At 72.6% G+C, this 115,343-nt stretch carries 93 protein-coding genes (1 of these 93 cut by a window edge); 27 read left to right on the top strand and 66 right to left on the bottom strand.

Translation table 11 applies throughout. From position 1 onward, the window contains the following. From ACFZCY_RS21050 to ACFZCY_RS21040, 3 genes are all read right to left on the bottom strand, one after another. Positions 1–588: the 5' portion of a DUF2510 domain-containing protein gene (locus ACFZCY_RS21050; RefSeq protein WP_391175117.1), read on the bottom strand. The gene continues 363 nt to the left of window position 1, outside the view; only the first 588 of its 951 coding nucleotides appear in the window; it begins with the start codon at positions 586–588; its stop codon lies off the left edge, out of view. Between the two features lie 73 nt (positions 589–661). Next, a complete protein-coding gene (locus ACFZCY_RS21045) occupies positions 662–3,547 on the bottom strand; it encodes a BREX system ATP-binding domain-containing protein (protein WP_391175114.1) in 2,886 nt (961 codons plus the stop codon). A 53-nt stretch (positions 3,548–3,600) separates the two neighbouring features. Then, positions 3,601–4,269: a TetR/AcrR family transcriptional regulator C-terminal ligand-binding domain-containing protein gene (locus ACFZCY_RS21040; protein WP_391175110.1), complete on the bottom strand. Its 669-nt coding sequence runs from the start codon at positions 4,267–4,269 to the stop codon at positions 3,601–3,603. Between the two features lie 69 nt (positions 4,270–4,338). On the opposite strand from ACFZCY_RS21040, the gene ACFZCY_RS21035 reads away from it, so the two are divergent. Both ACFZCY_RS21035 and ACFZCY_RS21030 read left to right on the top strand, forming a co-directional pair. Beyond that, positions 4,339–5,820 (top strand): MFS transporter, encoded by a 1,482-nt coding sequence (locus ACFZCY_RS21035; protein ID WP_391175107.1) that lies wholly within the window; start codon positions 4,339–4,341, stop codon positions 5,818–5,820. A 56-nt stretch (positions 5,821–5,876) separates the two neighbouring features. After that, positions 5,877–6,479 carry an NAD(P)H-dependent oxidoreductase gene (locus ACFZCY_RS21030; RefSeq protein WP_391175104.1) on the top strand — a complete coding sequence of 201 codons (603 nt, stop codon included), beginning with the start codon at positions 5,877–5,879 and terminating at the stop codon, positions 6,477–6,479. A 73-nt stretch (positions 6,480–6,552) separates the two neighbouring features. On the opposite strand, the gene ACFZCY_RS21025 is transcribed toward ACFZCY_RS21030, so the two are convergent. From ACFZCY_RS21025 to ACFZCY_RS20980, 10 genes are all read right to left on the bottom strand, one after another. Continuing rightward, positions 6,553–7,290: a methyltransferase domain-containing protein gene (locus ACFZCY_RS21025; RefSeq protein ID WP_391175101.1), complete on the bottom strand. Its 738-nt coding sequence runs from the start codon at positions 7,288–7,290 to the stop codon at positions 6,553–6,555. After that, positions 7,271–8,512 carry an NAD(P)H-dependent oxidoreductase gene (locus tag ACFZCY_RS21020; protein ID WP_391175098.1) on the bottom strand — a complete coding sequence of 414 codons (1,242 nt, stop codon included), beginning with the start codon at positions 8,510–8,512 and terminating at the stop codon, positions 7,271–7,273. The genes ACFZCY_RS21025 and ACFZCY_RS21020 overlap by 20 nt, the downstream gene beginning before the upstream one ends. Next, positions 8,509–9,633: a bifunctional diaminohydroxyphosphoribosylaminopyrimidine deaminase/5-amino-6-(5-phosphoribosylamino)uracil reductase RibD gene (ribD, locus tag ACFZCY_RS21015; RefSeq protein ID WP_391175095.1), complete on the bottom strand. Its 1,125-nt coding sequence runs from the start codon at positions 9,631–9,633 to the stop codon at positions 8,509–8,511. Before ribD ends, ACFZCY_RS21020 begins: the two co-directional genes overlap by 4 nt. Beyond that, positions 9,630–10,634, bottom strand: coding sequence for an SUMF1/EgtB/PvdO family nonheme iron enzyme (locus ACFZCY_RS21010; RefSeq protein WP_391175092.1), 1,005 nt, complete (start codon positions 10,632–10,634; stop codon positions 9,630–9,632). Before ACFZCY_RS21010 ends, ribD begins: the two co-directional genes overlap by 4 nt. A gap of 30 nt (positions 10,635–10,664) precedes the next feature. Next, a complete protein-coding gene (locus tag ACFZCY_RS21005; RefSeq protein WP_391175090.1) occupies positions 10,665–11,384 on the bottom strand; it encodes a methyltransferase domain-containing protein in 720 nt (239 codons plus the stop codon). 128 nt (positions 11,385–11,512) lie between these two features. After that, positions 11,513–13,201, bottom strand: a complete 1,689-nt coding sequence (locus tag ACFZCY_RS21000) for a WD40 repeat domain-containing protein (RefSeq protein ID WP_391175086.1) — start codon at positions 13,199–13,201, stop codon at positions 11,513–11,515. Then, the gene (ribA, locus tag ACFZCY_RS20995; protein WP_391175084.1) at positions 13,198–13,770 is read right to left on the bottom strand and encodes a GTP cyclohydrolase II RibA; all 573 of its coding nucleotides are present in this window, start codon (positions 13,768–13,770) and stop codon (positions 13,198–13,200) included. Before ribA ends, ACFZCY_RS21000 begins: the two co-directional genes overlap by 4 nt. Before the next feature lie 487 nt (positions 13,771–14,257). Next, positions 14,258–15,070: a 3-oxoacyl-ACP reductase gene (locus ACFZCY_RS20990; protein ID WP_391175081.1), complete on the bottom strand. Its 813-nt coding sequence runs from the start codon at positions 15,068–15,070 to the stop codon at positions 14,258–14,260. A gap of 1 nt (position 15,071) precedes the next feature. After that, entirely contained in the window at positions 15,072–16,454 is a 1,383-nt protein-coding gene (locus ACFZCY_RS20985; RefSeq protein ID WP_391175078.1) for an aldehyde dehydrogenase family protein, read from the bottom strand. Positions 16,455–16,465: 11 nt separating this feature from the next. Next, positions 16,466–17,833, bottom strand: coding sequence for a glutamine synthetase family protein (locus ACFZCY_RS20980; RefSeq protein ID WP_391175075.1), 1,368 nt, complete (start codon positions 17,831–17,833; stop codon positions 16,466–16,468). Between the two features lie 105 nt (positions 17,834–17,938). On the opposite strand from ACFZCY_RS20980, the gene ACFZCY_RS20975 reads away from it, so the two are divergent. The 3 genes from ACFZCY_RS20975 (at position 17,939) to ACFZCY_RS20965 (ending at position 20,976) form a co-directional block, all read left to right on the top strand. Then, on the top strand, positions 17,939–18,670 hold the full coding sequence (locus ACFZCY_RS20975; RefSeq protein ID WP_391175072.1) for an FCD domain-containing protein: 732 nt from the start codon (positions 17,939–17,941) through the stop codon (positions 18,668–18,670). A gap of 133 nt (positions 18,671–18,803) precedes the next feature. Beyond that, positions 18,804–20,264 carry an ethanolamine permease gene (eat, locus tag ACFZCY_RS20970; RefSeq protein ID WP_391175948.1) on the top strand — a complete coding sequence of 487 codons (1,461 nt, stop codon included), beginning with the start codon at positions 18,804–18,806 and terminating at the stop codon, positions 20,262–20,264. A 16-nt stretch (positions 20,265–20,280) separates the two neighbouring features. After that, positions 20,281–20,976 carry a gamma-glutamyl-gamma-aminobutyrate hydrolase family protein gene (locus tag ACFZCY_RS20965; RefSeq protein ID WP_391175069.1) on the top strand — a complete coding sequence of 232 codons (696 nt, stop codon included), beginning with the start codon at positions 20,281–20,283 and terminating at the stop codon, positions 20,974–20,976. Here the strand turns inward: ACFZCY_RS20965 and ACFZCY_RS20960 are convergent. The 8 genes from ACFZCY_RS20960 to ACFZCY_RS20925 all read right to left on the bottom strand — a co-directional run bounded on the left by ACFZCY_RS20960 (position 20,942) and on the right by ACFZCY_RS20925 (position 31,271). Then, the gene (locus ACFZCY_RS20960) at positions 20,942–25,039 is read right to left on the bottom strand and encodes a trypsin-like peptidase domain-containing protein (RefSeq protein ID WP_391175066.1); all 4,098 of its coding nucleotides are present in this window, start codon (positions 25,037–25,039) and stop codon (positions 20,942–20,944) included. The two genes, ACFZCY_RS20965 and ACFZCY_RS20960, sit on opposite strands and share 35 nt — an antisense overlap. Positions 25,040–25,048: 9 nt before the next feature. Next, a complete protein-coding gene (locus ACFZCY_RS20955; RefSeq protein ID WP_391175063.1) occupies positions 25,049–25,357 on the bottom strand; it encodes a trypco2 family protein in 309 nt (102 codons plus the stop codon). Positions 25,358–25,415: 58 nt separating this feature from the next. Next, positions 25,416–26,288 carry a chitosanase gene (locus ACFZCY_RS20950; protein WP_391175060.1) on the bottom strand — a complete coding sequence of 291 codons (873 nt, stop codon included), beginning with the start codon at positions 26,286–26,288 and terminating at the stop codon, positions 25,416–25,418. A gap of 99 nt (positions 26,289–26,387) precedes the next feature. Then, positions 26,388–27,626 carry an MBL fold metallo-hydrolase gene (locus tag ACFZCY_RS20945; protein ID WP_391175057.1) on the bottom strand — a complete coding sequence of 413 codons (1,239 nt, stop codon included), beginning with the start codon at positions 27,624–27,626 and terminating at the stop codon, positions 26,388–26,390. Between the two features lie 129 nt (positions 27,627–27,755). Continuing rightward, the gene (locus ACFZCY_RS20940) at positions 27,756–28,628 is read right to left on the bottom strand and encodes a GNAT family N-acetyltransferase (protein WP_391175055.1); all 873 of its coding nucleotides are present in this window, start codon (positions 28,626–28,628) and stop codon (positions 27,756–27,758) included. 70 nt (positions 28,629–28,698) lie between these two features. Next, positions 28,699–29,610 (bottom strand): glycoside hydrolase family 19 protein, encoded by a 912-nt coding sequence (locus ACFZCY_RS20935; RefSeq protein WP_391175052.1) that lies wholly within the window; start codon positions 29,608–29,610, stop codon positions 28,699–28,701. Positions 29,611–29,710: 100 nt separating this feature from the next. Continuing rightward, the gene (locus tag ACFZCY_RS20930) at positions 29,711–30,925 is read right to left on the bottom strand and encodes a DUF6745 domain-containing protein (RefSeq protein WP_391175049.1); all 1,215 of its coding nucleotides are present in this window, start codon (positions 30,923–30,925) and stop codon (positions 29,711–29,713) included. Between the two features lie 19 nt (positions 30,926–30,944). Next, positions 30,945–31,271, bottom strand: coding sequence for a hypothetical protein (locus ACFZCY_RS20925; RefSeq protein WP_361479096.1), 327 nt, complete (start codon positions 31,269–31,271; stop codon positions 30,945–30,947). 202 nt (positions 31,272–31,473) lie between these two features. Between ACFZCY_RS20925 and ACFZCY_RS20920 the strand changes: the two genes are divergently transcribed. The 6 genes from ACFZCY_RS20920 (at position 31,474) to ACFZCY_RS20895 (ending at position 37,735) form a co-directional block, all read left to right on the top strand. Beyond that, a complete protein-coding gene (locus tag ACFZCY_RS20920) occupies positions 31,474–32,436 on the top strand; it encodes an STM4015 family protein (protein WP_391175046.1) in 963 nt (320 codons plus the stop codon). Between the two features lie 58 nt (positions 32,437–32,494). Beyond that, entirely contained in the window at positions 32,495–33,463 is a 969-nt protein-coding gene (locus ACFZCY_RS20915; RefSeq protein ID WP_391175043.1) for an STM4015 family protein, read from the top strand. Continuing rightward, a complete protein-coding gene (locus ACFZCY_RS20910) occupies positions 33,444–34,601 on the top strand; it encodes an STM4014 family protein (protein ID WP_391175040.1) in 1,158 nt (385 codons plus the stop codon). The genes ACFZCY_RS20915 and ACFZCY_RS20910 overlap by 20 nt, the downstream gene beginning before the upstream one ends. Before the next feature lie 82 nt (positions 34,602–34,683). Further along, on the top strand, positions 34,684–35,487 hold the full coding sequence (locus ACFZCY_RS20905; RefSeq protein ID WP_391175944.1) for an STM4013/SEN3800 family hydrolase: 804 nt from the start codon (positions 34,684–34,686) through the stop codon (positions 35,485–35,487). Next, positions 35,484–36,842: an STM4012 family radical SAM protein gene (locus tag ACFZCY_RS20900; RefSeq protein WP_391175036.1), complete on the top strand. Its 1,359-nt coding sequence runs from the start codon at positions 35,484–35,486 to the stop codon at positions 36,840–36,842. The genes ACFZCY_RS20905 and ACFZCY_RS20900 overlap by 4 nt, the downstream gene beginning before the upstream one ends. Before the next feature lie 17 nt (positions 36,843–36,859). Further along, complete coding sequence (locus tag ACFZCY_RS20895; protein ID WP_391175034.1) at positions 36,860–37,735, top strand: STM4011 family radical SAM protein; 876 nt, start codon at positions 36,860–36,862, stop codon at positions 37,733–37,735. On the opposite strand, the gene ACFZCY_RS20890 is transcribed toward ACFZCY_RS20895, so the two are convergent. From ACFZCY_RS20890 to ACFZCY_RS20880, 3 genes are all read right to left on the bottom strand, one after another. Beyond that, positions 37,705–38,451 carry an SAM-dependent methyltransferase gene (locus ACFZCY_RS20890; protein WP_391175941.1) on the bottom strand — a complete coding sequence of 249 codons (747 nt, stop codon included), beginning with the start codon at positions 38,449–38,451 and terminating at the stop codon, positions 37,705–37,707. The genes ACFZCY_RS20895 and ACFZCY_RS20890 overlap by 31 nt on opposite strands. A gap of 184 nt (positions 38,452–38,635) precedes the next feature. After that, positions 38,636–38,887, bottom strand: coding sequence for a DUF397 domain-containing protein (locus ACFZCY_RS20885; RefSeq protein ID WP_391175031.1), 252 nt, complete (start codon positions 38,885–38,887; stop codon positions 38,636–38,638). Between the two features lie 3 nt (positions 38,888–38,890). After that, positions 38,891–39,757 (bottom strand): helix-turn-helix transcriptional regulator, encoded by an 867-nt coding sequence (locus ACFZCY_RS20880; RefSeq protein ID WP_055557431.1) that lies wholly within the window; start codon positions 39,755–39,757, stop codon positions 38,891–38,893. Between the two features lie 136 nt (positions 39,758–39,893). Between ACFZCY_RS20880 and ACFZCY_RS20875 the strand changes: the two genes are divergently transcribed. Beyond that, complete coding sequence (locus ACFZCY_RS20875) at positions 39,894–40,337, top strand: ATP-binding protein (RefSeq protein ID WP_234357236.1); 444 nt, start codon at positions 39,894–39,896, stop codon at positions 40,335–40,337. Between the two features lie 30 nt (positions 40,338–40,367). Here the strand turns inward: ACFZCY_RS20875 and ACFZCY_RS20870 are convergent, their stop codons facing one another. Next, positions 40,368–41,162, bottom strand: a complete 795-nt coding sequence (locus ACFZCY_RS20870) for a GDSL-type esterase/lipase family protein (RefSeq protein ID WP_391175026.1) — start codon at positions 41,160–41,162, stop codon at positions 40,368–40,370. 66 nt (positions 41,163–41,228) lie between these two features. Next, positions 41,229–43,349 carry an alpha-galactosidase gene (locus ACFZCY_RS20865; protein WP_391175023.1) on the bottom strand — a complete coding sequence of 707 codons (2,121 nt, stop codon included), beginning with the start codon at positions 43,347–43,349 and terminating at the stop codon, positions 41,229–41,231. A gap of 171 nt (positions 43,350–43,520) precedes the next feature. Here ACFZCY_RS20865 and ACFZCY_RS20860 point away from each other — a divergent pair, with 171 nt between their 5' ends. Then, entirely contained in the window at positions 43,521–44,339 is an 819-nt protein-coding gene (locus ACFZCY_RS20860; protein ID WP_391175021.1) for a tyrosine-protein phosphatase, read from the top strand. Here ACFZCY_RS20860 and ACFZCY_RS20855 read toward each other — a convergent pair. The 18 genes from ACFZCY_RS20855 to ACFZCY_RS20770 form a co-directional block, all read right to left on the bottom strand. Next, positions 44,329–45,546 carry a serpin family protein gene (locus tag ACFZCY_RS20855; RefSeq protein ID WP_391175018.1) on the bottom strand — a complete coding sequence of 406 codons (1,218 nt, stop codon included), beginning with the start codon at positions 45,544–45,546 and terminating at the stop codon, positions 44,329–44,331. The two genes, ACFZCY_RS20860 and ACFZCY_RS20855, sit on opposite strands and share 11 nt — an antisense overlap. 26 nt (positions 45,547–45,572) lie before the next feature. After that, entirely contained in the window at positions 45,573–46,973 is a 1,401-nt protein-coding gene (locus ACFZCY_RS20850) for an aminotransferase class III-fold pyridoxal phosphate-dependent enzyme (protein ID WP_391175015.1), read from the bottom strand. Further along, positions 46,970–48,880 (bottom strand): 1-deoxy-D-xylulose-5-phosphate synthase, encoded by a 1,911-nt coding sequence (dxs, locus tag ACFZCY_RS20845; protein WP_391175012.1) that lies wholly within the window; start codon positions 48,878–48,880, stop codon positions 46,970–46,972. Before dxs ends, ACFZCY_RS20850 begins: the two co-directional genes overlap by 4 nt. Positions 48,881–48,902: 22 nt before the next feature. After that, complete coding sequence (gene hpnH / locus ACFZCY_RS20840) at positions 48,903–49,919, bottom strand: adenosyl-hopene transferase HpnH (RefSeq protein WP_055557423.1); 1,017 nt, start codon at positions 49,917–49,919, stop codon at positions 48,903–48,905. Next, on the bottom strand, positions 49,870–50,601 hold the full coding sequence (locus ACFZCY_RS20835) for a 1-hydroxy-2-methyl-2-butenyl 4-diphosphate reductase (RefSeq protein ID WP_391175008.1): 732 nt from the start codon (positions 50,599–50,601) through the stop codon (positions 49,870–49,872). Before ACFZCY_RS20835 ends, hpnH begins: the two co-directional genes overlap by 50 nt. Next, positions 50,601–52,544 carry a squalene--hopene cyclase gene (shc, locus tag ACFZCY_RS20830; RefSeq protein ID WP_391175005.1) on the bottom strand — a complete coding sequence of 648 codons (1,944 nt, stop codon included), beginning with the start codon at positions 52,542–52,544 and terminating at the stop codon, positions 50,601–50,603. The genes ACFZCY_RS20835 and shc overlap by 1 nt, the downstream gene beginning before the upstream one ends. Before the next feature lie 123 nt (positions 52,545–52,667). Next, positions 52,668–53,765: a polyprenyl synthetase family protein gene (locus ACFZCY_RS20825; RefSeq protein WP_391175002.1), complete on the bottom strand. Its 1,098-nt coding sequence runs from the start codon at positions 53,763–53,765 to the stop codon at positions 52,668–52,670. Beyond that, complete coding sequence (gene hpnE / locus ACFZCY_RS20820) at positions 53,762–55,303, bottom strand: hydroxysqualene dehydroxylase HpnE (protein WP_391174999.1); 1,542 nt, start codon at positions 55,301–55,303, stop codon at positions 53,762–53,764. Before hpnE ends, ACFZCY_RS20825 begins: the two co-directional genes overlap by 4 nt. A 55-nt stretch (positions 55,304–55,358) precedes the next feature. Then, entirely contained in the window at positions 55,359–56,309 is a 951-nt protein-coding gene (hpnD, locus tag ACFZCY_RS20815; RefSeq protein WP_391174996.1) for a presqualene diphosphate synthase HpnD, read from the bottom strand. Next, entirely contained in the window at positions 56,306–57,175 is an 870-nt protein-coding gene (gene hpnC / locus ACFZCY_RS20810; protein WP_391175937.1) for a squalene synthase HpnC, read from the bottom strand. The genes hpnD and hpnC overlap by 4 nt, the downstream gene beginning before the upstream one ends. A gap of 395 nt (positions 57,176–57,570) precedes the next feature. Beyond that, positions 57,571–58,311: a TetR family transcriptional regulator gene (locus ACFZCY_RS20805; RefSeq protein WP_391174993.1), complete on the bottom strand. Its 741-nt coding sequence runs from the start codon at positions 58,309–58,311 to the stop codon at positions 57,571–57,573. Between the two features lie 497 nt (positions 58,312–58,808). Then, positions 58,809–59,615: an ATP-binding cassette domain-containing protein gene (locus ACFZCY_RS20800; RefSeq protein WP_391174990.1), complete on the bottom strand. Its 807-nt coding sequence runs from the start codon at positions 59,613–59,615 to the stop codon at positions 58,809–58,811. Then, positions 59,608–60,540: an ABC transporter permease gene (locus tag ACFZCY_RS20795; RefSeq protein WP_055557416.1), complete on the bottom strand. Its 933-nt coding sequence runs from the start codon at positions 60,538–60,540 to the stop codon at positions 59,608–59,610. The genes ACFZCY_RS20800 and ACFZCY_RS20795 overlap by 8 nt, the downstream gene beginning before the upstream one ends. A gap of 80 nt (positions 60,541–60,620) precedes the next feature. Further along, on the bottom strand, positions 60,621–61,493 hold the full coding sequence (locus ACFZCY_RS20790; RefSeq protein ID WP_391174987.1) for a glycosyltransferase: 873 nt from the start codon (positions 61,491–61,493) through the stop codon (positions 60,621–60,623). Between the two features lie 11 nt (positions 61,494–61,504). Continuing rightward, positions 61,505–62,296 (bottom strand): CDP-alcohol phosphatidyltransferase family protein, encoded by a 792-nt coding sequence (locus ACFZCY_RS20785; protein WP_079038785.1) that lies wholly within the window; start codon positions 62,294–62,296, stop codon positions 61,505–61,507. Next, a complete protein-coding gene (locus tag ACFZCY_RS20780) occupies positions 62,262–63,335 on the bottom strand; it encodes an iron-containing alcohol dehydrogenase (protein ID WP_391174983.1) in 1,074 nt (357 codons plus the stop codon). The genes ACFZCY_RS20785 and ACFZCY_RS20780 overlap by 35 nt, the downstream gene beginning before the upstream one ends. Continuing rightward, positions 63,323–64,060 (bottom strand): sugar phosphate nucleotidyltransferase, encoded by a 738-nt coding sequence (locus ACFZCY_RS20775; RefSeq protein ID WP_055557413.1) that lies wholly within the window; start codon positions 64,058–64,060, stop codon positions 63,323–63,325. The genes ACFZCY_RS20780 and ACFZCY_RS20775 overlap by 13 nt, the downstream gene beginning before the upstream one ends. Then, entirely contained in the window at positions 64,057–65,994 is a 1,938-nt protein-coding gene (locus tag ACFZCY_RS20770; RefSeq protein ID WP_391175935.1) for a DUF5941 domain-containing protein, read from the bottom strand. Before ACFZCY_RS20770 ends, ACFZCY_RS20775 begins: the two co-directional genes overlap by 4 nt. 280 nt (positions 65,995–66,274) lie before the next feature. Here ACFZCY_RS20770 and galE point away from each other — a divergent pair, with 280 nt between their 5' ends. From galE to idi, 3 genes are all read left to right on the top strand, one after another. Beyond that, positions 66,275–67,246, top strand: a complete 972-nt coding sequence (galE, locus tag ACFZCY_RS20765) for a UDP-glucose 4-epimerase GalE (RefSeq protein WP_391174978.1) — start codon at positions 66,275–66,277, stop codon at positions 67,244–67,246. 315 nt (positions 67,247–67,561) lie between these two features. Continuing rightward, a complete protein-coding gene (locus tag ACFZCY_RS20760) occupies positions 67,562–68,473 on the top strand; it encodes a cation diffusion facilitator family transporter (RefSeq protein ID WP_391174975.1) in 912 nt (303 codons plus the stop codon). A 55-nt stretch (positions 68,474–68,528) separates the two neighbouring features. Then, positions 68,529–69,140, top strand: a complete 612-nt coding sequence (gene idi, locus ACFZCY_RS20755) for an isopentenyl-diphosphate Delta-isomerase (protein ID WP_361479022.1) — start codon at positions 68,529–68,531, stop codon at positions 69,138–69,140. Here the strand turns inward: idi and ACFZCY_RS20750 are convergent. Further along, positions 69,073–69,660 (bottom strand): ATP-binding protein, encoded by a 588-nt coding sequence (locus tag ACFZCY_RS20750; protein WP_391174971.1) that lies wholly within the window; start codon positions 69,658–69,660, stop codon positions 69,073–69,075. The two genes, idi and ACFZCY_RS20750, sit on opposite strands and share 68 nt — an antisense overlap. Before the next feature lie 243 nt (positions 69,661–69,903). Here ACFZCY_RS20750 and ACFZCY_RS20745 point away from each other — a divergent pair, with 243 nt between their 5' ends. From ACFZCY_RS20745 to ACFZCY_RS20730, 4 genes are all read left to right on the top strand, one after another. Beyond that, positions 69,904–70,662, top strand: coding sequence for an enoyl-CoA hydratase-related protein (locus ACFZCY_RS20745; protein WP_391174967.1), 759 nt, complete (start codon positions 69,904–69,906; stop codon positions 70,660–70,662). Positions 70,663–70,741: 79 nt separating this feature from the next. Beyond that, positions 70,742–71,605 (top strand): hypothetical protein, encoded by an 864-nt coding sequence (locus ACFZCY_RS20740; protein ID WP_391174964.1) that lies wholly within the window; start codon positions 70,742–70,744, stop codon positions 71,603–71,605. A 180-nt stretch (positions 71,606–71,785) separates the two neighbouring features. After that, positions 71,786–71,929 (top strand): LPFR motif small protein, encoded by a 144-nt coding sequence (locus ACFZCY_RS20735; protein ID WP_391174962.1) that lies wholly within the window; start codon positions 71,786–71,788, stop codon positions 71,927–71,929. 117 nt (positions 71,930–72,046) lie between these two features. Then, a complete protein-coding gene (locus ACFZCY_RS20730) occupies positions 72,047–74,446 on the top strand; it encodes a helix-hairpin-helix domain-containing protein (protein WP_391174958.1) in 2,400 nt (799 codons plus the stop codon). A gap of 604 nt (positions 74,447–75,050) precedes the next feature. On the opposite strand, the gene ACFZCY_RS20725 is transcribed toward ACFZCY_RS20730, so the two are convergent. The 5 genes from ACFZCY_RS20725 to ACFZCY_RS20705 form a co-directional block, all read right to left on the bottom strand. Continuing rightward, the gene (locus tag ACFZCY_RS20725) at positions 75,051–76,688 is read right to left on the bottom strand and encodes an ATP-binding cassette domain-containing protein (RefSeq protein WP_391174956.1); all 1,638 of its coding nucleotides are present in this window, start codon (positions 76,686–76,688) and stop codon (positions 75,051–75,053) included. A gap of 144 nt (positions 76,689–76,832) precedes the next feature. After that, positions 76,833–77,408 carry a hypothetical protein gene (locus ACFZCY_RS20720; RefSeq protein ID WP_391174953.1) on the bottom strand — a complete coding sequence of 192 codons (576 nt, stop codon included), beginning with the start codon at positions 77,406–77,408 and terminating at the stop codon, positions 76,833–76,835. Between the two features lie 457 nt (positions 77,409–77,865). Further along, positions 77,866–79,647: a BCCT family transporter gene (locus ACFZCY_RS20715; protein WP_391174950.1), complete on the bottom strand. Its 1,782-nt coding sequence runs from the start codon at positions 79,645–79,647 to the stop codon at positions 77,866–77,868. Between the two features lie 84 nt (positions 79,648–79,731). Beyond that, the gene (locus ACFZCY_RS20710; protein ID WP_391174947.1) at positions 79,732–81,063 is read right to left on the bottom strand and encodes a M14 family zinc carboxypeptidase; all 1,332 of its coding nucleotides are present in this window, start codon (positions 81,061–81,063) and stop codon (positions 79,732–79,734) included. A gap of 76 nt (positions 81,064–81,139) precedes the next feature. Continuing rightward, positions 81,140–83,107: a Xaa-Pro dipeptidyl-peptidase gene (locus ACFZCY_RS20705; RefSeq protein ID WP_391174945.1), complete on the bottom strand. Its 1,968-nt coding sequence runs from the start codon at positions 83,105–83,107 to the stop codon at positions 81,140–81,142. 188 nt (positions 83,108–83,295) lie between these two features. On the opposite strand from ACFZCY_RS20705, the gene ACFZCY_RS20700 reads away from it, so the two are divergent. Next, complete coding sequence (locus tag ACFZCY_RS20700; RefSeq protein ID WP_391174942.1) at positions 83,296–84,780, top strand: M1 family aminopeptidase; 1,485 nt, start codon at positions 83,296–83,298, stop codon at positions 84,778–84,780. A 48-nt stretch (positions 84,781–84,828) separates the two neighbouring features. Here ACFZCY_RS20700 and ACFZCY_RS20695 read toward each other — a convergent pair whose 3' ends face one another. Further along, positions 84,829–88,581 carry a glycoside hydrolase family 2 TIM barrel-domain containing protein gene (locus ACFZCY_RS20695; RefSeq protein ID WP_391174939.1) on the bottom strand — a complete coding sequence of 1,251 codons (3,753 nt, stop codon included), beginning with the start codon at positions 88,579–88,581 and terminating at the stop codon, positions 84,829–84,831. Positions 88,582–88,779: 198 nt separating this feature from the next. Here ACFZCY_RS20695 and ACFZCY_RS20690 point away from each other — a divergent pair, with 198 nt between their 5' ends. Further along, a complete protein-coding gene (locus ACFZCY_RS20690) occupies positions 88,780–89,556 on the top strand; it encodes a MerR family transcriptional regulator (protein WP_391174936.1) in 777 nt (258 codons plus the stop codon). Between the two features lie 22 nt (positions 89,557–89,578). Here the strand turns inward: ACFZCY_RS20690 and ACFZCY_RS20685 are convergent, their stop codons facing one another. The 6 genes from ACFZCY_RS20685 to ACFZCY_RS20660 all read right to left on the bottom strand — a co-directional run bounded on the left by ACFZCY_RS20685 (position 89,579) and on the right by ACFZCY_RS20660 (position 97,658). Then, the gene (locus ACFZCY_RS20685; RefSeq protein ID WP_391174932.1) at positions 89,579–90,427 is read right to left on the bottom strand and encodes an alpha/beta fold hydrolase; all 849 of its coding nucleotides are present in this window, start codon (positions 90,425–90,427) and stop codon (positions 89,579–89,581) included. Positions 90,428–90,530: 103 nt separating this feature from the next. Continuing rightward, entirely contained in the window at positions 90,531–92,714 is a 2,184-nt protein-coding gene (locus ACFZCY_RS20680; protein WP_391174929.1) for a 3-hydroxyacyl-CoA dehydrogenase NAD-binding domain-containing protein, read from the bottom strand. Between the two features lie 53 nt (positions 92,715–92,767). Next, positions 92,768–93,982 carry an acetyl-CoA C-acetyltransferase gene (locus ACFZCY_RS20675; protein ID WP_391174927.1) on the bottom strand — a complete coding sequence of 405 codons (1,215 nt, stop codon included), beginning with the start codon at positions 93,980–93,982 and terminating at the stop codon, positions 92,768–92,770. A gap of 27 nt (positions 93,983–94,009) precedes the next feature. Then, entirely contained in the window at positions 94,010–95,176 is a 1,167-nt protein-coding gene (locus tag ACFZCY_RS20670) for a CoA transferase (protein ID WP_391174924.1), read from the bottom strand. Positions 95,177–95,274: 98 nt separating this feature from the next. After that, entirely contained in the window at positions 95,275–96,723 is a 1,449-nt protein-coding gene (locus ACFZCY_RS20665; protein WP_391174922.1) for a sialate:H+ symport family MFS transporter, read from the bottom strand. After that, a complete protein-coding gene (locus ACFZCY_RS20660; protein ID WP_391174919.1) occupies positions 96,720–97,658 on the bottom strand; it encodes a dihydrodipicolinate synthase family protein in 939 nt (312 codons plus the stop codon). Before ACFZCY_RS20660 ends, ACFZCY_RS20665 begins: the two co-directional genes overlap by 4 nt. 158 nt (positions 97,659–97,816) lie before the next feature. Here ACFZCY_RS20660 and ACFZCY_RS20655 point away from each other — a divergent pair, with 158 nt between their 5' ends. Then, positions 97,817–98,320 carry a DUF1203 domain-containing protein gene (locus ACFZCY_RS20655; RefSeq protein WP_391174916.1) on the top strand — a complete coding sequence of 168 codons (504 nt, stop codon included), beginning with the start codon at positions 97,817–97,819 and terminating at the stop codon, positions 98,318–98,320. Here the strand turns inward: ACFZCY_RS20655 and ACFZCY_RS20650 are convergent. From ACFZCY_RS20650 to ACFZCY_RS20640, 3 genes are all read right to left on the bottom strand, one after another. Further along, on the bottom strand, positions 98,317–99,036 hold the full coding sequence (locus tag ACFZCY_RS20650) for an endonuclease V (RefSeq protein ID WP_391174913.1): 720 nt from the start codon (positions 99,034–99,036) through the stop codon (positions 98,317–98,319). The two genes, ACFZCY_RS20655 and ACFZCY_RS20650, sit on opposite strands and share 4 nt — an antisense overlap. 24 nt (positions 99,037–99,060) lie before the next feature. After that, positions 99,061–100,149, bottom strand: coding sequence for a WD40/YVTN/BNR-like repeat-containing protein (locus tag ACFZCY_RS20645; protein WP_391175932.1), 1,089 nt, complete (start codon positions 100,147–100,149; stop codon positions 99,061–99,063). A 146-nt stretch (positions 100,150–100,295) separates the two neighbouring features. Then, a complete protein-coding gene (locus tag ACFZCY_RS20640) occupies positions 100,296–101,789 on the bottom strand; it encodes a sigma factor (protein ID WP_391174911.1) in 1,494 nt (497 codons plus the stop codon). A 247-nt stretch (positions 101,790–102,036) separates the two neighbouring features. Here ACFZCY_RS20640 and ACFZCY_RS20635 point away from each other — a divergent pair, with 247 nt between their 5' ends. Then, positions 102,037–102,453 carry an SsgA family sporulation/cell division regulator gene (locus ACFZCY_RS20635; protein ID WP_391174907.1) on the top strand — a complete coding sequence of 139 codons (417 nt, stop codon included), beginning with the start codon at positions 102,037–102,039 and terminating at the stop codon, positions 102,451–102,453. A gap of 53 nt (positions 102,454–102,506) precedes the next feature. Here the strand turns inward: ACFZCY_RS20635 and ACFZCY_RS20630 are convergent, their stop codons facing one another. Then, positions 102,507–103,190, bottom strand: coding sequence for a GPP34 family phosphoprotein (locus ACFZCY_RS20630; RefSeq protein ID WP_391174904.1), 684 nt, complete (start codon positions 103,188–103,190; stop codon positions 102,507–102,509). A gap of 126 nt (positions 103,191–103,316) precedes the next feature. Next, entirely contained in the window at positions 103,317–103,943 is a 627-nt protein-coding gene (locus ACFZCY_RS20625) for a hypothetical protein (RefSeq protein WP_391174901.1), read from the bottom strand. Between the two features lie 192 nt (positions 103,944–104,135). Between ACFZCY_RS20625 and ACFZCY_RS20620 the strand changes: the two genes are divergently transcribed. Next, the gene (locus ACFZCY_RS20620; protein ID WP_391174898.1) at positions 104,136–105,899 is read left to right on the top strand and encodes a helix-turn-helix domain-containing protein; all 1,764 of its coding nucleotides are present in this window, start codon (positions 104,136–104,138) and stop codon (positions 105,897–105,899) included. 6 nt (positions 105,900–105,905) lie between these two features. Here ACFZCY_RS20620 and ACFZCY_RS20615 read toward each other — a convergent pair whose 3' ends face one another. From ACFZCY_RS20615 to ACFZCY_RS20600, 4 genes are all read right to left on the bottom strand, one after another. Further along, positions 105,906–109,313 (bottom strand): hypothetical protein, encoded by a 3,408-nt coding sequence (locus ACFZCY_RS20615; RefSeq protein WP_391174895.1) that lies wholly within the window; start codon positions 109,311–109,313, stop codon positions 105,906–105,908. A 109-nt stretch (positions 109,314–109,422) separates the two neighbouring features. Then, entirely contained in the window at positions 109,423–110,274 is an 852-nt protein-coding gene (locus tag ACFZCY_RS20610) for a MerR family transcriptional regulator (protein ID WP_391174891.1), read from the bottom strand. A 15-nt stretch (positions 110,275–110,289) separates the two neighbouring features. Continuing rightward, on the bottom strand, positions 110,290–111,051 hold the full coding sequence (locus ACFZCY_RS20605; protein ID WP_391174889.1) for an ABC transporter permease: 762 nt from the start codon (positions 111,049–111,051) through the stop codon (positions 110,290–110,292). After that, on the bottom strand, positions 111,048–111,857 hold the full coding sequence (locus tag ACFZCY_RS20600) for an ATP-binding cassette domain-containing protein (protein WP_391175927.1): 810 nt from the start codon (positions 111,855–111,857) through the stop codon (positions 111,048–111,050). Before ACFZCY_RS20600 ends, ACFZCY_RS20605 begins: the two co-directional genes overlap by 4 nt. A 460-nt stretch (positions 111,858–112,317) precedes the next feature. On the opposite strand from ACFZCY_RS20600, the gene ACFZCY_RS20595 reads away from it, so the two are divergent. Together ACFZCY_RS20595 and ACFZCY_RS20590 are read left to right on the top strand one after the other, a co-directional pair. Further along, positions 112,318–113,787 carry an aldehyde dehydrogenase family protein gene (locus ACFZCY_RS20595; protein ID WP_391174886.1) on the top strand — a complete coding sequence of 490 codons (1,470 nt, stop codon included), beginning with the start codon at positions 112,318–112,320 and terminating at the stop codon, positions 113,785–113,787. Continuing rightward, positions 113,784–115,337, top strand: a complete 1,554-nt coding sequence (locus tag ACFZCY_RS20590) for an amino acid permease (RefSeq protein WP_391174883.1) — start codon at positions 113,784–113,786, stop codon at positions 115,335–115,337. Before ACFZCY_RS20595 ends, ACFZCY_RS20590 begins: the two co-directional genes overlap by 4 nt. Positions 115,338–115,343: the final 6 nt, after the last annotated feature.

Raw genomic sequence — 115,343 nt, 5'->3', positions numbered from 1 at the left:
GAAGCCGCTGGCGGTCCCGGAGAAGGCGCCGCCGCGCACGCAGTCGGTGGAGGGGTCGCCCGGGCACGGGTAGCGCGAGGTGGTCACGCCCGCGCCGCCGGAGCTGCTGCGGCCCGCCTGCCAGCCCGTCAGCACGGGCAGGCTGATGCCGCTCGCGGTGTCCGGGGCGATGCTCGGATCGTCGGTGGGCGGCGCGCTGGGGCCGTCGGTGGGCGGGCCGGACGGGGCGTCCGAGGGGGCGTCGCCGCCGCCTCCGGGCGGGGCGGGGGCGGTGGGCAGCGGGTTCGCCCGGTCGCCCTCGCCGCTGTCCCCGCTGTCGCCCAGCAGCACGATGCCGCCGATGATCGCGGCGACCACGGCCCCCACCGACAGCGCGAGCACCGCGACCCGGGGACCGCGCCCGAGCCCCCGCCCGCCGTCCGGGCCGGGCGGATAGCCGGGCGCGGGCGGCGGGCCGAAGGGCGAGTCCGCCGGGGCGGTGGCGTCGCGCGTGTACTCGGTCCAGGTGGACCCGTCCCACCACCGATGCAGGGCGGGGCCGTGACCTGTGTAACCGGGATCGGGATACCAGCCCGGGGGCGTGTTCATGCTCACGCCGTCACCTTATGGCCACGGGTCGGCTCCGTGCACCGGATACCGCCGGACGCGACAGGTCCTCACCTCACCCCGGGGAAGAGGGGCCGTACGACCGTCGGCCGCACCGGCGAAGGGAGGCGAGTGACGGCGGTACGGAGGTCACGGCGGAGGTCTCCGCGGAGGTCACGGCGGAGGTCTCCGCGGAGGTCACGGCGGAGGTCTCCGCGGAGGTCACGACGGACAGAGCGCGTCGATCCGAGATCGAGAGCTTCCGGTACACCCTGCTCAGGTGCATCTCCACCGTGCGGCGCGTCACGTACAGCCGTTTCGCGATCTCCCTGTTGGTCAGCCCCTGGGCGGCGAGCAGCGCGGTCCGGCGTTCGGCCGGGGTCAGGGACGCCGGCCCGATCTCGGTACCGCGACGCGGCTTCGCGCCGGCCTCCGCCAGGTCCTGCCCCAAATTGCCCACGAGCCCGCCCGCCCCGCACTTCTGGGCAAGCCTCAGGGCCGCCCGCAGCTCGGCCCGGGCCTGCCGAGCCTTGCCGGTCCGCAGGAGTTCGCGACCGAGGTCACGCACAGCGCGCGCCTCTTCGAGCGGGGCGCCGGCCTCCCGGAGCACTCCGACCGCCTCTTCCAGGAGGGCGGTCCGCTGGTCGCCACGGGCCAGCAGGCCGAGTGCGCGCAGGGCGACGCCGATGGACGTCGGCGCCCCCCACTCGCGGGCGAGGTCGAGTTCCTCGCGCGCCAGCCGGTTCGCGGCGGCGGGGTCGCCGAGGCATGCGTGGGCGAGGGCGGCCTCGGAGCGCCAGGGAAACACCGCGGGGTTCAGGCAGCCCCGCTGGGACAGTTGCCGGCCGCACTCCTCCAGGTCGGCCAGCCCCGCGGCGGTCCACCCGACTTCGATCTGCAGTCTCCCCCGGTGGAACAGCAGCGTGGGAATCAGCACGTCCGGGGTGGTGCTCACGGTCCGGTCATCGACGAGCAGCTCCTGGGCCTGGCCGACATCACCCGATTCGAGGAGTATGCCTCCCAGCCAGCAGCGGGCCTGCGCGGAACCCAGCCACGCACGGCCACGGCCGTACGCCAGGGCATCGCGCGCCTCCGCCGCGGCCTCCTCGATGCGGCCCGCCCGGAAGGCGCACTCGGCCAGCACCGACCGTGCCAGCGCGGCCATGGCCTTGGAGCCCGCGGCGGTCGCCTGGGCCACGATCACCCGGCACTTCTCCACCGCCTCCGTCTGTTCACCCCCGTAGAAGAGGGCGAGGACGAGCCACAGGCGCGGCAGAACGTGGACGTGAGCCTGGGCGCTCTGGCCGAGCCCCAGACGTGCCCAGCGCACGGCCTCGGTGCGCCCTCTGCCACACCACTGAGCGCTCAGGGCCGACCGGGCCGCCTCAAGGCGTGTCACCCAGGGGATGGTGGCATCGGTGCTCACCTCCGGGGACACCGGCTGCGCTCCTCCTCCGCCGTGCATGAGGGCCAGGACCCCGGACACGGCGCCGATGGCCCGGCGCGACTCCACGTCGGCGTCACCGTGCTCGAACTCCGTCAGGGCGCCCTCCGCGACGCGCGATGCCTCGGCGATGTCGCCGGTCAGCACGATGGCCTGGAGGAGATCGAGGAGTACCAGGACGCGTGCCTCGCCTGTCCCCTCAAGGAGCCGCAGGCTGCTGCGGAGCGAGGCGATGGCCGCGGCAGGGTCGTCGATGAGGACGACGTGGCCCAGCCGCCTCAGCAGTACGGCTTGCTCCGCCGGCCCGCACTCGTCCAGGGCACGTTCCAGGCAGGTCCTGGCCGTCTTCAGGTCGCCGTCGGCCAGGGCGGAGTCGGCCGCACCGATGAGGAGCTGACAGGCCCAGGGTTCGCCGATCGGCGCGGCGACGACCAGATGCGCGATGACTTCGCCGCAGGGCGCGGCCTCCGCGTGCAGCGCCTTGGCGGTCTCCGCGTGCAGCCGCGCCCGCTCACTGGGTGGCATGGCCACCAGGAAAGAAGCCCGGATCATGGGCTGGCTGAAGCCGACGCCCGCCGCGGTCTTCACCAGAATGCCGCGGCGGAGGAACGTGTACAGCATGTCGTCGACCTCCTCGGCAGTGAGGCCGACGAGCGGGGCCACGACGACGCAGTGCCTGACCGGACTCATGACGGCGACGACCTCGAGGACCCGGCCGACACCGGGGAACCACGGCTCGAGACGGGCGGCGAGCGTCTCCGCCACCTCCACCGAACCGATGTCGGCGACGCGCTCGGCGGAGAGCTCGGCCAGGCCGGTGTTGCTGCGCCGCAGCTCGCGCTGGAGCGACTGCACGAGCAGGGGATTCCCACCGGTGGCCTCGTGACAGGCCCGGGCGATGTCCGTGCTCACCGGCTCGCGGAAGGTACGGGCGAGGAGATAGCCGATGCAGTCGGCGTTGAGCCCCTGTAGCAGGAAGCGCTGATGGAAACCGGAAACGGCGTCGGCCAGCGTGGCCGCGCCCGAAGACCGCTGCTCGGCGTCCCTGAGGTGCGCGTAGTCACGCCCCAGAGCGCAGAGCAGCACGATGGGAAGCCCTTCGAGCCGTGCCATGAGGTGGCCGAGCCAGTGGAGCGAGTCGGGGTCGGTCCACTGCAGGTCGTCCACGCACACCAGCAGCGGCGCCCGATCGGCGAGGGCCACGATCAGCCGGTGCGTGTCGACGGCCGCCCCGGCGGTGGCGGGATCGGGCAGGCCGGAGCCAGGTCCGCCGAGGAGCGAGAGAAGCTGGTCGCGCACGTGGTGCAGTACGCCGCCCGGCAGCGCACGTTCGGGCTGCCGAGCGCGGGCGGAGATCACCTCGAAGTCTTTGTCACGTGCGAGTCTTAAAGCGGTGCGCAGCATGTGTGACTTGCCGGTGCCGATGTCTCCTTCCAGCAGAAGGCTGACTCCCATCCCGGAAGCCGCCGAAGCCAGGGCACCTTCCAGGGCTGACACTTCGCATTCTCGGCCCAGCAAAGCAATCCCTCATCCTTCGCGGTCAGGACGCCCCGGTACACCCCGGCACTCGGTCATGTGCGGAGGCTCCCGTGGCGCCCATGCCGGACGTGCCACTGATCAGTCGCTACCCCGGCGAGGACGACTTCGACCACATTCTCGGCAAGCGTGGCGGTGACGGGCAGATGCCCGAAGAGCATCCGGTAGTACGTGGTCGATGCCAGCATGTCCAATAGCAAATCGACATCGGCGTCCGCCCGGATGTCCCCGCGGCTGATGCCCCGTCGCAGGGCCTCGGCCGTCGACGCGCGGCGGGGGGAGAAGAACTTCTCCAGGAAGGCCACCTCCAGCTCCGGGTTCCCGGCCAGGTCGGCCACCAGGGCGGGGAGTACGCGCCGACCCATCGCGGCGGTGGTGGCCGCGTGCCCGAGGGTGCTCACCCCGGCGATGAGGTCGCAGTGCGTACAGCCGGTGTCGGGGGTGGGCTCGGTGCCGATGTGCGCGGCGAGCGCGTCCACCACGAGGTGCTGGCGGGACCGCCAGCGGCGGCGCAGGGCAGGTTTGCTCGTACCGGCACGGGCGGCGACCGCTTCCAGGGTCAGGTTCCCGTAGCCCACCTCGTCCAGGATCTCCATCACCGCGCTGGGCACGGCCGTGTCGATACGGGCGTCGCGCGGCCTGCCGGAGCGCTGGCTGTTGGCCGATTCCTCGGCGGGGGCCGGTGCTTCGTGGGGTTTCGCCATGGCAGCAGTATAGATATGGTTCACTTCCGTTCCGGAACGGAATGTAAATACGCGACGAGGAGTGAGGACATGTCCCAGCAGGGCGGCAAGACGACGGACGCCACCGAAAAGCCCCTCGCACCGCCGGGCACGGCGGAATCCCAGCCCGCGGAGAGCGTCTTCGCGGGTCCGTACCGGGCCCTGACGCTCGGCGTGATCCTCTCGGTCAGCATGGTCGCCTTCGAATCGCTCGGCGTGGCCACCGTGCTGCCGGGCATCGCGCGGAATCTGGACGGCCTCGGGGCCTACGGCTGGGGCCTGTCCGCACTGATGCTGGCCAACATCATCGGCACCGTCCTCGCCGGCCGCTCCGCCGACCGGCGAGGCCCCTGGCGGCCCGCGGCGAGCGGCATGCTCGTCTTCGCCGCGGGCTGCGCGGTGGCGGGATCGGCCACCTCCTGGCCGCTGTTCCTGCTCGGCCGGTTCGCCCAGGGGCTCGGTGTCGGCGCCGTCATGGCGATGGCGTACACGGTCATCGGACTCGCCTATCCCGCGCACCTGCGGGCCCGCATGTTCGCGCTGCTCTCCTCCGCGTGGACCATCCCGTCCCTCATCGGCCCGGTCATCACCGGCACGCTCGCGGACCACACCACATGGCGCGCGGTGTTCCTGCTCATGCTGCCGATCATCGCCGCCGCCGCGCTGCTGACCCTCCCTGGCCTGCGCCGCCTGAACCGCACCGGGGACGGCGAGACGGCCGCGGACACCGCCCCCGCCCTGCCATGGTGGAAGGGGCCGCTGGCCGGCGCCGTCCTGCTCACCGCGGGCACCGGTCTGCTGCTCCAGGCGCTCCTGCTGGAGAACCTCGCCCTGCTCATCCCGCTCTCCCTGGTCGGCGTGGCCGTCGCGCTGCCCGCGCTGCGCCAGGTGACCCCGGAGGGCACCCTGACCGCGCGCGCCGGGCTCGGCGCCGGCACCGTCATCCGCGGCCTGCTGTGCGGCGCGTACTTCGGCAGCGAGGCGTACCTGCCGCTCGGCCTCCAGGAGTTGCACGGGATGAGCTCCGCCACGGCGGGCCTGGGACTGTCCGCGGGCGCGATCACCTGGGTGCTGGGTTCCGCGCTGCAGGCGAAGCGGGACGGCAAGGGGCAGGGAAGCCGCACCGGTGGCGTCGCGCTCGGGTTCGCCGTCCTGCTGGCCGGTGTGGCGGTCATCGCATTGGTCATCCTCACCCCCTCGATCCCGGGCTGGATCGCCATCGTGGGATGGGGAATCGGCGGCATCGGCATGGGCATCGCGTTCAACGCCTCCACCACCGAAACCATGGAGCAGGCACCGGCGGAGCGGCAGGGTGAGATCAGTGGCGCGCTGCAACTCGCCCAGACCCTTGCCACCGGTGTGATCGCGGGGCTCGGCGGGGCGGCCATCGCCATCGCACAGCACTACGACGTCGGCACCCGTGCGGCGCTGTTCGGCCTCTTCGGGCTCACCGCGGCCCTCTCGCTGCTCGGCCTGCTCCTGTCCCGACGGCTCCGGGCAACGCCCGCCCCGGCCGGGTCCGGAGTGTCCTGAAGGACTCCCGGCCACCCTCACACAACGGCACAACGGGGGAAGACCTGGAGGCGACCGTGAACCTCATTCACCTGCTGGGGCTCTGCGGCGGAACGGAGACGGACCCGTTCGGCGAGCCGCTGCTGCGAGCGCTCGCGGGGCCCGACTGCGACGGCCTGCGGTGGGACGTGTGCCCGGTCCGGGACGGGCTGCCGCCGCACGGCGACCGCCCCAGGGACGCGCTGCCCACCGAGGTCCGGGCCCTGCGCGCCCGGGCGGCCGCCGCGGACGCGCTGGTGCTCGCCGTACCGGAGCCGGCGGCCGTGCCGCCCGCCGCCCTGCTCAACGCCCTGAACTGGCTCGTATGGCCCAGGGCCGGATCCCCACTGGCCGGCAAGCCGGTGGCCGTGCTGACCACGACCGCGGACGACGCCCCCGGCCCGGCCGCGTTCACCGAGGTCGAGCAGTTGCTGCTCGGCTCGACGTGCCAGAGCGTGGGGCCGCGCACCATCGTCCGGCACGCCGGGCGGCTCCTGCGGGAGGAGCCCGGCGGCCGGGTGTTCATCGCCGACCCCGCCGTGGCCATGCGGCTGCTGCTCCACATCCGGCAGACCGAGACGGCGGCCCGCGCCGCCTCGTCCCCGCGGCGGTCCGGGGAGGACTTCATGCCCTGGCTGTGACCGGCCGCCCCCATGGCCCGCGCCCCGCCGCTCGACAGCGGCGGGGCGCGGGCGTTTCCGGCGGGTCTCGTCGTCAGGCGCGGCAGCGCAGCATGGCCAGCGGCGGGTTGGCCAGGAAGTCCGTCCAGAACGCCTTTCCCAGGGCCCTCTCACCCTCTTCGGGCACCGTCAGCGGCACCCACTCCACCGGGCCGAAGCCGGCCGCCCGCAGGGCGCGCTCGTAGACCTCGTGGCGCGGGCAGCCGGCGACGAACTCGACGGGCGGGTCGAGGAGTGCCGTGATGCGCATCAGCGGCCCGTTCTCGTTCTCTCCCTCCGCCTGGTACCGGAAGCCGTACTTGTCCGTGGACGGTCCGTCGAAGCGGAAATCCGGGGCCTGGGTGAGCGCGTAGAAGTGGCCTCCGGGCACCAGGCTCCGGTGCGCTCCGCGGCACATCCGCTCCATCGCGGCCGCGTCCTCGGCGTAGTTGAGCAGATAGACGGCCGTCACCACGTCGAAGGGCCGCTCGGGGGGCGGCAGTTCGGCGACGTCACACACCTCGTAGCGCACCCCGAGAGGGTCGCGCTCCTCGATGCTCCGGGCAGCGGCCACCATCTCCCCCGAGATGTCGGCCCCCAGCACCTCCGCGGCGCCGAGCCGCTTGAGCTGCCGGGTGTAGAAGCCCGTTCCGCAGGCCAGGTCGAGCACGGACCTGCCCCGGATGTCACCGAGCATCCCGAGGAAGCCGGCCCGCTCCGGGAACCGCGCCATCGGCAGCGACTTGACGCCCTCGTACTCCTCACCGATCTCGTCATATTGCAGCGTGGTCATCCCGCAGTCCTCCCAGACTTCCGGTGTTCTCGTCACCCGCGGCCCGCTCGCCCGGGCCGGGGGGAGGGGCAGCGGCCGGGCGGCGCACCAGGTCGCCCGCCATCGCCGTGCGCCGCCCCTGGTACGCGACGGCCGCCAGGGCCGCGCTGGTCGGTACCGCGCTCGCGCTCCGCACATCACAGGTGCCGTACGGGTTTCCGCCCGCCTCGAAGACGGCCTGGTCGGTGAAGCCCGGCGGGACCACCACCGCACCGCTGTTCAACAGCAGGTGGTGGAAGGAGAGCAGCGCCGACTCGCTGCCCGTGTGCGTCAGTGCGGACGTGACGAACCCGCTCGCGGGCTTGCCCCACAGCGGCCCCCGCCAGTCGGCGGACGCCAGCGACTGGACGAAGTCCAGCAGTGGCGCGGCCATGCAGCCCAGCCGGGCCTGGGCGCCGAAGACCACCGCGTCCGCCCAGGCCACGTCCTCCCGCGTGACGGTGGCGGCCATGGGTCCCTGCCGCCGGCCCGCGCCCGCGACCCGCCGCAGCCGCACCCGCGCGCCCACGGAGCGGGCACCGGCCGCGCATTCCTGCGCCATCAGCCGCGCGCGACCGTCGTCCGCACCGTGCACCACGGTCACCTTGACGGGACCGGAGACGGCGGAGCCGGCCGGGCCCGCGGCGGACGGGCACACCCGGGCGGTGAGGTCCGCCAGCCGGTGGCCCAGGCTCCGGGCCGCGCTTCGCGCATCGGCGCCCGCCCCGTCCGGGCGGCTGTCCGCGGACACGCCGTACGGATTTCCGCCCGCGGGCCCGAAGACCGGGTCGGCCGGGTCCGCGCCGAGCACCCAGGAACCCCAGTGAAAGGCGGTCTGGTGGAGCGCCAGCAGCGTCGCCTCACGGCCCGCGTGGGTGCAGGTGGAGGAGGTCATGCCGGTCACGATGCGGTCGGCCAGCAGCCCCTTGCGCCACAGCGGGCTGGTGGTCTCCAGGAACCGTTTGAAATCGGCCGACACGTTCCCGAAGTACGTCGGGGTCGCCAGCACCAGGCCGTCCGCCCACAGCACGTCCTCCGGTTCCGCGACGCGCTCCGGCCACGCCATGACGGCCGGGTCGTCCTCTGCCACCCGCAGCAGCCGCACCGCCGCACCGCCGGCCCGGGCGCCCTCGGCGGCCAGTGCGGCCAGGGTACGCATGGTGCCGCGCCGGCTGTGGTGGATGACCGCGATCCGGGGTCTCATCCCGCCTCCCCGGGCAGTGGCTCGGTGCGGAGCACGAGCCGTACGTCGTCGCCCATCCGGCGTGCCTCGTCGAGGTGCAGCCGCACGCCCTCGTCCAGCGTCTCCGCGCCGAAGCCGTCGAGCACCGGGCGCCCGCCGGAGCCGAGCAGCAGGGGTGCCAGGTAGGCGACCACCCGGTCGAGCAGGCCCCGCGCGGCGAAATCCGCCGCCAGCCCGGCACCGCCCTCCAGGAGCAGCGAGCGCAGACCACGCCGGTACAACTCGTCGGCCAGCGCCGCGATGTCGAGCCCGGCATCGGTGACGGGCACCTCCAGCACCTCGTGGGGGCCCGGCAGTCGCGGGTGCGGTGTGCCGTGGCCGATGACCACGAGGGTGGGCGCCGCGTCGTCGAGCACGCGCGCGTCGGAGCGGATGGCGCCCGTGCGGTCCAGCACCACCCGCAGTGGCGGGTCGCCCCGCACCGCGTGGCGCAGCCCCAGATGGGGATCGTCGGCGCGCAACGTCCCGGATCCCACCAGGACCGCGTCGTGCGCGGCGCGCAGGACGTGCACGTCCTCACGCGCGGATTGCCCGGTGATCCATCGGGAGGTTCCGTCCGGCGCCGCCGATCTGCCGTCGAGCGTGCCGCCGAACTTCCAGGTGACACAGGGCCGGGCGCGGCGGACCGCGGTGAGCCACAGCTCATTGACCCGCTCGGCGTCCGTGCGCAGCACGTCGGGAAGGACCTCCACCCCGGCCTCGCGCAGCCGGCGCGCGCCGCCTGCGGCCCCGGGGGTCGGATCGGGCACCGCGTACAGGACCCGGGCGACCCCCGCGCCGAGCAGGGCTTCGGCGCACGGTCCGGTACGTCCCTGGTGCGCGCAGGGTTCGAGGGTGACGACGGCGGTGGCACCCCGCGCCCGTCGGCCCGCGACGGTGAGCGCCTCGACCTCCGCGTGCGGGTGTCCGGCGCCGCGGTGGAAGCCCTCCGCGACCGTGCGTCCGGCCGGGTCGAGGACGACGCAGCCGACGACGGGATTGGGGCTGGTGCGGCCCAGCGCGAGGGCGGCGAGTTCGACGGCCCGGCGCATGGCGGTCTCCTCGGTGGGCGATACGCGCGCCATGATGTCGCCGGCCGTCATGGCGTCTCCGCGAGCCGGAAGCCCATGGCGTAGATGGCGCGCTCGTACCATCCGTGCCGCCGGCGGCAGCGGGCGAGATCACCGAAGCGGGTGAAGCTGCCGCCGCGGGCGATGCGATAGGTGCCGCGGGTGAGCGCCAGGTCGTCGGCGACGACGGCCCCTCCCGGGTACGGACGGTAGTCGTCGGCGGTGAACTCCTCGACGTTGCCCGCCATGTCGTGCACGCCGAACGGCGAGCGGCCGGCCGGGTGCACCCCGATGGGGGTGGTGGTCAGCGGGCCATGCTCGACGGTGTTGGCCCGGTCGGCGGTGAACTCGTCGCCCCACGGGAACTCCGCTCCCGCGGGACCGGCGGCCGCGTACTCCCACTCCGCCTCCGTCGGCAGCCGGAACGCCCGGCCCGTGCGGTTCGCGAGCCAGGCCGCGTAGGCGTCGGCGGCCTCGGCCGGCACGGTCCACACCGGGTGGTTGCCGAGCGCTTCCGGGTAACAGCCGAACCTCCAGGACGTGGGCAGCAGGGTGCTTCCGGTGTCTTCGAGGAACCGGCGGTACTCGGCGTTGGTGACCGGATGGAGCGCGATGCGGAAGGCCGCCAGGTCCGTCTCGTGGACGGGGCACTCCTTGGCGATCCAGTCCTCCTGCACACCCGCGTGGCGCCAGCGTTCGGTGACGTCCCCGACCAGCTCCGGTGCCAGGCCGAGCCGGGCGCGGGCCGCCGGGATGTCGGCCATCGGCGGATCGTCGGGACGTATGCGCGGGTCGCCGATGAGCGCCAGGACGGTCCCGGCGGCGTACCGCCGGAGGAAGGACTGGCCGGGGTCCTCCGCGACCGCGACGAGCAGGTCGGCGGGGGCGGCGAGCAGGTCGCGGTGGTCGCTCAGCGGCCAGGGGCCGAGACGGGCCGCGAAGGTGTCGGGAAGGCCCATGGCCGCCCGGTCGGACAGGGTGTTGGGGTTGGCCATGACCGCGGTCGAGGCGGCGGAGGGCGGGCTGGTGGTCACGAGAGTCTCCGGTCCGTTATGGGGAAGGGCCTACGGTCGCAGCGGCGCCTGGCCTGGCTCCGTGCTGCGGAAGGTGCCCACCAGGTAGTTGAGGCCGGGCGTCGTGCGCGGCACCAGATGCGTGGCGACCAATGCGAAGCCGTGTCCGGTGACGAGGGCGGTCAGTTCACCGGTGGTGAACTCCTGGTAGAGGCGGCTGGCACCGTTGACGAAGAGCCGGCCCCGCTCGTCCGCCGACTGGAACACCGAAACGGTGTACAGGCCGCCCGGCCGCAACAGGGCGCGGATCCGCCCCAGATAGGCGGGGTAGTCGTCGGGGTGCTGGTGATGCAGACAGCCGTTGTCCAGGACGGCGTCGTACTCCGCCGAGCCCGCCAGCTCCATCACGGAGGTGGTGAGAAAACGTGCCCGGTCGGACCGGTCGGCGGTGACGGCCGGCCACTCCGAGGAGGTGACGATGTCGATCCCGGTGACCCGGTGCCCGTGGTCGAGCAGGATGGCGGCGTCGCGGCCGTGTCCGGTGCCGACGTCGAGAACATGAGCGACATGGCCGGGCCCGGTATCGCCGAGCGCTCGTATCAGCAGCAGCGGCGTCTCCCGCATGGCCCGCTCGGCGGTCCACACGTCGCGTCCATCGGCGTAATGCCCCTGAAAGTCGGAGTGGAGCACGGCGTGGTAGGCCGACCGGTCGGGCGGCGGCGCCTGTGCGGGGGCGATCGTGTACTGGTCGGCTATCTCGTACCTGTCCATGGTGGTGCGCAGTCCTGTCCTGTGGGGATACGGCCACTGACTGGAGATCCCGCGGCGATGCGCGGGCATGGGGCCGGGGAAGGCGGGACGGGCCCGCTCTTCCCCGGCACGCCTCGGACGTCCGCGGTTCAGACGTCGATCGTGTACACCTGGCCGTCGTAGGACGAGGCGGCGAACGCCTTGTTCACCGCGTCGTACGCGAGGGAGGAGATGCCCGCCGTGGTGGGCTTGGCGTTCTCCCGCCAGCTGCGGTCCGTCCGGTCGTACAGCGCGACCAGACCGTTGTAGCTGCCGGTGGCCACCACCCGGCCGTCGTCGGAGGCGGCCACGCACTTGATGGAGTGGGTGTGCGGCGTCGAAAGAGTCTCCGCGCGCTGTTCCGGGTCCCAGATGCGCAGCTTCAGGTCGCGGCTGACACTGGCGAACCAGCCCTCGCCCAGCCCCGCACAGCCGTTGGCGATCTTCTCGTGCCCGTCGCCGACGGTGGCGGCCCGCTCCAGAGTGGAGATCTGGTACCAGGTGGCGGAGGCATCGGCGGCGACGGAGAAGAGGTAGTCCCCCGACACCGCGATTCCCTTGACCGCATTGCTATGCAGTGGCAGGTCCATGACATGTTCGATGCCGCCGTTGCCGTCGAGTTTCAGCAACAGGCCCTCGCCCGTGTACGTCCCCACGACCGCGTACCGCTCACCGTGGCGCTCGAACGCGACTCCGCAGTTCAGCGGGGACCGGTGCTGGTACAGCTCACGCCCCGTCAAGGCGTCGAACACCTTGCCGAGCTGCCCCCCGCAGAGGACCAGACCGCCCAGCGGGGTCAGGAAGTTGCAGAGGCTGCCCGTCTCGGCCACCGCCCTTCCGTCGTCGCGCACCAGCCCCGCGTCGCCGACCGTGAGCGCCGTGCCGCCGCTGGTGGGCAGGACGGCGTTGACCCCGCCGGTGGGCGGGACCACGCCGGTGTCCCAGGACCGCGCCTCGTAGTCGTACCCGCGGTACCGTGCCCCGAAGGTGGCGAAGACCAGCCGCGAGCCGCCGGCGAACGCGCAGGAGCGCGGCCATACGTCGTCGGGCAGCTCCGTGGTGTCACGCAGTTCGGGAAGACCGGAGGAGACGCTCCACAGGCGCATGGTGCGGTCGTAACTGAGGCTCACCAGCAGGCCGCGCGAGTCGTCGAGCACCAGGCGCTTGATGCCGGCCTCGTGGGCGGGCATCACGGTCCGCTCCTTCGGCCCCACGACGATGATCTGGCCGTCGTCGTTGCCCGCGAAGATGACCCCGTCGGAGGAAATGGCGATGGTGTCGGTCTCCACCCCGTCCATGTCCAGGTCGGCGGCCATCCCGCCGGTCGCCAGCGACCAGCGCTTGATGGTGCCGTCATCGCTGGAGGAGATCAGCTCATCGGCGTCGCGCGCCCACTCGACGGATATGACGTCCGCGGTGTGACCGGTGAAGGTGGTGACGAGTCGACCGGTGAAGTCGTACACCCGTACCCGGTGATCGCGGGAGGCGGTGGCGATCAGCTCCTTCGACGGGTGGAACACCGACATCTCGACGTCGTCCTGCTGCTCGGCGAAGACCGCCACCAGGCGCAGGTCCGGCACGGTCCACAGCCGGGCCGTGTAGTCACTGGACGAGGTGAGCAGATGCCGGCCATCCGGCGAGAACACGCACTGATTGGCCAGATGGTCGTGGCTCGCCCGGGCCAGGGCCCGGCCGGTGCTCTGGTCCCAGCAGATGACCTGGTTGTCGTACCCGGCGGTGGCCACGTACTCGGCCTGCCATGCGGCGATGCCGCTGATCGGACCTCGATGCTGGATCATATGGACTCCCCTACGAGGGCGATGGTGTGCCCGCTTTGCTCGACTTTGGCGCGCAGATAGCCGTGATTGCGTTCGGTCTTGAAGATGCCAGTCGGGATGACTTCCTCGATTTTGATCCCATGGGCGATCAATTGCCGCGCCTTGTCCGGATTGTTGGTGCGCAGCCGGATCCTGGTCGCGGCCAGAGTGTGGAGCATCTGAGCGGCCGCGCGGTAATCGCGCGAGTCGTCCGAGAAGTTCAGCTCACGATTGGCGGCAAAGGTGTCGAGGCCCAGCTCGTCCTGGATGCGGTAGGCGTCGAGCTTGTTGTAGAGACCGATGCCGCGCCCCTCCTGACGGAGATAGAGCAGGATGCCTCCCGACTCGGCGGCCAGTTGCAGCGACTCGGCGAGCTGTGGTCCGCAGTCGCAGCGGCCGGAGCCGAAGACATCGCCCGTCAGGCACTCCGAATGGAGCCTCACCAGCGGGACGGCCGCCCGGGGGGCGAAGGACACCGCGATGTGTTCCTGCCCGTCGCCGAGTCCGGAGAATGTGATCGTTTCGGCAGTGTGCCATTCACCGTTGGCCAAACGTACCGGGACCTCGACCCGGGCCCGGATCCGCGCTGCTGAATCTGATGACTCAAATCGCTCTGGCGAGTTCTCACCGGTTGACGTGATGGACAAAGCTTCGTCCCTCCCGTGGAAACGGCGCGCCATGGTTCAGGCAGCGCCACGCAATGCACAGCATGCACAACCGCAACTGCTGCGCACGACCCCGGACGCACCGATACGGAGACCGAAACTCTTTGCCTCGGCCACCGAACACCCGCCACCGTATTCCATATCGCGGAAGGTCATTCGAGACAGATCCCACCGGCCCGAGCGGCAATGAGGACTGCATGTCCGAACGGCGACAAAATCACATCCCGCATTTCCGTTTCTTGCCGGAGGCATATTCCAGAGCATAAAAAAATCTCCGGCGGGCCAGGCTGTCCGGCCCGCCGGTTAATAAAATATGTCCGGGACGAGGGCCGGCGGCCACCTCGTGGTGCCCGTCGGCCGCCGTCCCCCGTGACTAGAGAGGAGTGACGTACGCCCCCGCGATGCCGCCGTCCACCAGGAACTCGGCCGCGTTGACGAACGACGAATCGTCGCTGGCCAGGAAGGCGACCGCGGACGCGATCTCCTCCGGCTCGGCGAACCGCCCCACCGGTACGTGCACCAGACGCCGCGCCGCCCGCTCCGGGTCCTTGGCGAACAGCTCCTTCAGCAGCGGGGTGTTGACCGGGCCCGGGCACAGCGCGTTGACGCGGATGCCCTCGCGCGCGAACTGCACGCCCAGTTCGCGCGACATCGCCAGCACCCCGCCCTTGGACGCGGTGTAGCTGATCTGCGAGGTCGCGGCGCCCATGACGGCCACGAAGGACGCCGTGTTGATGATGGAGCCCCTGCCCTGCCGCTGCATATAGGGCAGCGCGGCCTTGCAGCACAGATAGACGGAGGTGAGGTTGACCTCCTGGACCCGCTTCCAGGCGTCCAGTCCGGTGGTGAGGATCGAGTCGTCGTCGGGCGGCGAGATGCCCGCGTTGTTGAACGCCACGTCGACCGAGCCGTAGGTGTCGTACGCGGTCTTGAACAGCGCCTCGACCTGCTCCGGGTCGGTGACGTCCACCCGGACGTAGAGCCCGCCGACCTCATCGGCGGCGGCCTTGCCCGCGGACTCGTCGATGTCGGCGCACACGACGCGCGCGCCCTCGGAGGCGAAGCGGCGCGCGGTGGCCAGGCCGATGCCGCTGCCCGCTCCGGTGATGACGGCGGTACGGCCCACCAGGCGGCGGCACACAGGGGTCTCGGTCACGGTCTCGGCCTGGGACACGGTCTCGCTCACGTCACTGCTCCTCGGTGCTGATGAACACGTTCTTGGTCTCGGTGAAGGCGGTCAGGGCGTCGGGACCCAGCTCCCGGCCGAGACCGGACTGCTTGTAGCCGCCGAACGGGGTCGCGTAGCGCACGCTGCTGTGCGAGTTGACGGACAGGTTCCCGGCGGCGACGGCGCGCGAGACGCGCACCGCGCGGCCCACGTCGCGGGTCCAGATGGAGCCGGAGAGGCCGTAGTCGGTCGCGTTCGCCAGCGTCACGGCGTCGGCCTCGTCGTCGAAGGGGAGGACGACGGCGACGGGTCCGAAGATCTCCTCCACGGCGGTGCGGTCGCCGGGCGCGGTGGCCTCCAGGACGGTCGCCGGGTACCAGAAGCCCTTGCCGCCGGGGGCCTCGCCGCGGATCGCGGCGGGCGCGTCCTCGGGTACGTAGGACCGTACGCGCTCCCGCTGCGCGGCCGAGATCAGCGGGCCCATGGCGGTGGCGGGGTCGCCCGGGTCGCCGGCCGTGAAGCCCTTCACGGCGGGCTCCAGCAGCTCCATGAACCGGTCGTAGACGCCGCGCTGGACCAGGATCCGGCTGCGGGCGCAGCAGTCCTGGCCGGTGTTGTCCAGGAACGAGCCGGGCGCGGCGCTCGCCGCCGCCTCGAGGTCGGCGTCGGCGAAGACGATGTTGGGGCTCTTGCCGCCGAGTTCGAGCGTCACGCGCTTCACGCCCGCCGCGCACTTCGCCATGATCTCCTTGCCGACGGCCGTCGACCCGGTGAAGACGACCTTGGCCACGTCCCTGTGCTCGACCAGGGCGGCCCCGGCCACCGGCCCGGCGCCGGGCAGCACCTGGAACAGTCCCTCGGGCAGCCCGGCGGCGAGGGCGAGTTCGGCGAGCCTGAGTGCGGTGAGCGGGGTGGTCTCGGCGGGCTTGAGGAGGACGGCGTTGCCCGCGGCGAGGGCGGGCGCGGTGCCCCAGCCCGCGATCGGCATCGGGAAGTTCCACGGCGCGATGACGGCGACCACGCCGAGCGGTTCGTGGAAGGTGATGTTCAGGCCCCCGGCCACCGGGATCTGAGCGCCGCTCAGCCGCTCCACTCCCCCGGCCGCGTACTCCAGCAGATCGCGGACGTTGCCCGCCTCCCAGCGGGCGTTGCCGATGGGGTGGCCCGCCTCGCGGACCTCCAGCGCGGCCAGTTCCTCGATGTGGTCGTCCACGGTGGCGGCGAAGCGGCGCAGCAGCCGGGCCCGGTCGGCGGGGGCGAGGGCGGCCCAGCCGCGCTGGGCGGCGGTGGCGCGGGCGACGGCGGCGTCCACGTCGGCGGGCGTAGCGGCCGGGACGGTGGCGATGACCTCCTCGGTCGCCGGGTTGAGGATGTGGTGCTCGTGGGGGTGTTCGGTGCTCACTCGGTGGTTCCTCACATGCGCTCGAAGGACCGGAAGCGTTCCCAGTCGGTGACGGCGGTGTCGTACGCCTCCTGCTCGACGCGGGCCATGTTGAGGTAGTGCTCGACCACCTCGTCGCCGAACGCGGCCCGCGCTATGGGGCTGGCCTGCCACAGCTCGGCGGCGTCGCGCAGCGAGGTCGGCACGTGTTCGGCGTCGCCGGTGTAGGCGTTGCCGGTGCAGACCTCGGGCAGCTCCAGCTCCCGCTCGATCCCGTACAGCCCGGCGGCCACCATTCCGGCGACGGCGAGATACGGGTTGACGTCGCCGCCGGGGAGCCGGTTCTCCAGCCGGTGCGCCTGGCCGTGGCCGATGACGCGCAGCGCACAGGTGCGGTTGTCCGGGCCCCAGGCGACGGCGGTGGGCGCGAAGGAACCGGGCCGGAAACGCTTGTAGGAGTTGATGTTGGGTGCGTAGAGGAGGGTGAAGTCGCGCATCGCGGCGATCTGCCCGGCCAGGAAGTGGCGCATGGTCTTCGACATGCCGTACGGGCCGTCGTCGTCCGCGAGCACGGGCTGTCCGGCCTCGTCGCGCAGCGAGAGGTGGATGTGGCAGGAGTTGCCCTCGCGCTCGTCGTACTTGGCCATGAAAGTGAGCGCCGTGCCCTCCTGGGCGGCGATCTCCTTGGCGCCGGTCTTGTAGATGACGTGCTGGTCGCAGGTGGTCAGCGCGTCGTCGTAGCGGAAGGCGATCTCGTGCTGGCCGAGGTTGCACTCGCCCTTGGCCGACTCCACGGTCATCCCGGCGGCGCCCATCTCGTTGCGGATGCGGCGCAGCAGGGGTTCGACGCGGCCGGTGCCGAGGATGGAGTAGTCGACGTTGTACTGGTTGGCCGGGGTCAGGCCGCGGTAGCCGCTGTCCCACGCCTGCTCGTAGGTGTTCCGGAAGACCATGAACTCCAGCTCGGTCCCGGCGTACGCGGTCCAGCCGCGCTCCGCGAGCCGGTCGAGCTGGCGGCGCAGGATCTGCCGCGGGGAGGCGACCACGGGCGAGCCGTCGTGCCACGAGAGGTCCGCGGTGAGCATCGCGGTGCCGGGGTTCCAGGGGGTGCGGCGCAGGGTGCGGGTGTCGCCGTGGAGGGCGAAGTCGCCGTAGCCGCGCTCCCAGGAGGACATGGCGTAGCCGCCGACGGTGTTCATGTCGGCGTCGACGGCGAGGAGGTAGTTGCAGCCCTCGGTGCCGTGTTCCAGGGCATCGTCGAGGAAGAAGCGGGCGGCGAAGCGCTTGCCCTGCAGTCTGCCCTGCATATCGGTGAAGGCCAGGACGACGGTGTCGATCTCCCCGGCGGCGACGAGCCTGGTCAGCTCGTCGACCGAGAGCGGGGGCGTGCGGTCTGCCACGGTGGTGCCTCCTGGCTTTCGGGCTTTCGGACGGGTGTGGGGGCGCGGAGTGGCCTTAAGGTAATACCGCAGACCATTGATTGGGAAGGAGGTGCGGACGGTTCCATGAGCGGCAGTGAAAGCGGTGACCGGCTGGCGCCGGTGCTGCGGCCGGTGCGCGCCGGAAACGGCTTCGAGGAGGCGCTGGAGCAGATACTCCAGGTCGTACGGCTGGGGCTGGTCCCCGACGGCGGCCGCCTCCCGGCCGAGCGCGAGCTGGCGGAGCGGCTGCGGATCAGCCGGGTGACCCTGCGCGAGGTGCTGAAGGTCCTTCAGGACCAGGGGATCGTGGAGAGCCGCCGCGGCCGGTACGGCGGCACCTTCGTACGAGCCCGGCCGGAGCCCGCCGCGGGCGACGAGGACGAGCTGCGGCGGCGGATCGAGGCGGTGGACGTCGAGGACACGCTGCGCTTCCGGGAGGTCCTGGAGGTCGGCGCGGCCGGGCTGTGCGCGGCGCACGGCCTGGACGGCGGCCGGGCCGCGCGGCTGCGCGCCGCCCTCGACGCGACGCGGGACGCGCCGCTGGCCGACTACCGGCGCCTGGACACGATGCTGCATCTGACCCTGGCCGAGCTGGCGGGCTCCCCCTCGCTGGCCGCCCGGTACGCGGCCGTCCGCGCCACCGTCAACGACCTGCTGGACTGCATCCCGCTGCTGGTACGGAACCTGGAGCACTCCCAGGCGCAGCACGCGGCGCTGGTCGAGGCGGTGCTCGACGGGGACGCGGACGGGGCGCGCGAGGTGATGCGGGAGCACTGCGAGGGCACGGCGGCGCTGCTGCGCGGGTTCCTGCCGTAGGAGGTGTTTTTCCGCAGAGGGTCTTGCGCGGAGCCGCCCCCTACGGCAAAGGTATGCCCCCACACCAATCCGCCGCACCCATCCCCGCCCTCTGCCGTCCCCTCGCGCGAAGCCAGGAGTGCCCATGGCTGACATGGCCGAAGGAACCGAGACCGCCCGCACCTCCCCCGATCCCGGCGAACCCGGCGATCCCGGCTATCTGGAGCGGCGCACCCTGCGCCGCGGCAGCGCGGGTCCGCTGCTGCTGACCGGCCTCGGCGTCGCCTATGTGGTCTCCGGCGACTTCTCCGGCTGGAACTTCGGCCTCGCGGAGGGCGGCTTCGGCGGGCTGGCCATCGCCGCCGTGCTCATGGGCCTGATGTACACCTGCATGGTCTTCGCCCTCGCCGAACTGGCCGCGATCCTCCCCACCGCGGGCGGCGGCTACGGCTTCGCGCGGCGCGCCCTCGGCCCCTGGGGCGGGTTCCTCACCGGCACCGCGATCCTCATCGAATACGTCCTCGCGCCCGCCGCCATCTCCATCTTCATCGGCGACTACGTCGAATCGCTCGGCCTCTTCGGCCTGGAGTCCGGCTGGCCGGTCTATCTCGCCTGCTTCGTGATCTTCATCGGAATCCATCTGTGGGGCGTGGGCGAGGCCCTGCGGTTCAGCCTCATCGTGACCGCCATCGCCGTCGCGGCGCTGCTGATCTTCGCGGCCGCCGCCTTCACCGACTTCGACTCGGGCTCGCTGAACGACATCGCGGTCGACCACTCGGCCTTCGGCGCCAACTCCTGGCTGCCGTTCGGCGTGCTGGGCATCTGGGCGGCGTTCCCCTTCGGCATGTGGTTCTTCCTGGGCGTGGAGGGCGTCCCGCTCGCGGCCGAGGAGACCCGCGAGCCGGCCCGTACGCTGCCCAAGGCCATGGCCTGCTCGATGGGCATCCTGCTGCTCCTGGCCCTGCTCACCTTCCTCGCCGCCACCGGCGCCCGCGGCCCGGACGCCGTACAGGACGCGGGCAACCCGCTGGTCGAGGCGCTCCAGCCGGACGGCAAGGCCACCGCGCTGTCCCGCGTCGTCAACTACGCGGGTCTGGCCGGTCTGGTCGCCTCCTTCTTCTCCCTGATCTTCGCCGGTTCGCGGCAGCTGTTCGCCCTCTCCCGAGCCGGTTACCTGCCCCGCTTCCTCTCCCTGACCAGCCGCCGCAAGGCCCCCTACCTGGGCCTCCTCGTCCCCGGCGCCATCGGCTTCGGCCTCGCCGCCTGGTCGGGCGACGGCGCCCGGATGCTGAACGTCGCGGTCTTCGGCGCCACCATCTCGTACGCCCTGATGTCGCTCTCCCACATCGTCCTGCGCCGCCGAGAGCCGGGGCTCGACCGCCCCTACCGCACCCCCGGCGGCATCGTGACCTCGTCCACCGCCTTCGTCCTGGCCTGCTCGGCGCTGGTTGCCACCTTCCTGGTGGACAAGGACGCCGCCTTCATCGCCCTCGGCGTCTACGCCGTGGCGCTCGCCTACTTCGCCTTCTACAGCCGCCACCGACTGGTCGCGTCGGCGCCGGAGGAGGAGTTCGCGGCGCTGGCGGAGGCCGAGGCGGAGTTGTCCCGCGACTGAGAGATTGGACCTGTCCGTGCCCCCTCTGCCCCTGATCGGCATCAGCACCTACCTCGAAGCCACGGCGCACTGGGGCGTCTGGAACCTCCCGGCCGCCCTGCTCCCGGCCGGCTACCACCGCCTCGTCCAGCGCGCCGGGGGCCTGGCCGCGATGCTGCCCCCGGACGCCGCCTCGGGGACGGCGGCCGCCGTCGTCTCCCGCCTCGACGGCCTGGTGATCTCCGGCGGCCCCGATGTGGAGCCCGTACGGTACGGAGCCGATCCCGACCCCCGCACCGGCCCGCCCGCCCGGGAGCGCGACGCGTGGGAACTGGCCCTGATCGAGGCCGCGTTGTCGTCAGGCGTCCCCCTGCTGGGCATCTGCCGCGGCATGCAGCTGCTGAACGTCTCCCTCGGCGGCACCCTCGTCCAGCACCTCGACGGCCACGCGGGCCCGCCCGGCGTCTTCGACTGGCACGAGGTCAAGCCGGCCCCGGGCACCCTGCTGAGCACGGTGCTCCCGGAGCCCGTCTCCGTACCGACCTTCCACCACCAGGCGGTGGACCGCCTGGCCGACGGCCTGGTCCCCGGCGCGTACGCGTCCGACGACGGGACGGTGGAGGCGGTGGAGATGCCTGGCGCGGAGGGTTTCGTGCTGGGCGTGCAGTGGCACCCGGAGGCGGGCGACGACCTGCGGGTCATGCGGGCGCTGGTTGCGGCGGCGGGTCGCTGACCTCCACCCCGAGGTGTGCAAACACCACGTCCCGGACGCGGCGCACCGCGTCCGGGTCGAGGTGGGCGAGGGTGGGGAGGGCCAGGTACCACCCCGGTCCCGTCAGCAGCTGCCGCAGATGACGGCGGGCCTCCGCGAGCCGTTCGGCGTCCGGGGCGGGGCTCGGCATGGTGATCTGGATCAGCCCGCGGATGCCCGAGAGCCGGTCCACGGAATAGGGACGGAACGCATAAGCGCCGGCGAGGGTGGACCAGGGCCACCACGGCACACCGGCGAGGGTCGCGGCCAGCGCCTCGCGGAGTTCGTACTGCGGGCCCGGCGGAAAGAGCTGCGACTGCGAGGCGCCCCACTGCTCCCCCAGCGCCACAAGGAGTTCATCGGCCCGCCGGTACTCGCCGCGGGCCGCGTGGACCAGGGCGCGAGGGCCCAGAGCCCTCCAGCTGCTCAGGCTCCAACCCTCGTCGTCCTCCTGACCTTCCGACAGCGCCAGCAGTTCCCGCGACCAGTCGGGATCCGTCCCGGCGACCAGCAGCCCGGCCGTCACACTCGCCACCGGCCCCGCGACCGCCCGGTCCCCGACCGTCTCGCGCGTCACTGCTTCGAGAGCTTGCCGGGCCCGCTCCAGGTCGGCGTATCCGAGCCCGGCGATGACCTCCGCACAGCGCGTCAACCGCCGACCCTCCTCTTCGGCGGCCGACGGGCCGGGCCACTCGTTCCCGGGCGTGGTCAGGCGCCGCTTCTCCATGACGGCCAGTCGGGCGGCCTCGCGCGGCTGGTGCTCGCCCAGCGCCGCCAAGGTCTCCAGGAGGAAGCGCTCTTTGATCACCCTGCCCAGGCGCTCCACCGGCCGCCAGGGGTCGAGGCCCACCCGGGCCAGCGCGTGCGATGTCATGGCGACCGCTTGCAGATGAAGGGGGTCGGGAGGCGAGTCGGTGTCCCAGGTCCCGACCTCGCGAGCCGCTTCCTCGGCTGTCCGCCGGGCGCCCTCCGGGTCGGTCTCGTAACCGCGCAACGCCGTCCTCGCCAGGGCCATGACCCGCTCTTCGGGCCTGCCGAGCATCCGGGCCAGCCGCTCCGCCTCACCGCGTTCGCCGCATGCCGCGAGCGCCTCGACGAGCACGACGAGCCGACCGCAGATCCACCGGTCCTGGAGCATCGGGCGCACGGCCGCGCGCAGCGCGTACTCCGCCAGGCGGCCGGCACGGTCGGGGTCGGGGTCGGGATCCAGCAGTGCGCGCTCGGCCAGGGCCGCCCAGGTCTCGGCGGCCTTCTTCGGTTCGTCGATCAGCGCGGCGACACGTTCCGCCTCGTCCCAGGCGCCCGTGGCCGCGAGGTCCCGCGCCCGGCAGGTGAAGGAGCGCGAGGAGTGGGCGTCGACGCGCTGCCAGGCGGCGGCCAGCTCCGCAGCCTCCGCCGTCAGCCCCAGATCGGCCAGCGCCGTCACAATCCCGCTCGTCAGCTCGAATTCGGGGGACAGAAAGTTGCCCAGTCGGGCGAGGCGCGACACGGCCCGCGCGTGGGCCAACCGGCCCACGCGGAGGGCCGATTCGGGACGCGCCGCACGCAGCTCGGCCGCCACGTGCGCGGTGCTGTCCGGCAGATGGGCGGCCGTCTCGTCGTCGACTATGCTCTCGACCTGGTCCAGGCACCGGTCGGCCTGGGCCGGGTCCAGTGGTGCGAAGGCGGACGCGACCGCGCCGAACGCGCGGATCCGCCCCGTATCGTCGCCGAGCTGGTCGTTCACCCATAGCCCCGCCAGGGCCCACCGTGCCAGATCCGCGAGCTCGGCGGCGAGAGACGGATCGTGCGGGCGAAGGGCGACGGACACCCTGCCCAGGCCCTCCGCGGCGTGGTAGTTCCAGGACCCGAACTGTTCGGCGACATCGAACGCCTCCGCCGTCCGTCCCAGCCTCGCCAGCACGACAGCCGCGCTCTTGGTGATCTCGCGGGCCCTCTCGATTTCCGCCATGGCAGGCGAACCGCCCGAGCGGGCGCGGGCGAGCCGGTCCGCCTCCCTAGCGAGCCCGGCCGCCCGCTCGCCCTCGTGCTCCACCATCACCTGAGCCACCCCGGCCAGGGCCTGCGCCCGGTCCAGCGGATCGTAGACACTCCGGGCCAGCCCCTCCGCGCGCCGGGCCTGGCCGAGCCTGGCCAGGACGGGTGGCAGATTGGGCGGCAGGGCGCTGTTGCGGCGGGCCAGCAGGGCGCGGGCCGCCGCGAGAGCCGCCAGCGAGCCGAGGTCGTCGGGCGCGGCGCGCTCGACCGCCGCGGCCACGGAGTCGATCTCCGCCAGCGCGGCGCTGTCGCTGCCGGTCGCGTCGCGGACGCGGTCCTGGCGGCGGGGGTCGGTCGCCAGGCGGGTCGCCCGCCCGAGGTCGCCGAGCGCGGCCACCATGCGCGGGTAGCCGTGCAGGACGTACGGCGGGGTCTCCGGCGGCCAGCCTCGCTCGCCGTACTCCGCCGCCCAGGCGTGGATCCGGTCCAGATACGGCAGCAGATCCGGGCCCAGCATCTCCGTCGCCGCCACGAACAGCGTCTCGTGCGCGAAGAGATACCCCCGCTTCTCATGCGGCCTCGCCGAGCGTCCCCGGCGGCGCAGGATCCGCCCGAACACCCCCTCCACCCGGTGCCGCACCGCGTACAGCTGCCGCCCCGTCAGCTCGCGCAGCTCCTCCGACCGCAGACTGCCCCGCGCCGCTGCCAGCAGGCCGACGATGTCCTTCTCCAGGTCGTCCCCGGCCAGCGCCCGGGACAGTTCGAACCGCGCGTCGTGCTCCAGGTCCGTGGCGAAGTCCGTTGCGCCCAGACGCCGTACGACATCGCCCCGCAGCGGATGGCGCGCCTTGACGTCCAGCGGGAGGTCGGGGTTGGGGCGGCTGGAGACCAGGACGCGGACGCCTGGGGGCGGGCGGTCCGGGAGGAGGGAGGCGATGCTGGGGCCGGTGGCGCCGTCGCGCGCGGACTGGTCCTCGTCCAGTCCGTCCACGACGAGCAGCAGCGTGCCGCCGTCCTCGGCGACCCGCTCGGCGGCCTCGGTCAGCAGCGCGCGCCGCTCGGCCTCGCGGACGCCGGGCGAGGCGTGCGGGGAGGGTTCGCGGCCGACGATGGCGGCCAGCTGGTGGACCACCGCCTCGGTGTAGGCCGTGCTGTCGGCCTGGCCCGCCAGCCGGGAGGTGATGAAGAACGACACCGGGACCACCCCGCGCGGCGGGTGCAGCGCGAACCACGACACCAGCGCGGTTTTACCCGTCCAGGGTCGGCCCTGGATCCAGCGGTACGTCTCGGGGCCCGCGCAGAAGTCGACCAGCTGCCGCAGCTCCTCGGCCCGCCCCATCAGCTCGGGCGGGGCGATGTCCCGCAGCAGGGCCCGGTAGCCCGCCTCGATCTGGCCGAGGCCGGACGGAGGGAGGACGTCCGGGAGGTGGGTGGGGGTGAGGGCTGCGCTCAGCTCCTGTTCGAGGGCGGACGGTTCCGGCAGCCGCTCCGCCCAGCGGTCCGCCCGGCTCACCGCCAGCCGCCCGGCGCCGTCGGCGAGGTGGTGCGCGGCCACGATGCCGACGATGCGGCCGCCGCTGAAGACCGCCGCGCCGGACATGCCGTCCCAGCTGCCGTCCGGCGGGGGCACGCTCAGGTCGAGCGTGCCCTCGCGGCGGTTGGACAGGACCGCGCAGGTGCCGTGCACATGCTCCGAGTCGCGGTACGGGCGCCCGTCTTCACCGCGACGCATCTTGAAGGCCGGGAAGCCCATGGCGCTGCACCGCAGCACCGCGTCCCGCTCGCCGACCCGGCCGAAGCGGGCGACCGGGACGTCATCCGGCGAAGCGGGAACGGCCAGGACGGCGACATCGGTGGGCGGGTGCTCGAAGCTCACCTCCGCTTCGAGCACCCGCTCCCCCGGCCGGTCCGCCTCGAACCGCACCCGCACGGACACCGCCGAGGCCACCACATGGGCCGCCGTCAACACCCTGCCGGGCGCGACGAGATAGCCCGAGCCGCGACGGCGCTCACCCGCCGCCGTCTCGACGATGATCTCGGCCACCCGCTCGGCCGTCAGCCCCGCCACCGCTCAGCCTCAGCGCTCCCCGGTCACCTCGGCCCCGGAGATCCTGGCCGTCGTACGCGTGCCGTCCGGACCGGGGGTGGTCGGCTGGAGGGTGAGGGTGATGCGCTGGGTCTCGGACGAGGCGAACTTCCCGTCGGCACCGGCCTCGACCACCCAGAACCGGACCTTGCCGCTGCCGCCCGCCTCCTTGGTGACGGCGACCGTGGCCTCGATCTCGATCGGGCCGACGTCGAACTGGAACGCCTCCCCCGCGCCCTCGCCCGCCGCGGCGGTGAGCTGCGCGCGCAACTCGCGGATCATCTCGGACAGTTCCACCATGTTTCCCCCTCGTCGTCACGCGAGACAAAACTCTACAAGGGGGCACCGACACCGGCGGTCAGGAGTTGATCTCGAAGGACTCGCCGTAGACCTTCCACTTCAGCGGCGGGTTCAGGTCGAAGTTCTTCGCGTTGAGGAAGACGCGCTGCGCGGTGTCGACCCGGCTGGTGTCGCTGTGCGCCTCCTCGCTCTGCATGGCCTTCTTGCGGGCGTCGAGGAAGGCGTTCAGATACGTGGTCTGGTTGCCGCCCTGCGCCGGGGTCTTGGCCTTGGACATGGCCGTCTTGCGAATGCCGCCGAAGCTGTACTTGCTGTCGCCGGGGCCGTGCATGACGATCGCGTCGTAGTAGATGAACTGGCCGAGCGCGCCGAGGCCGTCGTCCTTGCCCTGCTTGACGGACGGGTTGAAGTAGACGCGGTCGCGCTCGTGCTCCTGGGCGTCCTGGAACGCCTTGTCGGCGGCGGCCTTCTTCCAGTCCTTGGTGAAGTTGGGGTCGAGGCCGCTGTGGGAGTCGCTGCCGTTGACCTTGCGCAGTGCGGGGAGGTACTTGGCGAGGACGTTGTCCGGCTTCTGGTCCGTGTAGTACTCGACGAGTTCCAGCATGTCGCCGGTGCCGGAGCAGAAGCCGATGATGCCCGCGGTGTAGCCACGGCCGTCGCCGATGTCCTCGATGTACTTGAACTGGCCGCGCCAGTCCAGGGAGGAGTTCTCGGCGCTGGAGACCAGCTTCATGGCGATCTCCTTCTTGGCCGGATCGTCCAGGTTGGCCGCCGCGCCCGCCCGGTGAGCCGGGGACTGTACGGGGGCGGCGGCCGGGTGGGCGGCGGCCGGGGGCGTGGCCGCCTGGCCCACGCCGACTCCGACGCCGGTGAACACGAGCGCGGCGGGTAACGCCACGGCCGCCGCCGTGAGACCGATCCTTCTGGACATGGGGGACTCCATTCGCTTGAGCCGTCCGTTAGGAAGCTTTCCTAACCATTCAAGCGAGCGCGCCACACCGCCCACAAGGCTTTCGACTCAACTGGCGTGCTACGGCTGCGGAATGGGCACCGCCGCGTCGCCGCCGTCGGCCGTATCGACCGGGCCCTCGGGCTTGGCGACGCCCGCGGTCGCGCCCTCGGCGACGAGCGGGGCGGTACCCGGGGCCGCGCTCGACGAGGGGGCCGCCACCGCCCGCCACCACGTCTCCAGCGGCAGCCCGCGAACCGGCTCGAAGGGCTGCCCCGGGCGCGGCACGGCCACGCTCGCCCCCGCCGCGCGGGCCGCGGTGACGGTGCCCTCGGCGGGCTCCTCCCACGGGTGCGGCGCCAGATTGAAGGTGCCCCAGTGGATCGGCAGCATGATCCCCTGGGTGGGCTCGCCGCCCTGGAGGTCGAGGTGGGCGCGCATGCCCTCCTCGGGGGTCATGTGGATGTCCCGCCAGAACTCGCTGTACGCGCCGATCTGGATCATGGTCGCGTCGAACGGCCCGTACGACTTCCCGATCTCCGCGAAGCCGGAGAAGTACCCGGTGTCCCCGCTGTGGTAGACCCGGTGCTCGGGCCCTGCCACCACCCAGGAGGCCCACAGGGTGTGCTGGGTGTTGCGCAGCGCGCGGCCGCAGAAATGGCGGGCGGGGGTGGCGGTGAGCAGCAGCCCGGCCACCTCGGTGGACTCGTGCCAGTCCAGCTCCGTCACCCGGTCCTCCGGTACGCCCCAGTGCTCCAGATGCGCGCCGACCCCGAGCGGTACGACGAACTGGGTGCCGGTGCGCACCAGCGCGCGGATCGTGGGCATGTCCAGGTGGTCGTAGTGGTCATGGGAGATGACCACCGCGTCCACCGGCCCCAGCTCCCGCAGCGGCACCGGGACCGGGTGCAGCCGCTTGGGCCCGACGGACGCGAAGGGGGAACAGCGCCGGCCCCACACCGGGTCGAACAGCACCCGCCGCCCGTCGATCTCGGCGAGCACGCTGGAGTGGCCCATCCACGTCAGCCGCAGCCCGGAGGCGGGCGGGGTGGCCAGGTCGGCGAGGGTGGTGGGGTACACCGGCACGGTCCCGGCCGGGGCCCGGCGTATCCGGTTCTCCTTGCGGAAGTACGTGGGCAGGAACTTCAGCATGGACCCGGAGGGGGCGGTGCTGCCGCCGCCGGGGTTGGTGAACACACCGTTCGCGAAGTTCGGGGACCGCCGGATGCGCTCCATCCGCTCCCCGGCCGGGTCCGCGCCGAAGGCGGCGGGGCGCAGGGCTGTGGCGAGCCGGGCACGCTGAGGGCTGGAACCGGTCACGGCACCTCCTGGGTGAAGGGGAGCGACGGGGCACCCCATGGCCTGTGCAGTTGTGCTGCTGCACTGTGACAACTCTCGCGACCGGCGACCTTGTTCCGGAAGGGGGCTCCGGATCTGCTCAGGCCGTTCTCAGGGGGTGAACGACAGCCTCAGGTGGTCCTCGACCGGGCGGTAGCCGATCCGCTGGTAGAGGGCGTTGCTGGTGGGGTTGGCGAGGTCGGCGAAGAGCAGCACCCGCTCGGCTCCGGCGGTACGCGCCGCCCGGCTCACGGCGGCCGTGACCGCGCCCGCGTAACCGTGTCCGCGCAGCTCGGGCGGGGTGTAGACGAGCGAGACGCGGACGGTGGCCGCGACCGTGCGGCTCACCGCGGCGGTGGCCACCGGCTCGCCGTCCACCTCCCACAGCGTGGCGCCGTGGTGGCTGAGCCGGTCGTCCACCGCGCGGGCGACCTCGTCCCCGGGCAGCGCCCCGGTGTCGCGGCCGAACGCCTCGTACCAGCTCAGCAGCAGATCGCGGTCGGCGGTGGTGGCCGTCCGGGCCCGCCCCCGTGGTGCGGGCCCGGACGGGGTCAGGGTGCCCAGCCGGTACAGCCGCTGGACGTGATCCACCCCGCGGGTCTCCCCGGTGCGCCGCTCCCAGGCGTCGGCGAAGGCCTCGGCGACCGGGCGCGCGCCGTTCACCCCGGTGACCCGAGGCCGGTCCGCCCCGGCGAGCCGGTCCGCGTCGGCGAGGGTGCGGGCCAGCGCGTCCGCCGCCTTTGCCGGCATGGCGGAGAGCAGCGGCGGATGGGGCGGGGTGCGGATGTACGCGCCCTCGACCGCGCCCGAGGGCGCCCGCCACCAGCCGTAGAGCGGCGGCTGGTCGCCGTAGCGGCCGCTGCCCGCCGCCGCCAGCGAGGAGACGACGGTCAGGAGCACGGTGTGCCGGACCGGGCGGGCGCGCAGGAACGCGCCCGCGGCGGCCTGGAACGCATCGAGGTCGTACGTCGTCGTCCACGCCATGCGCTCCAGGCTGGCGCGCGCGGCCCGCCCGGCGCATCTCATTTATCTCCGGACTCCACCCTTAAGGCGGTCAGCAGCCCAGGTTCGAGCCGGGAGTGGTGCCGAGTATCTGGACGAACCTCTGGTACGCGTCGATCCTGCTCTGCACCTGGCCCGGGTTGCCGCCGTTGCACTCCAGGCTGCCGTTGATGCTGCGGATGGTCTCGCCGAAGCCGCGCTGGTTGACCATGGCGTTGTGCGGGGTCATGGTGCCCGGGCCGGTCTGGGTGTTCCAGTACCACAGGGCGGTCTTCCAGGACACCGCGGAGTCGTTCTGCACCAGCCAGGGGTTGCCCAGCAGGTCGATGCCGAGCGCGTCGCCCGCGGCCTTGTAGTTGAAGTTCCAGCTGAGCTGGATCGGTCCGCGGCCGTAGTACGCCGCCTGGCCCGCGGGGCAGCCGTAGGGCCGGTTCCAGTCGCAGTAGTGCGGGTAGTTCGCCGTGTTCTGCTCGACGATGTGGACGAGACCGCCGGTCTCATGGCTGACGTTGGCGAGGAAGGCTGCGGCCTCCTGCCTCTTCACGGTGTCGCTGCCGGTGTTCGCGAAGCCGGGGTAGGCGCTGAGGGCGGCGGTCAGGCCCTGGTAGCTGTAGAAGCCGTTCCGGTTCGGGAACATCTGGTTGAACTGCGCCTCGCTGACGACGAAGCCGGAGGTCCCGCCCCCGCCGCAGTCGAACGGCTCCCAGTACCAGGTGCTGATCACCGGGTCGTAGCCCGGGTTGTCGTGCTCGGCCCGGTAGTACCTGCCGTCGGTGTACCGGACGATGTCACCGGTCGCGTACCACTTGCCCGCGACCCAGTCCGGGTAGCTGCAGGCCGCGCGCGGGGCCGTGCCCGCCGAGCCCGCCGCATCGGCCGATGCGGAAGCCATGGGCATGCCAAACAGTAGGGCGCACGCCGCCGTCAGCGCGGCGAACCAGGCCATGGCGCGTCTTCTCCACATGGGACCACCCCAATCCTCGTGTTGTCGGAGGACACTCAATCGGCTTGGTCTATACCAGTCAAGGTCCAGACCAAGCCGATGTGGGGTGTGTGCACCTGCCTCAGGTCTCGCGCTCCGGCACATAGGTCTCGGCGTCCAGGCCGAAGGTCCAGGCCACGCCCTCACGAGCGGTCCGGGTACGGGGCGGTACGCGCAGCCAGTACGTGCGGTGCGTACCGTCCGGCTCCGGCGTGGAGTTGACCACCTCGACCATCACCACCGGCTCGTCGGCGGCGAGGTCGATGCGCCACAGCACACCCGTCTCGTCCCGGTGCACGGGCTGCGCCCCGGACTCGTCGAGATAGCGGTCGTAGCCGTAATGCTCCAGCATCACCCGGCGCAGCTCCGCGTTCTCCTCGGCGCGGATCCGGTCCGGGGTCAGCTCGCCCAGCTGGTCGAGGAAGTCCGCGGGCACCGGCATGCCGCGCCAGGCGTACAGCGCGAAGCCGTCAGGGAAGGCGAGCGCGGGACCGTCGCCGCGGTCGAGGCGGCCCGCCTCGTCGCGGTGCAGCTCGACCGGGCGCTCCGCGACCACCACGGCCTTCTCGTACGGCCACCACCAGCCCGCGGCGCGGGCTACCGCGGCCGGTCCGGCGAGCCCGTTGCCGAGATCGTCGGGACGACCGCCGTCGGTGACGGAGGCCAGCCAGGGCGCGTCGTGCTGTCCCAGCACCGCGTCCAGCAGGGCGAGCCGGACGGCCGTCTCCTGGTCCGCCCTGACCGTGCCCGCCCCTTCCGTCAGGGTCTCGATGACACCGGTGCGGATGCGCTCGGTCAGCGCCCGGGTGACGTCCCACAGCGGCGCCCCCGTCAGCGCCCAGCGCTCGGCCCACCCGGCCGGGCCCAGCGCGGTGTGCGCCCGCTGCCGGGCGCGCGCCCAGGGACGGGTGCGCACCGCTTCCCGCACCGAGGAGCCCGCGGCGCCCGCCACCGGCTCCACCCCTGCGGCCGCCAGCGCGTCGGCGGCCCGCTCGGCGACCTCGCCCGGCAGCCCCTCCGCCTGCCCGGCGAGCAGCAGCGCGGCCGCCGTGCCCGCGAGCGGCGAGCCGGTCCACACGATCCGCTCCGGCGGCTCCAGCCCTGCCGCCTCGTACGCCAGCCGGATGCCCGACTCGGCCGCCTCGCGGTCCGCGGGACCGGTCGCCGCGGCCACCGCGCGCCAGTGCGCGGTGCGGTCCCGGTCCTGGTCCTGGTCCTGGTCCTGGTCCTGGTCCTGGTGCGCGGGGTGCTCCGCGGTCTCCGTCAGGTTCATGGTCTCCGCCGCTGTCGTCGTCATTCGTCCTCGTCCCCCGCTCTCAGTCCGCCACGACGCGCACGGCGCCCGGCACGTACTCCCGCTGGCGCACCACCCGATACCACCCCTTGGGCAGCGGTATCGCCGCGTGCTCCTCGTGCACCACCCGTCCGCCGTCGGGGAGATGGAGGTACGAGGCGCCGAACGGCCCCGACTCGCGCACCAGCGTGCCCGGTCCGACCACCGCGTGCGCGTGCCCGGTCACCTCGCCGAGGGCCAGCACCAGCCGCCCCCGCCCGTCCCGGGGCTGCCGCGGCAGCGCCTCGGTGCCCGGCGGCAGCGACTCCCGTGCCACCGGCACGATCAGGACGTCCCCCTGTCGGTACATGCGCTCCCCTTCCCCGCCGCCCTCAACGCGGCCATAGCCGTCATCGGCCCACCGGTCACCCGGCGGCCGTCGATGGTCCTGACGTTACGCAGGGGGTCCGACAACGGCCCCTGGAGCGACTGTCGGTGGGACTTGGTACAACTCTTCGCACGCCTTTCGAAGACAGGCACGTCCGCTCGAGCCCACTGGGAGAACCCGCGCCATGAGCTACCCCGAACACCTGACGGAACTGCACGGACTTCCGGTGTACGACTTCCCGCTGCCCGACGAGGAGGACCCGCAGCCGCCCGAGCCGGAGATGGTGGCCTGGCGCATCTCCTACGACCCCTACTCCGAGGAGTCGGGCGAGATGTTCGAAGGCCGCTTCGAGCGCTTTCTGACCACGGTCGACGCCTCCCGGGTGCGGGCACTGATCATCGGTCAGTGGGGCGAGACGTACGACGATGCCGCCGGGATGGTCGTCGATCTGCTGGTGGCCGCCAAGGACCGGCTGACCTCCCTCGAAGCGGTCTTCATCGGCGACCTGGAGACGGAGGAGGCCGAGATCTCCTGGATCGAGCAGGCCGACCTGACACCCGTTCTGGACGCCTACCCCGGCCTGCGGGAGCTGAGCGCCCGCGGCAACGCCAGCCTGGGGTTCCCCGCCGTCAAGCACCAGAACCTGCGCAGGCTCCGCTTCGAGACCGGCGGGCTGCCCGGCGAGGTGGTGCGCGGGGTCGCCGAAAGCGACCTGCCCGCCCTGGAACACCTGGAGATGTGGTTCGGCGTCGAGGAGTACGGAGGCAATGCCTCCGTCGGCGACCTCGCCCCGCTGCTGTCCGGTGGCCGCTTCCCCGCGCTGCGCCATCTCGGCCTCCAGAACAGCGAGATCCAGGACGAGATCGCCGCCGCGGTCGCCTCGGCCCCGCTCCTCGCCCAGCTCACCTCCCTCGATCTGTCCATGGGCGTGCTCACCGACGAGGGGGCGTCGGCGCTGCTCGACGGCCAGCCGCTCACCCACCTGAAGCGGCTCAACCTGGACCACAACTACTTCTCCCCGGCGATGGAGCAGCGGCTGCGCGACGCCCTGGAGCCGTCCGGGGTGGAGCTCACGATGTCCGAGAAGGGCCACGAGTACACGCACGCCGACGGCGACGTACAGCGCTACACGGCCGTCGCCGAGTGATGACCTCCGCGCATCCGAAGACACCGGACATCAGGACCTATGTGAGGAGTGCCCGGCCGTGGTCGACGACTATCTGGAGTCCTTCGCCGGTCTGCCCGTCGCCGACTACACCGGCGGGGACACCGGAACCGACGCCGCCGATCTGCCGCCCGCCGATGCCGTCGCCTGGCGGATCGGCGCCTGGGACGACCGCCCGTTCGCCGAGCTGTGGGCGGCATTCCTGGACACCGTGGCGGCCGACCGCGTCCGCGCGGTGGTCATCGGCAGCTGGTGGGGCAACGGCGACTACTCCGATGTACGTCCGGTGCTCGACGCCCTGATCGCGTCCGCGGACCGGCTGCCCGCGCTGCGCGGGCTGTTCCTCGCCGATGTGACGCCCGAGGAGTGCGAGCTGTCGTGGCTGCGGATGGACGACGTCACGCCCGTTCTGGAGGCGTACCCGCGGCTGGAGGAGTTCGTGGTGCGCGGCTGCGGCTCGGGAGGTCTCGCCTTCCGGCCGGTGCGCCATGAGCGGCTGCGGGTGCTGCGGTTCGAGTCCGGCGGGCTGCCGGGCGAGATCGTCCGCGCGGTGGGCGCGAGCGAGCTGCCCCGGCTGGAGCACCTCGCGCTGTGGCTGGGGGTGGAGGAGTACGGCGGCGATGCCACGGTCGCCGATCTCGCGCCGGTCCTCTCCGGCGCACGCTTCCCCGAGCTGACCCATCTCGGGCTGCAGGACAGCGAGATCCAGGACGAGATCGCCACCGCCGTCGCCTCCGCGCCGGTCGTGGCCCAGCTCGCCTCGCTCGCCCTGTCCTTGGGCACGCTCGGCGACGCGGGCGCCGAGGCCCTGCTCACCGGCCAGCCGCTGACCCATCTGCGGGCGCTGGACCTGCATCACCACTATCTGTCCGACGTGATGATGCGGCGGGTGTGCGACGCGCTGGAGCCGTCCGGGGTCGAGGTGGACGTCTCGGAGCAGGAGGAGCCGGACTGGGACGACGGCGTCGACGGTGAGGAGGAATACCGCTATGTCGCCGTCTCCGAGTAGTCCACACGGCCCGGACGGCCCGCGGCTCGCGGTAGTCGGCAACCCCGGCCACCGCCGGGTGGAGCTGTTCGCCGACGCCGCCCTGGCCGCCGGGCTGGCCGCGCCCCGGCTGCTGGCCTGGCGCGATGTGCTGTGCGGCGGCGCGGAGTTCGAGCCGGGCGAGACCGTGCGGATCGAGTCGCCCGGCGAGGACCACGAGGTGGACGAGCTGCTTCGGGGCGCCGGGGACCCCACCCGGGTCGAGGGCACCGCCCGCTGGTACGCGCGGTTCACCGAGGCCGTACGGGGCGTCGCGAAGGCCGCGCGCACGGCGGGCGCGACCCTGCTGGACGACCCCGGCGAGCTGGCCGTCCAGTTCGACAAGCGGCTGTGCCACGGGGTGCTGGACGCGGCCGGTGTCCCCGTGCCGTATTCGCCGACCTCCGGCCCGCAGGCGCCGGAGGTGCGCGGCTGGGACGATGTGCGGGCGGCGCTCGGCGAGGGCGGGATGCACCGTGCGTTCGTCAAGCTCGCGCACGGCTCGTCCGCCTCCGGAGTGCTCGCCGTCGAGTACGCGGGCCCCGGCCGCGTCCGCGCCACCACCTCGGTGGAGCGCGCGGACGACGGCTCGCTCTTCAACTCGCTGCGGGTGCGGCGTTATGACACGGAGCGGGAGATCGCCTCGATCCTGGACACCCTGGCCCCGGACGGGCTGCACATCGAGCGCTGGGTGCCCAAGGCGTCGCAAGCCAAGCGCGCCGCCGATCTGCGGGTGGTGGTGATCGGCGGCCGGGCGACCCACGCGGTCGTACGGACCAGCCGCTCCCCCATGACCAATCTCCACCTCGGGGGCGTGCGCGGCGATCTGGCCGCCGCCCGCGCCGCCGCGGAGGCGGCCGGGGTGGCGTGGAGCACGGTGCTGGGCACGGCGGAGCGGGCGGCGGCCCGCTTCCCGGGCACCCTGTGCGTCGGGGTGGATCTGCTGCCCGGCACCGGGTGGCGGCGGTTCGTGGTCGGCGAGGTCAACGCGTTCGGCGATCTGCTGCCCCGGCTGACCGGGCTGCCCGGCAGCGGCGCCGAGGGCCAGGACACCTACGCGGCGCAGATCGCCGCCGTGGTCCGCGCGCACGAGGAGGCCCGCCACGATGCCGCTGTCTGAGCCGGCACTGCCCGAACAAGCGCCGGCCGAACCGGCGCTGCCCGAACAGGCTCTGCCCGAACAGGCCCTGGCCGAACCGGACATGAACGCGGTCGTGGGCAGCCATGATCTGCTGCTGGTCACCCTCGACACCCTGCGCTACGACGTCGCCGCCGAACTCGCCGCCGCCGGCCGCATCCCGAACCTGACCGCCCGGATGCCGGGCGGGGCCTGGGAGGAGCGGCACGCGCCCGGCAGCTTCACCTACGCCTCCCACCAGGCCATGTTCGCCGGTTTTCTGCCCACCCCGGCCCGGCCGGGCCCGCACCGGCGGCTGTTCGCGGCGCGCTTCGCGGGCAGCGAGACCACGGCCGAGGGCACCTACGTCTACGACACCCCGGACCTGGTGACCGGGCTCGCGGCAGCCGGGTACCACACGGTGTGCATCGGCGGCGTCGGGTTCTTCACCAAGCGGAGCCCGATGGGCTCGGTGCTGCCCGGTTACTTCCAGGAGAGCCACTGGGAGCCGGAGTTCGGCGTCCCCTCCCCCACCTCCTTCGAGGCGCAGATGGCGCGCGCCGAGCAGGTGATCGGAGGCCTCGCCCCGGACCGGAGGCTGTTCCTCTTCGTGAACGTGTCCGCGCTGCACCAGCCCAACTGGTTCCACCTGCCGGGCGCGACCCGCGACAGCGGTGACTCGCGCGCCTCCCACGCCGCCGCGCTGGAGTACGTCGACCGCCACATCGGCCGCCTCTTCACCGCGATGGGCGGCCGCGGCCCCGGCTTCGCGATCGTCTGCTCCGACCACGGCACGGCGTACGGCGACGACGGCTACACGGGCCACCGGCTCGGCCATGAATCCGTCTGGACCGTGCCGTACACCCACTTCTTCCTTGGGACCCGATGAACACCGCGATCAACCCTGCCACCAGTGCCCCGGCCGTCCGCCCGTACCAGTCGTACGTCTACGCCTATCCGCACAAGACCGCGTACCACGCGCTGACGGACCGCCCCGCGCTGCGCGCGCTGTGGGCGGACGAGCCGAAGGACGCGCTGTCGCTGTATCTGCACATCCCGTTCTGCGAGGTGCGCTGCGGCTTCTGCAATCTCTTCACCCGGATCGGCGCCCCGGACGGCCTCACCACGGCCTATCTGGACGCGCTCGAGCGGCAGGCGGACGCGGTGTCCGATGCCCTCGGGGACGGTGCCCGGTTCGCCGCCGCGGCCTTCGGCGGCGGCACCCCGACGTTCCTGGAGGCGGCCGAGCTGGAGCGGCTGTGCGACATCGCCGAGAAGCGGATGGGCACGGACCTGGCCGCCGTGCCGCTCTCCGTCGAGGCGTCCCCGGCCACCGCCACCGCCGACCGGCTCGCCGTGCTCGCCGCGCGCGGTACGACCCGGCTGAGCCTGGGCGTGCAGAGCTTCGTGGACACGGAGGCACGTTCGGCGGTCCGGCCGCAGCGCCGGGCCGATGTCGAGGCCGCGCTGGCCCGGATCCGGGAAGCGGGCATTCCCGTCCTCAACATCGATCTGATCTACGGCATCGACGGCCAGACCGGGCACAGTTGGCTGCGCTCCCTGGACGCGGCCCTCGCCTGGCGCCCCGAGGAGCTGTATCTCTACCCCCTCTACGTCCGCCCGCTGACCGGCCTCGGCCGCAAGGGAGCGACGGAGAGCGAGGCGGAGTGGGACGCGCGGCGGCTGCGGCTGTACCGGCTGGGCCGGGACCATCTGCTCGGACGCGGCTATGAGCAGGTCTCGATGCGCATGTTCCGCCGCGCGGACGCGCCCGCGACCGGCGGCGAGGACCACGCCTGCCAGACGGACGGCATGATCGGCCTGGGCTGCGGCGCCCGCTCCTACACCTCCGGGCTGCACTACTCCTTCGACTACGCGGTCGACATGCGGGAGATACGCGGCATCATCGACGACTACGTGTCCCGCCCCGCGGCCGACTTCGCCCGCGCCGAGCACGGCCGGGCGATCACCGGCGACGAGGCCCGCCGCCGCCATCTGCTGCAGTCCGTGCTGCAGGCCGAGGGCCTGGACGTGGCCGCGTACCGGGCGCGGTTCGGCGCCGATCCGGCCGGGGACTTCCCCGAGGAGCTGGCCCGGTTCGCCGCGCGCGGCTGGCTGGATCCGGCCGCGGGCCCCGGGCGGCTGAGGCTGTCGGCGGAGGGCCTGGCGCACTCCGACGCGCTCGGCCCCGAGCTGTTCTCCCCCGCCGTGCGCGCCGCGATGGCCGCGTACGAGGCGAAGTGATCGCGGGGGGCGGCGCCGTGGACCTGACGATCCTGTACCGGGGCCCGCTGGCCTCGTGCGACTACGACTGTCCGTACTGCCCGTTCGCCAAGCGGCGCGACAGCCGGGAGGCGCTGCGCGCCGACCGGGCCGCGCTGGAGCGCTTCACGGCATGGGCCCGGGAGCAGTCGGGCGACCGGCTGTCGGTGCTGTTCACGCCGTGGGGCGAGGGGCTGACGCGCTCCTGGTACCGCCGCGCGCTCACCGAGCTGAGCCGTCTTCCGCACGTCGAGCGGGTGGCGATCCAGACCAATCTGAGCTGTCGCACCGACTGGACGGCCGAGGCCGACCGCGACACGCTCGCGCTGTGGTGCACGTACCACCCGGGCCAGACGCCGTACGACCGGTTCCTGGCCAAGTGCGGGGAGCTGGCCGCGCGCGGGGTGCGCCACAGCGTGGGCATCGTCGGTCTGCCCGGCCATCTCGACCAGGCCCGCAGGCTGCGGGCCGAGCTGCCCGAGCAGGTCTATCTGTGGGTGAACGCGGCGGAGGGCCACACCTACACGGACGCCGAGGCCGCCGACTGGACGGCGCTCGATCCGCTCTTCGGCTACAGCCGCCATCCGCACCGGAGCGCCGGTCTGCCGTGCCGGACCGGCGCCTCGGTGATCTCGGTGGACGGTGACGGCACGGTGCGCCGCTGCCACTTCGTCGCTACGGAGCTGGGCAATCTGTACGACGGCTCGTACCGCGCGGCGCTGCGGCCCCGGGCCTGTCCGCTCGCGGTGTGCGACTGCCACATCGGCTACGTCCATCTGGAGTCGCTGCCGCTGTACGACGTGTTCGCGGGCGGGGTCCTGGAGCGGATCCCCGCCACGCGCGTTCAGGAGGTCTTGCGGCCCACCCCGCCGTAGATGCCGATGGGCGCGAGCGCCCCGGCGTCGGGCGGCGGTCCGTCCGGCCGCCACAGCGGCGCCCGCACCAGCCCCGGTTCGAGCATCGTGAACCCGTCGAAGAACGGGACGATCTCGGCGTGGCCGCGCAGTCTCAGCGCGGCGGTGGACTTCCGGTACACCTCGTCGGCCACCTGGTCGGGGCCGTGGAAGTCCAGGGTTCCGTGGCTGATGACCAGATGGCTTCCGGGGACCATCGGTTCGGTCAGGGTGGCGATGATTCCCGCCGGGTCCTCCGCGTCCGAGACGAAGTGGAGGACCGCGACCAGCAGCAGCGCCACGGGTTCGGCGAAGTCGATGTGGTCGCGCACCGCCGGATGCGCCAGGATGTCGGCGGGTCTGCGCGCGTCGGCCAGCGCGAAGTGGGTGCCGGGGGTGCTGGTCAGTTTGGCGTCGGCGTGCGCGGCGACGATCGGGTCGTTGTCGATGTACACCACCCGCGTCTCCGGGGCGATCTCCCGGGCCACCTCATGGGTGTTGGGCGAGGTCGGGATGCCCGTACCGAGGTCGATGATCTGGCGTACGCCGCTTGCCACCACCGTGCGGACGGCGCGCAGCAGGAACTCGCGGTTGGCGCGGGCGCTGTCGACGATGTTCGGGGACTGCCCGATGATGTGCTCGGCGGCCTCGCGGTCGATCTCGTAGTTGTCCTTTCCTCCCAGGTAGTAGTCGTACATCCGGGCCGGATGCGGTTTGCTGGTGTCGATGTCCTGGCCGGATATCCGGGCGCCGGGTATGCGCGAGGCGGATAATCGCCGGCCGGCTAATCGCTGATCCGCTGGCCTCTGGTCGGCTGATCTCTGGTCGGTCACACCATTTCCCCTTGTCGATCCCCCTCGTTGCCCTTCGGTCGCGCGGGCGTCACAGGAGCAGGAAGTCGGCCTCGCCCGCCTTCGCCCCCTGGATGAAGCGCTTCATCTCCAGGTGCGTGTAGATCAGGGCCGGTCCGTCCGGGTCGGTCGACTGGCGCAGCGCCACCCGGCCGTCCTTCAGCCTCATCGCCTCGACGCAGCTTCCCCCATTGCCACCGCTCCACGGCTTGTACCAGCCCTCGGAACCGAGGTCCCTGGCCGGCATGCCGCTGTAGACGCGGCTCCCGCATATGCGATCCATCGTTCAGATCTCCTTGCGAATGCCACTCAGAATGGCCTGAGTGGTCTGTGCAGGCGCGGCCTGCGCGCACATCCGGTCCAGGGCCTCCAGGAACGCCGAGACATCATCGCGCTGGTCGAAGTAGGAGCCGCTCACGAGCGTCTCCGTATACGCGATATCGGGCAGTTCCGGGATCGGGAACCGGAAGATATGGAAGGGGCCGTACATCGCCGGGTGCGGGCCGGCGTCGAACGGCATGACCTGCAGTCTGACCTGGGGTGAGTCGGCGACCTCGAGCAGCCGGCCGATCTGGGCCCGCATGGTCTCGGGCCCGCCGATGGGACGGCGCAGCACCGTCTCGTCCATCACGACCCACAGCATCGGCGGATCGGGGCGGCGCAGCAGGGCCTGCCGCTCCATCCGCAGCGCGACGTTGCGCTCGATCTCGGTCTCGGGGGCGTGCGCCATGCCCGCGCGGAGCACCGCGCGGGCGTAGTCCTCGGTCTGCAGCAGCCCGGGGATGTAGTGCGGCTCGTAGGCGCGGATGAGGTTGGCTTCCACCTCAAGGCTCACGAACGTGTTGAACCAGTCGGGCAGGACGTCCCGGAACCGGTGCCACCAGCCGTTCTTGTTGGCCTCCTTGGCAAGGGAGAGGAAGGCCTCGACTTCTTCGGGGTCGGTGACGCCGTACGTGCGCAGCAGCTTCTCGACGTACGGGAGCTTCAGGCCGACCTCGGCCTTCTCCATGCGCCGGATCGTGGCATGGGTGACGTCGAGGGCCCGCCCGGCCTGTTCGAAGGACAGCCCGGATTTCTCGCGAAGGTCCTGGAGTCGCTTGCCGAGCACGACCCGCAGGACGGTCGGGGCACCACCCGACCGCGCATCCGCCACTATCGTCCCCCTCCACTTACTGTCACAGCACAGCAGTCTGGCACGGGCTCAGCTTTCGGAACAGTCTGTCCTTGCGATTCTGTAATTTACAGACTGAACCTTGTCACAAGCGATCGTGACAGAGCATAGTGTGACCGTGGCTCCTTCCTACGAGGCTCTCCGGTTAGGGCACAGCGGCTCGACGGTCGCTGCGTGCCTTCAGGACGCGTTTCGTCTCCCGGCGCTGAGCACGTCCGTCGCGGAGGCGAGAAGGCATGTCGTCCTGCGGCTGCGCTCGTGGGGTGTCGACCAGGACACCCGCGACAGCGCCGAACTCGTGGTCTCCGAGCTGTTCACCAACGCGGTCCGCCACACCTCCAGCGATGAGGTGCGCTGCTCGTTGCAGCTGATGGGGACCCGGCTGCGCCTCGAAGTGGCCGACCAGGGCTGTGCCCGTACGGTGCCGCAGGCGCGGTCGTCGGTGAGCGTGGATCAGGAGGGCGGACGCGGGCTGATGCTGGTGGAGGCCCTGTCCCAGGCGTGGGGCGTACGGCCCCACACGGGCGGCACCGGCCGCGCCGTATGGGCCTACCTGGCCTGACGGGCCAAAACGCCGAAAGACCAAAGCCCATCAGCGCAGCGGCAGCAGGTCCGGGCGCTTGGGCTCGACGTGGTCGCCCGAGGACACCCCGCGCAGCCGCCGCCCGATCCAGGGCACCAGATACTCCCGCGCCCAGTGGACGTTGTCCCGGCGCACCTCGGCGGGAGTGCGCTGCCCCTCGTCCGGCCACGGCTGGTCGGGGTCGGCGGGCACCTCGAGACCGAGCACCTGACCGGCCCGCAGCGCGACCCGGGTGTGTCCGTCGGCCGACAGATGGAGCCGGTCGTCGTCCCAGGCCCGCCGGTCCTGCACCGAGCGCAGCGACCACAGGTCGAGCACCGGGCAGTCGTAGCGGTCGGCGATCGCCCGCACATGCGCCGTGTACGTGGCGATCTTGCCCCGCAGATGGCGGAGCACCGGGATCCCGCGGGTGTCGAAGCCGGTGCACAACAGCACGGCGGGCACCCGGGAGGTGAGGTCGGCGACGGCGGCCTCGTAGCGCCGGGCGACATCGTCGGGGTCGCTGCCGGGCCGCAGGATGTCGTTGCCGCCCGCGCAGAAGGTGACCAGGTCGGGACCGAGGTCGATCGCGCGCGGCACCTGCTCCTCGACGATCTGGTCCAGGAGCCGGCCGCGCACGGCGAGGTTGGCGTAGCGGAAGTCGTGTTCGGGCCGCTGGTCGGAGAGAAGGACGGCGAGCCGGTCGGCCCATCCGATGTAGACACCGTCCGGGCCCGGGTCGCCGACGCCCTCGGTGAAACTGTCCCCGATGGCTGCGTACGACCCGATCACGCCACTGCTGAGTCTTTGCGAATCGTCTGCCACATCCGGACATCATTCACCCCGACACGTGACCTACGCCACCGTAACCAGCCCTTGACCAGGGGTGAGTTATCCCACCTGGTCAGTTCGGCGGAGGTGGAATACGGCGGCGTCCAGGTCGCCGCGCAGCCCGGTGCGCAACCCCCGATGGCCCAGCACCGCGCCGCGGTGGACGGTTCCGGTGGCCAGGTCCTCGTACGCCGCGGCCGGGTCCAGGCCGCGCAGCCGCAGCGGGGGCTGGGGTTCGCCGTAGCCCTGCGCGTGCAGCCACGCCAGCACCACGGTCTCCCCGCCGCGTACGTACTGCACCGCGCCGAGCCCGCCGCCGCCCGGTGGCCGCAGCCGGTACTGCTCACCGTGCTGGACGACGGGCCGGATCCGCTTGTAGAGCGCCACCCAGTCGCGGGCCTCGGTGAGTTCGGCCTCGCTCCACTTCGTCAGGTCGCCGCCGACGCCCAGCACCCCGGCCATGGCGCTGACGAAGCGGAAGCCGAGCCCGCTGCGGCGCTGGTTGCCCATCACGTTGGGGCTGTCGGTGACCCAGGCGGCCATCACCCGGGCCGGGTGCAGCTGGCTGAAGCCGTGCTGGATGGCGAGGCGGTCCAGCGGGTCGGTGTTGTCCGAGGTCCACACCTGGTCGGTGAGGCCGAGGATGCCCAGGTCGATCCGGCCGCCGCCGCCCGAGCAGGACTCGAAGGCGACTCCGGGGTGGGCGGCGCGCAGCCGCCCCAGCAGTTCGTACAGCCCGCGGACGTGCTCGATGCCCAGCCGCTGCGGATACGGGTCGCCGGGCCAGCCGGGGTCGGTGAAGGAGCGGTTGAAGTCCCACTTCACATAGTCGATGGGGGCGCTGCTCAGCAGGGTGTCCAGCCGTTCCCACAGATACGCGCGGACGTCGGGCCGGGCGAGGTTCAACACCAGCTGGTTGCGGAACTCGGTGCGGGTGCGGCCGGGGTGGTGCTGCACCCAGTCGGGGTGCGCGCGGTACAGGTCGCTGTCGGCGTTGACCATCTCCGGCTCGACCCAGATGCCGAACCGCATGCCCAGCGCGTGCACCTCGTCCGCGAGGGGCTTCAGCCCGTGCGGGAAGCGGTCCGGGTTGGGGGTCCAGTCGCCGAGCCCGGCCCGGTCGCTGGTACGGGCCCCGAACCAGCCGTCGTCCACGACGAACAGCTCGACCCCGAGACCGGCGGCGAGCCGGGCGAGCGAGCGCTGCTGCTCCTCGCTCACCTCGAACTCGGTGGCCTCCCAGGAGTTGTAGAGGACGGGCCGCTCCCGGTCCGCGCCGGGGATGACGTGGGCGAGCTGCCAGGCGTGCCAGCCGCGGCTCGCGGCCCCGAAGCCGCGTTGAGTCCACAGACCCGCGAAGACGGGGGTGGTGAACGACTCGCCGGGGGCGAGGAGCAGCAGCCCAGAGTCGTCGTACCCGGCGCCGCCGACGGTCTGTACGGTGCCGTCGGCGAGCCACTGGACGGCGATCCGCCAGGACCCGGACCAGGCGAGCGCGCAGCTGTGCACCTCGCCGCTCTCCTCGGTGGCCGTGCCGTCGTCGATCGCGATCCACGGCAGATGCTGATGGCTGGTGTGGCCGCGGCGGCTGCCGATGACCTTCTCGCCGGGGGTGAGGTCGGTGCGGGCGAGCCGGCTCTCGGCGGCCCACCGCCCGTACAGATGGCTCAGCCGCCGGCGGTCGCCGACCGGCAGCGACCAGGCGGCGGAGTCGGCGCGCAGCAGTTCCAGCGGGGCGTCGTCCGGGGTGCCGGTGTGAGTGAGAGTGGTCCAGCGCTCGATGACGTCGCCGTCGTCCCGCATCCGGTAGTGGAGGGTGATGTCGAGGTGGTGGAGCGGGTCGTGGAAGCGCAGCCGCAGCTCGTCGCCGCTCGTACTGTCGACGCTTGCGTCCTCGAAGCGCCACTCCGTGCCCCGTACGCCCGCCGCGCGGACGGACAGGGCGGGGCGTACGAAGCGCGGGCCGCCCTCCACCGGGTACTCCTCGCGCCCGTCCAGCGGTGATTCGAACCCTCGCTCAGCGGGCAGGGGTTCGGCGGCGAGGGCCTCGGCGTCCGGGACCGTGAGGCGCGGGCCCCAGTGGAGGTGGAGCAGGGTGTCCTCGTCGGTGAGGTGCAGGGCGTAGCTGCTGTATCGCCCCGAAAGCAGCCAGAGCCGACCGTTTCCGCCGATTTCAATCATCACACATCCCCAATTCCCCACAGGTGCCAACATCATCGGGCAGCGTTCCGCGCACGGCAATGGCTCCGCTCACGGTCGGCAGAACTGATTGCAGCAGGAACGCAATGTCGTATGGTCAGCAGAGCCCGCCTCGTCGACGAGCGGCGCGGCGGCCGATCGTGAGGAGCGCCCGTGACGCAGCCGTCGCCGCAGGTCCCGCAGGCCGAACCCGAGCTGGTGGGGGTACGCAACTTCCGCGACGTCGGCGGTCTGCCGACCGTCGACGGCCGGCGCGTACGGCCCGGCGTGCTGTTCCGCAGCGGCCACCTCGCCCATGCCACCGACAGCGACGCGGCCTTCCTCGACTCGCTCGGCCTGCACACGGTCTTCGACTTCCGCAACGCGGCCGACATCAAGCTGGAGGGCCCGGACGTCTCGCTGACCGGCGTACGGAACGTGAACCTTCCGCTGTCCGATCCGGCCGACGGCGCCGGGTTCTGGACCATGGTGCGCGAGGGCGACCTCAACACCCTGCGCGAGCTGCTGGACGACGGGCGCGCCGAGCGGCGGATGATCAACGCGTACCGGGCCATCATCACCAGCCGCATCGTCGAACACGGCCGGGTGCTGGGTGCCATGGCGGAGGACAGCTCCCCCGTACTGATGCACTGTTCCGCGGGCAAGGACCGGGCCGGGCTTTCGATCGCGGTGACGCTGCTCGCGCTCGGGGTCGAGCGGGACGCGATCGAGGCCGACTATCTGGAGTCGGCCGCCGCCCACCGGCGCTACAAGATCTGGCGCAAGGGCAATCCGTCGGACGGGTCCGACCCCATGTCCCCGGAGGTGCTGTCGCTGCTGAGTCCGCTCTTCGACGCGCGCCCCGCCTATCTGGCGGCGGCGTTCGAGACGATAGAGGACACCTGGGGCGGCACCGAGCGCTATCTCACCGAGGGGCTGGGGCTGACCGCCCCGCAGCGGATGCGGCTGCGGGACCGGCTGCTCACCGGCTGACGCCCCAGGGGCTGTCGGCCCCGGCCTCGGGCTCGGTGACCCAGCCCGCCGTCAGTACCAGACCGGTGGCCCGGTGCACGGCCAGGAAGCCGAACGGGCGGTCGTAAACGACCTTGACCAGCCTGGCCTTCCGCTGCGGCGGGGCCGACCCCGGAGCCATGGAGAACGCGGTCACGGCCGCCGCCCAGAAGCCCTCGGCGCTGAACGACGCGGTCATGGACTGCTGACCGGAGGACAGCGCCAGCGGGCTCGGGCTGATCCCCGGGAAGTGGCCGCGGGAGGTGTCCTGCGCGGTGCGCAGCCCGAACAGCTCCGCGTGCCGCAGCAGATCGTGCCGTGCGGTCACGGTGAACTGCGGGGTGGTGAGGACGAGCGAGGGGGTGGCGTCCCAGCTGACGGCCTCCATGACCGTGACGCCGGGCCCCGCCTCGCCCCACGCCAGCGCCGAGCCTCCCCACCCCGGGTACTCCCCGGCCACCGCGCCGATCCCGGCCTCCAGGACCCGGCCGCCCGGTACGTCCTCGGCGCCCAGGACCAGGTGGACGTCGATCCCGTTGCCGCCCGCGACCCCCGACAGGGTGAGCGGCCCGGCCGGGGTGTCGGGCACGACCCGCAGCACCCCGTCGAGGTCGCCGGTCTTCCGGGTGAGCCCGGCCAGCGACCGGTCCCGCCACGGGCCGTCCTGCGGCCGCAGGAACCCCGGCTGGAACGGCTGCTGCCAGGCCGTCCTCACCGTGAGCGCCCCGGCCAGCACCAGCTGGGTGACGGGCGTCAGCGGCACCGGCATCCGGTCGATCGCGCCATCGGTGCACCGGAAGGCCCAGGCGTCCAGCTCCTTGCCGTCGCGCTCGGTGTCGCCGCTCAGCACACCCCGTACGCCCCGCGGCAGCTCCGCCTCCCACTCGGGCCGCACCGGCAGGTCGTGGCGGGTCCACAGTCCGGTGGCCGCCGCGACGCCGTCCATCGCGGCCATCGTCTCGACGACCTCGCGGCCGAGCGCCGTGGCGCCGTCCGCGCCGCCCGCGCCGACGCCGAGCGCGTCCTCCAGCTCGCCGCGCGCCGGGCCGCCGGCCGCGCCCGCGAGCAGGGCGAGCAGCGGCCAGGCCCCGGCGCCGGTGAGGACGGTGGACTCCGCGCCGCTCACGGCGGCCCGCGCCCATCGTCCGGTCAGCGCGTTGACGGCCCCCACGGCGGTCGCGTCGGTCATCGCCGGTCCCCCATCTGATCAGCTGGTCAGCGGTTGGCCACCGCCTGCTTGACGAGGGTCCGGCCGAACTCCCACATCAGGCCGCCGCCCCCGTGTGCGTCATCCATGACCGCTGTGAACGCCTCGACGAAGCGGTCCACTTCCCGCTCGCCGATGATCAACGGCGGGATCAGCTTAATCACCTCCAGATGATCGCCGGAGACCTGGGTGAGGATGCGATGCCGCTGGAGCAGCGGCGCCACGACCATCTGCGCGAACAGGCCCTTGCGCGCGGCCTGCAGCATCGACCAGCGGCTGCGCAGCCCCAGCGAGACCGGCTTGCCGAACTCGATGCCGATCATCAGCCCGCGGCCGCGGACGTCGTGCAGCAGCTCATAGCGGTCGATGAGCGCGGTGAGCCGGTCGCGCAGCACCTCGCCGGTGCGGCGGGCGTTGGCGACGATCTGCTCGTCCTCCATGACGGCGAGGACGGCGAGCCCCGCCGCCATGGCCTGGGCGTTGGCGCCGAAGCTGGCCGAGTGCACCAGCACCCGGTCCATGGAGGAGTAGACCCGTTTGAAGATCCAGTCCTTGCCGAGGGTCGCGCCGACCGGGACGTAGCCACCGGACAGCGCCTTGGCCACGCACACCAGGTCCGGTTCGACGCCGTCCTCGTGGCTGTAGGCGAAGAAGTCCCCGGTGCGGCCGAGCCCCGTCTGCACCTCGTCGGCGATGAGCAGCGCCTTGTGGCGGTGCAGCAGCTCCTGCGCGGCGCGCAGGAAGCCCGGCGGCGCCTCGTGCACCCCCTTGCCCTGGATCGGTTCGACGACGAACCCCGCGACGTCCCCGCGCTTCAGCTCCCGCTCCAGCGCGCCCAGGTCGCCCATCGGGATCGCGGTGTCGGGCAGCAGCGGTGCGAAGCCGTCGCGGAAGCCCGTCTCGCCGTTGACCGACAGCGAACCGGTGGTGAGCCCGTGGAAGGCGTGCGCGCAGTAGAGGACGCGCGGCTTGCGGGTCGCGTAGCGGGCGAACTTGAGCGCCGTCTCGACGGCCTCCGTACCGCTGTTGCCGAAGAACACCCGGTCCAGGTGCGGGGCGTGGCCGAGCAGCCGCTCGGCGAGCAGCCCGGGCAGCGGCTGGCAGTCGAAGCGGGTCAGATCGGCCAGCGAGGCGTCCAGGACGTCGTGCAGCGCCTTGCGGACGACGGGATGGTGGCGGCCCAGGCCCATCACCCCGAAACCGGCGAGCATGTCCAGGTAGTCCTGGCCCTCGTCGTCCCAGAAGTACGCGCCCTCGGCCCGCTCGTAGACCTTGTCGAAGCCGATGGTGTGCAGCATCCGCGGCAGTTGGTGGTTGAGGTACCGGGTGTGCAGGTCATAGCGCTCGGACCCGCGCCCGGCCAGGAGCTTGCCCAGGTCGAAACCCGAGCGCTGCTCGGCTGCTGTCATGCGTCCCTCTCCTTGGCGTCGGCCTCCCCGGCGGCGGCGCGCACATCGATACGGGCCAGGGCCGCGCCGATCCGGCCCGCGATCTCGGCGGGGGTGAGTCCGATGTCGGCGAGCACTTCGCCGCGCTTGGCGTGCGGCAGGAACGCCTCGGGGATGCCGAAGGTCCGCAGCGGCAGGTCGACGTCGGCGTCCCGCAGCGCCTGGCCGATGGCCGCGCCCACCCCGGCGCTGCGCACGTTGTCCTCGACGACGGCCACCGCGCGGTGGCGGGCCGCGAGCGCGGGCAGCGCGGGGTCGACGGGCTTGACCCAGCGCGGATCGACCACGGTGCAGCCGATGCCGCGCTCGGCCAGCAGCTCGGCGGCGCGCAAGCCCACCGGTGCCATGACCCCGGCCACCACGAGCAGCACGTCGTCGCCGCGGCGCAGCACGTCCATCCCGCCGATCCGCTCCAGGGCCGCAATGGGCGGTCCCACCGACTCCTTGGGGAAGCGGACGACGGTCGGCGCGTCGTCCACGTCGATCGCCTCCCTCAGCTGGGCGCGCAGCTGGTCCGCGTCGCGCGGGGCGGCGATCCGCAGGCCCGGTACCACCTGGAGGACGGACATGTCCCACATGCCGTTGTGACTGGGCCCGTCGGTGCCGGTGACACCGGCCCGGTCGAGGACGAACGTCACCCCGCACTTGTGCAGGGCGACGTCCATCAGCAGCTGGTCGAAGGCGCGGCCCAGGAAGGTCGCGTAGACGGCGAGGACCGGATGCAGCCCGCCGGTGGCGAGCCCGGCCGCGGAGACCGCCGCGTGCTGCTCGGCGATGCCGACGTCCCACACCCGGTCCGGGTACGCCTCGGCGAAGTCCGCGAGGCCGACCGGGTCGAGCATCGCGGCGGTGAGGGCCACCACGTCGGGCCGCTCGGCCCCGATCCGCACCATCTCCTCGCCGAACACCGACGTCCACGACCGGCCGCGGGAGGGGATGAGGGGGGCGCAGGTGAGCGGGTCCATCGCGGCGACGGTGTGGAACCGGTCGGCCTCGTCCTCCAGGGCGGGCCGGTAGCCGTGGCCCTTCTCGGTGATGCAGTGGACCAGGACGGGGCCGTGGAACCGCTTGGCGCGGCGCAGCGCCGCCTCGACGGCCTCCGTGTCGTGCCCGTCGATCGGCCCCACGTACTTCAGCCCCAGGTCCTCGAACATGCCCTGCGGCGCGAAGGCGTCCTTGAACCCCTTCTTCGCGCCGTGCAGCGATCCGTACAGCGGCTGTCCGACGACGGGGGTGCGCTGGAGGACGTCCTTGCCCCAGGCGAGGAAGCGTTCGTAGCCGTCGGTGGTGCGGAGGGTGGCGAGATGACCGGCGAGGCCGCCGATGGTGGGGGCGTAGGAGCGTTCGTTGTCGTTGACGACGATGATCAGCGGGCGGTCGCGGGCGGCGGCGATGTTGTTGAGCGCCTCCCAGGCCATGCCGCCGGTGAGCGCGCCGTCGCCGATGACCGCGACGACATGGTCGGTGCGGCCGCGGATCTCGTTGGCCTTGGCGAGGCCATCGGCCCAACCCAGCACGGTGGAGGCGTGGCTGTTCTCGATGACGTCGTGCTCGGACTCGGCGCGCGACGGATACCCGGAGAGCCCGCCCTTGCCGCGGAGCTTGGAGAAGTCCTGGCGGCCGGTGAGCAGTTTGTGGACGTAGGACTGGTGGCCGGTGTCCCACAGGATGCGGTCCACCGGCGAGTCGAAGACGCGGTGCAGGGCTATGGACAGCTCGACGACGCCCAGGTTGGGGCCGAGATGCCCACCGGTCCTGGCGACGGCTTCGATCAGGAACTCCCTGATCTCCTGGGCGAGTGCGGCAAGCTCCTCCGTGGTCAGTGCTTTGAGGTCGTGCGGGCCCCGGATGTTCTCCAGCAGCGGCATGCTCGGTTCCCCTCCTCGGGTGTCAGCCCACGGCGCTCTCGCGGGCCGCGCGCAGCGACTCCTTGAGCGAGCCCATGGTGGCCAGGACGGCGGTGGGCTCGTAGCCGCAGTGGGCCATGCAGTTGTCGCAGCGCGGGTCCTTGCCCCGGCCGTACTTGTCCCAGTCGGTCTCCTCGATCAGCTGGCGGTAGGTGGGCACGTACCCGTCGCTCATCAGGTAGCAGGGCCGCTGCCAGCCGAAGAGCGAGTAGTTGGGGATGCCCCAGGCGGTGCACGGGAAGTCGGTCCTGCCCTCCAGGAAGTCCAGGAAGAGCGGGCTGTGGTTGAGCCGCCAGCGCCTGCGGTTGCCGCCCGCGAACGCCTTCCGGAACAGCTCGCGGGTCTGCTCGACCCCCAGGAAGTGCTCCTGGTCGGGCGCCTTCTCATACGCGTAGGCGGGCGAGATCATCATCTCGTCCACCTTGAGGTCGTCATTGAGGAAGTCGAGTACCTCGACGATGGTCTGCGGGGTGTCGGTATTGAAGAAGGTGGAATTGGTGGTGACCCGGAAGCCGCGCCGCTTGGCCTCTCTGATCGCCGCCACCGCCTCGTCGAACACCCCCTCCTTCGCCACCGACGCGTCATGCCGCTCGCGCAGCCCGTCGATGTGCACGGCGAACGCGAAGTACGGGGAGGGGGTGAAGTTGTCCATCTTCTTGCGCAGCAGCATCGCGTTGGTGCACAGGAAGACGTACTTCTTCCGTTGCACCAGCTGCCGGACGATCTCGTCGATCTGCGGATGCATCAGGGGCTCACCGCCGGCGATGGAGACCATCGGAGCGCCCGACTCCAGCACCGCGCCGACCGCCTGCGCCACCGGCATGCGCTGCTTGAGCACCCCCGCCGGATGCTGGATCTTGCCGCAGCCCTCGCACTTGAGATTGCAGGCGAACAGCGGCTCCAATTCCACGATCAGCGGGAACTTGTCCCGGCGCTTGAGCACCTTCTGGTCAAAGAGATACGTCGCGACCCGGATGGTCTGGCGGAGCGGCATGGCCATCTAGCTCACCTCCTGGGAGCAAAGAGGAACGGTGCCAATCGAAAAAAGCGGGAAGAACAGTTCGTAGTACCCGGAAAGCCGATATTCCACCGCGCAGCGTCCCGATGCGGACCAGCTCATGTTCAGGAGCGTCCACGATCACCCGGACGGCCGCAACCGGGCGTGCGCCACCGCGCACCGCGCTGCGCAGGGTGGCGGCGGACTCCATGTCCACCGCGATGGCGCCGGCGGCGTGCAGACCGGCCCGCTCCGCGCCCCGCACCACATGGTTGGAGCCGACGACGGGCCCGATGTGAACGGTGCGCCCGGCGCCCCCGCCGGCCCGCCGGGCATGGCGGGCCAGCGCCTCGGCGAGGAGGCGGCTGCCGTGGCACGGGGTGCGACCGGCCGGGTCGCGGGTCTCGTCGGCCACCACCAGGTCCCCCGGGTGCATCCCCGGCGCCAGACCGGCGCAGAAGCCGGTGGCGACGACGGCGGTACGGACCGCCCGGCCCGGCGCCTCGGCCAGCGCGCGGCGCACGGCCCGCTCGGCCGCCTGCGGTCCCATGCCGGTGCGCAGCACCGTCACCGGCCCGGCGGCGGCGCCGAGACCGGCCCCTCGCAGCGCGAACCGCTCGATGCCGAGCGCGCAGGCGATCAGCAGCGGGGCGCCGCCGGTGTCGGGGGCCGGTCCGGAGGCCATCACGTCCTCCGCGGCCGCGCGCCGGTGGCCTCGCCGCTCACATAGCGCCCGAGCGCGGTGAGCGGGAAGACCAGCCGGTACAGGTGGTAGTTGATGGAGAAGTCCCAGGGGAAGCCGGTGCCGGTGAAGTACGGCTCGTCCCAGGAGCCGTCCTGCTCCTGGGTGGCCGCGAGCCAGCCGACCGCGCGCTCGACCGCCTTGCTCTCCCGCTCCCCCGCCGCCAGCAGCGCCAGCAGCGCCCACGCGGTCTGCGAGGCGGTGGAGGCGCCGCGCCCCATCCACTCGGGGTCGGGATACGAGCGCTGGTCCTCGCCCCAGCCGCCGTCCTCGTTCTGCACGCTCTCCAGCCAGCGCACGGCCCGCCGGACGGCCGGGTGGGAGGCCGGGATTCCGGCGGCGACCAGGGCGGGGACGACGGAGCCGGTCCCGTACACATAGTTGGTGCCCCAGCGGCCGAACCAGGCGCCGCTCGGCTCCTGCTCGGCCAGCAGCCAGCTGATGGCGCGCCGGGTGCGCGGATCGCGGGCGCCGCCCTCGTGGGCCAGCATCTCCACGACATGGGCGGTGACATCGGCCGACGGCGGATCGATGACCTCGCCGAAGTCGCAGAACGGCAGCCGGTTGGGCAGCGGGCTGGTGTTGTCGACGTCGAACGCGCCCCACGCCCCGTTACGGGACTGCATGCCCAGCGTCCAACGCACCCCGCGCCGCACGGCCGACGCGACCCGGTCGGGCTGGGGGTGGTCGACGCGGCGCAGCGCGAGGATGACCTCGGCGGTGTCGTCGATGTCGGGGTAGTTGTCGTTGTGGAACTCGAACGCCCAGCCGCCGGAGGCGAGCCGGGGCCGCTTGACCGACCAGTCGCCGGGCCGGTCGATCTGCTCGGCGAGCATCCAGTCGGCGCTCTTGACCAGGGCGGGGTGGTCGGGGGCGAGTCCGGCGTCGGCGAGCGCGATGACGGCCAGACAGGTGTCCCAGACCGGGGACTGACAGGCCTCGATCATGCGGCTGCCGTCGTCCCGCCAGACGGCGAAGCGGTCCAGCGAGTCGAGCCCGGCGCGCATCACCGGGTGGTCGAGGTCGTAGCCGAGGAGGTGGAGCGCGATCACGGAGTAGACGGCGGGCGGCTGGATGCCGCCCCAGCAGCCGTCGTTCTCCTGCCGCTCCACGATCCAGCGGGCGCAGGAGCGCAGCGCTGCCCGGCGCAGCGGCCGCAGGGCCACCTTGCGGTACAGGTGCAGGGCCCGGTCCAGCCGCTGGAAGGCGCCGTCCCAGGAGGCGAGGGGGGCGGCGGGGCGCGGCGGGTTCGGCCTGCGCGGGTCGGCGTGGAGTTCGTCGAGGGAGAACGGGGCGGGGCGCACCGGGCGCTTCGCGGAGACGATGGTGAGCGGCACGATGGTCTGCCGCGCCCAGCAGCCGAAGTCGTACAGGTTGAGCGGCAGCCACGCCGGGAAGTAGATGATCTCCGGTGGCAGCTCGGGCAGGTCCTCCCACCGCCACCAGCCGAAGAGCGCCAGCCAGATGCGGGTGAAGACGCGGCTGCAGGCCACCCCGCCCTGGTCGCGCACCCACGCCGAGGCGGCCGCCATATGGGGCGCGTCGGGGGCGTCACCGGCCAGCCGGAGGGCGACGTACGCCTCGATGGTGGCGGACAGCTCCGGCGGGCCGCCGTGGAAGGTGGCCCAGGTGCCGTCCGCGCCCTGCTGGGAGCGGATGTGGCGGGCGGCGGCGGCGAGCACGTCGGGCTTCTGGATGCCGAGGAACTGCCGGAGCATCAGGTCCTCGGCGTCCATGGTGACGTTGGTCTCCAGGTCGCCCTTCCACCAGCCCTGCTCGTCCTGGCGGGAGAGCAGGTGCCGGACCGCGCGGGCCGTCGCCTCACGGGCGAGAGTTAATGTCTCGGATTCGGATGACTCGGACGGTTGGACGGTTGTCGCTGTCATGGCTTCCCCTCTGCAGTGTGATCTGCCGTCGTTGGGGCTTCCGTCGACCGGCACCGGGCTGGTGCCGGCCGGCGACTGCGAGCCTGGTCCTACGGGCCTAGGGCCTGGCGCGGTCGGTTGTGATCATCTCTCCCGGACGACGACGAAGTCCGCGAGCGCCACGAACTGATCTCGTACCTCGCCGGGCATGTCCACCTCGTCGAGGGCCTCGATGGCCTTCGCGTACTGCCGGCGGGCCTCCTGCGAGGTCCAGTCCCGGCCGCCCGCCTCCTCGATCAGCGCGGCGCGGGTCGCGAACTCCTCCTCGCTGAAGTCGGCGAACTCGTCCTCCGGCTTGTGCGCGTCGGCCGCGAGGATCTGGGCCAGGTCCTCGGAGGCCCGGCCCCCGGCGGCGAGGGCCGCGACCACCGGGAGCGACTTCTTGCGCTGCCGCAGGTCGCTCCAGGTCTGCTTGCCGGTCGCGACCGGATCGCCCCAGATGCCGAGCACGTCGTCCACGGCCTGGAAGGCGAGGCCCAGGTGGTAGCCGTAGCGCTCCAGGGTGTCGGCGGCGCGGTCGTCGGCGCCGCCGAGGACGGCGCCGATGGAGGCGGCGCAGGCGAGCAGGGCGCCGGTCTTGTTGCCCTCCATCTCCAGGCACTCCTCGACGGTGACCCGCTCCCGGTGCTCGTAGGAGATGTCCTGCGCCTGGCCGTCGATCAGCTTGCGGGTCGCGGAGGTGAGCCGGCGGGTGGCCCGCCCCGCCTCCACGGTGCCCAGCTCCAGCAGTATTTCCCCGGCGAGGGCGAAGAGCGCGTCCCCGACCAGGATCGCCTGGGCCGGTCCGTGGACCTTCCACACGGTGTCGCGGTGGCGGCGCTGCTCGTCACCGTCCATCAGGTCGTCGTGCAGCAGCGAGAAGTTGTGCACCAGCTCGACCGCGACCGCGCCGGGCACCCCGACCTCCGGGTCCGCTCCGGCAGCCTGCGCGGACAGCAGCGCGAGCGCCGGGCGCACCGCCTTGCCGCCGTCACCCGCGGCGGGGTGGCCGTCGGCGTCGATCCAGCCGAAGTGGTAGGCGGCGACGGTGTCCATGGGCGGGGCCAGCCGGTCCACCGCCGAGCGCAGCACCGGCGTGGCAAGCGTACGGCCGCGCTCCAGCAGCGCGATGACGCCTGCGGAGTCGACAGCTGGGGTCGCCGGGGTCACGGTCTCTCCTCTGGTTTCTGTGGTGGTGCTCATGCCGCCTCCTTGGGCGTCCCCCCGCCGACGGCGGGAAGCGGAATCACATGCGGGCGGCCGGTTTCTGAGAGCGCCGCGCGGGCCGCGGTGAGCCCGCTGCGCACGGCGCCCTCCATGGTCGCGGGCCAGCCGGTGGCGGTCCACGCACCGGCCAGGTACAGGCCGGGCGCGTCGGTGGGGGCGCCGGGCCGCAGCCGCCCGACGCCGGGGACCGGGGCGAACGTCGCGGTGCGCTCCCGGGTGACGAAGAAGTCCCGTACCCGCGCGCCGCGGGCGCCCGGCAGCAGCCGCTCCAGCTCCGGCAGGTAGCGGGCGCGCAGCTCGGCGACCGGGCGGTCGATGTCGTCCTGGGCGGCGGACTGGGACACCGCCAGGTACTGGCTCTCCCCGGCCCCCGGCGCGTCCCGCAGCCCCGAGGCGTCCGTGCGGTCGAAGACCCACTGGACGGGGCTGCCGAGCGCGGCGAAGAACGGGCGGCGCAGCACGGTGCGGTCGTAGACGACATGCAGGTTGAGGATGGGCGCGGTGCCGATCCGCAGCAGCCGGTCCGGGTCGTCGAGGGCGCCGTCGGGCAGCAGGGCGTGCGCGTCCCGCTGCGGTACGGCGAGGACGACCGTGTCCACCGGCTCGTGGAGCGGGCCGCGGTCGGTGTGCGCGGTCCAGCGTCCCTCGGCGGCGGTGACGGCGGTGACCCGGGTGCGCAGCTCGGTCGTCACGCCCGCCGCGTCCAGGGCGGCGCGGGCGAGGGTGTCGTGCAGCTCGCCGAGCGGGGCGCGGGCCCAGCCGATGTCGGCGGCACCGGCCTCGGAGAGCAGCCCGGTCTTGAAGACCATCGCGGCCAGGCCCAGCGAGGCGTCCCCGGCGGTGGCGTTGAGCGTGGCCACGCCCACCAGGTCCCACAGGGCCTCGACGGCGCGCGGCGACTGGCCGTGGCGGCGCAGCCAGCCCGCGAAGTCCTCCGCGTCCAGCGCCGGGTCCAGCGGGTCCAGCCGCCCCAGGGCGAGCGCGGCGCGGCCCACCCGGGCGCGCTCGGCGAGCGAGAGGTGGGGGTAGGTGGCGAGGCTCGCGGCCAGGTGCAGCGGCACCGGCAGGGCGGTGCGGCGCAGCCGGCCGAGCCGCCGCCCGGGCCGCGCGGCGGCGTCCACGACGGGTACGTCCAGCCGGCCCTGCAGCGGGGCGAGCCGGGTGGCGCCGACCCGGTCCAGGAACCACTGGTAGGCGGTGCAGCAGCGCAGGTAGACGTGCTGCCCGTTGTCGACGGTCAGCTCACCGGCCGGTGAGGGGCGGCGGAAGGAGAAGGCGAGCCCGCCGAGCCGGGGGCGCCCTTCGAGCAGCGTGACGCGCACACCGGCGTCGGCGAGGGCGAGCGCCGCGGTGGTCCCGGCGATCCCGCCGCCGATCACCACCGCCGTCCGGGCCCCTCCGGTGTGCTCGCTCACCTGTGCGTGCGGGTCACGGACGAGCGCGGCCGCCCCCTCGGGGCGGCCTGCCGGGTCCGGTTCCGGGCGGTCGGCGGAGTGTGCGGTGCGGGCTGTCATGTGTTCACCCCCTCGGGTGAACACGACGCGGCGCGGGCCTGCGAGGTTGCCTGGGTCACCGAATCCCCCCGGCCCCGCGGCGGACGGCGGCGCGGGCGTCGAGCCCGGCGAGGCCGCGCACCGCGACGTACGCCTTCTCATGGCCCGGCAGCGAAACGCGGCCGCGCAGGACGGCCGCGGGGTCCTGGGCGATCCGCTCCAGGAGTCTGCGGTAGATGCCCGCCATGGCGGCCACGCACGCCCCGCTGCGCCGGTCCAGCATGGGCAGCAGCCGGTAGCCCTCGGCGAAGAGCGCCCTGGCCCGCCGGACCTCGAACTGCACCAGACCGGTGAAGTCGGCTTCGGGCGGGGCGGCCGAGGTGTGGAAGGCGTCGGCGCAGCCGAACTTGGCGAGGTCCTCGGCGGGCAGATAGGTGCGTCCGGTCGTGGCGTCCTCGCGGACGTCGCGCAGGATGTTGGTCAATTGCAGCGCGAGACCGAGCGTATCGGCGTACTCGGGGGCGCGGTCGGCGTCGCGCGCGCCGGGTACGGTGCCGAACACGCCGAGGGAGAGCCGCCCGATGGCGCCCGCCACACAGCGGCAGTAGCCCTTGAGGTCGTCCCAGGTTTCGTACGACTGCCCGGCCACGTCCTTCAGCACGCCGTCGATCAGCTCGTCGAGCCCGCCGAGCGGGATCGGGAAGCGCCGGGCGGCGTGGCTGAGCGCGACGGCCACCGGGTCGGTGTCGTCCTCCTCGATCGCACCGGCCCGGATCCGGTCGAGCAGCCCGCGGGTCTCGGCGAGCCGGGTGCGCTTGGCGTCGGCGGCCAGCGCGCCGTCGCCGATGTCGTCGATGCGGCGCGAGAAGGCGTAGAGCGCCGACATCGCGTGGCGCTTCTCGGTGGGCAGCAGCCTGATGCCGTAGGCGAAGTTGCGGGCCTGGTGCCCGGTCACGGCCTCGCAGTAGCGGTACGCCGCGAGCACTGGCGCGGACGCGTGCGGAGATCCGTCCACGGTCCGGCTCACCCCTCTCTTCGCAGTGTCGCCCCCACCTCGCGCAGCAGGCTGAGCTTGGTGGGCCTGGGCGGTCCAGGGAGTACGTCATGTCCCGCGGCCGCGACCGCCCGCAAGGCGGCCCGCCCCCCGGCCACGAATCCGGCGAGCAGCACCTTCAGCCTGCCGTGGACGCTACCCACCAGTGGGGTGCCTTCATTCAGCAGGTCTCGGGCGCGTTCCGCCTCGTACGCGACCAGGGCACACACCGATGCACCGCCCTTCGGGGCGGCGAGGTCGGCCTCGGTCACCCCGAAGCGTTTCATGTCCTCCGCCGGGAGGTAGACGCGGTCCCTGCGAAGGTCCTCGGAGACGTCCTGCACGTGCTCGATGATCTGCAGGGCGGTGCAGATCGCGTCGGAGCGGCGGACCCGCTCGGGGGTGGTGGTGCCGGTGATGCCGAGGACGAGCCGGCCCACCGGATTGGCGGACAGCTCGCAGTAGTCCAGCAGCTCCTGGAAGGTGGCATACCGCCGGACCCGCTGGTCCTGCCGGTTGGCCTCGATCAGGCCGCGGAAGGGGGCCGGGGTGAGACCGTGGCGGCGGACGGTGGGGCGCAGCGCGCGCAGCAGCGGATGGCGGGGCGGCGTGGCGGGGGTGTCGGCGAAGACGCGGTCGAGATCGGCCTCGAAGGCGTCGAGCATCGCCACGGGATCGTCGGCGAGGGACCGGTCGAGGCCCAGCAGCTCGGCGTCGGCGCCACCGGGGGGCAGATCGCCGTCGCCGATGTCGTCGACCAGCCGGGCGTAGCCGTAGACGGCCATGAGATCGGCGCGCCAGGCGCGGGGGACGAAGAAGGGGGCCACGGGGAAGTTCTCGTGCGCGGCCTTGTCGAGCACGGCACGCGCGGCTTCCTGCCCGCCGCTCAGGCTGCCCGACGTGGTGGAGGACCCGCTGCGCTCGTCCTCCGCGGTCACCGTGGACAGCCAGGCGTACGGGCGAGGGCCAGGACGCCGCGCGGATCCCGGTGACCGGGGCCCGTGGGCGTACTGGAGATGGGCCGTGGAGCCAATGCCGTCACATCCCCCGTTCTACACCGGTTGCCAGGGTCGGCACGATCCGGACACGCCGCGCCGACATGTCAAGGGTGTCCGGCCGGACACCCTCGAACAGGTGACAGCCGCACACGTCCGACGTGATCCGGTTGGGCATTGCCACAGCTTACGCCTCTCGACGCACACGCGTACGGGGGCCACACTTTGGCAACGCCCCCGAGGCCCGCCCGCCGACCGGGTCAGGCGGCCTCGTCGTAGAACTCGGTGATGTCCAGCATGGTGCACAGGTCGCGCAGCTCGAACTCGAAGAACGACTGCCCCTCCGAGAGCCCGAACGACATGTGTCCCAGCGCCTCCATGGAGATCACCCCGTACAGCCGCGCCCAGCAGCGCAGCATGACGGCGATGGCGCCCGGCGGCATGTCCACACCCTGGTCCTCGCTGAGCGCCCCGAGCTGACGGGCCAGCGCCGGATCCAGCTCCTCCTCCTCGGGAGCCGGGAAGCCCCGCACCCGCCACAGGTCGGAGACCAAGTCGGAGAAGACGGACCCGAAGACCCAGCCCATGGTGCGCTCCGGCTTGGTCTCCTCGCGCCCGAGGCCCGGGGCCCAGGGTCCGAGGATGAGCCCGAACTCATGCGGATGCTTGATGGCCCAGACGCGCAGCGCCCGGGCGCCGCCGATCAGTCTGCGACCGGGCTCGCCCTCGGGGAGCTGCCCGATGACCCCGCGCATATAGCGGGCCATTTCCGCGAAGATGTCCACCCGCAGCTGCAGGATCAGCGCGTCCCGGCTGCTGAAGTAGCGATAGACGGCCGGCGCGGTCATGCCCATCTCCCGCGCGATGGCCCGGATGGTCACATTTTCCGGGCCCTCCTGAACCAGGAGCGTCCGGGCGACGTCCTTGATTTCGCGGATGGTCGCGATGCGCAACCGCTCACGCCGTGAGTACGGTGCGACGTGCGCTTCCCCTGGCGACACGCGTCCCCCTCCCTCATACCCCGCCGCTCGGCAACCCGGCGTACACGCACACGATACAGCGCCTCCGTTTAGTGAACAGCGGCAGCGGCGGTACCTCTGCGTCACCTTCGGCTCGCGCGCGGCCCACCGGGAGACCGCGCCGCCGCGGCCGGAACCGAGGGACGGCCGGTCGGCGGCCTGCCGCCGCGCCCCGGGGCGCCCCGGACGGCCCGTCCGCGCCCTGGCGACAGGGCGAAATTCCACCTGGCGGACGTGTGTTCACCAGGTCCCTCCCCCGATACGGAACACAGCTTCCGCTTTCCCCGCGCCGATCGACCGGATCGCCATGGTGCTCAATTCCCGGCAGCAGTCGCACGCGTCACCCCCCGTAAGCCCGATGAACCATTCTGACCACCACCTTAGTCGGGCGGGGTGACAGTGCGTGAGCTTTTCCACAGGACGGGTGCACACAGAAGGGCCGGAACCGCCTCGCGGCCCCGGCCCCTCCCGGTTTTCGGCTACTTGCCGGTTTCCTTCTCGTAGGCCTTGATGACCTCGTCCGTCGGCCCGTCCATCAGCAGCTCGCCCTTCTCCAGCCACAGCACCCGGTCGCAGGTGTCCCGGATGGACTTGTTGTTGTGGCTGACGAGGAAGACCGTTCCGGCGTCCTTGCGCAGCTCCCGGATGCGGGCCTCGGAGCGCTTCTGGAACTTCCGGTCACCGGTGGCCAGGGCCTCGTCGATCATCAGGACGTCGTGGTCCTTGGCCGCCGCGATGGAGAAGCGGAGGCGGGCCGCCATGCCGGAGGAGTAGGTGCGCATCGGGAGGGTGATGAAGTCACCCTTCTCGTTGATGCCCGAGAAGTCCACGATGTCCGCATACCGCTCGCGGACCTGCTCGCGCGACATCCCCATGGCCAGACCGCCCAGAATGACGTTCCGCTCACCGGTGAGGTCGTTCATCAGGGCCGCGTTGACGCCGAGCAGCGACGGCTGGCCGTCGGTGTAGACGCTGCCGCGCTCGGTGGGCAGGAGGCCCGCCACGGCCTTGAGGAGGGTCGACTTGCCGGATCCGTTGGAGCCGATGAGGCCGATCGACTCACCCTTGTACGCCACGAAGGTGACGCCGCGCACGGCGTGCACCTCGCGCATACCGGGCGAGCCCTTGCGGCGCAGGATGCGGCTCAGCGCGGCGGTCGCGCTGCCACGGCCCTTGGGGCCGCCGTTGACGCGGTAGACGATGTGCACGTCGTCGGCGATGACGGTGGGCACGCGTGCCTCGGCGGGCGCGGCCCGCTCGACGGTTTCGAGTGTCTGCTCAGCCACGGCCGTACTGCTCCTCTGCCTTCCAGAAGTACACGAAACCCCCGACGCCGAAGAGCACCGCCCAGCCCAGAGCGAACGACCAGACGTGCGGCGGCAGGGCCTCGGGCATGCCGTCGATCAGCGCGTACCGCATCAGATCCATGTAGACCGCCGCCGGGTTCGCCAGCAGAACGTCGGAGACCCAGGAGTGCGCTCCCGCCTTCTGGAGCATGTGCTCCAACGGGTACATCACGCCGGAGGCGTACATCCACGTGCGCAGGATGAACGGCAGCAACTGTGCCAGGTCCGGAGTCTTGGCGCCCATCCGGGCCATGATCAGGGCGAGACCGGTGTTGAAGACGAACTGGAGTGCCAAGGCCGGGATGACCAGGAGCCACGAGAAGTCCGGGAAGTGTCCGAAGCCCAGCAGGACGACGACCAGCACGATCATCGAGAACAGCAGCTGCTGGAGCTGCTGGAGCGAGAAGGAGATCGGGAGCGAGGCGCGCGGGAAGTGCAGGGCCCGCACCAGACCCAGGTTCCCGGAGATCGCCCGCACTCCGGCCATGGCGGAGTTCTGCGAGAAGGTGAAGACGAACACCCCCGTCACCAGGAACGGGATGTACTGCTCGTTCCCCATGCCGCCCCTGCCGCCCAGCAGCAGGCCGAAGATGAAGAAGTACACCGCCGCGTTCAGCAGCGGCGTCGCCACCTGCCACAGCTGACCCAGCTTCGCCTGGCTGTACTGGGCAGTGAGCTTGGCCTGCGAAAAGGCCAGGATGAAGTGACGCCGGCCCCACATCTGGCGGATGTACTCGCCGAGGCCCACCCGGGCACCGCTGACCGACAGGCCGTACTTCTTCGCCAGCTCGGCGGGGGACAAGCCGTCGTCGGGTGATGGCGGGGCACTCACGGCGACCGCACTGTCGTGCGTAGTCTCGCTCACAGTTGACACTTTCGTCTTCAGGGTGCGCTGAGCGGGGCCGCGCCCCGGGTCGCGCTCGATGCGTATCTGATACGAGCTTGTCAGATGACAGGAGGTCGGCCCAGTCGGGTCAGGCGCCATACCGTACGCCACTTCATGGGCCGCCGTGGACCACAAGGGGTCTTCCAGCCTTCCCGGAACCCTCCCAACCAGGCACGAAGCGCGGTTTTGGAGGGACGCCTGGCCAGTGTGAGCAGCAGCCAGACGCCCAGGTACACGGGTACGAGCAGGGCCGGAAGGTTACGCCGGGCCAGCCAGACCCGGTTGCGCGCGACCATGCGGTGGTAGACCGCGTGCCTGCTGGGCGCGGTGGTCGGGTGGTACAGCACCATGTCCGACCGGTAGTCGATCATCCATCCGGCATCCAGCGCCCGCCAGGCCAGATCGGTCTCCTCATGGGCGTAGAAGAAGTCGTCCGGCAACCCGCCGACCTGCTGGAACACCACGGTGCGGACCGCGTTGGCACCACCGAGGAAGGTGGTGACCCGCGAGGACCGCATGGGGTCGGCGGCGCGCAGCCGGGGCACATGGCGGCGCTGGGTGACGCCCGTATCGGGGTCGGCGATACGGAAGGAGATGATGCCCAGCTCCGGGTCGGCGGCGAACGCCGCACGGCACAGCTCGGCCGTGTCGGTGCCCGGCAGCAGCCCGTCGTCGTCCAGGAACAGCAGGACGTCGACGTCGCGGCCGCCCGGTCCGAACGCCTCGATGCCGACGTTGCGCCCCGCCGGGATGCCCACGTTCTCGGGCAGCTCGATGGTCCGTACGCCCTCGGGGAGCGCCGGAAGGGGCGAGCCGTTGCCCACGACGACCACCTCGATCGGATCGCCGTCCTGTTTGGCGACCGAGTCGAGCAGCGCGCGCAGCTCTTCGGGGCGGTTGCCCATGGTCAGGACAACCGCTCCGACCCTCATCGTGCCGCCCGTCACTTGAGCCTGCTCGACGCGAGGATGGACACGAGGTGAAGCAGGGTTTGCAGCACGGCGATACCGGCCAGTACGGCTACGCCCAGGCGGGTGAAGAACAGGTCGCCGCGCACCTGGTCCACGACCGCCAGCACGAGGATGAGCAGCGACGCCTCGATGCCGAGGATCAGCCGGTGGAACTTCAGCGCCCCGGCCGCCTTGCGGGCCAGCGCCATACCGGACGAGCGCGGCTCGGAGGCCGCCTCCTTGACCGGCGGCAGGCCGCCCTGGTGCCGGGCGACCCCGACGAGGTCGGTCTCGGCCTTGATCAGGATGGCGCCGAGCGCGGCGAGGGTGCCGAGGAACGCCCACAGCCAGTCGATCCGCCCCGAGCCCCACAGGTCGGCGGCGCGCAGACCGAAGCCGACGAGCACCGCGGCGTCGCACAGGTAGGCGCCGACCCGGTCCAGATACACACCGCCCAGCGAGAACTGCTTCTTCCAGCGGGCTATCTCACCGTCGACGCAGTCCAGCAGCAGGTAGAGCTGGACCATCAGCACCCCGAGCACGGCGCCCGCGATCCCCGGCACCAGCAGGGCCGGGGCGGCGAGGACGCCGAAGACGGTCATCAGATACGTCAGCTGGTTGGGCGTGACCCGCGTGTTCACCAGGTACCGGTCGCAGCGCAGCGAGATCTCCCGCATGTACAGGCGCCCGGCCCAGTGCTCACCGCTCCGCCGGTCCTTCACCCCCGCGGGGTGAACGACCGGGCGGAGTTCAGCCACTGATGGCTTGACTGACTGCTTTGGCATAGTCGGCGTATGCGTCCCTGATCGCGTCGGATGAGAGGTCGAGGTGCTCGAGGATCGTGTAGCGCCCGGGGCGGGTCTTCGGCGCGTACTCCACGACCTGGACGAACTCGTCCACGGTGAAGCCGATCTCCTCGGGCAGCACCGGAAGACCGTGCCGGTGCAGCACTTCGGCCATGAACGCCGACTGCTCGTGCTCCCCGCGCAGGTACATCGCGAACGCCCCGCCAAGACCGCACTGCTCGCCGTGGCTCGCCGCGCGCTTGGGGAACATGAGGTCGAAGGCGTGGTTGATCTCGTGGCAGGCGCCGGACGCCGGACGGGAGTCGCCCGCGACCGACATCGAGATGCCGGTGAGGACCAGGCCCTCGGCCAGCACCTGCAGGAAGCTGTCGTCACCGACACCGCCGGGGTGGCGCAGCACCGCCTCGCCCGCCTGGCGTGCCATGGCGGCGGCGAGTCCGTCGATCTGCTCGCCCGTCTCGCGGTTGGACAGCTCCCAGTCCCGGACCGCCGAGATGTTGGAGAGCGCGTCGCCGATGCCGGAGCGGACGAAGCGGACCGGGGCCTCGCGGATCACATCGAGGTCGATGACCACGGCGATCGGGTTCGGCACGCCGTACGAGCCGCGGCCCGCGTCGTTGTCGAGGGTCGCGACCGGTGAGCACAGACCGTCGTGCGAGAGGTTCGTGGCGACGGCCACCAGCGGAAGGCCGATGCGCGCCGCGGCGAACTTCGCACAGTCGATGATCTTGCCACCGCCGAGCCCCACGACCGCGTCGTAGTGCCCGGACTTCATCCGGTCGGCGAGCTTGATCGCGTCATCGAGGGTGCCGCCGCCCACCTCGTACCAGCTCGCGCCCGGCAGCGCCGGGGCCAGCCGCTCGCGCAGCAGGGCCCCGGAGCCGCCGCTGATCGCGACGGCGAGCTTGCCGGAGGACGAGATCCGCTGGTCGGCCAGGACGTCCGCCAGGTCGTCCAGGGCGCCCGCGCGGATGTCGACGACGAGCGGCGAGGGGATGAGCCTCGTCAGTACTGGCACGCGATCTCACGGCCCTTCGCCAGATCGTCGTGGTTGTCGATCTCGACCCACTTGATGTCGCCGATGGGCGCGACGTCGACCTTGAAGCCGCGGTTGACCAGCTCCTGGTAGCCGTCCTCGTAGTAGAGGTCGGGGTCGCGCTCGAAGGTGGTCTTCAGCGCGTCGGCGAGGTCGGCCGCGGCCTCGCCCTCGATGAGGGTGACGCCGATGTACTCGCCGGTCGCCTCGGCCGGGTCCATCAGCTTGGTGATCTTCTGGACGCCCTTGGCCGGGTCCGTGACGACCTTCATCTCCTCGTCGGCGAGCTGCTTCACCGTGTCGAGGGCGAGGATGATCTTCTGGCCGTCGCCGCGCGCGGCGAGCAGGGTCTTCTCGACGGAGACCGGGTGCACGGTGTCGCCGTTGGCGAGGATCACGCTGTGCTTGATCGCGTCACGCGCGCACCACAGGGAGTAGGCGTTGTTCCACTCCTCGGCCTTGTCGTTGTCGATCAGGGTGAGCTTGAGGCCGTACTTCTGCTCCAGGGCCTCCTTGCGCTCGTACACCGCCTCCTTGCGGTAGCCGACCACGATCGCGACCTCGGTCAGGCCGACCTCCGCGAAGTTGCCGAGGGTCAGGTCGAGGACGGTGGTCTCACCGTCGACCGGCACCAGGGCCTTGGGGAGGGTGTCGGTGTAGGGGCGCAGACGCCGTCCGGCGCCGGCCGCCAGCACGAGGCCGATCATGCGGGTTCTCCTGTTTCGTCGTGGACAGCGGGTGCTCCGGAGGACACCCAGAAGCGGATGCTCTCGATGAGCACCGTCAGCGCGATGACCACGGCGAGCGCGGTCAGCGCGATGGTGAAACCTTGGTTCGGGCCGCCCTGGCTCCGGCCGTGCAGCAGCGCGGCGATGGCCGTGACCACCAGGATCCGCCCCTCGTGCCCGCCGATCGCCCGCACCAGCCCGTGCGGGGGCGCCCCGGTGCCACCGCGGATGCGGTACACCGTGTCGTAGTGATGGTAGGCGACGGCCGACACCAGCCCGAAAGCAGCGGGCAATGCTCCGTTCACCTGCGAGCGGGCGGCGAGGATGAGGACGGTCCCGTACTCGGCGGCCCGGAACAGCGGCGGCACCAGCCAGTCGAGGGAGCCCTTCAGCGGTGCGGCGACGGCGCAGCCCGCGAGGACGGCGTAGAGCGCGGCGCCCGCGACGGCGAGCCAGGAGCCGTACGGCAACGCGGCGGCACCGGCGACAAGCAGCGCGGCGCCGAGGGCGGCCGCGACCGGGGCCAGATAGCCGCGCGGCGTGCGGGCGGTCGCCTTGGCACCCAGCTCGGCGAGCGGGCCCGAGTCCGCGAGGTCGGCGAGGGCCTGCGCGGCCCGGTCGGTGCGCCGCGCCTTGCGGGTGAGCGAGCGCAGCACCCGCCCGGCGGTGGTGTAGCAGGCGGCCAGCGCGCAGCCGATGAGCAGGACGTAGAAGGTGATGCGGGGCGTGGTGAGCGCGGTCAGCACGGCGATCATCGCCCAGCGCTCGCCGATCGGCAGCACGATCATGCGCCGCACCCAGACCGTCCAGCCGACGCTGTTGAGACGGTCGGAGAGGGCGGCGGTGGGGCTGGAGTTGCCGGTGGCGTCGTGGTTGGCCTCGTTGAACGAGAAGTCCACGACATGGCGGCAGGTCTGCAGCACCATCGCGCCCAGCGCCAGCGCCCATACGTCGTCGCCGCCGTGACCGCCGCCGGCGTTGGCGGCGCCGAGGGCGAGGCCCGCGTAGTACGCGTACTCCTTGGCCCGGTCGAACGTGGCGTCCAGCCAGGCGCCGAGGGTGGAGTACTGCAGCGAGTAACGGGCCAGCTGGCCGTCGGTGCAGTCGAGGACGAACGAGGCGATCAGCAGCACCCCGGCCGCGACGAACCCGGGCCGGGTGCCGGTGGCGGCGCAGCCCGCCGCGATGAGGGCGGTGAGGAGGGAGGCGGTGGTGACCTGGTTGGGCGTCAGTCCGCGGCGGGCGCACCAGCGGGCGATGTAGCGGGAGTAGGGGCTGATGCAGAAGGTCGTGAAGAAGCCGTCCCGCGCCTTCACGGCGCTGCGCAGCCGCACCTGCTCCTCGTCCACGGCGGCGGTCCGCGCCAGCGCCGCCGCCCGCCGCTCCTCGTCCGCGGGCACGGCGGCGACGAGCACGCCCAGCTCGGGCCGGTGCGGGGGGACGCCGTCGGCGTCGAGGGCGGCGGCGATGTCGTCCACGAGGGAAGGCGTACGGGCCTCTCCCGTCCCCTCGGTGTCGGTTTCCTCGGCGCTGCCGACCGTGGCCACCTGCCCGGCGGCAGCGGCGGCCGCGGGCGCCGGCGTGCGCTCGGCCTGCCCGGCGGCGCCGGGGGCGGCCGCGGCGGCCGTCAGCGCGCGGGCCAGCGCGGCCCGGGCTTCCGGCTGCGCCGTCAGCGCGCCGGGCACGGCGGCCGCGGGGAAGCGGGGGTCGGTCAGCGCCAGGCGGAGGGCGTGGCCGTGGCCGACGAAACGGGGATCGACGAGGGCCACCCGCTCACGCGGCGGGACGGCGGCCAGCTCCGTCGCCACCCCGGCCGCGTCGATCGCCGTGCGCACGTCGAAACCCAGCGACCGCAGGTCGTCCTGGAGAGACGAGCCGGCGACCGGGGCACCGGTGAGAATCGCGGTCGACAGACGAACTCACTCCTTGGCAGCTGACATGGTGACCGCGCCGCTCTGGCACAGGCCTGGAACCCTGGAGCCCTGAGGGGACAGCGGGCATCGCGCATCCCGGTCCCGGGTGGGGCGGGCGGCGTGTCGGCAGAGGCTATCGGATCGATGGAAGCGACCGTTCACCGCGCATTCACCACACGATCGGGGGAACGACCGCTTCCGCGCGCCGTCGATCATCATGGTGGATGGCGTGTCCCCTCGACAAACGGGCGCCGCCCTGACCTGTGGATAGGGTGCCGTCATGACGTGGCTGATCACAGGTGGTGCCGGATATATCGGGTCGCATGTCGTACGGGCCATGGCCCGGGCGGGCGAGCCGGTGGCCGTGCTCGACGACATCTCCAGCGGAATCCCCGGGCGGCTGCCCGAGGACGTTCCGCTCGTGCGCGGCTCCACCCTGGACCGTGAGCTGCTGGACCGTACGTTCGCCGAGCTGAACATCACCGGTGTGGTGCATCTCGCGGCGAAGAAGCAGGTCGGGGAGTCCGTCGAGCAGCCGCTGCGGTACTACCGGGAGAATGTGCACGGTCTCACGGTGCTGCTGGAGGCCGTGGCCGCCGCCGGGATCGAGAGCTTCCTCTTCTCCTCCTCCGCCGCCGTCTACGGCATGCCGGATGTGGAACTGGTCACCGAGGACACCCCGTGTGTGCCGATGAACCCGTACGGGGAGACCAAGCTCGCCGGAGAATGGCTGGTCAGGGCCGTGGGAGCGGCGCATTCCGTGTCGACGGCCTGTCTGCGCTACTTCAATGTGGCGGGTGCCACGCGGCCTGAGCTGGCCGACACCGGAGTGTTCAACATCATCCCGATGATGTTCGAGCGGATCACCCACGGGGAGGCCCCGAGGATCTTCGGTGACGACTACGCGACCCCGGACGGCACCTGCATCCGCGACTACATCCATGTCGAGGACCTGGCCTCCGCCCATCTCGCCGTGGCCCGCCGCCTGGCCGCGCGGCCGGGCGCGGGCGATCTGACGGTGAACATCGGCACCGGTCAGGGCGTCTCGGTGCGCGAGATGGCCGACCTGATCGCCGAGGTCACCGGCCGACCCGAGCTCACGCCCGTGGTCGGGCCCCGCCGCCCGGGCGACCCGGCCCGGGTCGTCGGATCGACCGAACTGATCACCAAGGAACTGGGCTGGACCGCCCGGCACGACGTGCGCGCGATGGTGGAGTCCGCCTGGGAGGGCTGGTGCCTCCACCACCCGTAGGGGGTGCCTTTCGGATCAGGCCGGATCAGGGAGCGGGGTCAGGGGGCACCTCCCAGCGGTAGCTGGGGGAGCGTGCGATCGCAAGGCGGAGGAGGAGAGCGCAGCGGCGCTGCGCGCGACGACGACAACGCGGCGAGCGTGCGTGCCAGGCCCCGCGAGCCCGGCATGACCCGGAAGGCACCCCCTGGGCCCGCCGGGGCTGACCCCGGGCCCCCGCCACGGCCGGCCCGGACGGCGGTACGGCCCGCCCGGGCCGTGGCCCCGGCGTAGTTCACTGGGGACAGGGGCCGCCCCGGGCAGGAGGGCCGTATCGACATGGGCGCAGGTCATGACCACCGCACCGCGGGCGCCGGGCATCAGTGGCGGCTGTGGATCGCGCTCGTCGTCACCGTCACCGTGATGGTCGTGGAGATCGTCGGCGGGCTGCTCGCCGATTCCCTCGCGCTGCTGGCGGACGCCGGGCACATGGCCACCGACGCGCTCGGTCTCGCCATGTCGCTGCTGGCGATCCACTTCGCGGGGCGCCCGCCCAGCCCGCGGCGTACGTACGGATACGCGCGCGCCGAGATCCTGGCGGCGCTGGGGAACGGTCTGCTGCTGTTCGGGGTCGGCGGCTACATCCTCTGCGAGGCGGTGCTGCGCTTCCTCCACCCCGCCGCCACCCAGGGCCGCCTGGTGATCGTCTTCGGGGCAGTCGGGCTGGCCGCGAACCTGGTGTCACTGGCCCTGCTGCGCGGCGGGCAGCGGGAGAGCCTGAACGTGCGGGGCGCGTTCCTGGAGGTGCTGGCGGACGCCCTGGGGTCGGTCGCGGTGCTGGTGTCGGCGGGGATCATCCTGGCCACGGGGTGGCAGGCGGCCGACCCGATCGCCTCGCTCGGGATCGCGCTCATGATCGTGCCGCGTACGTACACCCTGCTCCGGGAGACGCTGAACGTCCTCCTGGAGGCGGCGCCACGGGATGTCGACATGGCCGCGGTGCGCGCCCACATCCTCGCCCTGCCCGGTGTGGAGGGGCTGCACGATCTCCATGTGTGGACGATCACCTCGGGGATGCCGGTGCTCTCCGCGCATGTGGTGGTCGGCCGGCCGGTGCTCGACGCGGTGGGCCATGAGCGGCTGTTGCACGATCTCCAGGGGTGTCTGGGGACGCATTTCGACGTCGCACACTGCACGTTTCAGCTGGAACCGGGTGGACATGCTGATCACGAAGCCCGGCTGTGCCAGTGACACGTGCATGCGTGCGGCAGACTTGGGGGCCAACGTCGTAACTATGAGGACGGTCATGCCGATCACACCCGCCAACGGCCCTTCCGCCGAGACCGCAGCGCCCTCCGCGCCGAACGGCTCGACGGAATCGATCATGCTCGAACTGGTCGATGAGGACGGCACCACGATCGGCACCGAGGAGAAGCTCACGGCACATCAGGCGCCCGGGCAGCTGCACCGGGCGTTCTCCGTCTTCCTCTTCGACGAGCAGGGGCGGCTGCTGCTCCAGCGGCGCGCCCTGGGCAAGTACCACTCCCCCGGCGTCTGGTCGAACACCTGCTGCGGCCATCCGTACCCCGGTGAGCCGCCGTTCGTGGCCGCGGCCCGCCGCACCGGCGAGGAGCTGGGCATCGCGCCCGCGCTGCTCGGCGAGGCGGGCACGGTCCGCTACAACCACCCGGACCCGGCCTCGGGTCTGGTCGAGCAGGAGTACAACCACCTGTTCGTCGGGCTGCTCAAGGAGACGCCGCGGCCTGATCCGCAGGAGATCGGCGAGACCGCCTTCGTCACACCGGACGAGCTGACGAAGCTGCACGCGGAGGGCCCGTTCTCCGCGTGGTTCATGACCGTGCTGGACGCGGCCCGGCCGGCGATCCGGGAGCTGACCGGGGCGGCCGCAGGCTGGTGAGCGGCCCGCCGGATACGGGGCCGGGCACCGGGCCGGGGACGGCGGGGGTCAGCGGCAGGGCGGCCCAGACCGCCTTGCCGCCGCTCGCCGTGTGATCCACGTCGTATCTTCCGCCGGACTCCTCCGCGATCGCCTGCACCAGCAGCAGCCCGCGGCCGCCGGTCCGCCCCTGGTCCGCCTCCAGCTCCAGGGGCCTGGGCCGGTACGGATGGTTGTCCTCGACGGCGACCCGCACCCAGCCCCGGCCGATCGACACCTCGACGGCGATCTGCGGGGAGAGCAGCGCCGCGTGCCGCACGGCGTTGGTGACCAGCTCGGAGACGATCAGCAGCAGATTCGGCACCAGATCGCCGTGCCCGGACACCCCCTGATGGGCCAGCAGATCACGCACCGCGTGCCGCGCCTGCGGTACGGAGGATTCCAGGGCCGGAGCGGTGAACCGCCACGCCCCCTCGCCGACCGCCGGTCCGCGCGGCGGGGCGTGCCCCGGTTCGGAGGGGACTCTCCCGACGATCTCCATGCCCGACACCCACCCATCGCCACGGCTCGACCTCTCGGGTCGAGTGTTGGGAATGGTCTGGTACGGACCGATGGAGTGACCACAACTGTGCACCTATCGACCGCTTTTGTTCGTTGGCGTATGCCAGGGTCACTCGCTCGACTGTTCCTGCCCGTCTGGATGACGCCCCCTGGCGCCTATGGCTTGACCCCGGCCTCGTGCCCCGGCGTGGAGGGTTCGTAGCGCCCGGATACGATCCGCCGCATGGAGCCCTGTCTGCGGCACGAGGTCACGGACGGCATAGCGACCGTCGTCATCCGCAATCCCGCCAAGCGCAACGCGCTCACCCCCGCCATGTGGCGGGCGCTGCCCCCGCTGCTCGACGGGCTCGCGGCCGACCCCGCCGTACGGGCGCTCGTGCTCACCGGCCACGGGGACACCTTCTGCGCGGGCGCCGACATCGGCTCGCTGAGCGCGACGTACGAGGAGACGACCGGCCTCGCGCTGCCCGCCGAGGAGGCCCTCGCGGCCTTCCCCAAACCGACGCTGGCCGCCGTGCGCGGCTACTGCGTGGGCGGCGGCTGCCAGCTGGCGGCCGCCTGCGACCTGCGGTTCGCCGAGGAGGGCGCGCTCTTCGGGATCACCCCGGCCAAGCTCGGGATCGTCTACTTCCCCGGCTCCACCCGGCGGCTGGTGGAGCTGATCGGACCGGCCGGCGCCAAGTACCTGCTGTTCTCGGGCGAACTGATCGACACCGCGCGGGCGCTGCGCACCGGGCTGGTCGACGAGGTGCTGCCGGCCGGCGGGCTCGACAAGCGGGTCGAGGAGTTCACCCGGGTGCTGGTGTCCCGGTCGCGGCTCACCCAGGCGGCGGCCAAGGAGTTCGCGGCCGGGCCCGCCGACGCGGAGCGGGTCGCGTACTGGCAGGAGCAGGCGCGGGTCAGCGGGGAGGCCGGGGAGGGCATCGCCGCCTTCCTGGAGCGCCGGGCGCCCCGCTTCGGCTGGTCCCCGCCGGTCCCCTGACCGCACCGGAACCGGCCGCCCGGCCCCGGCTTCCAACCCCGGCTGCCGGCCTGCCTTACCAGCCGGTAGCGTGCGGCCCATGACCACACTTCCCCAGCACGCCGTACGGCGCTGCCACTCCGTCGTCAATCCGCTGCACTCCTGCGTCTACTTCGCCCCGGACTACGCCAACGAGCTGGCCGAACTGGGCTTGGAGGAGCGCGGCGCCGTCTACTTCGTGGGCCGTGCGGCGGCGTTCGGCCGGGTGGGCGCGGGGACCGTCACCGCGACCTTCTACAACTTCAAGCACGAACTGGTCGCCCGCCACATACCGCGGGCCTGGGACGTGGTCTCCCCCGAGGCCGCGCTGGAGGCCCGGCTGCGGGCGGCCGACTCCGTGCTGCGGCGGCTGCTGGGGGACGACGCGGTGGCGTCGAAGGAGATGGCCGAGGCGGCCGAGCTGGCGCTGCGCGCCACCGAGGCGTGTTCCCGCTCCGCCCGCCCCCTGTACGCCGCCCACGCCGACCTCCCCGTGCCCGAGGCCCCGCACCTGGCCCTGTGGCACGCCGCCACCCTGCTGCGCGAGCACCGCGGCGACACCCATCTGCTGACCCTCGTCGCCGCCGGGCTGGACGGAGTGGAGGCCATGGTCAGCCATGCGGCGACCGGCAAGGGCATGTCCCCGAAGTGGCTTCTGGCGACCCGTGGCTGGACGGCCGAGGAACTGGCCGCCGGACAGGACCGGCTGCGCGAGCGCGGGCTACTGGACGAGGCGGGCGAGCTGACCCCGGCCGGTGCCGAGCTGCGCGAGTCCCTGGAGGACGACACGGACCGCCTCGACGCCGCCCCGTACGAGCACCTGGGCGCGGCGGGGGTGGCCCGGCTGACGGAGCTGGCCGGGGCGTTCACCACGCGGGCCCTGGAGGCGGGCGCCTTCCCGGCGGACCTCCTCGGCAAGCGCTGACGGCGCCTGGGACGCGGGTTTGCGCGGGGTGAGGGGGGATACCCGGTGGATGAGTGATCGGCCGCCCTTTCACCGGGCGCCCAACCGCGCGCCGCGCACGCCGGCGAGTGCCCGTGCTCCGCGTACGTGCGGCGCCCGGAGGCGGCTGCCGAACCGTTCTCGACCGATGGGAGGCCTGAAGTGTTGCGTGCTGTCGCCGATGTGCTCCGCGCCATCGGATCCACGATCGCCACGGTGGTGACGCTGCCGTTCCGTGCCATTGCCCGGCTGTTCGGCGGGGCCGCCGACACGGCGAGCGGCGCGGGCCGCCGCAGGCACACTTAAGGCCCGTACGGCCCCTCGGCCCCCTCCGAGGCCCGCCGAACATGTCGTCCGTGACCGCTTCGTCACTGCCACCTGCCACAATGCAGATGCAGTGCAGACCGAAAGCGGAGCGTGATCGTGACGACGTCCATCGAAGGCAGGATCGCCGAGGAACTCGGCGTACGGGAACGGCAGGTCAAGGCCGCCGTCGAGCTGCTCGACGGCGGCTCTACCGTGCCGTTCATCGCGCGCTACCGCAAGGAAGCGACGGAAATGCTCGACGACGCGCAGCTGCGCTCCCTGGAGGAGCGGCTGCGCTATCTGCGCGAGCTGGAGGAGCGGCGCGCCGCGATCCTCGAATCGGTCCGGTCGCAGGGAAAGCTGGACGAGGCGCTGGAGGCGCAGATCCTCGCCGCCGACTCCAAGGCCCGGCTGGAGGACATCTACCTCCCCTTCAAGCCGAAGCGCCGCACGAAGGCGCAGATCGCCCGCGAGGCCGGTCTCGAACCGCTCGCCGACGGGCTGCTCGGCGACCCGACCGTGGAGCCCACGGCGGCGGCCGCCGCGTTCGTGGACGCCGAGAAGGGCGTCGCGGACGCCGCCGCCGCGCTGGAGGGCGCGCGGGCGATCCTCACCGAGCGGTTCGGGGAGGACGCCGACCTCATCGGTGAGCTGCGCGAGCGCATGTGGTCGCGCGGCCGGGTCGCCACCAAGGTGCGGGAGGGCAAGGAGGAGGCCGGCGCCAAGTTCGCCGACTACTTCGACTTCGCCGAGCCCTTCACCGAGCTGCCCTCGCACCGGGTGCTGGCGATGTTCCGCGGTGAGAAGGAAGAGGTCCTGGACCTCACCCTGGAGCCGGAGGAGCCCTCCGAGGACCCCGGCCCCACCTCGTACGAGCGGTCCATCGCGCAGCGCTTCGGCATCGCCGACCGCGGCCGCCCGGCCGACAAGTGGCTGGCCGACACCGTGCGCTGGGCCTGGCGCACCCGTGTCCTGGTCCACCTCGGCATCGACCTGCGGCTGCGGCTGCGGCAGGCCGCCGAGGACGAGGCGGTGCGCGTCTTCGCCGCCAACCTCCGCGATCTGCTGCTCGCCGCCCCGGCCGGCACCCGCGCCACGATGGGCCTCGACCCCGGCTTCCGTACCGGCGTGAAGGTGGCCGTCGTCGACGCGACCGGCAAGGTGGCCGCGACCGACACGATCTACCCGCACGTCCCGCGCAACAAGTGGGACGAGTCGCTGGACCGGCTCGCCAAGCTGGCCCGTGAGCACGACGTCGAGCTGATCGCCATCGGCAACGGCACGGCGTCCCGGGAGACCGACAAGCTCGCCGGTGAGCTGTGCGGCAAGCACCCGGAGCTGAAGCTGACCAAGGTGATGGTCTCCGAGGCGGGCGCCTCCGTGTACTCCGCCTCCGCCTTCGCCTCCCAGGAACTGCCGGACCTCGACGTCTCGCTGCGCGGTGCGGTGTCGATCGCGCGCCGGCTCCAGGACCCGCTGGCCGAGCTGGTCAAGATCGACCCGAAGTCGATCGGGGTCGGTCAGTACCAGCACGATCTGTCCGAGGTGAAGCTGTCGCGCTCGCTCGACGCGGTGGTCGAGGACTGCGTGAACGGTGTCGGGGTGGACGTCAACACCGCCTCCGCCCCGCTCCTCAGCCGGGTCTCCGGCATCGGCGCCGGGCTCGCGGAGAACATCGTCGCCCACCGCGACAGCAACGGGCCCTTCCGCAGCCGCAAGGCCCTCAAGGACGTGGCCCGGCTCGGCCCCAAGGCGTACGAGCAGTGCGCGGGCTTCCTCCGCATCCGCGGCGGCGACGACCCGCTGGACGCCTCCAGCGTGCACCCCGAGGCCTACCCGGTGGTGCGCCGCATGGTCACCTCCACCGGCGGCGAGGTCACCTCGCTCATCGGCAACACGGCCACGCTGCGGTCGCTGCGGCCGGACGACTTCGTGGACGACGCCTTCGGTCTGCCGACCGTCACCGACATCCTGAAGGAGCTGGAGAAGCCGGGCCGCGACCCGCGCCCCGCCTTCAAGACGGCGACCTTCAAGGAAGGCGTCGAGAAGATCGGCGACCTGGCGTCCGGGATGATCCTGGAGGGCGTCGTCACGAACGTGGCCGCGTTCGGGGCGTTCGTGGACATCGGGGTGCACCAGGATGGGCTGGTGCACGTCTCCGCGATGTCCAAGACGTTCGTCAAGGATCCGCGGGATGTGGTGAAGCCGGGTGACATCGTGCGGGTGAAGGTCCTCGACGTGGACATCCCGCGCAAGCGGATCTCGCTGACGCTGCGGCTGGACGACGAGGCCGCGGCTTCCGGTGGGGGCGGTCGCTCCGACCGCTCCGATCGCTCCGATCGCTCCGAGCAGGGCGGCGGACCCCGCCGCTCCGCCCCCAAGCAGCGCCAGGGCGGCGGCCGCGGGGCGCGCGGCGGCCAGCGCGGCGGCGGAGGCGGGCGCGACGCGGCTCCCGCCAACGGGGCGATGGCGGACGCGCTGCGGCGGGCGGGGCTGCTGGACCCCAAGAAGCGGTAGCTTCCGGGCGGGGTGGTTCTTCCCACCCCGCCCCTCCCCGCCCCGGGGGCAAGCCCCCGGGGCGGGGAGGGGCTCCACGGCCCGCCCGGCCCGGCTGCGGCGGACCTCGCCCACGAACAGGGCGGGTCGAGCAGTCGAGCGGCGGCCCGGGCTGCGGGCCTCGGACTCCCCCAGCTACCGCTGGGAGGTGCCCCTGGACGGGCTGGGCAATGGCCCCGGCCCGGGTGGCTTCGCCCCGCCCACGGCAGAGCGGGTCGGTGACGCCAGACCGTAGGACCGGTCGCGGGACGGGACCTGCGGCTGGCCGCGCCCACCGAGCGCGGGCCGGGCTGCACTGCCGCCCGGCCCAGACCCTGGACGGGGCGAGCGGTGGGACGGCCGGTCTCCACGCCGGAGCGGCTGGCAGCTGAGGAACCGCCGGACGGCCCGAGCAGCGGTGCCCGCCCCGGACCCGGGACCGAGGCCCCGCAAGCCGAACCAACTGGGGCCGTCCCCGGACGCGGGGGCAGGCCGAGCGGTAAGGGCGGCGAGCCCCGGACGTCGAGCGAGTGGGCAGGGCTGTCGCTGGGTGGAGGGCACCGGACCGGGGCCCTTCTCGGCGGGGTCAGGGCTCGGTGACTCGGCCCTCGGTTACGTGGAGGCGGCGGGTGGTGTGGACCGCTTCCAGCATGCGGCGGTCGTGGGTGACCAGGAGCAGCGTGCCCTGGTAGGAGGCCAGGGCCGACTCCAGTTGCTCGATCGCGGGCAGGTCCAGGTGGTTGGTGGGCTCGTCCAGGACCAGCAGGTTGACGCCTCGGGCCTGGAGCAGGGCCAGGGCCGCGCGGGTGCGTTCGCCCGGGGACAGCGTGGACGCGGGGCGCAGCACGTGGGCGGCCTTGAGGCCGAACTTGGCCAGCAGCGTCCGTACGTCCGCCGGCGCCAGGTCCGGCACCGCCGCGCCGAAGGCGTCCAGCAGGGCCTCGCTGCCGAAGAACAGCGCGCGGGCCTGGTCGACCTCGCCCACCACCACCCCCGGTCCGAGTGACGCCTGGCCCTCGTCCAGGGGGAGGCGGCCCAGGAGGGCGGCCAGCAGGGTGGACTTGCCGGAGCCGTTCGCGCCGGTCACGGCGATCCGGTCGGCCCAGTCGATCTGCAGGTCGACCGGGCCGAAGTGGAACTCGCCGCGCCGCACCTCGGCCCCGCGCAGGGTCGCCACGACCGCGCCCGAGCGCGGTGCCGCGGCGATCTCCATCCGCAGTTCCCACTCCTTGCGCGGCTCCTCGACCGTCTCCAGCCGCTCGATCAGCCGGTCGGTCTGGCGGGCCTTGGCGGCCTGCTTCTCGGTGGACTCGACACGGGCGTTGCGGGCGATCTTGTCGCCGTCGGTGGCCTTGCGGCGGGCGTTCTTGACGCCCTTGTCCATCCAGGCGCGCTGGGTGCGGGCCCGGGCCTCCAGGCCGGCGCGGGTGTCCGCGTACTCCTCGTAGCGTTCGCGGGCGTGCCGGCGGGCGGTCTCCCGCTCCTCCAGGTAGGCGGTGTAGCCGCCGCCGTAGAGGGTCACCTGCTGCTGGGCCAGGTCGAGTTCGAGGACCTTGTCGACGGTACGGGCCAGGAATTCGCGGTCGTGGCTGACGAGCACCGTACCGGCGCGCAAGCCGCCGACGAACGTCTCGAGGCGCTGGAGCCCGTCGAGGTCGAGGTCGTTCGTCGGCTCGTCGAGCAGGAAGACGTCGTACCGGCTGAGCAGCAGCGAGGCGAGACCGGCGCGGGCCGCCTGGCCGCCGGAGAGGGCGGTCATGGGGCGGTCGAGCGAGATGTCGAGCCCGAGGGAGGCGGCGACCTCGTCGGCGCGTTCGTCGAGGTCGGCGGCGCCGAGCGAGAGCCAGCGCTCCAGGGCGACGGCGTACGCGTCGTCCGCGCCCGGCGCGCCGTCCGCGAGCGCCTGGGTGGTGGCGTCGAGGTCGGCCTGGGCGGCGGCCACGCCGGTGCGGCGGGCCAGAAACCCCCGTACGGTCTCCCCCGCCCGCCGCTCCGGCTCCTGCGGGAGGTGGCCCACCGTGGCGTGCGGCGGGCTGATCCGGATGGCGCCCTGCTCGGGGTCGGTGAGCCCGGCGAGCAGCCGGAGCAGGGTCGACTTCCCGGCCCCGTTGACCCCGACGAGGCCGATGACCTCGCCCGGGGCGACGACGAGATCGAGCCCGGAGAAAAGGGTGCGGTCACCGTGTCCGGCGGCCAGGTCCTTGGCGACGAGAGTGGCAGTCATCAGGCGCCCGATCCTAACCGCCGCCGGTTCTCGCGGGCTCGGCGATTTCCCCGCCCCGGCCCGGCGGGCACGCGAGTGGCTGCCCGCAGGGGCGGTGGGCCGAACCGGTCGTGGTCGGCGACGGCCCGGAGACCGCCCCCGCCCCTACGGGACCACCGGCGTCGTCAGGATCGTGTCCGTCGTGCGGGCCACGAGAAGGGATGCGCCTCGGAGCGCCTTGGGGGGGCAGGGCCAGGCGGTGGAGGCCCGGGGCAGGCGGGCGTCGAAGAGGTCGTGGGTGTGGGGGCGGGAGAGGCGGTCCAGGCGGTCGGCGGCGAGGCGGACGCGGCACTCGGTCGTGACCTCGACGAGTGCTTCCCCGCTCCGTGCGGCGAGGCGGACGAGGCGGCGGTGGTCCAGCGGGGCGCGGTCCAGGGCCTGTTCGACCGGGGCAACGGGCAGGGGGACGATGGGGGCGAGGCCGGTGAGGAAGACGGCGTCGGAGCGGGCCTTCGTGGAGGCGTCCCGTACGGCGTCGCGCTCGTCCTGAGGGGTCGTCCGGCCGAAGAACACCACACCGTAGCGGCGGAGTTCGGCCGCGTGGGCGCCCACCGCGTCGAGGGTGATCTCGGCGCCGATGCCGGTGCGCCGCAGTGCGGCGGCGAGCCTGGCGAGGAGCGCGGCGCGGCGGCCGACGAGGAGGACGCGGCGGTCGGCGGCGGTCGTGGGCGTCGGGGTCACGCAGCAGGCGGCCCAGTTCGGCGCGGTATCGGTTGCCGTGGAAGCGGTAGGGGCCGATGCCGTGGTAGCCGTCGAGTGCGGGGGCGGGGGTCTGGTCGGTCTGCCGGCGGAAGTCGCGCCAGACGATGTCGGGCCCGTCCCGTTCGATGGCGGCGGTGACCGCGCCGCAGGCGAGCCCTTCGCATTCGGGGCAGCCGTAGAGGACGTACCGTCCGCCGTCGAGCGGCGGCCCGGTCTCCAGCAGGAGCCTGCGGACCTGTTCGGCGAAGACGGTGGGGCCGAGGGCGGAGGCGAGCGGGGAGACGGCGTCGAGGCCGGCGAGGCGCGGCAGGTACCGCCTCTCGCCGGAGCCCCGGGCCGGGACGCGCGGGGCGTCGGCGGGGGTCCGGCGAGAAGGCGTCGTCGCACCGGGTGCGGTGTCGACGGGCCCCGGGTGGCGGTGCCGGAGCGGGCCGGGCTAGCGGGTGTCGCTCGCGCCGACCCGGCCGTCGGCGGTCGAGGCGGCCTCGGCCTCGCCCGTTCCGGCGGCTCCGTCGATGTTCTCGGCGGGGGCGGCCGGGCCGATCCGGATCTCGAAGTCGCCGTCGTACTTCTCGTGTCCGGCGATGACGGCCATCTCGACCGCTTCCTCGCCCTTCTCGCCGCGCACGATCAGCGGGTCGCGGCGCAGGTCCTTCAGCAGGGCCCAGCACAGCCCGACCATCACCAGGGTGAACGGTGCGGCCACCAGGATCGTCAGGTTCTGCAGGCCGGTGAGCGCGTCGTCACCGCCGCCGCCGACGAGCAGCATCACGGCCGCGACGGCGCCCGTGACCACGCCCCAGAAGATGACGACGAAGCGGCTCGGCTCGAAGGAGCCCTTCTGCGAGAGGGTGCCCATGACGATCGAGGCGGCGTCCGCGCCGGAGACGAAGAAGATGCCGACGAGGATCATCACGATGACGCTCATGATGCTCGCCACCGGGTACTGCTCGAGCACGCCGAACAGCTGGCCCTCCGGAGTGGTCTCCTTGCCCAGCTTGCCCGCGGCCTGGAGCTTCATCGACGAACCGCCGAAGATCGCGAACCAGATCAGGCTGACGGTGCTCGGCACCAGGATGACGCCGCCGACGAACTGCCGGATGGTGCGGCCGCGGCTGATCCGCGCGATGAACATGCCGACGAACGGCGTCCAGGAGATCCACCAGGCCCAGTAGAAGACCGTCCAGTCGCTCAGCCAGCTCGCGACCGTCTGTCCGCCGGTCGCCTCGGTGCGGCCCACCAGCTGCGGCAGATCACCGATGTAGCTGCCGATGGAGGTGGGCAGCAGGTCGAGGATGATGATCGTGGGGCCGGCCACGAAGACGAACACGGCCAGGAACAGCGCCAGCACCATGTTGATGTTGGACAGCCACTGGATGCCCTTGGCGACGCCCGAGACGGCGGAGGCGATGAACGCGACCGTGAGGACCGCGATTACGGCGACCAGCAGCCCGGTCCCGACGTTGCTCTTCCAGCCGAGCACCTCGACACCGCTGCCGATCTGCAGCGCGCCGAGCCCGAGGGACGCGGCGGAGCCGAAGAGGGTGGCGAAGATCGCGAGGATGTCGATGACGCGGCCGCCCGCGCCGTTGGCGTGCCTGCTGCCGATCAGCGGGGTGAAGACGGCGCTGATGGTCTGGCGGCGGCCGCGGCGGAAGGTGCTGTACGCGATGGCGAGGCCCACGACCGCGTAGATCGCCCACGGGTGGAGCGTCCAGTGGAACAGCGTCGTCGACATGGCGACCTGCATCTTCTCGGCCGCGGTGCCCGGGTCGGTCCCGGGCGGCGGGGTGACGAAGTGCGCCAGCGGCTCACTCACCCCGTAGAACATCAGGCCGATGCCCATGCCCGCGCTGAACATCATCGCGACCCATGAGACGGTCTTGAACTCGGGGTCCTCGCCTTCCTTCCCGAGCGTGATCTTGCCGTAGCGGCTCATCGCCAGCCACAGCGCGAAGATCACAAAGCCGGTGGCGGCGAGGATGAACGCCCAGCCACCGTTGTGGATCAGTCCGGACAGCATGCTGTCCGAGACGCTCTCGAGAGTGTCGGTGAACAGCGCTCCCCAGATCACGAACGCGAGGGTGAGTCCGGCGGACACCCCGAACACCACGCGGTCGGTCTGGGGAGCCGGAGTCGGGTCGGGACTGCCGGGAAGGTCTGCCGTGACCGGAGGGTCGCTTCTTACGTCCCCCGTGTCCTTCTGTGTCTCCGTCACGCATGAACCTTTCACTGGGTTTAATGGGTCGACGATGCGGCTACCCAGTAGTCGGATACGTATGTCAGGACGACTCCCGTTGTTTCAGCACGTGTTCACGGGCTGACCTGCGGTGAGGTGGTAGTCCGCGCGGCCGTCGAGCAGCAGCGGGACGAGGGCCCGCAGCGGCTGCCGCAGCGGCACGAGGACGTCGTGTCCGGCGCCCGGGAGGGCCCGCGTCCGTATGCCGTGCAGGGCCAGTTCGTCCCGTACGCCGGCGTACTGCTCGGCGTCCAGCCGGTAGCCGCACGGCGGGTCCTGGAGGATGTCGCCCTTCTCGGCCGGGTCGTTGTCGGCGCCGCCGAGGTACACCGGGCCCCGGTCCGCGTAAGCAGAGAGCCGGGCTGCGGTCGTGGCGGCCTCGATCCGCGGGCGCCGCTCCTTCACGAAGCCGAACGCGCCCTTCAACGCGGCGAGTTGGGAGCCCACCCGGCGCTTGTTGTTGACGGCGGGGTCGGCCTTCTCGGCGTCGGTGAGCGGGTCGACACGGGTCTCGACGAGCAGCCCGACGCTGTTCTTGACCCCGGCGGTGTTGCGCAGAATGCGCTCCTGGCCGTCGCCCGCGACCTGTTTGACCGGCTCGCCCGTTTCCGGGTCGGTCCAGATGCCGTAGACGCCGGTGGAGAAGCCCGCGGCCTCGGCGTGCGGGCGCACGTAGGTGTCCGAGAGGGTGCGCGCCTCGCGGTGTACGGGGGCGGCGGTGTTGAGGTTGCGCGGCCACAGGGCCAGCAGGTCCTTCATGTAGTACGGGACGGTGGCCCCGTACTCGTGCAGGTCGTAGACGGTGTCCGGCCGCCAGTCGCGGATGACGCGCGCCATGGCGCGGGACTCGGCGGTGGTGAGCGCGATGTGGTCGCGGTTGATGTCCGTGCCCTGGGAGTTGCCGCGGGTGTCGGCGGCCCGGCCGTCGGGGTTGGCGGTGGGCACGACGAGGACGTTCGTGCGCGACAGGAAGCGGCGGGTTCCCGGGTCCTTGGCGTAGGCGAGGTCGCGGATGGTGGTCAGGCAGGCCTCGCGGCCCGACGGCTCGTCGCCGTGCTGGGAGCAGATGAGCAGCAGGGAGTTGCCGCGGGCGGCCCGGGCGGCGTCGGCGGGCGCCGCGGGGGCGCCGATCCGCACCAGGTTGAGGGGGCGGCCCTGCGCGGTGCTGCCGATGGTGTCGACGGCGACGCGCCCGCTGGCCCGGTCGACGGCCGCGAGGAAGTCCGCCTCCTCGTCCTGGGTCGTCCAGCGGGCGCCCTGGCCGGTCTCGAATCCGGTGCGCGGCGGCGCTCCCGGTTCGGCCCGCGCGGGGGCGGCCAGGAGCGATCCGGTGAGCAGCGCGCCGAGCGCGCCGCAGGTGGCGGCGGTGCGGATGAGGGGTGCGGGTGAGAACACGGTGCGGGCCTCCTGTGGTGAGGGGACGGGTGAGGCGCCCGGGCGCGGGCGCCTCACCGGGGACGTACGTGGCAGGTCAGCGGAGCGGCAGAGGGGCGTCGAGGTGCGGGGTGCGGATGCCGCGGCGCAGGGGTTCGCGGGCGGGCTCGGGCGCGGCGCCGTCGGCCCGCAAGGCGCCGACGAGCGGGAGGCGGGCCGAGGTGCGGCTGAGGTCGAGGGTCAACCGGGGTGTGGTGGTGGGCGGTTCGAGGAGCCCGGCGTCCGTACCGGCGATGATCAGGCCCAGCCGGTGGCCCGCCGGGATCACATGGTCGGTGGCGGCCAGGTCGAGTGTGAGGGTGTACGGCTTGCCGGGGGTCAGCGGGCGGCCCTTGCGGGCGTCGGCCCAGTGGCCGAGGTCGGCCCAGCCGCGGCTGAAGACGGTGGAGTCGACCGTCTCGGTGTCGGCCGCGGTCACCTTGAAGCAGGCGCTGTCGCCCGCCGTGCTGCTGCCCCAGCAGGTGCGGTCGTCGAGGGTGACGATGCCCTCGCCCGCCGCGCCGTAGTCGCGGATGGTGTCGGGTCCGAGGTCGACCAGGACGGCGGAGAGGTGGGCGCTGGTGGTGGAGGGGGTGGCGGTGACCGTCACGGTGCCGGAGCCGGACAGCCGCAGGTCCCGGGTGAGCGGCGGCGTGGTGAAGCCCGCCTTGGCGGGGGTCGGCCGGTCGATGTCGGCGGCCCAGTCGGTCTCGCTCAGCCGGGGGTCGTCGGTGAAGGCCGCGGTGGTGCCGGGCCCGGCCCGTTCGGTGCCGAGGACGCCCACCCCGGCGGTCTCCCCCGCGGCCGGGCGCAGGGTGGTCCGCCGGGTGCCGGACGGGGGCCAGACGCGGTCGGTGGACCACTGGTCGGGGGCGCGTTCGACGTCGGCCATGGGCTCGCGCTCGATGCCGTTGTCGATGCCGAGGAGCTGGTGGTCGAACCAGCGGTGCAGGGTACTGACCCAGGGCCCGCGCCGGAAGTCGAACGGGTCGACGTGCCCGGTCTGCGACAGCCAGATCTTGCGCTCCACGCCCGCGTCGGCGAGCGCGTTCCACCACTGTCCGAGGTGCTTGGTGCGGACGTTGAGGTCCTGCATCCCGTGGACGGCGAAGACGCTGGCGCGCACCTTGCGGGCGTCGGGCACGTAGTCGCGCGCGCTCCACAGGCCGGTCCGGTCGCCGTTGCGCGGGGCGCCGTCGACGAGACGTTTCTGTACGGCGGCGCAGCGCCCGTGGGCGGCGTCGCTCTCGACGGCGTCGGCCAGCCCGTCGGGGCCCGAGCCGAAGAGGGCGGCGCCCTTGGCGAAGTAGTAGTCGTACCAGGAGGAGATGGCGCCGATGGGCACGATGGTCTTCAGGCCCTTGACGCCGGTGGCGGCGACGCCGTTGGCGATGGTGCCGTCGTAACTCTTGCCGATCATGCCGGTGCGGCCGTTGCTCCAGGACGCCGTGACGGGCGTGCCGCCGGTCGCGGCGCTGTATCCGGTGGCGCGGCCGTTCAGCCAGTCGACGACGGCCTTGGCGGACTGGATGTCGGAGCGGCCGCCGATGTCGACGCAGCCGTCGGACCGGTTGGTTCCGGCGAGGTCGACGAGGACGGTGGCATAGCCGCGCGGGACGAAGTAGTTGTCGTAGAAGAGCGGGAACAGGACCGGTTTGCCGTCCGCGTCATAGGTCTTGGTCTGGCTCTCGTTGCCGCGTCCGCAGCAGGAGTAGTACGGACTGGCGTCCATGATCACGGGGATCTTGCGGCCCTGCCGCGCGGGTTCGCGGGGCCGGACGATGTCGACGGCGACCCGGTCGGTCCTGCCGTCGGCGTCGCCGTCGAGCTTCGTGTCCACCCAGACGGATTCGCGGATGGCGTTGTCGTACGAATAGACGGGTCTGCTCTCCCGCACCGGGGCCGCGTGGGCCGGTGAGGTGCCGAGGGGAGACAGCGGTAAGAGGGTGGCGGCCACCAGTGCGGTGACCGCCGGGACGAGGTGCCTGACCCGGTGGATGCGGGGTTTCCGCCTACGTAGCAGCACGGCCGGACCGTAGCGCGAGTGAACTCCCGGGCAGAAGAGGGCGGACGGTCACCCGGGGCCCGTGTGGCGGCTGGATGTCGATTACATGTCAGATAACGGATGGGCGTGAAGTGCGCACGCGGAGTACATAGGGTCGCGAGTGATCGTTCTCCCTTACGAAACGTTCTCCCCTACGAGTTGGAGGACTCGTGCGTCACCACAGACTCATCGTCCCGAGCGCGGCCGCGGCCTGCCTGCTGCTGGCGATCCCGGCTTCGGCGGCCGAACCGGCGCCCGGCGCGCCCGGCATCGGGGACTCCTACTACCCCTCGTACGGCAACGGCGGCTACGACGTCTCCCACTACGACCTGCGGCTGAAGTACCAGCCGAAGACGGACGGCCTGGAGGGCACGGCGACGATCGTCGCCACCGCGAAGCAGGATCTGTCCCGCTTCAACCTCGACTTCGCGCTCGATGTGCGCGAGGTGCTGGTGGGCGGGAAGAAGGCGGCGTTCACCAAGACCGGCGACCATGAGCTGGAGGTCACCCCGGCCGCGGCGCTGGGCTCCGGCCGTCCCTTCACCGTCGTGGTGCGCTACAGCGGTACGCCGTCGAAGGTGGAGGCGGGCGGGTTCACCAGCTGGCAGCGGACGCCGGACGGCGGGGTCGCGGCCAATGAGCCGGAGTCGGCGTGGTGGTGGTTCCCGAGCAACGACCACCCGCTGGACAAGGCCACGTACGACGTCTCGGTCGCGGTGCCGGACGGTACGCAGGCCATCAGCAACGGCGTCCTGACGTCGAGCACGTCGCAGCTGGGCTGGACCCGCTACAACTGGCGCTCCAGCAAGCCCCAGGCCACCTATCTGGCCACGCTCGCGGTCGGCACGTTCGACATCACGACGGACACCACCGCGAACGGGCTGCCCGTCGTCAACGCCTACAGCAAGGACCTCGGCGACAACGCGGGCGCGGCGCGGGCCAGCGTCGAGCGGACGGCCGAGGTCGCCGACTGGGAGTCCACGGTCTTCGGCCCGTATCCCTTCGATGCGCTGGGCGGCTATGTGCCGAACGTGTCCGCCGGGTTCGCCCTGGAGACCCAGACCCGGCCGTTCTACGGCCCGAAGAAGTTCGCCAAGGGCTCGAACGTGTCCGTCGTCGTGCACGAGCTGGCGCACCAGTGGTTCGGCGACAGCGTCTCGCTGAAGGACTGGCGCGACATCTGGATCAACGAGGGCTTCGCGAGCTACGCGCAGTGGCTGTGGTCGGAGAAGGAGGGCGAGGGCACGGCGCAGGAGCTGGCGGACTACACGTACGCCTCCTACCCGGCCGACGACCCGTTCTGGAAGGTCGAGCCGGGCGACCCGGGGGCGGCGAACCAGTTCCACGAGGCGGTGTACGACCGGGGCGCGCTGACGCTGCAGGCGCTGCGCAACCGCGTCGGCGACAAGGCCTTCTTCGCGATCCTGAAGGGGTGGACGACGGAGCACCGGTACGGCAACGCCTCGGTGAAGGACTTCGTGGCCTACGCCGAGAAGGTGTCCGGTGAGCCGCTGGCCGCGTTCTTCGACACCTGGCTGTTCACCCCGTCCAAGCCGGCGGCGACGCGGGCGAAGGCGGCGCGGCTGAGCCCGGCGGGGGCGCCGGTGCGGCCGAAGTCCTGGCAGAAGATCCAGGCGGCGCACTCCGAGAAGTGAGATGACACCCCCGTCCGGTGCCCGCGCACCGGACGGGGGCGTTCGCGGTCAGTCCGCCGTGAGCGGGCGGAGCGTGAGGGTGTAGTCGTACGCCTTGTCTGCCTTGACCCGGTACTGGTCGCGCACCGGGTTGGGGGTGTCGCCGACACCGGTGACGGCGTGGTCGGCGTGCAGGGTGTTCCAGCCGTCGTTGCGCTTGAGGAAGTGGGGGTAGGAGGCGCGGTCGAGGTCGTCGTACGCGCTCGCGCCCACCTCCAGGTCGCCCGACACCAGCAGGCCGCCGCCGCTGCCGTCGGTGAGCGAGGCCCAGCGCACATCGTCGTGGTTGCCGTGGTCCTGCGGCTTCAGGTACTCGACGTACTGGTCCTCGACGGAGGAGGACCAGACGCCCATGGGCGTGCCGTCCTTGCGGTCGTTGAAGTTCTCGACCGGACCGCGGCCGTACCACCGGAACGTGCCGTACCGCTCGGGCACCTTGAGCTTCATGCCCACCCGCGGCAGATACGACAGCTTGCTCGCCTCGTCGCGCGCCTGGACCTGGTGGCGGATGCCGATCTCACCGGAGCCGTCGACGCGGTACGTCATGGTCTGGTCGAAGGACGCGTTGGTCGCCTCGGGCGGGGTGACGCTGGTGGTGAAGGCGACGGAGACCGTGCCGTCGTCGCCCGGGGTCACCTCCGTGCCCTTGACGGTGGCGCGCAGCCGGTCGAGGCCGAGGGAACGCCACTGCTTGCCCTCGGCAGTGCCCCATTCGGAGCGCTCGTTGCTGATCGGGGCGCGCCAGACGTCGAGTTCGGGGCCGGAGGTGAGGAGTTCGCGGCCGCCCGCGCGCATCGAGGTGAGCGTGCCCTTCTTCTTGTCGAAGGTGTAGCGGAAGCCGGGGCCGGTGACCTCGACGCTGTCGCCCTTGGTGGTGCTCCTGACCGGGGCCTTGGCCTCGCTCGCACGGGTCGGCTCCGGCTCGGGGACCTTGTCGCCGCCGACCGCGAACTGCCCGAAGGAGACCACGTGTCCGGCCTTCGCCCAGTCGGTGTCGTGGGCGGTGACCGCCTGGACGGTGAGGTAGCGCTCGTAGCCGCCGGGGTTCGCGGGCGGGGCGGGCAGTTGGACCTCTTCCCTCGCGTCCGGTCCGACGTCCAGGGCCCGGGTGCCGCTCGCGACGGTCTTCGCGCCCTCGGTCACCTTCCAGCGCAAGCGCAGGTCGGAGGTGCCGGTGAAGACGCGCTCGTTGGTGACCTCGACCTTGCCGGTGCGGGCGTCGGCGTCGGTGATCCGGACGGGCGCCTGCACCCAGGCGAGCTGGGCGGTCTCCGGCTCCGGCGTGCGGTCGGCGGTGACCAGGCCGTCGACCCCGGATTCGTAGAGGCCGTAGGAGAGGTAGTCGCCCTTGCGCTGGAAGGTGTCGAAGTCCAGGGCGATCAGGGCGTCCCGCTTCGGGTCGTCACCGGCGGCGAGCCGGGCCGCGCCGAGCGCCGTGTCGTAGACGCGGACCTCGTCGATGGTGCCCTTGGCGGTGCGTCCGGGGTAGCCGTCCTCCATGGTGTCGGCGTTGCGGCCGACGCCGAGGTCGTAGCCGGTGTAGTCGATACGGCCACTCCAGGCGGTCTCGGCGAGCTGCTTGCCGTCGACGTACAGGCGCAAGTGCCTGCCGTCGTAGGCGCCGGTGACGCGGTGCCAGGCGCCGGTCCAGCCCTCCGGTACGTCCGCGGTCACCGTGCGGGGCTTGCCCTCGCTGGTGATCGTGAACTCCAGGGTGTCGGCGTCCTTCATCCGCAGCACGTACTGGTCGCCCTTGCTGACCATGGTGAAGTCGCCGGTGAACGGCTCGGCGGGCTTGACCTGGGCGTCGAGGGTGACCGCCTTGCCGGTCAGGTCCAGCTTCGGATCGCGGTAGGTCTCCACGAAGTCGTCCAGACCGGACAGGTACAGCGCCTTGCCGCTGTGGCCGTCCACGGCCTTCGGCTTGCCGGAGAGGCTCGCGGCGATGCGGTTGCCGGAGGAGTCGGGGGTGGTGATCAGGGGGCGCTTGATGTTCTGCTCCGCCCAGTCCCAGATGAAGCCGCCCTGGGCCCTGGGGTATTTCCGCATGACCTCCCAGAACTCCCGGAAGTTGCCGAGGCTGTTGCCCATCGCGTGCGCGTATTCGCCCATCACGATCGGCTTGGTGAAGGTCTTGGCCTTCTCCTCCAGCTTGGCGGGCGTGGCGTAGCGGGGACCCGCGATGTCGGCGAAGGGGGCGTCGCCGTCGGGCCGGTTGGGCTGGTGGTACAGCGGCCGGGTCGGCTCGTTCTTCTTCGTCCACTCGGCCATGGCGTAGTGCGCCTTGCCCAGCCCGGCCTCGTTGCCGGTGTCCCACATGATGACGCTGGGGTGGTTCTTGTCCCGCTCGACCATGCCCTGGTGCCGCTCCAGGAAGGCCTTCTGCCACTCGGGCTTCTCGGCGAGGCACTGGTCCGGGCAGTCCTCGAAGCTGTGGGTCTCGACCTCCATCTCGTCGTCGATGAGGATGCCCTCACGGTCGGCGAGTTCGTAGAGGTAGGGGTCCGAGGGGTAGTGGGAGGTGCGGATCGCGTTGACGTTCAGCCGCTTCATCAGCCGCACGTCCTGCTCCATGCGCTCCCGGGTGGCGTGCCGGCCGGTGGTGGGGTCGGTCTCGGCGCGGTTGACGCCGCGTATGAGGACGCGCTTGCCGTTGAGCTTGAGCTGCTGGTCCTTGACCTCGACCTCGCGGAAGCCGACGCGCTGCCGGACGGTCTGGGTCACCTTGCCGTCGGCGTCGCGCAGCGTGAGCTCGAGCTGGTACAGGTTCGGCGTCTCGTCCGACCACTTGGCGGGGTTCTTCACCTGCGCCGTCAGCTCGGCCTTGCCGTCCGTCTCCTCGGCGGACAGCCGCCGCACCTCGCGGCCGCGCGGGTCGTACAGCACGCCAGTGACCCGCTGTTGGCCCTTCTCACCGCCCTCGGCGCGCGCGATGTCGACCTCGGCGCGCAGGGTGGCGTCCCGGTAGTCGGCGTCGAGGTCGGTGGTGACGTACGCGTCCTCCATCCGGGTCTTGGGGGTGGAGTACAGCGACACGGAGCGGAAGATGCCCGCGAAGCGCCACTGGTCGTAGTCCTCCAGGTACGAGCCGGCGCTCCAGCGGTGCAGCTGGACGGCGACGCGGTTGTGGCCGGGCCGCAGATAGTCGGTCACGTCGAACTCGGCGGGGACGTAGCCGCCCTGGTCGTAGCCGACGTAGGCGCCGTTGACCCAGACGAACGCGCCGGAGGTCATGCCGTCGAAGCGGAGCACTTGGCGCCGCCCGTCCCAGCTCCTGGGCACCTGGACGTCCTTGAGGTACGCCCCGGTGGGGTTGACGTCGTGGGGGACCTTCGGGGGGTTCTCGGGCACCATCTCGCCGTCGATGTTGCGGAAGATGGGGTGGTCGAGGTCGTCGGTCTGCCAGGTGTGCGGGACCTTCACGCGCTGGAAGGCGGAGGCATCGTAGTCCTCCTTCCAGAAGCCCTTCGGCGCGTCCTCGGGCTTGTCGGCGAGGGCGAACCGCCAGCTGCCGTCGAGGCTGCGCTGCCACTTCTCCGCGTCCGGGCCGGTGGGCTCGAGCCGGGTGTGCGGGGGCTCCTGGCCCTCGCCCGTCCGCTCCGGATCCTCGAGGTAACTGTGCACGTCGGCGGGGAACTTGCCCGCGTCCGGCGCTCTTCCGGCGGCGCTGTCCGCCGTGGTGAGGGCGGCTCCGAGGGCGGTGGCCATGGCCGCCGCCACCGCGATCAGTCGTGTGCCGTACCTGCCGCGTACCGTGCCCAATCCGACCTCACCTCACATATTCGCAAGAAAACGAACACAGCTGAACAGCGATGCACGCTATTGGCCGGGTAAAGAGAGCGTCAACGGTGCGGACGGATCTCTGTGCGATCAGATAAGGCCGGAAGGTTTCACAGTGATGATGAGACAGCAATACTGATGAACCCGATCGGGCAGCACACGGGAGAGCGAGGCGCGCCGATGACCACCCCTGACAACGAGGGGCCGACCAGCGAGGGGCCGACCAGCGAGGCACCGACCCTCACCGTCGACGAGCTGGCGGCCCGGGCCGGGGTGACCGTCCGCACGGTCCGCTTCTACGGCACCCGCGGCCTGCTTCCGCCGCCCGCCATCGGCCCGCGCCGGGTCGGCCACTACGGGCCCGGGCACCTGTCGCGGCTCGCCCTCATCGAGGAGTTGCAGCACCACGGCATGACCCTGTCCGCCATCGAGCGCTATCTGCGGCAGCTCCCGGCGGACCTGAGCGCGGACGACCTCGCCATCCACCGCGCCCTCGTCGCCTCGTGGGCCCCCGAGGCGCCCGAGGAGGCGACCCGCGAGCAACTGGCCCGGCGGGCCGGGCGCGAGCTGTCGGACGAGGACGTCGACCGGCTGGCCGCGCTCCACGCGCTGGAGCGCACGGACCGGCCGGACGTGTTCCGCGTCGACCCCGGAGTGCTGCACCTGGGGCTGCGGCTGCTGGACGTTCCGATCGACCTGGAGACGATATTGGCGGCCCATACGGTCGTCCTGGAGCACAGCCGCTCCGTGGCCCGCGAGCTGGGACGGCTCTTCCGCGACGAGGTGTGGGGCCCGGAGCGGGAGCCGGAGTCCGGCGGCGGGGCGGAGCGGGTGGCGGCGAAGAAGTCGCTGTCGGCGGACATGCAGCCGCTGGTGGTGCAGGCGCTGGTGATCGCGTTTCAGCGGTCGATGAAGCAGGAGCTGCGGGCCTGGTACGGGACGGACGACGCCGGCTGAGCGCGCCCGTCCCGTGGCGCTCTCAGGCCCCCACGAGGGCGGCGGCCAGCTCGGCGGGGCGGGCGGCGAACGGCGAATGGCTGCCCGGGAGCGTCCGCACGGCGAAGGGGTGGTCCGGCATCGCCTCGTCGGCCTCCGCGATCATCAGGTCCTGCACCGCGGGTGTGAGGGCCCGGTCCTCGGCGCACCGGACGAAGGTGCGGGGGATACTGCCCCACCGCTCCCGGGTGAGGGTGACCGGCGTGGTCGGAATCGCGAACGGCATATCGGGGCTCAGGGCGTGACGCCAGCGGGCGAAAGACCCGGCAGGCACGTCCTGGTAGTACGCCAGCCGCAGCTCCTCCGCGTACTCCGGATCGGCGGACAACGGATTGATCCGGAACGCGCCGATGGCCTCCGGGTCGCCCACCATCAGCCCTTGGCCGCGGGTGGTCGCGGCCTGCTCCGGGGAGGCCATGTAGTCGCTGAAGCGCGGGCGCCCGGCGGGCACCACGGACGACAGATAGACCAGCTCGTCGACGAGTTCGGGAGCCCGCTCCGCGGCCAGGGAGGCGGAGACACCACCGGCGCTGTGCGAGACGAGGACCACTCTGCGGTGCCCGCGCACCGCGCGCAGCGCCGAGACGACGGCCCCGGCGCACTCCTCCAGGGTCAGCCCGGCCAGCGCCGACTTCTCGGTCGCGAAGTCCGGCTGGCCGGGGTCGTGATAGCCCGAGGGCAGCGGCGCGTCGAAGCCGTGCCCCGGCAGATCGACGGCGAGGCTCGCCGCGCCGAGCCCGGCCAGGGCGCGCTGGGTGGCCGCCCACTGCCAGGAGGAGTGCCAGGCGCCGTGGACCAGGACGTAGAGGGTTCCGGGTTGATCATTGTTCATGGGGCCAGTCCACCCGCTCGGCGCGGTGTCATCCACCGTCATATCTCGCCATTGTTGCGTCGATATCCGCCAGATATCGGCGCAACGATGGCGGGCCGAGCAGCTAGTCCGTGAAGCGTTCGCCGCGTTCGGCCTTCTCCAGCAGCAGCGGCGACGGCGCGAACCGCTCCCCGTACGCCGCCTGGAGTTCCCGGGCGCGGGCCACGAAGCCCGCCACGCCGCCCTCGTAGCCGTTGATGTACTGGAGCACCCCGCCCGTCCAGCCGGGGAAGCCGATGCCCAGGATCGAGCCGATGTTGGCGTCGGCGACGGACGTCAGCACGCCCTCCTCCAGCAGCCGCACCGTATCGAGGGCCTCGCTGAAGAGCATGCGCTCCTTCATGTCCTCGAAGGGGATCTGGGTGCCAGTGTCACCGAAGTGCTCGCGCAGCCCCGGCCACAGCCCCAGGCGCTTGCCGGTGGCCGCGTCGTACTCGTAGAAGCCCGCTCCCCCGCTGCGCCCCGGGCGCCCGAACTCCTCCACCATGCGGTCGATGACCGCGTCCGCCGGGTGCGGCTGCCACTCGCCGCCCGCCTCCAGCGTCGCGCGCCGCGTCTCCTCGCGGATCTTGCGCGGGAGAGTCAGGGTGAGTTCGTCCATCAGGGAGAGCACCTTGGCGGGGTAGCCCGCCTGAGCGGCGGCCTGTTCGACCGACGCCGGGTCGATGCCCTCGCCGACCATCGCCACGCCCTCGTTCATGAAGTGGCCGATGACGCGGGAGGTGAAGAAGCCGCGGGAGTCGCTGACGACGATCGGCGTCTTGCTGATCTGCCGCACCAGGTCGAAGGCGCGGGCCAGCGCCTCTTCCCCGGTGCGCTCGCCCTTGATGATCTCGACCAGCGGCATCTTGTCGACGGGCGAGAAGAAGTGCAGCCCGATGAAGTCATCGGCGCGCTCCACCCCCTCCGCCAGCAACGTGATCGGCAGGGTGGAGGTGTTGGAGCACAGCAGGGCGTCCAGCGCGACGACGGGCTCGATCTCCTGGAACACCTTGTGCTTGAGCGCCGGGTCCTCGAAGACCGCCTCGATGACGGCGTCACAGCCGGCGAGGTCGCGCGGGTCGGCGGTCGGGGTGATGAGCGCCAGCAGCGCGTCGCGCCGGGCCTCGGTCGTACGGCCCTTGGCGACGGCCTTGGCCAGCAGCCCCTCCGCGTACGCCTTGCCCTTGGCCGCCGCCTCCTCGGAGACGTCCTTCAGCACGACCTCGATGCCCGCCTTGGCGCACGTGTACGCGATGCCCGCGCCCATCATCCCGGCGCCCAGCACCGCGACCTTGCGGACCTTGCGCGGCTCGATCCCCTGCGGCCGGTTGGCACCGGAGTTGACCGCCTGGAGGTCGAAGAAGAACGCCTGGATCATGTTCTTGGCGGTCTGGCCCACGACCAGTTCGGTGAAGTACCGGGCCTCGATGGTCTGCGCCGTCTCGAAGTCGACCTGCGCGCCCTCGACGGCGGCGGCGAGGATGTTGCGCGGCGCCGGGTAGGGGGCGCCGTTCAGCTGCTTGCGGAGATTGGCCGGGAAGGCGGGGAGGTTGACGGCGAACTTCGGGTCCGCCGGGGTCCCGCCGGGGATGCGGTACCCCTTCTCGTCCCAGGGCTGCCGCGACTCGGGGTGGGCGTCGATGAAGGCGCGTGCCCGGGCCAGCAGCTCGTCCGGCGTGTCCACGACCTCGTGCACCAGCCCCGCCTCCAGCGCCCGGCGCGGGGCGTACCGGGTGCCCTGGAGCAGCACCTTGAGCAGCGCGTCGGCGACGCCGAGCAGCCGCACCGAGCGGACGACGCCGCCGCTGCCCGGCAGCAGGCCGAGCGTGACCTCGGGAAAGCCGATCCGGGAGGCGGGGGTGTCGAGCGCGACCCGGTGGTGGCAGGCGAGCGCGATCTCGAAACCACCGCCGAGCGCCGCGCCGTTGATGGCGGCGACGACGGGCTTGCCGAGGGTTTCGATACGGCGCAGCCCGCGCTTGATGCGCAGGTTCGTCTCGAACGCCTGCTGGGCCTGGTCGGGCCCCAGCGTGATCATGTCCTTGAGGTCGCCGCCCGCGAAGAACGTCTTCTTGGCGGAGGTGACGATGACGCCGCGGATCGACTCGTGCTCCGCCTCCAGCCGGTCGGCGATCGCGTCGAGGGAGGCGATGAAGGCGGCGTTCATGGTGTTGGCGGACTGACCGGGGTCGTCGAGGACGAGGGTGACGACGCCGTCGTCGCCCTGCTCCCAGCGGATGGTCGAGGCGGTGGCGGAATTGCTCATCTCACGGTCTCCAGGGGTGTGGCGGGAAGGGGTGGCGTGACGGCGGGCCGGGCCTACAGCCGCTCGACCACCGTCGCGATGCCCATGCCGCCCCCCACGCACAGGGTCGCCAGCCCGTACCGCTCGCCGCGCCGCTCCAGCTCGTCCACCAGCGTGCCGAGGATCATCGCCCCGGTGGCTCCCAGCGGGTGGCCCATGGCGATCGCGCCGCCGTTGACGTTGATCTTGTCCAGGCCGAGCCCCATGTCGTCGGCGAAGCGCAGCACGACCGCCGCGAACGCCTCGTTGATCTCGACCAGGTCGATGTCGTCGATGGTCAGCCCGGCCTTGGCCAGGGCCTTGCGGGAGGCGGGGGCCGGGCCGGTGAGCATGATGGTCGGGTCGGCGCCGGAGACGGCGGCGGAGACGATGCGGGCGCGGGGCGTGAGCCCGTAGCGCTCGCCGGTCTCGCGGTTGCCGATGGCGACGAGGGCCGCGCCGTCCACGATGCCGGAGGAGTTGCCCGCGTGGTGGACGTGGTCGATGGCCTCCACCCAGTGGTACTTCTGCAGGGCCACCGCGTCGAAGCCGCCCGCCTCGCCGATCGCGGCGAACGACGGCTTGAGCCCGGCCAGGGTCTCGGCGGTGGTGCCGGGGCGGATGTGCTCGTCGCGGTCGAGGACGGTCAGCCCGGCGCGGTCGCGGACCGGGACCACGGAGCGGTCGAAGCGCCCCTCCTTCCAGGCCAGGGCCGCCCGCTCCTGCGACAGCGCGGCGAAGGTGTCCACGTCGTGGCGGGTGAAGCCGCCGAGGGTGGCGATGAGGTCGGCGCCGATGCCCTGGGGGACGAAGCCGGTCTCGTAGTTGGTCATCGGGTCGGCGAACCACGCGCCGCCGTCGGAGCCCATCTTCACGCGCGACATCGACTCGACGCCGCCCGCCAGCACCAGGTCCTCCCACCCCGAACGGACTTTGGCCGCCGCCATGTTGACCGCCTCCAGGCCCGAGGCGCAGAAGCGGTTCTCCTGGACGCCCGCCACGGTGACCGGGAGCCCCGCCGCGATGGCCGCGACCTTGGCGATGTCGGAACCCTGGTCGCCGAGCGGGCTGACGACGCCGAGCACCACGTCGTCGATCGCGGCCGGGTCCAGCTCGGGGAAACGCCGCCGGATCTCGTGGATGAGGCCCACGACGAGGTCGACGGGCTTGGTGCCGTGCAGGGCGCCGTCGGCCTTGCCGCGTCCGCGCGGAGTGCGGATGGCGTCGTACACGTACGCTTCGGTGCTCACGTCTGCTGCCTTTCGGGGGTGGGCGGATCAGGAGGCCGGGTCGGTGGGCGTCGTCGGCAGCACATCGGGTACGCCCCAGTCGCGGGCCACCTCGGCGGCGTGCGCGCCGGGCCGGGCGGGGCCGCCGCTCACCCTGCCGGGGGTCACGGAGAAGCGCGGGGCGGGCGCGGGCTGGGTGATGCCCGCCTCCTCGACGAAGGTGTCGCGGGCGGCGAGCTGCGGATGGCGGGGGGCCTCGCGCAGGGACAGGACGGGCGAGACACAGGCGTCCGACCCGGCGAAGACCTCCGTCCACTCCTCGCGGGTGCGCTCCTTGAAGCGGTCGGCGATGACGGTGCGCAACTGGTCCCAGCTGTCGATGTCGCCGCGGGCGGGCGCCTGGTCGGCGATGCCCAGCAGGTCGGTGAACTCGGCGTAGAAGGCGGGTTCCAGCGCGCCGACCGCCATGTAGCCGCCGTCGGCGGTCTCGTACGTGCCGTAGAAGGGGCTGCCGCCGTCGAGGAGGTTGCTGCCGCGCCGGTCCCGCCAGCCGCCGGCCGCCATCATGCCGTGCAGGACGGCGGTCAGATGCGCGGTGCCGTCCACGATCGCCGCGTCCACCACCTGCCCGGTGCCGCCGGAGCGGGCGTGCTGGAGGGCGGCGAGGACGCCGATGACGAGGTAGAGCGAGCCGCCCGCGTAGTCGCCGAGCAGGTTCGCGGGCGCCACCGGCGGGCCGTCGGCCTCCCCGGTCATGCCGAGCGCGCCGGTGATGGCGATGTAGCCGATGTCGTGCCCGGCCGTTCCGGCGAGCGGGCCGTCCTGTCCCCAGCCGGTCATCCGGCCGTAGACGAGCCGGGGGTTGCGGTCGAGGCAGGTGTCCGGGCCGAGGCCCAGCCGCTCGGCGACGCCGGGGCGGTAGCCCTCGATGAGGATGTCGGCCCGCTCCACGAGGCCGAGCGCGGCGTCCCGGCCGCGCTCGGACTTCAGGTCGAGCAGGACGGAGCGCTTGTTGCGGTTGGCGAGGTCGTACGCCGGGTCGATCTTCAGGCCCCCGGGGCGGCCGGGCCGGTCGACCCGTACGACATCGGCGCCCAGGTCGCCGAGCAGCATGGCCGCGAACGGCCCCGGGCCGATCCCGGCCAGCTCCACCACCCGCACCCCGGCCAGTGGCCCGTGCCCCGTCGCTCCGCCCACGTCTGCTGCCGCCGCCATCCGGGTCCGTCCTCAGCCTCTGTGACACCACCGCTGTAACACCGCCGATGCTAAGAACGCGCCCCTCATTCCACAAGCCCCCACCCGGGGCGGGGGGTTCAGCCCGGCGTGTCCGCGGCAAGCGGGCGCTCCCGCAGCAGCTGGTCGCCCGTGAGCCCCGGGTCCACCAGACGGCCCAGCCGGCGCGGCACATCGGCTCCCACCAGCACGATCACCACCAGCGTCAGACCGGACGTCAGCACCGCCAGGGCCTGCCCGAGCGGCATGCCCTCCGCCAGGCGCGCGCCCAGCACCGGCGCCACCGCGCCGCCCAGCGCTCCGGTGTTGTAGACGAAGCCGAGCGACGCGGCGCGGTTCTCCGTGGGGAAGTGGCCCGCGATGTACTTCGGCAGGATGCCGGAGATCCCCTGGCTCAGGGCGAGCAGACAGAACAGCAGCACCCCCAGCCCCACCAGCGTGTCCCGCACGGCGAACACCGGGAAGACGAAGCACAGTGAGGCGAGCAGGGTGTACGCGTAGGCCCGCCGGGTGCCGAACCAGTCACCGGCGAACCCGGCCAGCCAGCATCCGGCCATCGTGCCGAAGCCCGCGTAGAACATCGCGTCGGTGACCTCGGAGGGCGCGTACCCCAGCTCGGTCTTCAGATAGGTGGGCAGCAGCGCCTGGATGGGCCAGCTGTAGAGGAAGGCGCAGAAGACCGTGCACATCAGCGCCACATACAGCAGCCAGCCCCGGCGCCCGCCGAGCTGGGCGGCGAAGGCGAGCAGAGCGCCCGCCGCCAGCAGCGACAGCGGCCACCGCCAGCCCTCCCCCAGCGGGGTGAAGACGCAGAACAGCGCGGTGCTCGCGGCCACCGCCAGGGCCGCGTTGGGATACCCGCGGCGGCCGGTGAACAGAGGACGGAAGGGGTTGGGCCGGGCGGCGCCGGACGCGGCCACCTCCGCGCGCCAGTCCCCCGCCTCCGGGAGCGCGCGCCGCACCCACAGCGCGACGAACACCGGCAGGACGCCGATGTAGAACATCCAGCGCCAGCCCCAGTGCGGTACGACCCACTTGTACAGCTCGGAGGCGATGATCGTGCCGCCCGCGTAACCGGAGATCAGAAAGCCGGAGGCGCGGTTGCGCAGCTGGGCGGGCCAGCTCTCCAGGGCGTACGTCGCGCTCGCGCTGTACTCGCCAGCCATGCCCATGCCAATCAGTAGCCGGGCGGAGAACAGGCTGAAGTAGTTCCAGGCGAAGCCGCACGCGAAGGTGCCCAGGGAGTAGAGCAGAATGCTGGCGATCATCGCGGGCTTGCGCCCGTACCGGTCCCCCATCGCCCCGAGCAAGCCCCCGCCGAGCCAGCGGGTGATGAACGCCCCCGAGACCAGGCTCGCCGCCGACGCCGCGCTCAAGTCGAACTCATCGGCTATCTCGGTGAGTACGAGCGTGATGAGCACGAAGTCGAAACCGTCGAGCAGATAGCCGATCCAGGCGGCGAACAGCGACTTCCACTGCCGCCGGGAGACCTCGCGATACCAGGGCGTGTGCGATGCCTCGGCCGTCACGGCAACAGCCCTCCCTCTTCCAGCAGTTGGCGCACCGTCTTCACCGCATCGCCTCCGAGCGGCACCTGCGGCACGGCCGTCGCCGGGCAGGCGATGACGCCCAGCAGATGCAGCGCCGCCTTGAACGCGCCGAGCGCCGAGGAACTGCCGCCCATCGCCGCCGGGTCACCGGCGTCGGTGAGGGCGAACAGCGCCGCCAGTCGGTCCTGTTCGGCCGCGGCCCGGTCCCAGCGGCCCGCGCGGGCGTGCCGGTAGAGCCGTACGAAACCCGCCGGGTCGACGTTGCCCAGCCCGGGAACGACACCGTGGGCACCGGCCAGCAGGGCGCCGTCCACGGCGAGTTCGGAGCCGGTGAGCACGGAGAAGGTCTCCAGGAGGCCACGGCGGCGAGCCTCCACCAGCAGCCGACGCAGCGCGCCGTCGTCGCCGCTGCTGTCCTTGAGCCCGGCGAGTGTGCCGTCGGCGGCCAGCGGCAGCACGATCCCGGGCGTCAGCTTGGAGTGGACGGAGGCCGGGATGTCGTACGCGAACAACGGCAGCCCCGCGCCCTCGCGCACCCGCCGGAAGTGGTCGGCGATCTCCACCGGGTGGGTGCGGGTGTAGAAGGGGGCGGTGGCCACGATGGCGTCCGCGCCCAGCGCGGCGGCGGTACGGGCATGGTCCACGACCCGCTCGGTCGCCATGTCGATCGCCCCCGCGAGCACCGGCACCCGCCCGGCCGCCGCCCCGACCACCGTCTCCAGGACGGTACGGCGCCTGCCGTCGCCCAGATACGCGGCCTCGCCGCTCGACCCGAGCGCGAACAGGCCGCTCACGCCCGCGTCGACCAGCCGCTCGGCGAGGGCGGTGAGGGAGACCGTGTCGACCTCACCGGCGGGGGTGAGGGGAGTGCACAGGGGCGGGACGACACCGGTGAGCGGAGCCGGAAGACTCATCAGGACCTGCCTTCCTTATGGGGCAATCTGGACGTCGGACGTCCCATGTTTTGGGGCGAATGTGACGGAGCACCAGCCCCCTGTCAAGTACGCCCGCTCCGAGCGCCCCGTCCGAATAGCGCCAGCCGGCGCCGTGTCCGCGGACCACCATGAAAGGCATGAGCGACGACAACGGGTATGAGATCCGGGCCATCGCGCCCGAGGTGGCCAAGCAGCTGCGGATCCGGGACGACGCGGGCAACCCGCCGCGCATGGTGGTGGACGACGAGGAGGGCAACAGCCCGCTGCGCTGCTGCCTGGGCCGCAGCCGACCGGGCGAGACCATCGCCCTCGTCTCCTACGCCCCGCTGCGCCGCTGGGCCGGGGAGACGGGCGCCGAGCCCGGCCCGTACGACGAGCAGGGGCCGGTCTTCATCCACGCCGAGGAGTGCGACGGCTGGACCGGCCCCGGCTTCCCGTCCGGCATATGGGGCGACCACCGGGTGCTGCGCGCCTACTCCGCCCAGGGCAGCATCCTCGGCGGCCGGCTGCTGACCGGCGTCGGGCAGCGGGCGTGCGAGGAGACCCTCTCCGAGCTGTACGCGGACCCCGAGGTGGCCGTGGTGCACGTGCGCTGCGTCGAGTTCGGCTGCTTCGTGGCCGAGACGCGGCGGGTGGGCTAGGGGGTGTCCGCCAGGGCGCGGCGGCACAGGGCGTCGGCGCGGCGGGTGGTCTCGGGCTGCCGGTAGTCGCGGGCCAGATGGAGGGTGTACGCGCAGGCGTCCTCGATGGTCACCCGGTGGCCGACGGACACGAACACCGGCTTCACTCCGCCCCGGGTGCGCAGCGCCCGGCCGACCTCCTCGTCCCCGTCGAGCAGCGGCGTCCAGTCGCCACGGCGCGGGCCGGGCGGGTCGTGGCGGAAGGCGAAGGGGTTCTTGGCGACGCCGATCGTCGGCAGACCGGTGAGCACCCCCAGATGGCTGGCCAGCCCGAAGCGGCGGGGATGGGCGATGCCGTAGCCGTCGCAGACCACGACATCGGGGCGGTGGCCGAGCCGGTCGAGGGCGCCGAGCGCGTCCAGCACGGCCGGGATCTCGCGGAACGCCAGCAGCCCGGGCACATACGGGAAGGTGACCCGGCCGACCGCCGTCGTCTCCCCGACGACGGCGAGGGTACGGGCGTCCAGCGCGACGGCGGCCGCCGCGACGACGCCCCGCTCGTCGTCGTACGCCACGTCCACCCCGACGACCGCCCCGGCCCCGCCGCCCGGGGCGGGCACGGCCCCGCCCTCCGCGCGGACGGATCCCCGCAGCCGCTCCTGCACGGCGGTCGCCTCGGCCTCGGTCGCGGGCCAGTCGCGCGGGAGTTCATAGCGGGGATCGATGGCGCTCGTCATGACCGGTCACGCTACCGGTCGCCGCTACCGGGCCGGCTCCAGGCGGGCGATGCGGCCCTGTTCTCCCGACGCCCAGCAGCCGCCGTCCGGGGCGCAGTCCACCGTGTCGTACGAGCCGGAGTCGAGGGCGCGCCAGGTGCGGCCGCCGTCCGCCGTCACGTCGGTGCCCGTGGGGCCGACCGCGAGGGCGGCGCGGTGGGCGTACGGGAGCCAGGCGGCGCCCGAGCGGTAGGCGGGCGGGGGCTCGGTGGCCGGGGCCCAGGCCGCGCCGCCGTCCGCGGTGACCGCGGCCGCGCGCGGGGACGGCTGGCCGGGGCGGTAGTCGCCGCCGACGGCGAGGCCGTGGCGTACGTCGTGGAAGGCGAGGGCGAAGACGCCGCGGGCCGGGTCACCGGCGGGGAGCGGCGCGTCGGCGACCGTCCAGGTGCGGCCGCGGTCGGCGGTGTGGAAGACCCGGGCGGTGGCGGCGCCGCCGGTGGCGAACCACGCGTCCCGGCGCCCGGCGCTCACCAGGCACTGCCCGCTCGCGGCGAACGCGGCCTCGCCCGGTTGGGCCGCGGGCATCCCGCCGGAGGGCAGGACGCGCCAGGTGCGGCCGCCGTCACCGGTGGCGAGGATGCGGTACTTGCCGTCGACCGGGTCGCTGAGCGCGAGGCCGTGGCGGGCGTCGAAGAAGGTCAGGCAGTCGTAGAAGGCGCGCGGATCGGGGTTACGGAAGGTCTCGCTCCAGGTGGCGCCGCCGTCGTCCGTACGGAAAACGCGCGACGCCTCGCCCTCGCCGATGGCCAGCACCACCGCGCGCCGCGCCCCGAACGCCTCGATGTCGCGGAACTCCAGCCCCTCCGCACCGGGCGGGGACACGTTCCGCCAGGTGCGCCCGCCGTCGCGGGTCCGCAGCACCGTGCCCTTCGTGCCCGCGACCCAGGCGGTCCGGCGGCTCATGGCGGCGAGTCCCCGGAAGCGGGCGTCGGTGCCGCTGTCCTTCAGGCGCCATCCGGCGCGTACGTCGGCACCCGCCGGTTGGCCCTGCGCGGGCGCGGCGAGGGCGGCGGCGAACGCCGCCCCGCAGAGCCCGGCGGCGGCCAGGCGTCTCATCATGCCCATGATCCCCATGCGCGTCATGGGGGTGGAAGCTAGCCCATGGGCGGTACGCCGTCCATATCGCCCGGGGCGGCAGGGAGCCCGTACGGCGCCCGAACACGCGGCGGCGCCCCCGGGAATTCCGGGGGCGCCGCCGATCGGCCGTCAGCCGTGCCGGGTCAGTTGTTCACGCAGAGCCGGACCAGCAGCGATACGCAGTTCTGCGAGTCGTCGGTGGCCGCCGAGGTCGGCGTGTCGGGCTGGCCCGGCGTCCCCTGCGGGTCCGCCGTGCCGCCACCGTTGCCGCCACCGCCGCTCGTCGGGTCCTGCGTCGGCGACGAGGGCTTGGAAGTGGGCTCGGAGGTGGGCTTGGATGTCGGAGTCGACCCGGATTCGGACGAGTTGGGCGACTTGGTCGGCTTCGACGGTGTCGTCGGCCTCCCCGAGGGCGAGGACGCGGGGTCCGAGGGCGCGGACGACGGGGCCGTGGACCGCGACGGGGACACCGCGCTCGACGGCACGTCCGACGGCCCCGGCGCCTTCGTGGACGGCCTGCTCCGGGACGCCTCACCCTTGCCGTTCGCGCGCGGCGCGTCCGGCGTCCGCGACGCGGCGTCGGTGGCGTCGGTACCGGACGAACCCGACGAAGGTGAGGAGTCGGCTGATTTATGGCTCGGCGCCGACGCCGCCGCCGGCTGCCCGGCCTCCGCCGCGCCGCCGTTGGTGAGGGCCAGGCCCGTCATGACCGCCGCGCCCGCGACGAACAGCACCCCGGCCCCGGCCACCGCGACGGCGACCGGCCCCGCCTCGCGCACCTGCCCATGCATCAGGTGGCGCATCGAGCGGCGGCCGGAGACGAGCGGGCCGTTCGCCGGAGCCGCGTGCGCACCGCCGATCGGCACGGTCGCCGGACCGCCCACCCCAGCGGTCCCGGCGCCCGCCGCGGCGGCGCCCGTCGTGGCCCAGCCGCCCGCGGCGGCCAGCGGCCGCAGGTACGGCGCGGTGCCCCGGTCGTACAGCGCCAGCAGCGCCGGGCCGGTCAGCGCGGCCAGTCGGCCATCGGCCGCCACCAGCCGCTCCATCCGGGACCGGCAGTCCGGGCAGCCGTCGATGTGCACCGCGATCCGCTCGGCCTGGTGGGGGTCGTCCGTGCCCAGCACATGGCCGGGCATACCGTCCCAGTGGCCACCGCAGGCAGCGCTCGCCGGGGTACCGGGCTGCGCGCGCAGGAACTCGTGGCGCAGGCTCTCCCGGGCCCGCTCCACAAGCGTGGCCGCGGCCTCGGCGGTCGTCCGCGTACGACGGGCCGCCTCCTCCGGCGGCAGGTCCTCCGCCTCGGCGAGCCAGAGCGCCGTGACCCAGCGCTGCGGCAGCTCGCCGAGGACACGTATCAGCGGTTCGAGGAGCGAGGCCTGCTGCGGCGGGCCCCAGTTCACCGAGGCCACGGCGAGCCCGCGGACGGCGCTCGTCAGTTCGCCCGGTACGGCGTCGGCGTCGATGGACTCCCCGGTGCGCAGCCGCCGCCAGACGCGGAAGTGCGCCTCGGCGACGAGGTCTCCCGCCGTCCAGGGGTTGCCGGTGAGGGTGCGGGCGTACCCGACAAGTCGTGGATATTCGGATTCGTAAAGCCGGGTGTACGCGGCCGCATCCAGCGCCGCGGGACGCATCGTCATGGTGGAACAACCCCTGGGGTGGGTGCCTCGGGAGAGCGGAGTGCGGCGGAAGTTTTGTAACAGCTCCGCACGGCACCCGAGACCGTGCATGGATTTCGCAAGCCTAAATGCCGTATGTCCCCCCGAAAAACCGGTCGTGACGCACGTCACGCCCCACGCGGGTGCACTGGCCCGTCGGCCCGTACGTCTTATGGACGTAGAGACGGCGAGGACTCGCACCGATCGCAATCGCAAGGGAGCAGGCGTTGTGACCACTGTCATCGACCAAGCAGTCCAGGCTCACCTCATCGCGTCGACCCCGGAAGCACGCGCCATCCCGGCATGCCTGCGCTACGAACGCGACGACCCGTTCGCCGTCCGCGTCTCCTTCCCGCCGACCGCGTCCCTCGACGGTTCCGCCGTGGAGTGGACATTCGGGCGGGAACTGCTCGCGGCCGGGCTGCGCGGGCCCGCGGGCAGCGGGGACGTGCAGATGTGGCCGTGCGGAACGCAGCGCACCGTGCTGGAGTTCCACGCGCCCGAGGGCATGGCCATGGTGCAGTTCGACACCGACGACCTGCGGCGGTTCCTGGGCCGCTCGTACGCGGTGGTGCCCGAGGGCGCCGAGGGCGGTGAGCTGGACCTGGACGACGGGCTGGCGTCGCTGCTCAGAGACGCCGCCTGAGCGAGAACCCGAGAGAAAGCCTGAGAGAAAACTCCCTTTTGCCGGTAACCGGGTCAGTTGGTGGTCGTGGTCGCGGCGGTGGTCGCCGCCGACAGCGCCGTGGCGACCGCGGCGGCGAGCCCCGCCCGCACATGGTCGACCACGCCCTCCAGCGCGGCCCCCGGCGCGCCGCCGCGCACCTCCAGCTCCGCGATCCGCTGCCGGTGCGCCTCGAGGTCCTTGTGCGTGACGACGGTCGTCAGCCCGCCCGCCGCGGCGAGCGCGATCAGCGCCGCGTCCCGCTCGGACACCTCGGCCGCGGGCTGTCCCCCGTACAGGACGCGCACCGCCTCGTCCCGCATCCCCGCGACCAGCTCCGGCCGTTCCAGCGCGTACTCCCTGACCGGGAACAGGCCGAGCACCCGCCGCGTGGTCGTGCGCAGATACCCGGCCGCCCGCAGCTGGTCCCGTACGGCCCGCTCGGTCAGCTGCGGCTGATGCCCCACCCAGGTCCCCCAGGCGCGCGGCCGTGACTCCTCGATCAGCTCCAGCAGCCCGTCCAGCGCCGGGTCCCCGGTCCGCGCGTCCGGCAGCGGCTTGGGCCGCCCCTTCGCGTCGACGAGCAGCTCGCGCTGCGCGAGTTCGGTGAGCGCCCCGGCCTGGACGAGATAGCCCACGTGCGTGACGGGCTTGCCGGTGCCCGGATCGAAGGCGAGCAGGTAGAGCGTGGCGGCGAGAGAGAGCGAACCGTTCGGCACGGGATCCTCCGGGCGTGATCCGGTCGGGCGGGTGCACCAACCTCTCCGGACAGCACACCTAGGGCGTGTGCCCTCCCCCGGCGACGCCGACGCGCACCCTTCCGGTCTACGGGTCATTACGGGTGGTTACGGGTGATACAGCTTCACCACCGCCGTGGTGGTCGTCCGCCGGAACGCGTCGACCGGGGCCTGTTCGTAGCCCCCCATCTCGCCCCACGCGACGACGGTGACGGTCCGCCCGTCGCGCCCGACCCCGTAGAGGTGGATCCCCGGCTCCGAGTCCGGGTACGAGGTGTGGACGCCGTACACGTGGGCGCCGTCCTCGGCGGGGAGCGTGCCGTAGTCCCGCCAGGACGCCGAGGCCTCGGGGTGGTCGCGCCGCCAGTCGGCGGCACAGTTCCGCACCTTCTTCCCGGCCGCCGCGGCGAGCTTGCGCGCGGCGTCCACGGTGGCGGCCTTGACCACGATCTGGCTCGCGGTCGTGTCGTACTCGGTCCAGAAGGTCCGATGGGTGGCCCCGGCCGAGGGGAGCGTGTTCTCGACGCAGAACGGGGCGTCCTCGGGCAGCCCCGGGGTGACGTCGCTCGCGTACCAGTCGGACGACGGGTGCGGCGGCAGCTCCTTCGGTACGAGGTGGCCGGGCGTGCCGGAGGCCGCCGGGGCCGCTGTCGCGGCCGTGGACCCGGCGATGAGGGCGGCCGCGGTGAGCGCGCCGAGGGCGGCGGTGCGGAGGGTGTGCGGAGACATGGGCATGGAAGGGTTCCTCGCTTCGTTGAGGGATGTGCATCGATGTGACGAGCGTGCGCCGCGCCGCGCCACGGCCGCTACGGCAGGCGTGGCATCCGGGACGCCGGAATGCCTGCACGTACGCTGACTTGGGGGTACGACGGCAGCCTGGGACGCGCCCGCGGAATGTTCCGGCGGGCCGAGGAGGGGGATGGGCCGGTGGGCAGAGCCGATGCGGTCGAGGAGTTCGCGGAGAGCCTGCGCGCGCTGAAGGAGCGCTCGGGCCGCAGCTATGCGGCCTTGGCCACACATCTGCACGTCAGCACGTCCACGCTGCACCGCTACTGCCACGGCGACGCGGTCCCCGCGGACTACGCCCCGGTGGAGCGCCTCGCCCGCCTCTGCGGTGCGGCCCCGGACGAACGGACAGCCCTCCACCGCCGCTGGCTCCTCGCCGACGCGAGCCGCGCGACGACGCGGGCGAGCGGCCGCGGCTCCGCGCCGGGTGCGACGGCGGACGAGCCCGGCCCGTCGGACACGGCGCTCGGTACGCCCAACGGCCCGGCCGAGGCCGCACCCGCCGCCGGTGGGGAAGGAGCAGAGCGGCCGGGGGCTCACCGTACGGCCGAGGATCGGCCGGACGAGGGCCGGGCGCCGGGCGCCGAGGGAGCCGCCGGGGCCGGCCGGTTCAGCGGCGACAGCGCGAGCCGGGCCCGCCCCGGTGGCGCGGCACGCCGTACAGCCGGCGGACGGCCGGACGAGAACCGAGCGCAAGACGTCAAGGCGACCGCCGGGCCTGGGCAGTTCGGCGGCGCGGCGCGCCGCACGCCCGGCGACGCGGCGCCGGACGCCGAGGGAGGCAACGGCCCCGGGCCGACCGGAGCCAGGCACGCGACGGCCGGGCGGGCCGGGGCGGCGGCTCGGGCACGGCGGGTGGCCGGGGCGGCGCGGGCAGGCGGGCGGGCTGAGGCGAGGGGCGGCTCGGCGCGGGGGCGGTTACGGGCCGTCCCGGGCGACGCCGCGGCGGTCCGCGCCCCCTGGCGGGCCCGGCCGGGGGCGCTGGTGGCGGGCGCGGCCGCCGTCGTCGTCCTCGCCGTCACGGCCGTCGAGGTGCGCTCGTCGTCCGGCGGCGATGAACCGCGGCACCACACCGCCGCCTCGCCCCCGGCGGCGACCGCGACGCCGAAGGCGCCCGCGACGCGCCCGCCCACCGCCGGGCCCACCGCCCGCGGCCATCTGGACCGCAAGGAGTCCGGCGACGGGCCGAAGCCGGGCGCGGCGCACGGCGAAGAGCCGGGGCGGCGCGACGGCGGAACGGCCGCCGCGCCCGGCGCGTCCCGTCCGCCCGGGAACGGCACCGCGCGCCTGCCCCTCACCCTCAGCACCCGCTCCCACGTCTGGGAGAACGGCTGCGACCACCGCTACCTCATCGACCGGCCGCCCGCCGACGTCGCCCCGCCGCCCACCGAGCAGGACGCCCCGGCCTGGGCCGCCGCGCATGGCGCGGTGCACGGCGGGACCACCAACGTCGAGGCGACGGTCCAGGGGCGGGCGGCGGGGTCCGCGGTCGTGCTGCGGGCCTTGCACGTACGGGTCGTGGGGCGCCGTACGCCGCTCGCCTGGTCGTCGTTCGCCATGGAGAACGGCTGCGGCGGCTCCCTCACCCCGCGCGCCTTCTCCGTCGACCTGGACGCCGCGCGCCCCCGGGCCCGCCCCACCGACGGCAATGACGCGGGCGAGCCGGTCCCCGCCGTCCGCTTCCCGTACCGCGTCTCGGCCTCGGACCCGGAGGTGCTGCTGGTCAACGCCCGTACGGCGGGCTGCGACTGCAGCTGGTACCTGGAGCTGGAGTGGACGAGCGGGGACCGCTCCGGGACGGCGCGGATCGACGACCACGGTGCGCCGTTCCGCACGAGCGGCGTCAAGGGCCGCCCCGCGTACGTCTACGACTACGGCGAGGGGGCCTGGCGCCGGCGCACCTGACCAGACCTACTCTCCCGCCGTCGTCAGCCGCAGCGCCGCGTCCCGCACATCCGGGTGCGGATGCCGCCGCAGCTCGCGCACCCGCTCCCGCCAGGGCTCCGCCCATTCCGTACGGGGGCCGCCGACGCCCGTGAGGACCGCGGCGAAGAGCCCGGCGGCGTGGCCGCCGTCCTCCTCCAGCTGCCACGCGGCGCGCAGCAGCGCTTCGCCGCCGCCCGGCCGCGAGGCGGCGCCGAGCCGGTCCCGCAGGATGTCGGCGGTGCGGGCGGCGAGCGCGGGGCGGGAGGTGTGCAGCCGGGCGAGGCGGGCGAGCGCGGCGGTCAGCGCCGAGGGGCGGGCGTCCAGGTCGAGGGCCTGGACGAGCACTTGGGCGGCCTCGGGGACGAACGTCTCGTATCCGGCGAGGAGTTCGGCGGCGCCGAGCGCGTGGCGCCGCGTCTCCCGGGGCCGGACCCGTGCGCGGCGGGCGAGTTGGGTCGACAGGTGCCGGATGCGCTGGCGGGCGGGCCGGTCGCGGTCCGCTTCGGCGTCGGGCATGCCGGTGCGGGCGTCGGCGGTGACGAGGGCGGCCAGCGCCCAGGCGAGGGGGTTGTCCTCGGAGGTGCCGTCGGGCGCGGCGGCCATGAGGGCGAGCAGGGCGTCGGCGGCGGACCGCCAGCTCGCCCGGTTGCCGAGGTCGGTGACGGCCACGACCAGCAGCGCGGCCGCGTCCGGTGCCCAGGGCGACCAGCGGGCGAGCGCCGCGTGGCCGGAGGCGGCCACCTCGGGGTCCTCGGTGTCGCAGACGACGCGGATGAGCTGGGCGTAGCGCTCGCGGTGGAGTTCGGGGAGGTCGAGCGGCCGGGTGCGCAGGACGGCGTGGCGCAGTTCGCGGCGCCCGCCGGCGGCGGCCGTCAGCAGTTCCCAGGCGCGTTTGGTGCCGAGCAGCCGGGCGGCGAAGCGGACGCAGACGGCCTGGACGTCGGGGTGCTGGCCGGGGAGCCCCTGGGCGTCGGCGAGGAGGGTGGCCGCGTCGGAGGCGGGGAGGTGGGTGGCGGCGAGCCGGGCGGCCTCCTTGCGGCTGGTGACCTTGGCCGGGACGGTCGGTACGGCGGTGGCGACGCCGTCGGGTGCGAGGACGCCGCGTATGAGCGCGTCCAGCCGGGACGGCGCGACATACCGGGCGGCCCTGGCCGCCGCGTACACCGCCACCCGCGCGCGGTCGCCGCCCGCGTGGGCGAGCAGCACGGGCAGGGCGTCGCCGGGGAGGCGGGTCCGGGGCAGGGCGGCGAGGGCGGCCTCGGCGAGCACCACGTCCTCGGCGGTGGCCCACGTCCTGACCAGCGGCGTGCCCTCGTCGAGCGGCGCGGCGCGGGCGATCGCGGAGGCGCGCTCGGCCGCCGGGAGGGTGGTGTCGGCGGCGGCGCTGGCCAGCAGGCGGGCGGCGGCTGCCTGCTGGCGGGGCAGCCAGCGGGCGGTGTCGCGGCCGGTGGGTGGCGTCCAGCGGGTGCCGTGGGTGAGGAAGCGGCCGTAGGGCGGGGTGTCGCCGAGGGCGAGGTCGAGCAGGTCGGTGCGGCGCCGGGTCAGCACGGCCAGGACGGGCGGCAGGACGGCGGCCGAGGGCTCCTGGGCGAGGAGATCGGCCACTCGGTCGTCCCGTTCGCGGGGCGGCTCCAGCCACAGGGCGATCGCGGTGCGGGCGGTGGCGCCGCGGCCGAACGCGATGGCCTGCCACAGCAGTTCCTGCAGCTCGGGCAGGGTGTGGGCGCGCCGTCCGAGGGAGCGGGCGAGGGCGAAGGTCAGCTCGTGGTCGACGCGTTCGGCGCCCGCCTCCAGCCAGGGGCGCAGCGCCTCGAAGACGGTGTGTTCCTGGCCGCGCCGCAGCTGGTGGTCGAGGCGGCCGAGGTCGGCGGCGCCGACGCTGCCCGCGAGCCGGGTGATGGTGCGCAAGCCCCAGCCGAGCAGTTCGCGCCGCCCGGTGACGGCGTGTTCGCGCAGCAGGGCGACGGCGAGGCGGCGCAGCGCCCGGCGGGTGCCGGTGGAGGAGTCGCGGGCCTCGATGGCGTCGGTGGCGACCCGGTCCAGGGGTTCGGCGGCGTCGTCGGTGAACAGGGCGGGCGGGGTCGCGGCGAGCGCGTCGAGGGCGGCGTGGCGCACCGGGTCCTGTTCGTTGCGCAGCCGTTCCAGCTGCCGCAGCAGCGCGGTGACGGCGTCCGGGTCACCGGACCGGGCGGCGTTGCGGATCAGCAGCGGGTAGGCGGTGGCGCGGTCGTCCGCGTCGGCGCGGCGGGTGGCCGCCAGCAGCTCGTCGTGGGCCTCCTCGACCGGCAGATACGCGACCGCTTCGAGGACCGTGGTCCAGTGCGCGCCGCGCTCGCGCGCCTGCCCGGCCATCCGGCGCGCCTCCGCCTGGCGGCGCGGGCGCGGCAGCGCGTCGAGGACGGCGGGTGCCAGGACGGCGTGGGCGGGGTCGCGTTCGGCGGTGGCGGCGTCGAAGAAGGCGGCGCGGCGGGCGGGCGGCAGTGCGGCCAGCAGCCGCGCCAGGGCCTCGGCGTCGTGCGCCAGGGCCCGGCCGAGCGCGTCGAGTTCGGGCGGGTCGGCCGTCACGAGACGGCGCAGCACGGACCGCTCCAGTCCCCGGCCGCGCAGCAGGTGCGTGTGCTCGGGGGTGAGCAGCAGATCGAGCGTACGGCCGGGGTCGGCGGCCACCAGCGTGCCCAGCCGGTGCCGCAGCGGTGGCGGCAGCGGGCTGTGGCACCGCCGCTCCAGCAGGTCCAGCACGCGGTGCGGTTCGGCGCGGGCGGCGAGCGCCACGCCGGGCGCGTACCGCAGCCACCAGTCGGCGCGCAGCGCCGCGGGCAGCGCGGTCAGCTGCCGCTCGGCCTCGTCCAGGACGGCGGCGGGGTGGCGCGCGGTGAGGGGCCGCCAGCTGCCGACGGCGTGGAACAGCGCGGGCAGCAGCGTTGCGACGGTGTCCGCCCCGCACCCGGGCAGCAGCCGCGCCGCCTCGGCATCGCCCCAGCGCTCCCGCAGCGGCTCGACGAGCCGGTCGGCGAGCGCGGTGCGGTGCTGGGCGACGACGGCCCGGATGAGCTGGCGCCGTACGGCGGCGGGCGCGTCCTCGAACGCCGCCTCCAGCGCCTCGTCCCCGACCCGGGCCCGCAGCGCGTGGCACCGCACCAGGGGGTCGGGGTCGGTGAGCAGCGTCTCCAGATGGCCGGTGCGCCCGCCGATCGCGGCCGCGGCGGCGGCCAGCCGCCGCTCGTACGCCCCACGCGCGGCCAACTCCTCGACCAGTCCGGCCAGTTGCCCCCGCGTACTGGCCGCCCGCACCCGCACGGCCAGCTCCCGCATGCGCCGCGGAAAGGGCAAGGGGTCGAGGGCGGCGATCAGTTCGTCGGCGAGGACGCGGGGCGCGTCGGGGTCGTACACCATGCCGAGGATTCTCCCCGCCCCCCGCCACGCGCCGCCGCCGGGTCGTCTCCCCACCCTGCCCCTCCCCGAACCGGTCGAGACCCGCTTGGGATAAACACGGTGGGTGGCGTCATTCGATCGTTTGACGACAGGGGCAGTTCGGTGACGGCGGCACCGCTGCTGCGTGCTTCTCGGTGGATCCGGTTCGAGCGTTGAGCCTGTCGGCAGGCACTCGCTCGATGCGGGTCCAGCCCCTCCAGCCCCGCTCCTCCAGGATCGCCACGACCCGCTCGGCGCCCGGTGAGGACTCGACCATGGTCGAGTCCAGCAGGTCGGCGAACCGGTCGTCGAAGACCTCGGCCCCCAATTCGCCGGCCTCCGCGGCGCGAATCATCAGGCGTTCCAGGATGTCGGCGATCTCGACGACCCGCGGATCGTCGGCCGACCGGATGAGCGCGCCGCGGAGAAGGCCGTAGAGCTTCACGATGTCGGGGTCGTCCAGCTGCTCGTGCTTTTGGGCGATCACGGCGTCGATCAGGTGCGGCACCTGGGCGGCGACCATGATCCAGGCATCCCTCTCCATCTCGATGTACTGCTCCTCGACGCCGAGACCGCGCACCCGGTCGAGGTAGTCCACGACGCTCCGCGGGAGCGCCAGGTGCTCTCCGGCGGCGAGCCTGGCGAGCCGTTTGCGGGTGCCCTGCAGCCGCCGGATCTCGGCGCGCAGTTCCTTGTCGATCTCCTGGACGCCGTCGGCGAACTCCTCCGGGCCGGCGTCGAGCAGTTCCTGCACCCGGGCCAGCGGCACGCCGGCATCGGTCAGGGTGTGGATCCGGATCAGTCGCACGACCGCGGCGGCGTTGTAGGTCCGGTATCCGGAGCGGTCGCGCTCGGGCTCCGGCAGCAGCCCGATGTTGTGGTAGTGGCGTACCGCCCGCACCGTCACCCCGGCGTACGCCGCCAACTGACTGATGGTGAGCATGGGTTTCAGACTGCCTCAGACAATCTTCCGGCGATAGGCGACCATCGCGAAGCCGTACGCCACGACGAGGATGCCGACGCACCACGCGAGGGCGGTCCAGATGTCGTCGCCGACCGGCTGCTGGGCGAACAGGTCGCGGATCGTGTTGACGATCGACGTCACCGGCTGGTTCTCGGCGAACCATCGCACCGGGTCGGGCATGGTCTCCGTGGGCACGAACGCCGAGCTGAGGAACGGCAGGAAGATGAGCGGGTAGGAGAACGCGCCCCCGCCTTCCGCCGACTTCGCGGAGAGACCGGCGATCACAGCGATCCATGTCAACGCCAGGGTGAACAGGAGCAGGATGCCGGCGACCGCGAGCCAGGCCGGCACTCCCGCCCCCGAGCGGAATCCCATGAGCAGAGCGACGCCCACGACGATCACGAGCGAGATCAGGTTGGCGACCAGCGAGGTCAGCACGTGCGCCCACAGCACGCCCGACCGTGCGATCGGCATGGACTGGAATCGCTCGAAGATCCCGCTCTTCATGTCCGTGAAGAGCCGGAGCGCGGTGTAGGCGATGCCCGACGCGATCGTGATGAGCAGGATGCCGGGCAGCATGTAGTTCACATACGAACCCGGCCCGGTGTCGATCGCGCCGCCGAATACGTAGACGAACATGAGCATCATGGCGATTGGCGTGATGACGGTCGTGATGATGGTGTCCATGCTGCGGGTGACATGGCGCAGGGTCCGTCCCGCGAGCACGCCGGTGTCGCCGAAGAAGTAGGTGGTCATCCTTGTTCCCTAGGTGTTCGGGCCGTGGCGTCGCTCTCGTCGTCGGCGCCGATGACCGCGAGGAAGATCTCCTCCAGGGTCGGCTGCTTCTCGACGTACTCGACGGTGGCGGGCGGGAGGAGTTGCTTGAGCTCGGCGAGGGTGCCGTTCACGGTGACCCGGCCCTGGTGAAGGATCGCGATCCGGTCGGCGAGCTGCTCGGCCTCGTCCAGGTACTGCGTGGTGAGCAGCACCGTGGTGCCGTACCCGGCGAGCCTTTTGACCGTCTGCCACACCTCGATGCGCGCCTCGGGGTCGAGCCCGGCGGTCGGCTCGTCCAGGAAGATCACCGGCGAATTCCCGATGAGGCTCATCGCGATGTCCAGGCGGCGGCGCATGCCACCCGAATACGTCGACACCCTGCGTGCGCCCGCGTCGGCCAGCGAGAAACGCCTCAGCAGGTCATCCGCGATCGCGCCCGGTTCCTTGAGGTGCCGCAGCTTTGCGACCAGAACGAGGTTCTCCCGACCGCTGAGGATGTCGTCGACGGCGGCGAACTGTCCGGTGAGGCTGATGGACTCCCGCACGTTCGCCGGTTGCGCGGCGACGTCGAAGCCGTTGACGCCGGCCGTCCCCGCGTCGGGCTTCAGGAGCGTGGCGAGGATCCTCACGGTCGTGGTCTTGCCCGACCCGTTGGCGCCGAGCAGGGCGAAGACGCTGCCCCGCGCCACGTCGAAGTCCACGCCGCGCAGCACTTCCAGCTTCCCGTACGACTTCTCCAGGCCCTGCACGCGAATCGCCGGGCCGGCGATCGACTGGGCCGTCATGGGCGGGTCTCCCGCCTTCCGCATCGGCGCACTCATGGTCGTCTGCCTCCTCTGTGGAGCTGTTCCAGCCGGCTGCGGGGAAGCTCCTGCCAGAAGGATGGAGGGTTGCCCCGGCGTCAAGGTCAAGCCGGCCCCCCCGACCACGGCAGTCGGACGTCTCGTCGATGTACCCGGCGGCGAGGCCGTAGCGGGCGATGTCCCAGGCCGGCGACGGGCCCCGGGCAGAAGCCCCTCACCAGCAAGAACAGGAAGACCACTCGCCATCACGCGCAGCGGTGGCGATCGGCAGGCGCGCCCTGGAGCACCCGGCTGAGCCAGGGTCCTGGCACCAGGACAGAGCACCCGCCGGAGGTCAATCGGTGTCCGCACGCCGTGCGGGGCCGCCCGGTGGCCCTTACGCTCGGTGTGTGGGCCGTCGGGCAACCCCAATACATGGCAACCCCAATACATAGGGGGAAACATGCCGGAGCTGTTCATCGGCGGACAGTGGACCGCCGCCCTCGACGGACAGACGCGGGAGATCCGCTGCCCGGCGGACGCGTCCCTGGTGGCGGCGGTGGACGAGGCCGGGCCGAAGGACGTGGCCGCGGCGGTCGCGGCGGCCCGGGACGCGTTCGACCGCGGGCCGTGGCCGGGCACCGCGGCCGCGGAGCGGGGGCGGCTGCTGCTGCGCGTCGCGGATCTGCTGGAGCGCGACAAGAGCGACCTCGCCCGGGCCGAGTCCCTGGACACCGGGAAACGGCTGGCGGAGAGCGAGTACGACCTGGACGACATCGCCGGGTGCTTCCGCTACTTCGGCCATCTGGCCGCCGCCGGTGGCGCGGACCGGGTGCTGGACACGGGCAGTCCGGAGATCGACAGCCGGGTGGTGCGGGAACCGGTCGGGGTGTGTGCCCTGATCACGCCGTGGAATTATCCGCTGCTGCAGACGGCGTGGAAGGTGGCGCCCGCGCTGGCCGCCGGGAACACGTTCGTCCTCAAGCCCAGCGAGCTGACCCCGCACACCGCGATCGGGCTGCTGCGGCTGCTCACCGAGGCGGGGGTGCCACCGGGCGCGGCGAATCTCGTCCTGGGGGCCGGGTCGACGGCGGGCGCGCCGCTGGTCACGGACGAGCGGGTGGACATGGTGTCCTTCACCGGCGGCGTGGTGACCGGGCGGTGGATCATGGCGGCGGCCGCGCCCACGGTCAAGAAGATCGCCCTGGAGCTGGGCGGCAAGAACCCGAACATCGTCTTCACCGACTCCGATTTCGACACGGCAGTGGACTACGCGCTGACGGCGGCGTTCCTGCACTCGGGGCAGGTGTGTTCGGCGGGTGCCCGGCTGCTGGTGCAGGAGCAGTTGCACGACACGTTCGTGGACGAGGCGGTGGCCCGCGCCCGGGCGATCCGGCTCGGTGGCCCGTTCGACGAGGACGCCCGTACCGGCCCGCTGATCTCGGCCGCGCACCGCGACAAGGTGGCCTCGTACGTGGCGGCGGGGATCGACGAGGGCGCGGTGCTGCGCTGCGGCGGGGCGCCGCCCGACGAGCCGTCCCTCGCGGGCGGCCACTACTACCTGCCGACGGTGCTGGACGACTGCACGCCGGACATGAGGGTGGTGCAGGAGGAGTCGTTCGGCCCGGTGCTCACGGTGGAGCGGTTCCGGGACGAGGAGGAGGCACTGGCGCTCGCCAATGACACGGTGTACGGCCTGGCGGGCGCGGTGTGGACGCAGGACGCGGAGAAGGCGCACCGGGTGGCGTCGCGGCTGCGCGCCGGAACGGTCTGGATCAACGATTTCCATCCGTACGTCCCACAGGCCGAGTGGGGAGGGATGAAGCAGTCGGGCATCGGCCGTGAGCTGGGCCCGGCGGGGCTGCACGAGTACCAGGAGACCAAGCACATCTGGCGCAACACCGCGCCCCGCCCGCAGCGGTGGTTCGGATGACGTCAGCCGACCCCACCGAGCCACCCGGGCCCGGCCCCCGCAAGGCCGCGGCACACGACGACGATTCGCTCGCGGAACTCGGCTACCGGCCGGAACTCAAGCGCACGCTGGGCAACTTCCACACCTTCGCGGCCGGGATCAGCTACATCTCCATCCTCACCGGCACCTTCCAGCTGTTCTACTTCGGCGTGACCCACGGCGGCCCGGCGTACTGGTGGTCGTGGCCGATGGTGTTCCTCGGCCAGCTGATGGTGGCTTTGTGTTTCTGCGAGCTGGCGGGGCGCTATCCGGTGGCGGGGTCGGTCTACAACTGGTCCAAGCTGCTGGGCGGCCCGCATGCCGGCTGGCTGGGCGGCTGGATGATGATGACCGCCTCGATGGTGTCGCTGGCGGCGGTGGCGCTCGCGTACCAGATCACGCTGCCGCAGATCTCCTCGTGGTTCCAGTTCATCGGCGACGGTGGCAGCGGCACGGAACGGGCGGCCAACGCGGTCGTGCTCGGCTCGATCCTGGTGCTGTTCACCACCCTGGTGAACGGCTTCGGGGTGAAGCTGATGGCCCGTATCAACTCGGCCGGTGTGGCCATCGAGCTGATCGCCGCCATCGTGCTGATCCTGCTGCTGGCCGCGCACCTCACCCGTGGCCCGTCCGTCGTGACGGACACCTTGGGCCGCGGCGAGGGGCAGTCGCTGGGCTACTTCGGCGCGTTTCTGACCGCCTCGCTGGCCTCCTCGTACGTCATGTACGGCTTCGACACGGCGTCGTCGCTCGGCGAGGAGTCCGTGGACCCGGGCCGCAACGCACCGCGCGCGATCCTGCGGGCGCTCGTCGCGTCGTTCCTCATCGGCGGGTTCATCCTGCTGTTCGCCCTGATGGCGGTGGAGAACCTGCACGCGAGACAGCTGGCGCAGAACGGCCTGCAGTATGTGGTGCTGTCCACGCTCGGGCACACCATGGGCGAGATCATGCTGTGGTGCGTGGTCGTCGCGATCACGGTGTGCGCGCTGGCCGTGCACACCGCCGGCATCCGGCTGATGTTCGCCATGGCGCGGGACAACAACCTGCCCGGCGGCTCCCGGCTCGCCCATGTCCATCCGCGCTTCCGGACCCCGGTGCTCCCGGCCATCCTCATCGGTCTGGTGGCGGTCGCGATCCTGGTCATCAACATCAACCAGCCGCAGATCTTCTCGGTGGTCACCAGCATCGCGATCATCATGATCTACGTGGCTTATCTGCTGGTCACCCTGCCCATGCTGGTGCGGCGGCTGCGGGGACAGTGGCGCCCCGCCACCGGCCGCTTCTCGCTGGGCCTCCTCGGCGCGCCGGTCAACGCGCTGGCCGTGCTGTGGGGCCTCGCGATGTCCGTCAACCTCGCCTGGCCGCGCGCCGAGGTCTACAACGCGACCGGGCCGCAGCACTGGTACCTGCGCTGGGGTGCGGTCCTGTTCATCGGCGTGGTCGCGCTCGGCGGCTTCGCCTACTACTGGTTCGTGCAGCGCAGACACACCGGCGTACTCGCCGAGCACGCCGCCGCCCCGACCACCCCGTGACTCCGT

Source organism: Streptomyces sp. NPDC007983 (genome assembly GCF_042958345.1).
Classification (GTDB): Bacteria; Actinomycetota; Actinomycetes; order Streptomycetales; family Streptomycetaceae; genus Streptomyces.
The sequence above is the reverse complement of the archived record's forward strand: the minus strand, read 5'-3'. Positions and strand labels throughout refer to the sequence as shown.

What these genes read in the sequence shown, in the direction of transcription:
- ACFZCY_RS20790 (WP_391174987.1), bottom strand. Translation starts at nt 61,493, where the DNA reads ATGAGGGTCGGAGCGGTTGTCCTGACCATGGGCAACCGCCCCGAAGAG.
- ACFZCY_RS21040 (WP_391175110.1), bottom strand. Translation starts at nt 4,269, where the DNA reads ATGGCGAAACCCCACGAAGCACCGGCCCCCGCCGAGGAATCGGCCAAC.
- ACFZCY_RS20615 (WP_391174895.1), bottom strand. Translation starts at nt 109,313, where the DNA reads ATGGTGTACGACCCCGACGCGCCCCGCGTCCTCGCCGACGAACTGATC.
- ACFZCY_RS20740 (WP_391174964.1), top strand. Translation starts at nt 70,742, where the DNA reads ATGACCACACTTCCCCAGCACGCCGTACGGCGCTGCCACTCCGTCGTC.
- ACFZCY_RS20775 (WP_055557413.1), bottom strand. Translation starts at nt 64,060, where the DNA reads ATGATCGGCCTCGTGCTGGCGGCCGGCGCCGGACGGCGTCTGCGCCCC.
- ACFZCY_RS20745 (WP_391174967.1), top strand. Translation starts at nt 69,904, where the DNA reads ATGGAGCCCTGTCTGCGGCACGAGGTCACGGACGGCATAGCGACCGTC.
- ACFZCY_RS20650 (WP_391174913.1), bottom strand. Translation starts at nt 99,036, where the DNA reads ATGACGAGCGCCATCGATCCCCGCTATGAACTCCCGCGCGACTGGCCC.
- ACFZCY_RS20625 (WP_391174901.1), bottom strand. Translation starts at nt 103,943, where the DNA reads ATGCCCATGTCTCCGCACACCCTCCGCACCGCCGCCCTCGGCGCGCTC.
- ACFZCY_RS20825 (WP_391175002.1), bottom strand. Translation starts at nt 53,765, where the DNA reads ATGAGCACCACCACAGAAACCAGAGGAGAGACCGTGACCCCGGCGACC.
- ACFZCY_RS20590 (WP_391174883.1), top strand. Translation starts at nt 113,784, where the DNA reads ATGACGTCAGCCGACCCCACCGAGCCACCCGGGCCCGGCCCCCGCAAG.
- ACFZCY_RS20850 (WP_391175015.1), bottom strand. Translation starts at nt 46,973, where the DNA reads ATGACAGCAGCCGAGCAGCGCTCGGGTTTCGACCTGGGCAAGCTCCTG.
- ACFZCY_RS20855 (WP_391175018.1), bottom strand. Translation starts at nt 45,546, where the DNA reads ATGACCGACGCGACCGCCGTGGGGGCCGTCAACGCGCTGACCGGACGA.
- ACFZCY_RS20865 (WP_391175023.1), bottom strand. Translation starts at nt 43,349, where the DNA reads ATGATTGAAATCGGCGGAAACGGTCGGCTCTGGCTGCTTTCGGGGCGA.
- ACFZCY_RS20685 (WP_391174932.1), bottom strand. Translation starts at nt 90,427, where the DNA reads ATGAACAATGATCAACCCGGAACCCTCTACGTCCTGGTCCACGGCGCC.
- ACFZCY_RS20785 (WP_079038785.1), bottom strand. Translation starts at nt 62,296, where the DNA reads ATGCCAAAGCAGTCAGTCAAGCCATCAGTGGCTGAACTCCGCCCGGTC.
- ACFZCY_RS20835 (WP_391175008.1), bottom strand. Translation starts at nt 50,601, where the DNA reads ATGGCCTCCGGACCGGCCCCCGACACCGGCGGCGCCCCGCTGCTGATC.
- ACFZCY_RS20725 (WP_391174956.1), bottom strand. Translation starts at nt 76,688, where the DNA reads ATGACTGCCACTCTCGTCGCCAAGGACCTGGCCGCCGGACACGGTGAC.
- ACFZCY_RS20640 (WP_391174911.1), bottom strand. Translation starts at nt 101,789, where the DNA reads ATGACGATGCGTCCCGCGGCGCTGGATGCGGCCGCGTACACCCGGCTT.
- ACFZCY_RS20645 (WP_391175932.1), bottom strand. Translation starts at nt 100,149, where the DNA reads ATGGGGATCATGGGCATGATGAGACGCCTGGCCGCCGCCGGGCTCTGC.
- ACFZCY_RS20660 (WP_391174919.1), bottom strand. Translation starts at nt 97,658, where the DNA reads ATGAGTCTTCCGGCTCCGCTCACCGGTGTCGTCCCGCCCCTGTGCACT.
- ACFZCY_RS20940 (WP_391175055.1), bottom strand. Translation starts at nt 28,628, where the DNA reads ATGGCGTGGACGACGACGTACGACCTCGATGCGTTCCAGGCCGCCGCG.
- ribD (WP_391175095.1), bottom strand. Translation starts at nt 9,633, where the DNA reads ATGACGGCCGGCGACATCATGGCGCGCGTATCGCCCACCGAGGAGACC.
- ACFZCY_RS21035 (WP_391175107.1), top strand. Translation starts at nt 4,339, where the DNA reads ATGTCCCAGCAGGGCGGCAAGACGACGGACGCCACCGAAAAGCCCCTC.
- ACFZCY_RS20930 (WP_391175049.1), bottom strand. Translation starts at nt 30,925, where the DNA reads ATGACGACGACAGCGGCGGAGACCATGAACCTGACGGAGACCGCGGAG.
- ACFZCY_RS20925 (WP_361479096.1), bottom strand. Translation starts at nt 31,271, where the DNA reads ATGTACCGACAGGGGGACGTCCTGATCGTGCCGGTGGCACGGGAGTCG.
- ACFZCY_RS20955 (WP_391175063.1), bottom strand. Translation starts at nt 25,357, where the DNA reads ATGGTGGAACTGTCCGAGATGATCCGCGAGTTGCGCGCGCAGCTCACC.
- ACFZCY_RS20890 (WP_391175941.1), bottom strand. Translation starts at nt 38,451, where the DNA reads ATGTACGACTACTACCTGGGAGGAAAGGACAACTACGAGATCGACCGC.
- ACFZCY_RS20760 (WP_391174975.1), top strand. Translation starts at nt 67,562, where the DNA reads ATGGGCGCAGGTCATGACCACCGCACCGCGGGCGCCGGGCATCAGTGG.
- ACFZCY_RS21005 (WP_391175090.1), bottom strand. Translation starts at nt 11,384, where the DNA reads ATGGACAGGTACGAGATAGCCGACCAGTACACGATCGCCCCCGCACAG.
- ACFZCY_RS20690 (WP_391174936.1), top strand. Translation starts at nt 88,780, where the DNA reads ATGACCACCCCTGACAACGAGGGGCCGACCAGCGAGGGGCCGACCAGC.
- ACFZCY_RS21020 (WP_391175098.1), bottom strand. Translation starts at nt 8,512, where the DNA reads ATGAGACCCCGGATCGCGGTCATCCACCACAGCCGGCGCGGCACCATG.
- ACFZCY_RS20595 (WP_391174886.1), top strand. Translation starts at nt 112,318, where the DNA reads ATGCCGGAGCTGTTCATCGGCGGACAGTGGACCGCCGCCCTCGACGGA.
- ACFZCY_RS21000 (WP_391175086.1), bottom strand. Translation starts at nt 13,201, where the DNA reads ATGATCCAGCATCGAGGTCCGATCAGCGGCATCGCCGCATGGCAGGCC.
- ACFZCY_RS20610 (WP_391174891.1), bottom strand. Translation starts at nt 110,274, where the DNA reads ATGCTCACCATCAGTCAGTTGGCGGCGTACGCCGGGGTGACGGTGCGG.
- shc (WP_391175005.1), bottom strand. Translation starts at nt 52,544, where the DNA reads ATGACAGCGACAACCGTCCAACCGTCCGAGTCATCCGAATCCGAGACA.
- ACFZCY_RS20920 (WP_391175046.1), top strand. Translation starts at nt 31,474, where the DNA reads ATGAGCTACCCCGAACACCTGACGGAACTGCACGGACTTCCGGTGTAC.
- ACFZCY_RS21025 (WP_391175101.1), bottom strand. Translation starts at nt 7,290, where the DNA reads ATGACCACGCTGCAATATGACGAGATCGGTGAGGAGTACGAGGGCGTC.
- ACFZCY_RS20910 (WP_391175040.1), top strand. Translation starts at nt 33,444, where the DNA reads ATGTCGCCGTCTCCGAGTAGTCCACACGGCCCGGACGGCCCGCGGCTC.
- dxs (WP_391175012.1), bottom strand. Translation starts at nt 48,880, where the DNA reads ATGCCGCTGCTGGAGAACATCCGGGGCCCGCACGACCTCAAAGCACTG.
- idi (WP_361479022.1), top strand. Translation starts at nt 68,529, where the DNA reads ATGCCGATCACACCCGCCAACGGCCCTTCCGCCGAGACCGCAGCGCCC.
- ACFZCY_RS20605 (WP_391174889.1), bottom strand. Translation starts at nt 111,051, where the DNA reads ATGACCACCTACTTCTTCGGCGACACCGGCGTGCTCGCGGGACGGACC.
- ACFZCY_RS20885 (WP_391175031.1), bottom strand. Translation starts at nt 38,887, where the DNA reads ATGGATCGCATATGCGGGAGCCGCGTCTACAGCGGCATGCCGGCCAGG.
- hpnE (WP_391174999.1), bottom strand. Translation starts at nt 55,303, where the DNA reads ATGACAGCCCGCACCGCACACTCCGCCGACCGCCCGGAACCGGACCCG.
- hpnH (WP_055557423.1), bottom strand. Translation starts at nt 49,919, where the DNA reads ATGGCCATGCCGCTCCGCCAGACCATCCGGGTCGCGACGTATCTCTTT.
- ACFZCY_RS20600 (WP_391175927.1), bottom strand. Translation starts at nt 111,857, where the DNA reads ATGACGGCCCAGTCGATCGCCGGCCCGGCGATTCGCGTGCAGGGCCTG.
- ACFZCY_RS20900 (WP_391175036.1), top strand. Translation starts at nt 35,484, where the DNA reads ATGAACACCGCGATCAACCCTGCCACCAGTGCCCCGGCCGTCCGCCCG.
- ACFZCY_RS20680 (WP_391174929.1), bottom strand. Translation starts at nt 92,714, where the DNA reads ATGAGCAATTCCGCCACCGCCTCGACCATCCGCTGGGAGCAGGGCGAC.
- ACFZCY_RS20935 (WP_391175052.1), bottom strand. Translation starts at nt 29,610, where the DNA reads ATGTGGAGAAGACGCGCCATGGCCTGGTTCGCCGCGCTGACGGCGGCG.
- ACFZCY_RS20950 (WP_391175060.1), bottom strand. Translation starts at nt 26,288, where the DNA reads ATGTCCAGAAGGATCGGTCTCACGGCGGCGGCCGTGGCGTTACCCGCC.
- ACFZCY_RS20670 (WP_391174924.1), bottom strand. Translation starts at nt 95,176, where the DNA reads ATGGCGGCGGCAGCAGACGTGGGCGGAGCGACGGGGCACGGGCCACTG.
- ACFZCY_RS20975 (WP_391175072.1), top strand. Translation starts at nt 17,939, where the DNA reads ATGAGCGGCAGTGAAAGCGGTGACCGGCTGGCGCCGGTGCTGCGGCCG.
- eat (WP_391175948.1), top strand. Translation starts at nt 18,804, where the DNA reads ATGGCCGAAGGAACCGAGACCGCCCGCACCTCCCCCGATCCCGGCGAA.
- ACFZCY_RS20905 (WP_391175944.1), top strand. Translation starts at nt 34,684, where the DNA reads ATGAACGCGGTCGTGGGCAGCCATGATCTGCTGCTGGTCACCCTCGAC.
- ACFZCY_RS20655 (WP_391174916.1), top strand. Translation starts at nt 97,817, where the DNA reads ATGAGCGACGACAACGGGTATGAGATCCGGGCCATCGCGCCCGAGGTG.
- galE (WP_391174978.1), top strand. Translation starts at nt 66,275, where the DNA reads ATGACGTGGCTGATCACAGGTGGTGCCGGATATATCGGGTCGCATGTC.
- ACFZCY_RS20750 (WP_391174971.1), bottom strand. Translation starts at nt 69,660, where the DNA reads ATGGAGATCGTCGGGAGAGTCCCCTCCGAACCGGGGCACGCCCCGCCG.